Origin of the sequence: Rheinheimera riviphila (assembly GCF_004005945.1) — a bacterium.
Lineage (GTDB): Bacteria > Pseudomonadota > Gammaproteobacteria > Enterobacterales > Alteromonadaceae > Pararheinheimera > Pararheinheimera riviphila.
Map to the genome: position 1 here is coordinate 1 of NZ_SACS01000005.1, position 115,343 is coordinate 115,343.

General features: G+C 50.4%; 89 protein-coding genes and 1 tRNA gene (1 of these 90 running past the window's edge). 45 read left to right on the forward strand and 45 right to left on the reverse strand.

What is annotated here, in order from left to right; all coding sequences use genetic code 11:
• Positions 1 to 134: 134 nt before the first annotated feature.
• The 6 genes from EOE67_RS06345 to EOE67_RS06370 all read right to left on the reverse strand — a co-directional run bounded on the left by EOE67_RS06345 (position 135) and on the right by EOE67_RS06370 (position 9,441).
• Positions 135 to 746, reverse strand: a complete 612-nt coding sequence (locus tag EOE67_RS06345) for a TetR/AcrR family transcriptional regulator (RefSeq protein WP_127698204.1) — start codon at positions 744 to 746, stop codon at positions 135 to 137.
• A 53-nt stretch (positions 747 to 799) separates the two neighbouring features.
• Entirely contained in the window at positions 800 to 3,907 is a 3,108-nt protein-coding gene (locus EOE67_RS06350) for an efflux RND transporter permease subunit (protein WP_127698205.1), read from the reverse strand.
• The gene (locus tag EOE67_RS06355) at positions 3,907 to 5,157 is read right to left on the reverse strand and encodes an efflux RND transporter periplasmic adaptor subunit (protein ID WP_127698206.1); all 1,251 of its coding nucleotides are present in this window, start codon (positions 5,155 to 5,157) and stop codon (positions 3,907 to 3,909) included. Before EOE67_RS06355 ends, EOE67_RS06350 begins: the two co-directional genes overlap by 1 nt.
• A 301-nt stretch (positions 5,158 to 5,458) precedes the next feature.
• A complete protein-coding gene (locus EOE67_RS06360; protein ID WP_206099490.1) occupies positions 5,459 to 6,097 on the reverse strand; it encodes a DUF3800 domain-containing protein in 639 nt (212 codons plus the stop codon).
• A 242-nt stretch (positions 6,098 to 6,339) separates the two neighbouring features.
• Positions 6,340 to 8,196 (reverse strand): diguanylate cyclase, encoded by a 1,857-nt coding sequence (locus EOE67_RS06365; RefSeq protein WP_164852239.1) that lies wholly within the window; start codon positions 8,194 to 8,196, stop codon positions 6,340 to 6,342.
• Positions 8,197 to 8,361: 165 nt separating this feature from the next.
• Entirely contained in the window at positions 8,362 to 9,441 is a 1,080-nt protein-coding gene (locus EOE67_RS06370; protein ID WP_240652734.1) for a zinc-binding alcohol dehydrogenase family protein, read from the reverse strand.
• Positions 9,442 to 9,575: 134 nt separating this feature from the next.
• Between EOE67_RS06370 and EOE67_RS06375 the strand changes: the two genes are divergently transcribed.
• Positions 9,576 to 10,490 (forward strand): LysR family transcriptional regulator, encoded by a 915-nt coding sequence (locus EOE67_RS06375; RefSeq protein ID WP_206099491.1) that lies wholly within the window; start codon positions 9,576 to 9,578, stop codon positions 10,488 to 10,490.
• Here EOE67_RS06375 and EOE67_RS06380 read toward each other — a convergent pair.
• The 6 genes from EOE67_RS06380 to EOE67_RS06405 are packed head-to-tail and all read right to left on the reverse strand — an operon-like array spanning position 10,479 to position 21,293.
• Complete coding sequence (locus tag EOE67_RS06380) at positions 10,479 to 12,797, reverse strand: GH92 family glycosyl hydrolase (RefSeq protein WP_127698209.1); 2,319 nt, start codon at positions 12,795 to 12,797, stop codon at positions 10,479 to 10,481. The genes EOE67_RS06375 and EOE67_RS06380 overlap by 12 nt on opposite strands.
• Complete coding sequence (locus EOE67_RS06385) at positions 12,794 to 15,187, reverse strand: GH92 family glycosyl hydrolase (RefSeq protein WP_206099492.1); 2,394 nt, start codon at positions 15,185 to 15,187, stop codon at positions 12,794 to 12,796. Before EOE67_RS06385 ends, EOE67_RS06380 begins: the two co-directional genes overlap by 4 nt.
• A gap of 22 nt (positions 15,188 to 15,209) precedes the next feature.
• Positions 15,210 to 16,457 carry an AGE family epimerase/isomerase gene (locus tag EOE67_RS06390; RefSeq protein ID WP_127698210.1) on the reverse strand — a complete coding sequence of 416 codons (1,248 nt, stop codon included), beginning with the start codon at positions 16,455 to 16,457 and terminating at the stop codon, positions 15,210 to 15,212.
• Between the two features lie 17 nt (positions 16,458 to 16,474).
• Complete coding sequence (locus EOE67_RS06395; protein ID WP_127698211.1) at positions 16,475 to 17,548, reverse strand: carbohydrate kinase family protein; 1,074 nt, start codon at positions 17,546 to 17,548, stop codon at positions 16,475 to 16,477.
• On the reverse strand, positions 17,545 to 18,855 hold the full coding sequence (locus tag EOE67_RS06400) for a sugar MFS transporter (protein ID WP_240652735.1): 1,311 nt from the start codon (positions 18,853 to 18,855) through the stop codon (positions 17,545 to 17,547). The genes EOE67_RS06395 and EOE67_RS06400 overlap by 4 nt, the downstream gene beginning before the upstream one ends.
• Positions 18,852 to 21,293 carry a GH92 family glycosyl hydrolase gene (locus EOE67_RS06405; RefSeq protein WP_127698212.1) on the reverse strand — a complete coding sequence of 814 codons (2,442 nt, stop codon included), beginning with the start codon at positions 21,291 to 21,293 and terminating at the stop codon, positions 18,852 to 18,854. Before EOE67_RS06405 ends, EOE67_RS06400 begins: the two co-directional genes overlap by 4 nt.
• Positions 21,294 to 21,631: 338 nt before the next feature.
• Here EOE67_RS06405 and EOE67_RS06410 point away from each other — a divergent pair, with 338 nt between their 5' ends.
• From EOE67_RS06410 to EOE67_RS06470, 13 genes are all read left to right on the forward strand, one after another.
• Positions 21,632 to 22,642, forward strand: coding sequence for a LacI family DNA-binding transcriptional regulator (locus EOE67_RS06410; RefSeq protein WP_127698213.1), 1,011 nt, complete (start codon positions 21,632 to 21,634; stop codon positions 22,640 to 22,642).
• A gap of 353 nt (positions 22,643 to 22,995) precedes the next feature.
• Positions 22,996 to 25,959 carry a TonB-dependent receptor gene (locus EOE67_RS06415; RefSeq protein WP_127698214.1) on the forward strand — a complete coding sequence of 988 codons (2,964 nt, stop codon included), beginning with the start codon at positions 22,996 to 22,998 and terminating at the stop codon, positions 25,957 to 25,959.
• 95 nt (positions 25,960 to 26,054) lie between these two features.
• Positions 26,055 to 28,793, forward strand: coding sequence for a discoidin domain-containing protein (locus tag EOE67_RS06420; RefSeq protein ID WP_127698215.1), 2,739 nt, complete (start codon positions 26,055 to 26,057; stop codon positions 28,791 to 28,793).
• Positions 28,794 to 29,024: 231 nt separating this feature from the next.
• Complete coding sequence (locus tag EOE67_RS06425; protein ID WP_127698216.1) at positions 29,025 to 29,987, forward strand: glucosamine kinase nucleotide-binding domain-containing protein; 963 nt, start codon at positions 29,025 to 29,027, stop codon at positions 29,985 to 29,987.
• Positions 29,984 to 31,009, forward strand: coding sequence for a glycosylasparaginase (locus tag EOE67_RS06430; RefSeq protein ID WP_127698217.1), 1,026 nt, complete (start codon positions 29,984 to 29,986; stop codon positions 31,007 to 31,009). The genes EOE67_RS06425 and EOE67_RS06430 overlap by 4 nt, the downstream gene beginning before the upstream one ends.
• A complete protein-coding gene (locus EOE67_RS06435; protein WP_127698218.1) occupies positions 31,006 to 32,838 on the forward strand; it encodes an endo-beta-N-acetylglucosaminidase in 1,833 nt (610 codons plus the stop codon). The genes EOE67_RS06430 and EOE67_RS06435 overlap by 4 nt, the downstream gene beginning before the upstream one ends.
• Entirely contained in the window at positions 32,835 to 33,668 is an 834-nt protein-coding gene (locus tag EOE67_RS06440; protein ID WP_164852240.1) for a copper homeostasis protein CutC, read from the forward strand. The genes EOE67_RS06435 and EOE67_RS06440 overlap by 4 nt, the downstream gene beginning before the upstream one ends.
• A gap of 11 nt (positions 33,669 to 33,679) precedes the next feature.
• Complete coding sequence (locus EOE67_RS06445) at positions 33,680 to 36,310, forward strand: beta-mannosidase (protein ID WP_127698220.1); 2,631 nt, start codon at positions 33,680 to 33,682, stop codon at positions 36,308 to 36,310.
• Entirely contained in the window at positions 36,307 to 38,097 is a 1,791-nt protein-coding gene (locus EOE67_RS06450; RefSeq protein ID WP_127698221.1) for a sodium:solute symporter family protein, read from the forward strand. The genes EOE67_RS06445 and EOE67_RS06450 overlap by 4 nt, the downstream gene beginning before the upstream one ends.
• Before the next feature lie 5 nt (positions 38,098 to 38,102).
• Positions 38,103 to 40,433, forward strand: coding sequence for a GH92 family glycosyl hydrolase (locus EOE67_RS06455; RefSeq protein ID WP_206099493.1), 2,331 nt, complete (start codon positions 38,103 to 38,105; stop codon positions 40,431 to 40,433).
• 192 nt (positions 40,434 to 40,625) lie between these two features.
• The gene (locus EOE67_RS06460; RefSeq protein ID WP_127698222.1) at positions 40,626 to 42,692 is read left to right on the forward strand and encodes a carbon starvation CstA family protein; all 2,067 of its coding nucleotides are present in this window, start codon (positions 40,626 to 40,628) and stop codon (positions 42,690 to 42,692) included.
• A 35-nt stretch (positions 42,693 to 42,727) separates the two neighbouring features.
• Positions 42,728 to 42,907, forward strand: a complete 180-nt coding sequence (locus EOE67_RS06465) for a YbdD/YjiX family protein (RefSeq protein WP_127698223.1) — start codon at positions 42,728 to 42,730, stop codon at positions 42,905 to 42,907.
• 93 nt (positions 42,908 to 43,000) lie between these two features.
• Positions 43,001 to 44,122 carry a hypothetical protein gene (locus EOE67_RS06470; protein ID WP_127698224.1) on the forward strand — a complete coding sequence of 374 codons (1,122 nt, stop codon included), beginning with the start codon at positions 43,001 to 43,003 and terminating at the stop codon, positions 44,120 to 44,122.
• Positions 44,123 to 44,148: 26 nt separating this feature from the next.
• Here EOE67_RS06470 and EOE67_RS06475 read toward each other — a convergent pair whose 3' ends face one another.
• The 4 genes from EOE67_RS06475 to EOE67_RS06490 form a co-directional block, all read right to left on the reverse strand.
• Positions 44,149 to 44,883, reverse strand: a complete 735-nt coding sequence (locus tag EOE67_RS06475) for a LytR/AlgR family response regulator transcription factor (protein WP_127698225.1) — start codon at positions 44,881 to 44,883, stop codon at positions 44,149 to 44,151.
• A 20-nt stretch (positions 44,884 to 44,903) separates the two neighbouring features.
• Positions 44,904 to 45,911 (reverse strand): sensor histidine kinase, encoded by a 1,008-nt coding sequence (locus EOE67_RS06480; RefSeq protein WP_127698226.1) that lies wholly within the window; start codon positions 45,909 to 45,911, stop codon positions 44,904 to 44,906.
• Positions 45,908 to 46,633, reverse strand: coding sequence for a hypothetical protein (locus EOE67_RS06485; RefSeq protein WP_127698227.1), 726 nt, complete (start codon positions 46,631 to 46,633; stop codon positions 45,908 to 45,910). Before EOE67_RS06485 ends, EOE67_RS06480 begins: the two co-directional genes overlap by 4 nt.
• A 257-nt stretch (positions 46,634 to 46,890) precedes the next feature.
• Entirely contained in the window at positions 46,891 to 47,649 is a 759-nt protein-coding gene (locus EOE67_RS06490; protein WP_127698228.1) for a hypothetical protein, read from the reverse strand.
• Between the two features lie 199 nt (positions 47,650 to 47,848).
• Between EOE67_RS06490 and EOE67_RS06495 the strand changes: the two genes are divergently transcribed.
• Positions 47,849 to 49,099 (forward strand): helix-turn-helix domain-containing protein, encoded by a 1,251-nt coding sequence (locus EOE67_RS06495; protein WP_164852241.1) that lies wholly within the window; start codon positions 47,849 to 47,851, stop codon positions 49,097 to 49,099.
• 59 nt (positions 49,100 to 49,158) lie between these two features.
• Here the strand turns inward: EOE67_RS06495 and EOE67_RS06500 are convergent.
• The 5 genes from EOE67_RS06500 to rpsU form a co-directional block, all read right to left on the reverse strand.
• A tRNA-Ile gene (locus EOE67_RS06500) sits at positions 49,159 to 49,235 on the reverse strand.
• Positions 49,236 to 49,478: 243 nt separating this feature from the next.
• The gene (rpoD, locus tag EOE67_RS06505) at positions 49,479 to 51,329 is read right to left on the reverse strand and encodes an RNA polymerase sigma factor RpoD (RefSeq protein WP_127698230.1); all 1,851 of its coding nucleotides are present in this window, start codon (positions 51,327 to 51,329) and stop codon (positions 49,479 to 49,481) included.
• Positions 51,330 to 51,431: 102 nt separating this feature from the next.
• Positions 51,432 to 53,156 (reverse strand): DNA primase, encoded by a 1,725-nt coding sequence (gene dnaG / locus EOE67_RS06510; RefSeq protein WP_127698231.1) that lies wholly within the window; start codon positions 53,154 to 53,156, stop codon positions 51,432 to 51,434.
• 211 nt (positions 53,157 to 53,367) lie between these two features.
• Positions 53,368 to 53,811 carry a GatB/YqeY domain-containing protein gene (locus EOE67_RS06515; RefSeq protein ID WP_127698232.1) on the reverse strand — a complete coding sequence of 148 codons (444 nt, stop codon included), beginning with the start codon at positions 53,809 to 53,811 and terminating at the stop codon, positions 53,368 to 53,370.
• 15 nt (positions 53,812 to 53,826) lie between these two features.
• The gene (rpsU, locus tag EOE67_RS06520) at positions 53,827 to 54,042 is read right to left on the reverse strand and encodes a 30S ribosomal protein S21 (RefSeq protein ID WP_031567241.1); all 216 of its coding nucleotides are present in this window, start codon (positions 54,040 to 54,042) and stop codon (positions 53,827 to 53,829) included.
• A gap of 184 nt (positions 54,043 to 54,226) precedes the next feature.
• On the opposite strand from rpsU, the gene tsaD reads away from it, so the two are divergent.
• Positions 54,227 to 55,240 carry a tRNA (adenosine(37)-N6)-threonylcarbamoyltransferase complex transferase subunit TsaD gene (gene tsaD, locus EOE67_RS06525; RefSeq protein ID WP_127698233.1) on the forward strand — a complete coding sequence of 338 codons (1,014 nt, stop codon included), beginning with the start codon at positions 54,227 to 54,229 and terminating at the stop codon, positions 55,238 to 55,240.
• A 70-nt stretch (positions 55,241 to 55,310) separates the two neighbouring features.
• Here the strand turns inward: tsaD and EOE67_RS06530 are convergent, their stop codons facing one another.
• Together EOE67_RS06530 and EOE67_RS06535 are read right to left on the reverse strand one after the other, a co-directional pair.
• A complete protein-coding gene (locus EOE67_RS06530; RefSeq protein ID WP_127698234.1) occupies positions 55,311 to 56,486 on the reverse strand; it encodes an ABC transporter permease in 1,176 nt (391 codons plus the stop codon).
• The gene (locus EOE67_RS06535) at positions 56,483 to 57,460 is read right to left on the reverse strand and encodes an ABC transporter ATP-binding protein (RefSeq protein WP_206099496.1); all 978 of its coding nucleotides are present in this window, start codon (positions 57,458 to 57,460) and stop codon (positions 56,483 to 56,485) included. Before EOE67_RS06535 ends, EOE67_RS06530 begins: the two co-directional genes overlap by 4 nt.
• Positions 57,461 to 57,743: 283 nt before the next feature.
• On the opposite strand from EOE67_RS06535, the gene EOE67_RS06540 reads away from it, so the two are divergent.
• From EOE67_RS06540 to speD, 8 genes are all read left to right on the forward strand, one after another.
• Positions 57,744 to 58,355, forward strand: coding sequence for an anthranilate synthase component II (locus EOE67_RS06540; protein WP_127698235.1), 612 nt, complete (start codon positions 57,744 to 57,746; stop codon positions 58,353 to 58,355).
• A 51-nt stretch (positions 58,356 to 58,406) separates the two neighbouring features.
• On the forward strand, positions 58,407 to 59,528 hold the full coding sequence (locus EOE67_RS06545; protein ID WP_127698236.1) for an HDOD domain-containing protein: 1,122 nt from the start codon (positions 58,407 to 58,409) through the stop codon (positions 59,526 to 59,528).
• Positions 59,529 to 59,837: 309 nt separating this feature from the next.
• Positions 59,838 to 61,055 carry an aspartate aminotransferase family protein gene (locus EOE67_RS06550; RefSeq protein ID WP_127698237.1) on the forward strand — a complete coding sequence of 406 codons (1,218 nt, stop codon included), beginning with the start codon at positions 59,838 to 59,840 and terminating at the stop codon, positions 61,053 to 61,055.
• Positions 61,056 to 61,188: 133 nt separating this feature from the next.
• On the forward strand, positions 61,189 to 62,205 hold the full coding sequence (astA, locus tag EOE67_RS06555) for an arginine N-succinyltransferase (protein ID WP_127698238.1): 1,017 nt from the start codon (positions 61,189 to 61,191) through the stop codon (positions 62,203 to 62,205).
• 39 nt (positions 62,206 to 62,244) lie between these two features.
• Positions 62,245 to 63,708 carry a succinylglutamate-semialdehyde dehydrogenase gene (astD, locus tag EOE67_RS06560; protein WP_127698239.1) on the forward strand — a complete coding sequence of 488 codons (1,464 nt, stop codon included), beginning with the start codon at positions 62,245 to 62,247 and terminating at the stop codon, positions 63,706 to 63,708.
• A 173-nt stretch (positions 63,709 to 63,881) separates the two neighbouring features.
• A complete protein-coding gene (locus EOE67_RS06565; protein WP_127698240.1) occupies positions 63,882 to 64,232 on the forward strand; it encodes a DUF3802 family protein in 351 nt (116 codons plus the stop codon).
• Between the two features lie 157 nt (positions 64,233 to 64,389).
• Complete coding sequence (locus tag EOE67_RS06570) at positions 64,390 to 64,833, forward strand: OsmC family protein (RefSeq protein ID WP_127698241.1); 444 nt, start codon at positions 64,390 to 64,392, stop codon at positions 64,831 to 64,833.
• 75 nt (positions 64,834 to 64,908) lie between these two features.
• The gene (speD, locus tag EOE67_RS06575) at positions 64,909 to 65,727 is read left to right on the forward strand and encodes an adenosylmethionine decarboxylase (RefSeq protein WP_127698242.1); all 819 of its coding nucleotides are present in this window, start codon (positions 64,909 to 64,911) and stop codon (positions 65,725 to 65,727) included.
• A gap of 111 nt (positions 65,728 to 65,838) precedes the next feature.
• Here speD and EOE67_RS06580 read toward each other — a convergent pair whose 3' ends face one another.
• The 3 genes from EOE67_RS06580 to EOE67_RS06590 all read right to left on the reverse strand — a co-directional run bounded on the left by EOE67_RS06580 (position 65,839) and on the right by EOE67_RS06590 (position 68,838).
• Positions 65,839 to 66,273, reverse strand: coding sequence for a VOC family protein (locus tag EOE67_RS06580; protein ID WP_240652736.1), 435 nt, complete (start codon positions 66,271 to 66,273; stop codon positions 65,839 to 65,841).
• Positions 66,274 to 66,323: 50 nt separating this feature from the next.
• Positions 66,324 to 66,650: a hypothetical protein gene (locus EOE67_RS06585; RefSeq protein WP_127698243.1), complete on the reverse strand. Its 327-nt coding sequence runs from the start codon at positions 66,648 to 66,650 to the stop codon at positions 66,324 to 66,326.
• Positions 66,651 to 66,756: 106 nt separating this feature from the next.
• Entirely contained in the window at positions 66,757 to 68,838 is a 2,082-nt protein-coding gene (locus EOE67_RS06590; protein ID WP_164852242.1) for a tetratricopeptide repeat-containing diguanylate cyclase, read from the reverse strand.
• 250 nt (positions 68,839 to 69,088) lie between these two features.
• On the opposite strand from EOE67_RS06590, the gene EOE67_RS06595 reads away from it, so the two are divergent.
• Positions 69,089 to 70,411, forward strand: a complete 1,323-nt coding sequence (locus EOE67_RS06595) for a YfiM family lipoprotein (protein ID WP_127698245.1) — start codon at positions 69,089 to 69,091, stop codon at positions 70,409 to 70,411.
• A 19-nt stretch (positions 70,412 to 70,430) separates the two neighbouring features.
• On the opposite strand, the gene EOE67_RS06600 is transcribed toward EOE67_RS06595, so the two are convergent.
• Positions 70,431 to 70,658: a DUF2789 domain-containing protein gene (locus EOE67_RS06600; protein WP_127698246.1), complete on the reverse strand. Its 228-nt coding sequence runs from the start codon at positions 70,656 to 70,658 to the stop codon at positions 70,431 to 70,433.
• Between the two features lie 73 nt (positions 70,659 to 70,731).
• Positions 70,732 to 71,427: a PepSY domain-containing protein gene (locus EOE67_RS06605; protein ID WP_127698247.1), complete on the reverse strand. Its 696-nt coding sequence runs from the start codon at positions 71,425 to 71,427 to the stop codon at positions 70,732 to 70,734.
• A 180-nt stretch (positions 71,428 to 71,607) separates the two neighbouring features.
• On the opposite strand from EOE67_RS06605, the gene EOE67_RS06610 reads away from it, so the two are divergent.
• Complete coding sequence (locus EOE67_RS06610; RefSeq protein ID WP_164852243.1) at positions 71,608 to 72,369, forward strand: substrate-binding periplasmic protein; 762 nt, start codon at positions 71,608 to 71,610, stop codon at positions 72,367 to 72,369.
• A 97-nt stretch (positions 72,370 to 72,466) separates the two neighbouring features.
• Here EOE67_RS06610 and EOE67_RS06615 read toward each other — a convergent pair whose 3' ends face one another.
• From EOE67_RS06615 to EOE67_RS06630, 4 genes are all read right to left on the reverse strand, one after another.
• Positions 72,467 to 75,883, reverse strand: a complete 3,417-nt coding sequence (locus tag EOE67_RS06615) for an NPCBM/NEW2 domain-containing protein (protein WP_127698249.1) — start codon at positions 75,881 to 75,883, stop codon at positions 72,467 to 72,469.
• Positions 75,884 to 76,090: 207 nt separating this feature from the next.
• A complete protein-coding gene (locus tag EOE67_RS06620; protein ID WP_127698250.1) occupies positions 76,091 to 77,002 on the reverse strand; it encodes a glycosyltransferase in 912 nt (303 codons plus the stop codon).
• Positions 76,999 to 79,932 (reverse strand): thiopeptide-type bacteriocin biosynthesis protein, encoded by a 2,934-nt coding sequence (locus EOE67_RS06625; RefSeq protein ID WP_127698251.1) that lies wholly within the window; start codon positions 79,930 to 79,932, stop codon positions 76,999 to 77,001. The genes EOE67_RS06620 and EOE67_RS06625 overlap by 4 nt, the downstream gene beginning before the upstream one ends.
• On the reverse strand, positions 79,919 to 81,058 hold the full coding sequence (locus tag EOE67_RS06630) for a lanthionine synthetase LanC family protein (RefSeq protein ID WP_164852244.1): 1,140 nt from the start codon (positions 81,056 to 81,058) through the stop codon (positions 79,919 to 79,921). Before EOE67_RS06630 ends, EOE67_RS06625 begins: the two co-directional genes overlap by 14 nt.
• A gap of 1,239 nt (positions 81,059 to 82,297) precedes the next feature.
• Between EOE67_RS06630 and agaR the strand changes: the two genes are divergently transcribed.
• From agaR to EOE67_RS06650, 4 genes are all read left to right on the forward strand, one after another.
• Positions 82,298 to 83,071 (forward strand): transcriptional repressor AgaR, encoded by a 774-nt coding sequence (gene agaR / locus EOE67_RS06635; protein WP_127698253.1) that lies wholly within the window; start codon positions 82,298 to 82,300, stop codon positions 83,069 to 83,071.
• A 10-nt stretch (positions 83,072 to 83,081) separates the two neighbouring features.
• Positions 83,082 to 84,374: a D-tagatose-bisphosphate aldolase, class II, non-catalytic subunit gene (locus EOE67_RS06640; RefSeq protein WP_127698254.1), complete on the forward strand. Its 1,293-nt coding sequence runs from the start codon at positions 83,082 to 83,084 to the stop codon at positions 84,372 to 84,374.
• A 69-nt stretch (positions 84,375 to 84,443) separates the two neighbouring features.
• Positions 84,444 to 85,673 (forward strand): SIS domain-containing protein, encoded by a 1,230-nt coding sequence (locus tag EOE67_RS06645; RefSeq protein ID WP_206099498.1) that lies wholly within the window; start codon positions 84,444 to 84,446, stop codon positions 85,671 to 85,673.
• The gene (locus EOE67_RS06650; protein ID WP_127698256.1) at positions 85,673 to 86,602 is read left to right on the forward strand and encodes an ROK family protein; all 930 of its coding nucleotides are present in this window, start codon (positions 85,673 to 85,675) and stop codon (positions 86,600 to 86,602) included. The genes EOE67_RS06645 and EOE67_RS06650 overlap by 1 nt, the downstream gene beginning before the upstream one ends.
• A 257-nt stretch (positions 86,603 to 86,859) precedes the next feature.
• On the opposite strand, the gene EOE67_RS06655 is transcribed toward EOE67_RS06650, so the two are convergent.
• A complete protein-coding gene (locus EOE67_RS06655; protein WP_127698257.1) occupies positions 86,860 to 87,936 on the reverse strand; it encodes an alpha/beta fold hydrolase in 1,077 nt (358 codons plus the stop codon).
• Positions 87,937 to 88,201: 265 nt separating this feature from the next.
• Between EOE67_RS06655 and EOE67_RS20965 the strand changes: the two genes are divergently transcribed.
• The 3 genes from EOE67_RS20965 (at position 88,202) to EOE67_RS06670 (ending at position 92,608) form a co-directional block, all read left to right on the forward strand.
• Positions 88,202 to 90,346, forward strand: a complete 2,145-nt coding sequence (locus EOE67_RS20965) for a winged helix-turn-helix domain-containing protein (protein WP_127698258.1) — start codon at positions 88,202 to 88,204, stop codon at positions 90,344 to 90,346.
• 238 nt (positions 90,347 to 90,584) lie between these two features.
• Entirely contained in the window at positions 90,585 to 91,340 is a 756-nt protein-coding gene (locus EOE67_RS06665) for a PEP-CTERM sorting domain-containing protein (RefSeq protein WP_127698259.1), read from the forward strand.
• A 323-nt stretch (positions 91,341 to 91,663) separates the two neighbouring features.
• Entirely contained in the window at positions 91,664 to 92,608 is a 945-nt protein-coding gene (locus EOE67_RS06670; protein ID WP_127698260.1) for an acyl-CoA thioester hydrolase/BAAT C-terminal domain-containing protein, read from the forward strand.
• Positions 92,609 to 92,647: 39 nt separating this feature from the next.
• Here the strand turns inward: EOE67_RS06670 and EOE67_RS06675 are convergent, their stop codons facing one another.
• From EOE67_RS06675 to EOE67_RS06690, 4 genes are all read right to left on the reverse strand, one after another.
• A complete protein-coding gene (locus tag EOE67_RS06675; protein ID WP_127698261.1) occupies positions 92,648 to 93,367 on the reverse strand; it encodes a hypothetical protein in 720 nt (239 codons plus the stop codon).
• Positions 93,368 to 93,780: 413 nt separating this feature from the next.
• Positions 93,781 to 94,740 carry a hypothetical protein gene (locus EOE67_RS06680; protein WP_127698262.1) on the reverse strand — a complete coding sequence of 320 codons (960 nt, stop codon included), beginning with the start codon at positions 94,738 to 94,740 and terminating at the stop codon, positions 93,781 to 93,783.
• 3 nt (positions 94,741 to 94,743) lie between these two features.
• The gene (locus tag EOE67_RS06685) at positions 94,744 to 95,397 is read right to left on the reverse strand and encodes a hypothetical protein (protein ID WP_127698263.1); all 654 of its coding nucleotides are present in this window, start codon (positions 95,395 to 95,397) and stop codon (positions 94,744 to 94,746) included.
• Positions 95,372 to 95,935, reverse strand: a complete 564-nt coding sequence (locus tag EOE67_RS06690) for an RNA polymerase sigma factor (protein ID WP_127698264.1) — start codon at positions 95,933 to 95,935, stop codon at positions 95,372 to 95,374. Before EOE67_RS06690 ends, EOE67_RS06685 begins: the two co-directional genes overlap by 26 nt.
• Before the next feature lie 290 nt (positions 95,936 to 96,225).
• On the opposite strand from EOE67_RS06690, the gene EOE67_RS06695 reads away from it, so the two are divergent.
• Entirely contained in the window at positions 96,226 to 96,816 is a 591-nt protein-coding gene (locus tag EOE67_RS06695) for a DUF3833 family protein (protein WP_206099500.1), read from the forward strand.
• Here the strand turns inward: EOE67_RS06695 and EOE67_RS06700 are convergent.
• On the reverse strand, positions 96,813 to 98,363 hold the full coding sequence (locus tag EOE67_RS06700) for a DUF3369 domain-containing protein (protein WP_127698265.1): 1,551 nt from the start codon (positions 98,361 to 98,363) through the stop codon (positions 96,813 to 96,815). The two genes, EOE67_RS06695 and EOE67_RS06700, sit on opposite strands and share 4 nt — an antisense overlap.
• Before the next feature lie 216 nt (positions 98,364 to 98,579).
• Positions 98,580 to 98,966: a DUF2721 domain-containing protein gene (locus EOE67_RS06705; protein WP_127698358.1), complete on the reverse strand. Its 387-nt coding sequence runs from the start codon at positions 98,964 to 98,966 to the stop codon at positions 98,580 to 98,582.
• Between the two features lie 125 nt (positions 98,967 to 99,091).
• Here EOE67_RS06705 and EOE67_RS06710 point away from each other — a divergent pair, with 125 nt between their 5' ends.
• The 3 genes from EOE67_RS06710 to EOE67_RS06720 all read left to right on the forward strand — a co-directional run bounded on the left by EOE67_RS06710 (position 99,092) and on the right by EOE67_RS06720 (position 102,058).
• Entirely contained in the window at positions 99,092 to 99,688 is a 597-nt protein-coding gene (locus EOE67_RS06710) for a YhgN family NAAT transporter (protein WP_127698266.1), read from the forward strand.
• A 3-nt stretch (positions 99,689 to 99,691) separates the two neighbouring features.
• A complete protein-coding gene (locus EOE67_RS06715; RefSeq protein WP_127698267.1) occupies positions 99,692 to 101,281 on the forward strand; it encodes a coiled-coil domain-containing protein in 1,590 nt (529 codons plus the stop codon).
• Positions 101,282 to 101,422: 141 nt separating this feature from the next.
• On the forward strand, positions 101,423 to 102,058 hold the full coding sequence (locus tag EOE67_RS06720) for a YjaG family protein (RefSeq protein ID WP_127698268.1): 636 nt from the start codon (positions 101,423 to 101,425) through the stop codon (positions 102,056 to 102,058).
• Positions 102,059 to 102,224: 166 nt separating this feature from the next.
• Here the strand turns inward: EOE67_RS06720 and rsmD are convergent, their stop codons facing one another.
• Positions 102,225 to 102,833: a 16S rRNA (guanine(966)-N(2))-methyltransferase RsmD gene (gene rsmD, locus EOE67_RS06725; RefSeq protein WP_127698269.1), complete on the reverse strand. Its 609-nt coding sequence runs from the start codon at positions 102,831 to 102,833 to the stop codon at positions 102,225 to 102,227.
• An 81-nt stretch (positions 102,834 to 102,914) separates the two neighbouring features.
• On the opposite strand from rsmD, the gene ftsY reads away from it, so the two are divergent.
• From ftsY to ftsX, 3 genes are read left to right on the forward strand one after another with little or no spacing between them, the layout of a single operon-like run.
• Positions 102,915 to 104,258 (forward strand): signal recognition particle-docking protein FtsY, encoded by a 1,344-nt coding sequence (gene ftsY / locus EOE67_RS06730; protein ID WP_127698270.1) that lies wholly within the window; start codon positions 102,915 to 102,917, stop codon positions 104,256 to 104,258.
• Between the two features lie 2 nt (positions 104,259 to 104,260).
• Positions 104,261 to 104,944, forward strand: a complete 684-nt coding sequence (gene ftsE, locus EOE67_RS06735) for a cell division ATP-binding protein FtsE (protein ID WP_127698271.1) — start codon at positions 104,261 to 104,263, stop codon at positions 104,942 to 104,944.
• The gene (ftsX, locus tag EOE67_RS06740) at positions 104,941 to 105,912 is read left to right on the forward strand and encodes a permease-like cell division protein FtsX (RefSeq protein ID WP_127698272.1); all 972 of its coding nucleotides are present in this window, start codon (positions 104,941 to 104,943) and stop codon (positions 105,910 to 105,912) included. The genes ftsE and ftsX overlap by 4 nt, the downstream gene beginning before the upstream one ends.
• Before the next feature lie 66 nt (positions 105,913 to 105,978).
• Here ftsX and EOE67_RS06745 read toward each other — a convergent pair whose 3' ends face one another.
• The gene (locus EOE67_RS06745) at positions 105,979 to 107,202 is read right to left on the reverse strand and encodes an EAL and HDOD domain-containing protein (RefSeq protein WP_127698273.1); all 1,224 of its coding nucleotides are present in this window, start codon (positions 107,200 to 107,202) and stop codon (positions 105,979 to 105,981) included.
• Positions 107,203 to 107,455: 253 nt separating this feature from the next.
• Here EOE67_RS06745 and rpoH point away from each other — a divergent pair, with 253 nt between their 5' ends.
• A complete protein-coding gene (rpoH, locus tag EOE67_RS06750) occupies positions 107,456 to 108,310 on the forward strand; it encodes an RNA polymerase sigma factor RpoH (protein ID WP_127698274.1) in 855 nt (284 codons plus the stop codon).
• 128 nt (positions 108,311 to 108,438) lie between these two features.
• On the opposite strand, the gene EOE67_RS06755 is transcribed toward rpoH, so the two are convergent.
• The 3 genes from EOE67_RS06755 to gpmM form a co-directional block, all read right to left on the reverse strand.
• On the reverse strand, positions 108,439 to 109,599 hold the full coding sequence (locus EOE67_RS06755; RefSeq protein ID WP_127698275.1) for a divergent polysaccharide deacetylase family protein: 1,161 nt from the start codon (positions 109,597 to 109,599) through the stop codon (positions 108,439 to 108,441).
• A 133-nt stretch (positions 109,600 to 109,732) separates the two neighbouring features.
• A complete protein-coding gene (locus EOE67_RS06760; RefSeq protein ID WP_127698276.1) occupies positions 109,733 to 110,857 on the reverse strand; it encodes a murein hydrolase activator EnvC family protein in 1,125 nt (374 codons plus the stop codon).
• Between the two features lie 29 nt (positions 110,858 to 110,886).
• The gene (gpmM, locus tag EOE67_RS06765) at positions 110,887 to 112,431 is read right to left on the reverse strand and encodes a 2,3-bisphosphoglycerate-independent phosphoglycerate mutase (protein WP_127698277.1); all 1,545 of its coding nucleotides are present in this window, start codon (positions 112,429 to 112,431) and stop codon (positions 110,887 to 110,889) included.
• 229 nt (positions 112,432 to 112,660) lie between these two features.
• On the opposite strand from gpmM, the gene EOE67_RS06770 reads away from it, so the two are divergent.
• From EOE67_RS06770 to gpsA, 4 genes are read left to right on the forward strand one after another with little or no spacing between them, the layout of a single operon-like run.
• On the forward strand, positions 112,661 to 113,086 hold the full coding sequence (locus tag EOE67_RS06770; protein WP_127698278.1) for a rhodanese-like domain-containing protein: 426 nt from the start codon (positions 112,661 to 112,663) through the stop codon (positions 113,084 to 113,086).
• A complete protein-coding gene (grxC, locus tag EOE67_RS06775) occupies positions 113,050 to 113,361 on the forward strand; it encodes a glutaredoxin 3 (protein WP_420849762.1) in 312 nt (103 codons plus the stop codon). Before EOE67_RS06770 ends, grxC begins: the two co-directional genes overlap by 37 nt.
• A gap of 31 nt (positions 113,362 to 113,392) precedes the next feature.
• Complete coding sequence (gene secB, locus EOE67_RS06780; RefSeq protein WP_127698279.1) at positions 113,393 to 113,875, forward strand: protein-export chaperone SecB; 483 nt, start codon at positions 113,393 to 113,395, stop codon at positions 113,873 to 113,875.
• Positions 113,876 to 113,891: 16 nt separating this feature from the next.
• Positions 113,892 to 114,890 (forward strand): NAD(P)H-dependent glycerol-3-phosphate dehydrogenase, encoded by a 999-nt coding sequence (gene gpsA / locus EOE67_RS06785; RefSeq protein ID WP_127698280.1) that lies wholly within the window; start codon positions 113,892 to 113,894, stop codon positions 114,888 to 114,890.
• Between the two features lie 85 nt (positions 114,891 to 114,975).
• Here the strand turns inward: gpsA and EOE67_RS06790 are convergent, their stop codons facing one another.
• Positions 114,976 to 115,343, reverse strand: partial view of a bifunctional diguanylate cyclase/phosphodiesterase gene (locus EOE67_RS06790; protein WP_127698281.1) — the final stretch only. The gene runs 1,414 nt beyond the window's last position; only the last 368 of its 1,782 coding nucleotides appear in the window; the start codon falls outside the window, past its right edge; its stop codon occupies positions 114,976 to 114,978.

Genomic DNA, 115,343 nt, shown 5'->3' on the forward strand with positions numbered 1-115,343 from the left:
GCACTACCGCTGGCGCGGTGAGTGACGCCCTACGATCCGGTTGGTACATTTCATTTGGATAAATTGCTAACGATAAGTCCGGCGCACTACCGCTGGCGCGGTGAGTGACGCCCTACTTTTTTACTACTTCTGTGTTACCCCGCCAACAACTGTCGCAGCCAGGGTCGTAACGCCTGCAATAGTTGCTGGCGATCGAGCTGGGGGTGCAGTACCGCGCGGACCAGCAGGCCGTTGTAGACTGAGGCCAGCAGTTCGATGCGGGCGTCGACCTCAAAGTCGGGCAGGGTGCGCAAGCTGCCTTGTGGGCCTGCGAGTAACAGCTTGAGCTGGGCGCGCATGCTGTCGTCGGCGTGGCGCAATAAGGTGGCGACTTTATCGTTGCGCGCCGCTTCGGACAGCATTTCCAGCTGCAGCGCGGCGTACGCCGGATCCAGATTTTTCTCCACGCCATAGTCGGCGCCATCCACCATCGCTTGCACCAGATCGCCATCACACTCGGCAAAACCGGCCAGCAACGAAAACAGATCCGCCATATTCTGCTCGATAATACCGGCAATAATGGCTTCTTTACCGTCGAAATAATTGTAAATATGGCCCGGGCTCATGCCGGCGGTTTTCGAAATTTCGGCCATCCCGGCGCCGTGATAACCGCGGCGGCGAAAACAATCGGCGGCGGCGGTTAACACTTGCTCCCGTCTGGCTTGCGCCAGCGCAGGGTCCTGATGTTTTTTAGCTTTTATCGTCATCATGTACTCCAGGCCGGAGCTCAGCTTGCAACTGAGCTCCGGAACCATTTCATTTAAACCTGTACTGGCTTGGCAAACTTGCCAATCAGCACATAAAACAACGGCACAAACAACACGGCCAGAATGGCGGACGCCAGCATCCCGCCGATCACGCTGATGCCAAGCGCATTTTGCGCGCCAGAGCCTGCACTCGAAGCAATCGCCAGCGGTAATACGCCAAAGATAAAGGCCAACGATGTCATCAGGATCGGCCGTAACCGTAAGCGAATGGCTTCTACTGCCGCTTCTTTCAATGCCATGCCTTGTTCAAAACGGCCTTTGGCGAACTCGACGATTAAGATGGCGTTTTTCGCCGCCAGGCCCATGGTGGTCAATAACCCCACCTGGAAATAAATGTCGTTGGATAAACTGGCGCTGGTGGCCGCTACTAACGCACCAAAGATCCCCAGTGGCACCACGGCCATTACGGCTGCAGGCACCGACCAGCTTTCGTATAAAGCCGCCAGACACAAGAACACCACCAACAAACTAATGGCGTACAGCATTGGCGCTTGATCGCCGGTCATCCGCTCCTGATACGACATGCCGGTCCATTCCGAACCCACGCCGTTGGGCAGTTTTGCCACCAGTTCTTCCATCGCCAGCATAGCATCACCGGTACTAAAACCTGGTGCGGCCATGCCCTGAATTTCCATTGAACTCAAGCCGTTATAGCGTTCCAGTCGTGGCGAGCCATAGCTCCAATGGGCGCTGGCGAAGGCCGAAAATGGCACCATCTCACCGGTTTTATTACGCACATACCACTGCTGAATATCTTCAGGTACCATCCGGCTTGGCGCTTCGCCTTGCACAAAGACTTTCTTCACCCGACCTTTATCAATAAAATCATTGACATAAGTAGCGCCCCAGCCGGTTTGAATGGTCTGGTTGATATCGGCCTGACTGACACCCAGCGCACCGGCCTTGGCGAGATCAATATCCAGTTTCAGCTCGGGTGTATCTTCCTGACCATTTGGCCGCACTGCCATCAGGCGTTTGTCTTGCGATGCCATGCCCAGTAACTGGTTACGCGCCGCTAATAACCCATCGTGACCAATATTGGCGCGGTCTTGCAGGTGCAGGTTAAAACCATTTGCGGTACCCAGTTCCACCACTGCTGGCGGGGCAAAGGCAAACACCATCGCGTCTTTAATCTGACTAAACCGGCCCATCGCTTTACCGGCGACAGCTTTCACCGATAAATCATCGCGTTGGCGTTCATCCCAGTGTTTCAGGTTCACAAAGCCAATGGCGGCATTCTGGCCCTGACCGGCGAAACTAAAACCTGCCACCGAAAATACTGATTTTACGGCTTCTTTTTGGTCGACCAGGAAATGTTGCTCGACCTGCTTAATCACTTCTAGCGTGCGTTCTTGCGTGGCGCCCGTCGGCAGGATGATTTGATTAAACAAAATGCCCTGATCTTCATCCGGTAAAAAGGCCGAAGGTAAGCGCATCATCAGCAGTACCATGCCACCGACAATCAGCGCATAAGCCAATAAATAACGTTTTGGCTGGCGGATCATCCGGCTGGCAATCGACTGCGTGGCGTTATTACCGGCGTCAAAACCACGGTTAAAACCAGCGAAAAATTTACCCAACCAGCCGCCACCGCTATGGCCGGACGGTTTTAATAAAGTGGCGCAAAGGGCAGGGGTTAGCACTAACGCCACCAGCACCGACAACGCCATCGCCGACACTAAGGTAATCGAAAACTGCCGGTAAATAACGCCGGTGGATCCGCCGAAAAACGCCATCGGCACAAAGACCGCTGACAGCACCAACGCGATGCCGACTAAAGCACCGGTAATTTCGTCCATCGATTTACGGGTGGCTTCCTTGGCGGATAGCCCTTCTTCGGTCATCACCCGTTCGACGTTTTCAACGACGACTATGGCGTCATCGACCAACAAACCTATCGCCAGCACCATCGCAAACATGGTCAGGGTATTAATCGAATAACCAAAGATGGAGAGCACAGCAAAAGTACCCAGCAGCACCACTGGCACGGCGATGGTTGGAATTAAGGTGGCGCGGAAATTCTGTAAAAACAGATACATCACCAAAAATACCAGCACGATCGCTTCAAGCAGGGTTTTCACTACTTTTTCAATTGAGATCTTCACAAAAGGCGTGGTGTCATAAGGCACTACCGCTTGTAAACCGGCCGGGAAATACGGGCGCATGGTTTCAATGGCGGCTTTCACGCCATCGGCGGTCGACAAGGCATTGGCACCGGCGGCTAACTTCACACCTAAACCGGTGGCTGGTTGGCCATTGTAACGGGCTGAAATCTGGTAACTTTCACCACCAAGTTCAATCCGCGCGACATCGGCTAACCGCACGGCTGAGCCGTCGGTGTTGATCCGCAGCAGAATATTGCCAAACTGTTCCGTAGTTTGCAGCCGGCTTTGCGCGGTAATCGACGCATTCATTTGCTGGCCGCTAATCGCTGGTAAACCACCGAGCTGACCGGCCGACACCTGGGCATTTTGCGCCACAATCGCCGCGCTGATATCCGATGGCATCAGTTTATAGTTGGCGAGTTTGGCCGGGTCTAACCAAATGCGCATGGCGTATTGACTGCCGAACATCTGAATTTCACCGACACCTTCCACCCGCGCCAATACGTCCTGCACGTTAGCGCTGACATAATCGCCGATGTCGATATTGCTCATCGAGCCATCTTCAGAAACAAAACCCATCACCATCAGGAAGTTACGTGCCGATTTAGCCACTTGCACGCCCTGACGCTGCACTTCTTGTGGCAACAAGGGCGTCGCTAATGCCAGTTTATTCTGTACCTGAACTTGCGCGATATCAGGATTGGTATCAGCGCTAAAGGTCAGGGTAATAGTGGCGGTGCCGCTTGATTCCGAGGTCGCCGACATATAGAGCAAGCCATCGAGGCCTTTCATTTTTTGCTCGATCACCTGGGTGACACTGTCTTCCAGCGTGCGGGCCGAAGCGCCAGGATAGCTGGCTGTAATGCTGATGGCTGGTGGCGCGATCGATGGATATTGCGCAATCGGCAGGCCGTTGATGGCAAGCACCCCGGCCAGCATGATCACAATGGCGATGACCCAGGCGAAAATCGGCCGGTCAATAAAAAATCGACTCATTAGTTCGCTCCTGTGGCTTTGTTTTGGCCAGCAGGCGCAGGATTGGTGGCCGTTGCCGAGTTAACTGCCGCGTTAAAAGGCACTGCTTTGGCTGGCGCGCCCGGCCGGACTTTTTGCAGACCTTCGACAATCAGTTGATCGCCAGCGGCTAAACCTTCTTCAACCAGCCATTGATCGGCAGCGCCGCCGTTTACGGAAACAGTCCGACTTGCTTTCACCAACCGCGGTTCGACAGTACCGGCAGCATTCACCACCAGTGCGGTGGCTTCGCCTTTGGCATTGCGGCTGATTCCCCGTTGTGGTGCCAGAATAGCGGCGGTGTTAATGCCGGTTTCCAGTGTCGCCCGCACGTACATGCCTGGCAGTAACAACTGATCCGGGTTGGCAAATTCGGCGCGCAGCACCACCGAGCCGGTGCTGGCATCGACGCTGACTTCGCTAAATTGCAACCTGCCTTTGTGTTGATAAGTGCTGCCATCTTCAAGCTGCAGGCTGACGGCAGTACCGGCGGCACCCAGTGCACCGCTGGCCAGTGCTTGTTTTAGTTTCAAAAGCTCAGCGCTTGATTGCGTCACTTCGACATAAATCGGATCCAGCTGTTGTACGACTGCCAAGGCCTGCGCTTGATTGGCGCTGACCAGCGCACCAGCAGTAACCGCTGATTTACCAATCCGGCCGTTAATCGGTGCTGTCACTTTGCTGTAATCGAGCTGAATTTGTGCACTTTGTAGCTGCGCTTTGGCGGCCAGCACATCGGCCTTGGCTTGTTCGTGCTGCGCCGCCACTTCGTCAAAATCCTGCTGGCTGATCAGCCGCTGTTGGATCATTTTCTGATAGCGACTGGCTTTGGCTGCCGCTTGTTGCAAATTGGCATTGGCCCGCGCCAATGCTGCGGCGGCACTTTGTTTGGCGGCAGCAAAAGTGGCAGGGTCGATTTGATACAGAGTGTCGCCAGCTTTGACGTCGGCGCCTTCAGTAAATAAGCGTTTGAGAATAATGCCGCCCACTTGCGGCCGGATCTCCGCCAGTTGCCAGGCGACAGTGCGGCCCGGTAATTCGGTATTTAAGGTGATTTGTTGTGGCGCTAAAGTCACCACACCCACTTCAACCGGCGCCGGTGCTGCGCCTTGAGCCACATTTGGCGCCGCTGCTTCAGTGCAAGCCTGCAGCAAAAAAGCACCAAGCAGCGCTGCCGCCACTGGTTTGAGCAAAGCTCTCGGCTTTTGGAAAAAGGAATTTGACGATGACATAACGAGGCTCCAACTTTAGAATGAACGATCATTCTACGTTTTGGTGTTAAAATGAGCAAGCGCTTTCTTCGGGACGTGGACGCGGGAATTGGTGGTTTGGTCGTGGGAATGGTTAGGGTTGCACCATTTTTGGCTATCGTCGCAATGCCAAATGAAGCTATGTAAAATTGTCTCAACGATTCGGATTTTTCGTCGAATGCAGCTAATTGAACGTGGATTTGAAAAACGAATTGATAGGTATCGGCTTCAAACTACAGCAATACTTTTTCAACAGTTCGTACTTTGGTTAATTAGAGTTTTATCAGAAAAATAAAGTTTTGTAGCTGATGCAGTTGCGTAACTCAGCCCATGGTTGAGAATTTCCATCTTCAAAATGTCCTTGTACAACGCCTGAAAGCATATCTGCAAACTGAACGTTTCGGCTTGAAGCACTGTCACTGGGTTGCGTCGTTAATTTTGTTACGGCTCGTTTTTCGAACCAAAGTTGAATTTGCAAGTAATCGTGGAGGCTGTTCCCACTTTCCACTTTAATGCTCCTTGGATCGGGAATAAAGGTAATGGCTTCATGCTTGGCCATTTCATTGAGAAGCGAGAGACCAATCATATAATTGTAGAGTTTGTTTGCATCACCTCTGATGTGAGATTGTACATTCTCTTTCTTAACAGTGATTGAAATATAACGGATATCATCAGGATGCTTAGCCCGCAATTCCCGAGCTTGATTTGCAAACCAGACACGTTCAACGACAGACATGTCGGCCCATTTTTTCTCAATATGGGTGGGCCAATTGAATTTGTCGTAGAGCTTTTTAATTAAACGTTTTGGAAGGTGCTTTTTTTCGGGAGTAACTGCAAGGCTTGCTATTGTGATGTGTCTACTCGAACCTCCAGCGCGATAGGGGGCTGTAAATGTCCATCCTAGATCACCACTTTCATCCAAGTAGATTATCATGTTGCTCGCTGATTTTTAGGCAAAAAAATGCGTGATCCCTAGATCCGACGTCTTCAGAAGACGCTTACGATACACAATGTGCTTCGCGGTTTGCCTAGGATTTACTCACGCGGTTGTAATGATACTTAGCATCTGATTTTATGTCAATGAAGGTAACTGATCACACTCATGACATCTGCCAGAGTTGCAACTTTTGAAACTTAGACCAGAGTAAAACCCAGGCCCGGAACTCAGGACGAAAACAACACCGCCTGATTACGACCCTGATGTTTCGCCTGATATAAAGCAGTGTCGGCCTGATGCCAGAGTTGCAGTAAATCAGATTGTTGCTGGCGGCTGGCGACGCCGATACTGAGCGTTACTTGCTGATTTTCCTGCAGTTCCGGCCATTTTAAAGCTGCCACTTCCTGACATAAACGCCGGGCTATTTCCAGTGCCTGATGTTGCTCAGTTGAGGGCAGTAAAATCAAAAACTCTTCCCCGCCGACCCGGCCGATTTTGTCCTGCGGCCGCAGTGAAAAACGCAGGCAATACGCCACTTTTTTCAGTACCAGATCACCGGCCTGATGGCCGAAGGTATCATTGATTTTCTTGAAGAAATCGATATCCAGCGCCAGTACGGTAAAGTTGGTCCTATTGCCGCTGGATTGTTGCCATAACTGCTCGGCCATCGCCACGGTATGTCGGCGGTTTGGCAGCCGGGTTAGTTCGTCAAGTAAGGCCAAATCGGCCAGCTGGCGTGATAATTTGCGTTGGCGTTGCATCAACACTAACAACGTCAGGATTAATAAGACTGCGCAGCCAAGCGCAATCATCTGCCATAACTTTAACTGCTCGGCATCCTGCAGTTGCTGTTGTTGTAGCAGGTTTTTTTGCTGCAGTAATTCTTTATCACTGCGGATTTGTTCGGTTTGCAGCTGGGTTTTTAGCGCGCTGGTGCGCTGATCTAACAGTTGTTGTTGCAGCTGCACATCAAGACGCAATTGCTGTTGTTGCAGCAAAAAGGCACTTTGCCAATCACCACGTTGCGCCTGTAAATCGGCGAATTCTTTGTACAATCTGGCTTCAAACCGGGCGTTCGGATTCGCTTTAAAATACTGCGCTGCTGCGGCTAAATCATCCGCCGCTTGCTGCCACTGTTTGAGCGCCTTGTAACTGACCGCACGGCTTAACTGGCAATACGCCAGAAACTCCAGATTGTTGCTGCTGCGGTAATGGGCGATCGCCTGATCCAGCAAGACGACGGCTTCAGCGGCGCGGCCGGATTTGGTCAGCACAATCGCGATAGAGCGCTGATTGTAGGCGATGTCATCCGGTTGTTGTCGTTGTAGTTCGACTTGCAGCGCTTGCTGTAAATAAGTCAGCGCCTGGGGTAAGTCGCCCATACTTTCAAAAGTGCTGCCAAGGTTAAATAAAGCGGTGGCTTCATCCTGCAAATTATTGCGGCTGCGATGATAAGCCAGGGTGCGTTGATAAAGCGGGATCGCGTCCTGGTAATCGGCCACCGCCGGATCGGCATAAAGATTGGCCAGGGCGTTACTAAGATAACTTTCCGCGTTCGGGTCATTGTGTTGCGCTGCAATCGTCAGTGCTTGCTGGAAATCGGCCAAAGCTTTTGGATATTCACCAGTGCGGGCATATTGCTCGGCGCGCAGGCTGAGGGCGCGAATATGCAGTTCCGGATCTTGCTGTTTTAGCTCGCTTTTAAGAATTTCATGATAAATATCGAGCGCTTGCTGATTTTCACCACGCTGCTCTTCGGCATAGCCGCGGCACAGCTGAAAACGCAGTTGCCACAGTTCCGGCATCGTCGCTGATGTTGGGGTGACTTCTGCAGTGGATGGAGCCAGTAACTTTTGCTGCAGCGCGATCGCTGCGGCAGGTTGCGCTGGTGCTAAGGCCCAGCATAACAATTGTTGTACTTTAAGTCGTTGTTCCGGTTCGGTTTGTTGTTGCAGTAATGCTAAAAAAGCTGCTTCACCGGCTTTGGCGTCGTTGCTAAATAACTGTTCGGCAGCATTGAGTTGTTGTTGAAAGGTTTCTGCAGACAGACTGGCCTGACTCCAGCACAGCAAGCCAAACAGCATAGTCGCTGTCCGGCAACAATGTCTGACTCGGCACAGGTTGAGTTTTGTCGGTTTGCTATTAACTTTTGGGATCAACATTGCTGGCAACATTCGGGTTCGTTCTGGTATTTATTTATCCTTACTATAACCCGACTGCAGCCCTGATTTGCAACTTAGCCTACCACGCTAGTTGGCAAAACCACTGAGTACCAGTTTACCGATCACTTGGCCTTGTTCCAGTAACGCATGTGCCTGACGCAGATTTTCTGCGTTAATCTGGCCCAGCTGTTGGCCAACCGTCGTTTTCAGCTGGCCGCTATCGACCAGCGCCGCTACTTCGTTCAGTAACTGATGTTGCTGTTGTTGATCCGGTGTCTGGAATAACGAGCGGGTAAACATCAGTTCCCAGTGCAGGCTCAGGCTTTTTAGTTTCAGCGGCCGGATATCCAGCGCGGTTTTTGGGTCGTCAATCAGCGCCAATTTGCCTTGTGGCGCTAAGGCAGCAATAAACTGCTCATAATAAGCGGCGGTGTCGACCAGGCTGGCGATATGGCTGACTTCTTTAATACCGATGCGCGCCAGTTCTTCGGCGAGCGGCAACTGGTGATTAATCACATAATCAGCCCCTAACGCCTTCACCCAATTCTGACTTTCTGGTCTTGATGCGGTACCAATCACAATGGCGTCGGTGCGCAGTTTGGCCAGTTGCACCATCACCGAACCCACACCACCGGCAGCGCCGCTGATCAGCAGTACTTTTTGTTGATATTGTCTGTAGCTTGGTGACGGTGTTGCTGGCTGATCCAGTTGCAGCCGGTCAAATAACAGCTCCCAGGCGGTAATGGCGGTCAGCGGTAAAGCTGCGGCTTCGGCATCGCTGAGGGTTTTTGGTTTGTGGCCAACCAATCGCTCGTCCACCGCATGATATTCACTGTTGGCGCCGGGTCTATCGAGCGCTCCGGCGTAAAACACCTGGTCACCGTTCTGGAATAAAGTGACAGCCTCACCCGTCGCAACCACAGTGCCCACGGCATCCCAGCCCAGAATTTCTGGTTTTTCTACGCTGGCCGGGCGGTTCAGGCGAATTTTGTAATCAACTGGATTGGCGGCGATGGCGCTAATCTTCACTAACAAATCGTGTGGTTTTAAGCTTGGCAAAGGCAGAGTTAAATCCTGCAGAGCTTGCGGGTTATCGATAGCTAATGATTCGGTGTAACCGATGGCGCGCATGGTTGCTGGTAAGGTCGTTTGGATTTGTTGTGTCATTTAAAAACTCCGGGCTTATTCGATTTAAATTGATTGTTCAAAAAGGTGCTGGCTTGAATGACGCGCATTGTGCCGGTTTGACATCAGTAGAAAAACCATCTAAAAACACATTCTTTATCAAATAAAATTTGAAAATGCTGCAGCTTCAGGATTTAAAACTGTTCCGGCAGATTGTCGTGACCGGCAGTATCAGCGCCGCCGCCCGGCAATTTGATTTAACACCCGCCGCTGCTTCCGCCGCGCTAAAACGGCTGGAGCTTTATGTGGGCACAGCGTTGATTATCCGCAGCACTCGTTCGCTGAAACTCAGTAGCGCTGGCGAAAAATTCCTGCAACATTGCCAGAATGCGCTGACCGCGCTGGAGCAAGGCAAACAGGAGCTGACTGAACAAAGTGGCCGGATTGGCGGTGAATTGCGCTTAACTGCACCGAGTGATTTGGGCAGAAATCTGTTATTACCCTGGCTGGATGAATTGCAGGATCAACACCCGGATTTACGCATCCGGCTGGAGCTCTCCGATAAAATTGCCGGCCTCACTGCCGAGCAAGTCGACGTCGCGCTGCGTTATGGCGCCTTGCCGGACTCCAATTTAGTATCCTTTCATATTACCGACGTGCCACGGGTGTTATGTGCTGCGCCAAGTTATCTGGCGATACATGGTAAGCCGCTGCATCCAATTGATTTACAACAACATAACTGCTTGTTGTATTTAATCGACCATCGCACTTTCGCCAACTGGCATTTTGGCTATCAAGACGATCCTTTTACAGTCAGTGTCAGCGGCAATCGGGTGACCAACGACGCCGAAATCGTCCGGCGCTGGGCGGTCAGCGGCAAAGGCATTGCGCTTAAATCGGCGCTGGATATGTCTGAAGATTTACGCGCCGGTCGGGTCGTTTCGTTATTGCCGGAATTCAAACCCCACCCGCAACAACTGAATCTGGTCTGCGCCAGCCGCGCTCAGGTCAGCCCCACGGTGTTGTTGCTGCGTGATGAGCTCCGAATTCGGGTGGCGCAGCAGTTTAACCTGTTGAATTTACAAACGTAGTACACCACCTTGCACCAGTTGTTGATGGCTGATAAATGGGGTTTTCAGCGCTTTTTCTTGCCAGCTGTAGCTAGAGTTGCTTGCAGCATTCTGTTGAATTTCCAGTGTTTTTCCTGGGTAATAAGCTGGGTTTAGGCTGATACGGGCGCTTTTTACCGCTGGTTCGAATAGGGTGTATGTTGGGTTGCCGGGATCGGTGGGGTAGAGCCCGAGCATGCTAAATACCAGCCAGCTGGATAAGGTGCCGGTATCGTCGTTGCCGGGTAAACCGGCTGGTGTGTTGTGATAATGTTGTTTAATTAGCTGTTGTACCCGGGCAGAGCTTTGATTGGTTTGCCCAAGATAGTTGTACAAAAACGGATAAGTAATATCCGGCTCGTTCGCCATGTCAAATTTGCCGCTGTCAAAGGTCAGATCCAGTTGCCGGACAAACTCGTCTTCGCCCAATAGCTTGATCAAGCCCGGCACATCGTGCGGTACATAAAAACGGTAGTTCCAGGCGGTGCCTTCGATATAACCGGCGGTGGGTTCAAAGTTGCGGCCGCCGTCCGGATTAAACGGGCTGTGCCAGTCGCCGTTACGTTTTTTAGGTCGTAGCATGCCGGTCGAAGTGTCGAATAACTTTTGGTAATTCAGTGATTTCTGCTGAAACAGCTTGGCATCTTCTGCATGGCCAAGCGCGGCCGCCAAACGGCCAATGGCGGCATCCGCCAGATAATATTCCAGACTGGTGGAGACGCTGCCATCATATGGGCCTTCATCGTCGACCGGCACGTAACCCAGTTGCAAATAATCAGCATTTTCCGGGCGCAGTGGGTTATTCGTCGCCGTCAATGCGGCTTTTTTCATCGCCTGGTAAGCGGTTTGAACATCAAAATCGCGGATGCCGCGTAAATAAGTATCGGCAATCACCACCGAAGCCGGGTCGCCGACCATCACTTTAGTTTCGATGCCAACCAGTTCCCATTTCGGCAGCCAACCCTGTTCCTGACTCATCGCCACCATTGTCTGCACCATCGCGCTTTGCAGCTCGGGATAAACCAGACTGAGCAGCGGATGCACATTGCGATTGCTGTCCCACAGGGAAAACACCGAATAGCGTGGCTGATTTTTATTATTGCCAAACAAAGGTTTATCTGCGGCGAATTCGCCCATCAGCGGGTAATCGCCGTTGATGTCGCTGATGATGCTGGGGTGGATCAGGCTGTGGTACAAGGCGGTGTAAAATAAGGTCTTTTCTGTTGAACTGGCATCGATGTCGATACGGCTGAGCAGACTATCCCAGGCGTTTACGGCGCGTTGACGTAATTCATCGAAGCTTAAACGCTGTGCTGTCTGGTACTGCTCTGCATCCAGATTTTGCCGCGCATTGTCGATACTGACCCAGGACACCCCCAGCTCGACTTCAATCACCTCGTCAGCCTTGTTGTCAAAGCTGAAATAAGCGCCGATATCGTCACCGCTCAGCAGCTGACGATGAAAAGGGTAGGCTTTGTAGTTGTTGTTATGCGGCATCCACTCGGCTTCGACATTTTTGTATAACGGCATTTTTTTAAAGCCGCCAAAACGCTGCGCTGGTTTATTAAAACGGGCGACAAAATACACCGGCCGCGCTTGTTCGCTGTGATAACAAAAAGTGCCAATAGTGCGGCTGCCTTGCACTTCGGTGGCGGAATTAATTTGCAGACTGCCGCCATTTTCGTTGGTCAGGCCAAGCCCTAAATTCAGCAGAATATTCGCCTGACCGGCCGGAAAGGTAAAACGGCTGCGACCGGAGCGTAAGGTGCTGGTGACTTCGGCGGTGGTTTGATACTTGGTTAACACAGTGCGGTAATAACCAGGGCTGGCTTGTTCAGCCTGATAAGTGGAGCCGTATTTTTCGGCGTCCAGTTCCAACGCGCCAGTGGTTGGCATCAGCAGCAATACGCCCAAATCCGGACAGCCAACACCACTTAAATTGACGTGGCTAAAGCCGGTCAGCAATTTATTCTCGAAGATATAACCGCGTGAATTCCAGGCGGCGTCTTTTTCAAATGGATTCAGTTTATCGCCGTTGGCGCTTTTGCCTTCAAAAGCAACGTTAAAAGGCGCTACCGACACCAAGGCCTGCGGATATTGCGCGCCGGGGTGGGTGGCTCCGAAGTTGGCGGTACCGATAAATGGATTGACGTATTGGCTGGGGCTGTTGAGCGCGCTGCCATTTTTTTGCTTTGTAATTTGCTCCGCCGCAGTTGCAAAGACGAAGACGTTGCTAGTCAGCAGCAGGCTGAGTTGTAGGTAGCGAGCAAATTGTTTATTCCATTTCATTGGGCTTTTTCACTCATGGTAAAAATCAGTTCGCCACCTTGCATTAGTTGCTGGTGAGATAGGGTAAAGCCGGTGACTGGTGTGCCGTTGAAAGTCACATTCTTTACATACAGATGCTGCGGCGACTGATTTAATGCTTTGACCCTCAGCTGCTTACCGTTACCCAGTTGCAGTCTGGCCTGATGTACTTCCGGGCTACCCAACACGTAGTCGCCGGACACCGGATCAACCGGATAAAAGCCTAAAGCGCTGAATAAATACCAGGCCGACATTTGGCCGGCATCTTCATTGCCAGCCAGACCATCCGGCTTGGTGCTGTACAGCTCGTCCATAATCCGCCGCACCAGTGCTTGCGTCTTGGCAGGCTGACCGGCGTATTGGTACAAATACGGCACATGATGGCTGGGTTCATTGCCATGCACATACTGGCCAATATAACCGGAAATCCATTCTGGCAGCGGTTGCGCGGAGCTGGTTTGTGAGGAGCTGGTTGGTGAGGAAATCAGCTGAGCAGTGCTAAACATCTGATCCAGTTTGGCGCTAAACGCGGCCGGACCTCCGTACAATGCGATCAAACCCGGCACATCATGCGGCACAAAAAAGCTATATTGCCAGGCGTTGGCTTCACAATAATCTTCCGGATAATAGGCGTTCGGATCAAACGGCAGCCGGAATTTGCCGCTGACGTCTTTAGCGCGCATAAAGCCAGTGCTGGCATCAAAATGTTGGTGATAGTTTTGCGAGCGGGCGCGAAATTCGGCAGCAATATCGGTCTTACCTAAGCGCTCGGCCAAGCGGGCAATGGCCCAATCGTCATAGGCATATTCCAGCGTCAGCGCGACATTCCATTTGCGCTCGGCATAAGGCACAAACCCAAGTTGTTGATAACTTTGTAAGCCAAATGCCTGCTGTTTGGCACTTTTAACAGCTAGCTGCAGAATTTTATCGCCAAGATTGCTTGGTAATAAACCTTTCAGGTAGTTATCGACCAACACCGGTACTGCATGGTAACCCAGCATCATATCGGTTTCGTTGCCCTGAAAATTCCACACCGGCAGCAAACCGGAGATGTCGGCGTGATCCAGCAATGATAATAACTGTTGTTGATTACGATCTGGGTTAAACAGCGTTTTCCAGGGATGCAAAGCGCGGAAAGTGTCCCACAAACTGAAAAAATCGTGATGGGTATGGCCGCTGCGTTGATGCACCTGGCCATCTGGGCCTAAAAACCGGCCGTCGCTGTCGGCAAAGACCCGCGGCGCCAAGGCACTGTGGTACAAGGCGGTGTAAAACTGGGTCAGATTATCGCGCGTTGCCGTCACCTGTACCTGCGACAACTCAGCGCGCCAGGCTTGTTGTGCTTGTTGTTTCACCTGCTCAAAACTCAGCTTTTCACCTTCGGCCAGCAGATTTTGCCGGGCGTTGGCGCTACTAACTGAACTTAACGCGGTGCGGACTGTGATCTCGGTATCGCTTGCGGCAAATTGCAGCAATAACGCCACCGCTACGCCTTGTTGCTGATGTGGTGCTTTGGCGATTGGCGTGGTGCTCAATTGACCATTGGCTTGAAGCGCGATGTCAGCACCCTCAAGTTGCCACTGTAAGCTACTGATTGGCTTTGAAAACTTAGTGTAAAAGTACACTTTTTGCTTGGGTGCCCAGCCGCTGGAATAACGATAACCTTCGATGCTATAAGCATCGATAATCCGGATGGCGCTGGCAGTGGTTCTATCCCAGTTACGGTTATAGCCTAAATCGAGCCGGATCAGCGGTGTGCTGACTGTTTCTTTAGCTGAACCTGCAACCTGATCAAACCGATACCGCTGATATCCGGTCCGCAGGCCAGCAGTCAGTTCAACATTCACCCGATAATCCGGCAAATACACCTGGTAATAACCAGCTTTAGCTTGTTCCTGTTGATGTGAAAAGCTGGAGACAAGCGTGCCTTGCGCTGGGCCGCCGTCGGTTTTTTCACTGTTAAAGGGCAAACGCAGCGGCATAAAGGAGATATCGTACAAATCACCGGCGCCGGTGCCGGATAAATGGGTATGGCTAAAGCCGGCGATCATGGTATCGGGGTAAAAATAACCGGCGATCCAGTCCCAGCCGGTGCGACCGTTGTCGGGGCTGAGTTGCACCATGCCATAAGGCACGGTCGCGCCAGGGTAGGTTTTACCCTTGCCATCAGTGCCAATCAGTGGGTCAACAAACTGCAGCGGATCGGTGGCGGTTAGCACTTGATCAGCTGAGTTGCTGGCCCTGGCTTGTTGCGGTGCCTGTTGTGCGGGCTGACTGCAGCTCGTGACGCCAACCATCAGCAGCAAGCTTGCCAACACCGCAATACCCTTTGCCGAAACAACCTTCGCTGAAACATCATCGCAGTTATGCATCAACCTCACCCCGGCCTCCGGCTTAGTCTGCGCTGCTAAAGCTAACAAGCGGCAAGCTGGCAAAGCCCATACCACGCAGCACTTCGATGCAGGCACACAGGGTGTGATAATCACACTTGGCACCGGCGGCACTTTTCTCATTACTGACTTTGCTGTTGTCGCGGTTCAGTAAGCGAAACCAGGCGCCGTATTGGTGGTCAATCATGTGATCCCAGCTGTATTGCCATAAATTCTGGTACGCCACTAAATAGACTTCAGCGCCAGTGGTTTGATACAACAATGCTGCCGCCGCCATACTTTCAGCTTGCACCCAGAAATATTTGTCATCGTCACACCTGCGACCGTCCGGGGCAAAACCGTAAATCAGGCCGCCATGTTCGGCGTCCCAGGCTTGCTCGTAAGCGCGGTCAAACAGTTCACGGGCTTTGCTCACCAGCCAATCTTGCGGTTGATGGCGGTGCAAAATCAGTAATAACTTAGTCCATTCGGTCTGATGACCTGGCTGGAAACCCCAGGGCCGATACAGGTTTTTTGGATCAGCTTTGTTGTAGTTCCAGTCTGGCTGGAAACTGCTGGTGTAATGTTCCCACACCAGGCCGTCGGTTAACGCCGCTTGCCGCACTGTAATGTTCTGCGCCAAGGTCATAGCGCGATCGAGGAAGTGCCGCTCGCCACAGGCTTCATAAGCGGCCAGCATCGCTTCACATAAATGCATATTGGCGTTCTGGCCGCGATAATCACTGAGCATACCTTGCGGGCTGATTTCGTCGGCATACAGGCCGTGGTCGGCTTGCCAGAAACGTTGTTCCAGCAGCTGATAAGTTTGGTTGAGTTGGTGGCTGTCCTTAATTAACCCGGCTTTATGCACTGCGGCATAACAGAGCAGCACAAAGGCATAACCATAAGCTTGTTGGGTGGTATCGAGCGGCTGATGGTCTTGTAACGTCCAGGCGTAACCCTGGATATCTTCGCGCCAGTGCACTTGCTCGACATAGTCCAGACCGTGCTGGGCGATTGTTTTGTATTTCGCTGACTTTTCAGCATCAGCGGCAAATACCATCGCCGCAGTGGCGTAGTTAATGACGATGCGGGTGCTGCTCACCAGCTGCTTAAATCCCGGATTAAACAACTCGCCGTTATCAAAGTAGTTGTGAAAATAACCGCCGGACGGGTCGACTACCCGTGAGTCATAAAAACTCAGAATGTCCTGACAATGCTGCAGAATAAAATTCTGGTCGTAATAGTTACTAGGCTGTGAGGTGCTTGGCATCATCAATCTCCAAAAATTCAACTGGCCGGCGAAACCGGCAATAAAGGCAACAAAGGCAATAAGGTTTGAATATCGATCTGGCGTTTAGCCAAATCGGCAAGAATTTCGGTGGCATCCGGCAGGGCAGGGAAAGCGCCGGGCCGGGTGACGGTGACTGCGCCGCAGGCCGTGGCAAATTCAATACAGGCATGCAATAAGGCGCCTTTCGGTAATGAAGCAGCTGGTAAACAGCTGAGGCTGAATAGCAACCCCCCGATAAAAGCATCCCCACCTGCAGTGGTGTCGACCACCTGTACTTTGGGCGGAATGACCTTAGCTACAGCAGTGCCAGCGCGGTAGTAGTCAATACTGCCGCCGCCATCGGTAACCAGCAATAACTGACAACCGGCTTGCAGGCAGTGCTGAAGATAAGCCGCTTCCGACTCGAAGCCATCACAAAGATACTGCAATTCATCCCGCGAAAACTTCACAATATCCGCCTGCCACACCAGCGCGTTGACCCGCTCGCGATCGGCAGCACCTTCACGCCATAAGTTATGCCGTAAATTGACATCAAAACTGACCAGGCAGCCGGCTGCTTTGGCCTGCTTTACCAGCAAAGTTGTGGTGTGCGCGATAAATTCATCAGTCAGGGTATTGCTGCAAAAATGCAATATCGGCTTGGCTGCAAACCAGTCGGCGCCAATTTGCTCCGGCGCGAATAACACGTCGGCGCTTTGGTCGCGGTAAAACGAAAAACTCCGGTCGCCGGTTTCATCCAGCATGACAAAGGCCAAAGCGGTTTTGGCGGTTGGGTGGCGCTTCAATAACGACAAATCCACGCCATAAGCCTGTAACGCTTGCGCCAGAAAATCACCAAATGCATCCTGGCCGACCTGACCGGCGAAGCTTGCCAAACCGCCTAATTTCGCCACAGCAACCGCGGCATTGGCCGGTGCACCACCCGGAAATTGCCGGTAGGCTGGTAATTGCAGTGGGCCTTGTTGCTGCACACCGCTATGCAAAAAATCAATCAGTGCTTCGCCAAAACACAACACCTGACGTGGTGTGGTGGCAGTAACAGAAGATGCTGGCAAAACTGTAGTAGTCATAACGATACCTGTGATAACGACGTCAATGTCCGATGTTGCCGGTTGCTATACCAGGCATAACCCGCGATATAGCCATAAGCCAACACCGGCACGATAAAACTCAGTTGCACGCCAACACTGTCAGCGACCAGGCCTTGCAGCAACGGCAATATCGCACCGCCAACAATCGCCTGACACAACAAACCCGAGCCACGGCTGGTCAGTGGACCCAGACCACGGATCGCCATGGTGAAAATAGTTGGGAACATAATAGAGTTAAAAAAGCCAATCGCAATCACCGACCAGACGGCGACCATGCCAGTTGAGTTCATTGTCACAAACAATAATAGAATTGCGATCAGTGCATTACTTAACAGCACATAACTGGCTGAAATATATCGGGTCAGCAGCGCGCCAATAAAACGGCCGATCATCGCGCCGCCCCAATAATAAGCGACCATGGTGCTGGCTTGTTTTTCCGACAGACCACCGATATGTTCCAGCGCCAGATAGTTCACCAGAAAACTACCAATACTGACTTCTGCGCCGACATACAAAAAAATCGCCAACACACCCAATAACAAGCCTTTTTGTTGCCAAATCGAGCTTTCTGCCGTCAGCTGCTGCTGCGTTGGGCTGGCCGCTGCGACCGGTGGCGTTAATAGCGGTAACTTTAGAAAATAAAAACCAGCGGCGGTCAGCAAAGTGACACCCGCCAAAATCAGATAAGGCAGTTGCACTGATTTGGCGTCGGCTGTAGCGCCTGCTACACCAGCACTGGCAGATAAATCAGCAGTGGCCGAGAAAATCAACGCCGCACCAAAGAGTGGTGCCAAGGTATGACCCAATGAATTAATCGCCTGTGCCAAACTTAACCGGCTGGCGGCGGTTTCTTCCTTGCCGAGGATTGCCACATAAGGGTTAGCCGACACTTGCAGAATAGTGACGCCTGAAGCCAGGATAAATAACCCGAATAAAAACAGCGCATAAACCGAAATTTCAGCCGCTGGATAAAACAGCAGACAGCCCAAAGCAATAGTCGCCAGGCCAACCATAATGCCTTTGATATAGCCAATGCGTTCAATCAGTTTGCCAGCCAGCGGCGACACCAGAAAATAAGCGCCAAAAAAGCAGAATTGCACCAGCATCGCCTGGGTGTAATTCAGCGAAAAGGCCGCTTTGAGTTGTGGGATCAGAATGTCATTTAAGGCGGTAATAAAACCCCAGATAAAAAACAAACTGGTCATGGCGGCAAAAGCAAAATGGTTATTTTGGCTGGGATCCCCGCTGACCGCAGGCTGGCGGCTGTCAGGTGTCATCATACTCATGGTTTGGCCTTTTCTGTGGTTGTAGGGGCTGGGGCAGTTGTTGGCGCCGTGTGGTTCGCCGTCGACATCGAATAGGGTCGATCAGCAGTTGCCAAACCCCGTTGTTTGTTTGGCGTTTCGCTCATCTGAAAATCCAGCTGGCCGCCCTGAATAAGCTCTTTGTGACTCAGCCAGTTATGCGGATAAGTCTGCTGCTGCCAGGAAAGTGCTTCAATGTAAGGCGTTTTGGCCAAGTTACCCGGCGCATTTATTTGCAGCATTTTGCCATTGGGTAAGGTCAGTTTGACCTTTTCAAACAACGGGCTGCCCAGCACATATTGGTCGGTACCAGGTGTTACCGGATAAAAGCCTAAAGCGCTGAACACATACCAGGCTGAGGTTTGACCGTTATCTTCATCACCGCTGTAACCGTCCGGGGTGGCGCTGTACAGTTTGGTCATTACATCGCGCAGTCGCGCTTGTGCCTGCCACGGCTCACCCGCATAGTTGTAGAGGTAAATCATATGCTGAATGGGTTGGTTGCCATGGGCATAATTGCCCATATTCACCACCTGCATTTCGCGAATTTCATGAATGGTAAAGCCGTAATAGGAGTCATCGAAGGTCGGCGGCATCTCAAAAACTTGATTGAGTTTATTCAGAAAAACCTGCTCGCCACCCATTGCCTGCTGCAAGCCGGCAATGTCATGAAACACCGACCAGCTGTAATGCAGGCTGTTGCCTTCAGTAAAAGCATCACCCCATTTCAGCGGGTTAAACGGGCTTTGGAAACTACCGTCTTTATTGCGGCCACGCATCCATTTGGTTTCAGGGTCCAGTAACTTCAGGTAGTTTTGTGAACGCTTCTGAAATACCGCTGCATCCTCGGTTTTACCCAGAGCACTGGCGAGCTGGTACAGGTTAAAATCGGCAAAAGCATATTCCAAAGTGCGGGCAGCATTTTCGTGAATACCGACGTCATAAGGTACATAACCTAAGCTGTTGTAATAACTTAACCCTTCACGACCGACCGACGACACCGGCCGTCCTGCTTCTACTTCGGCATTCTTTTTCGTCGCTTCATATAAAGTTTCGATATCAAAATCACGGCCGCCTTTGAGGTAAGCATCAGCAATATTAATGGCCGAATTGGAGCCAATCATCACGCCGCGATGGCCCGGACTGGCCCATTCCGGTAGCCAGCCCGATTCTTTATAAGTGTTGACCAAGCCTTGCATGATTTGGCCATTGAGTTCGGGGTACATCAAGTTAAAAAACGGAAAAACTGCGCGGAAAGTGTCCCAGAAACCGTTGTCGGTGAACATATAACCCGGCAATACGTCGCCGTTGTATGGGCTGTAATGGACGATTTGCTGCTTGCTGTCGACTTCATAAAACTTCCGCGGAAACAGCAGCACCCGGTAAAGGGACGAGTAAAAAGTGCGGATTTGATCTAAATCGCCTTGCTGGATTTCGATTCTGGCGAGTTGCTGTTGCCAGACTTGATGGGCTTTGTGCTCTGTCTGGGCGAAGGTGTCGTTACCAATTTCGCGCTGTAGATTCAGCTCCGCCTGTGCCTCGCTGATAAAGGACGACGCCACTTTGACATGTACTTGTTCGCCTTTGTCAGTGGCAAAACCGATGATCGCGCCGACATGCTGGCCTTCGCTTTCTAACTGATTTGGTTGTAATTTCCAGCCGTCATGCCAGCTATGGCTGACAGTAAAATCTTTATCAAATTCCAGCACAAAGTAGTTATGGAAATTGGCTGGTACACCGCCATGGTTGTTGCGGGCATAACCAATAATTTTGCGCTGTTTTGGCAGGATTTTGACTTTGGAGCCTTTATCAAAAGCATCAAGAATAAGATAGGCCTGCTCAGTTTTGGGGAAGGTGAAGCGAAACTGTGCCGCGCGCTCGGTGGGTGTCACTTCTGCCGTCACATCATAGTCGGCCAGATACACCGAATAATGGTGCGGTTTGGCCGTTTCGGCTTTATGCGAAAACCAGGACGCGCGTTCGTCCTGATTAAATTTTAGTGGGCCTGTCACCGCCATCAACGAAAAGGCGCCGTAATCATTCAGCCAGGGGCTTGGCTGATGGGTTTGTTTAATGCCACGGATTTTGTGGTCATCATATTTATAAGTCCAGCCATCACCCATGGGCGCCGTCATCGGTGTCCAGAAATTCATGCCCCAGGGCAGGGCAATTGCCGGATAGGTATTGCCGTAAGACAGCTCAAAACTGGAGTCGGTGCCCATCAGCGGATTGACGTGTTGTACTAAATCAGGCGTATTCACTAAATCTGGCGTGGCGGGTGCTGGTTTTTCGGCCGTGGCAGACCCTAGATTGATAGCGGCATTGCTGTTTTTTGCCGAATCGCAACCGCTTAGCACACTTAGGCTTAACGTCAGTGTCGCGAGTAAAGCTGTTGAGTTTAAAAGAATTTTTTTACGCATTGGATTTGGTTTTCCGCTGAAATTCCCGGCAGTGCAGGTTGCACCAACATTGTGCTTAAAATGAGCTAAGCTAGACTGTAATCGATTACATTTAAAATTGTCCAGAAAAAATTCACTGGTTGTTCCAGCTGGCAGTTTTTCTGATTAAATGAGTAATAAGTACTCGGTTCTGCGCTAAATTAGTGATGAGTGTTATCGATTACATGGTGCTTGCTATTGTCAGAAAGGAGTGGGAATATAGCCAAAATCGCTATATTTCCGTTATGTTTAGCGGGCTACAGCTGAACAATATGTAGAGCAAACAGCGCAATCCGCTGGCTTTGGGATCTAAAACACGAATGACCAATATCAAAAAAGTGAGTGAACTGGCTGGTGTGTCGACGGCAACGGTATCGCGCACCTTAAAATCACCAGAGCAAGTGACCGAAGCCACCCGCGACAAAGTGATGCAGGCGGTGAAACAAGCCGGTTATCGGCCGAACTGGCTGGCCAGCAGTGTCAAAAGCGGCAAGTCGAATTCGATTGTGGTGCTGGTGCCCAATCTCACCAACCCATTCTTTTTGCGCATTATTGGTGGCATTGAACAGGCGGCACAGGAAAAAGGTTATTCGGTGTTATTGGGTGATACCCAGGGCGACAGTAAACGAGAGAACGAATACGCCGGCATGGTGCTGAGCAACAGAGCCGATGGCCTGATCCAGCTGGATCATTCATTCCCTTTCGCGCCGCAAGATGCTGAATTAGCGGACAATGTGCCTATGGTCAGCGTCTGTGAACGGATTGAAGGTGAGCGCAAATATCCGGTGATCGAGCTGGATAACTATGCGGCAAGCCGGGCGCTGGCGCATCATTTAGTTGGGTATGGCCATCAGAAATTCGCCGCTATTGTCGGGCAAATCAGCAGCCAGATTTACCGCGAACGTTTAGCTGGCATTCGCAGTGTGCTGCAGGAAGAAAACCTGCCGTTGCCGGACGAAATGCTGGTGGGCGGTAGTTATACCATCGAAGCTGGCATCGAAGGCGTGCGGCAGTTATTAAAACAGCCGGTACGGCCAACCGCCATTTTTTGCTTTAACGACGATATCGCTATTGGCGCCATTCACGAAATCAAAAAATATGGATTAAGAGTGCCACAAGACATTTCAGTGGTCGGTTTTGACAATATCAAAGTATCGGCTTTTATCGATCCACCGCTGACCACCGTCGACCAACCCGCCTACGACATGGGCCGCCGCGCTTTTGAAGTGCTCAGTGTGCTGATGCGTGGCGAAAGTCTGACCCGTATCCGCGAAATCCTGCCATTTCAGCTGGTCGAACGCCAAAGCAGCGGGCCGGTACATAGCTCGTAAACATCCATTCCAGTGGTCTGAACAGTGTAAATTGTGAGCAAATGTTTGCTGGCAACTTGCATTTTCATCGTGCTTTTTTAGAGTGAATAACTAATTTAATCAATTGGTTATTCTTGATATTTCCCTTTTATGATCCATCAGTGAATTTTTTATTTTTCTGCAATTGTACAGATTGACAGCAGTGCCAATGCTGGCTAGTATCTAACCGCGACATGTAATCGATTACATTTTGCTGTAAACCATTTCCGCTGATGTTGAGAAATGCAGTGGTCATAACATCATAAGAAATAATAATAATGAATCGAGACATGCTTTAAATGTTTACGATTACACCATTCACTGGGGGAGAACCCATGGTCAACCGGATAGATAGCAAAACGCCTGCGTGGAAAAAAGGTCTGACCCGATCTTTGCTTTCACTGGCAGTTCTAACAGCATTAGGCTCAAATTTTGGTGTGGCGCAGGCGCAGGAAGCCAGCGCGGACACCGACGAAAGCTCCACAGCAACAACTAAAGAACAGGTGACGGAAGTCATTGAAGTTCGTGGTATTCGCGCCAGTCAGGCAGAAAACCTGGCGGTAAAACGTTTAGCCGGTGCCGTGGTTGATGCCATTACCGCTGAAGATATCGGTAAATTCCCGGACAAAAACGTTGCCGACTCCTTGCAACGGGTTCCTGGCGTGGTGATTTCCCGCAGTGGCGGTGAAGGTGCAGCGGTCAGTATTCGTGGTTTATCTTCTGAATTAACCTTTACCCAATTAAACGGCAATTTTATCGCTTCTTCACCTGGCGAACCAAGCCGTTCTTTTGATTACGCATTATTACCTTCAGCGATGATTTCCAAAGTCGAAGTTTATAAATCTTCTGAAGCCAGACTGGATGAAGGTGGGGTCGGCGGCACCATTTTGCTGCATACCCGTAAACCTTTAGACATGGACTCAGGCTCTGGTGTGATGAATGTTGAAGCGACCTACGCCGACGTCACTGACGACTATGAACCGCATTTTACCGGCGTTTATTCCTGGAAAAATGAAGCCGAAAATTTCGGTATTTTATTGGGTTACACCAAACAAGACCGTACCAACCGCACCTTGACCGGCAGTACCAGTGATTGGCGCTGGACCAGTCAGACCATCAAACCGGTGGATGTGAACGGCAATGTCGTTCCTAACAAAGACCTGATCGGACCTATTGTTGATGCCACTGGCACTAAATATGAAGGCTACTGGGTACCCCAGGTGGTCCGTGCCGGCATCACCAATGAAAAACGCGAACGTGAAGGTATTCAGATCACACCACAATGGCAACTGACTGATAAGTTAGAAGTTGGCATCAACTACTTCGGCTTCACCCTGGGTCAGGATATGACCTTGTCGGTACTGGATATGCCGGAATGGTCGCTGAATCCAAACTTCGTCACCAATATGAACACTGATCCCAGCAACTCGGTGATCACCGGGATTGATTATTCGGCCGGAGCTGCTGGTGCGCAAAACGATATGCAATTTCCGTGGATCCGTGGCACTTACGTCAAAGAAGAATCAACCTCCGACACCTACGATTTTAATCTGAAATATGAAGGTGATGCTTTCACGGCGCGGCTGGTGTTTGGTCATACCAAAGCCAAAGGCGGCCCAACAGAAAGCTGGGAAGCTGCCTATAAAAGTTCGAACTGGGGGGAAGGCGATAAGTTTACCGAAAACGCTGCCCAGTATGCTGGCTGGAATATGACCGGCGATAGCATCAATATGTATATGGATCCGGCCATTATTACCAATTTAATGGCGGGCGTCGGCGGTGGCCGTGACCCTGGCTCATCGAATTCCAGTTTTGTCCGCAGCACCCTGGCCGAAACCTACGGTCAGGTTGATTTAGATTTTAACGTCGATTTCAGCGTCTTTACGATGATCCGTGCCGGTTACAAATACCGCAACGGCGAATTGCACCGTGAAACCGGTAATAACTTCTTCCTGCCGAAGGATTTTGATATCGAAGGCGCGCTGGCCAGTGGCCGCGGTATTAATGTGTTTGACAGTTACCAGTGGAATGGCGGCATGCCAGCGGCCAATAAGGTGATCAATACCAGCTCGGAAGGCAATATTCCTGGCGGCTTTAATATCAACGTGATGCCAACCATTAACTGGAACGCTTATCGCGACATGATCACCAGTAATTACCAGTTGTACACCCGGATTGAAGACAATTTTGTCTACGACATCACCGAAGTGATCAACGCCGGTTATCTGCAGGGTGATTTTGAATTTAGCAGCCTGCGCGGTAACGTTGGCGCTCGCGTGGTGCGCACTGAAACCACCGGCGCTTCCACCGATTTGTACACCTATTTCCTCGATCACACCGACGATGTAACCGGTTTACCTGTCACCGGCGATAAACGTTTTATTGAAAAATTCGACGTGATTAGCCAGACCAAAACCGACACCAATGTATTACCAAGCTTCAACATCGCCTGGGATGCCAGTGACAATCTGGTGGTGCGCGGTGCCGTGGCGAAAGTAATGTCACGGCCGGGGTATGGCGCCTTGGGTAGCCAGGAACGGATTAGTTTTGTGTCGGACGAATGGGCCGAAGATCGTGCTTCATTTAACGAATTACCGGGCTTTCGTGGCTCAGGTGGTAACAAAAACCTGAAGCCATATGAATCGGTACAAAGTGATTTGTCGGTGGAATATTACTACGGCAAAGGCTCAGCTGTAGGTATCGCCATCTTCAACAAAGACGTAGATAACTTCGTGGTGCCGCTGATCATCAGTTCAACCCGCGATTTCGCCGGTCAACCGGGCGTGGTGCCTGCAGGTCCTATTACCGTGAGCCCTTACAGCACCAGTGGTAACGGCAGTGACGCCAATTCGAAAGGGGTAGAAGTCTTTATTCAACACGCCTTTGAAAACGGTTTTGGGATCAACGCCAACTATACCCACAACAAAACCAACCAAGCCAATGTCAGTGTGCAGGGCGAAAAAGTGGGTGAGTCCCCGCTGGTTGGGAGTGCCGATTATCAATACAACCTGTCGGCTTATTATGAAAACGACGACTACAGCCTGCGCGCTTCTTATAACAAGCGCGGTGAAGTGGTGGGTGGCCTGGCGAATGGCTTAAACATCTTCTCTGATCCCTATGATCAGGTGGATTTAAATGCCTCTTACAGTGTGACCGAGACATTGGTCGCGACTGCCGCCGTGGTCAACCTGACCGAGTCTGAATCTGTGCAACGCCTTGGCAATGACACCGATTCACGCTTCTTAAGCAGCAGTTATTCGGGTCGCCGTTTTTACTTAGGCCTTAATTATAAATTCTGAAGCTGAGCCTGTTGCCGGTACCTATACTCCGCATCTTCAAGGATGACGGGTATATAACTGGCCAGGGCAGCATCATCTTAAGCACAGGATTTTGTATGAAAAATTTTCAATTAAGCAGTATTGCAGTGGCAACCGCCCTGCTGCTGAGTGGCTGTGGCGGCGCCGGTAAAGATCCGGATCCAACCAACCATCCAACACCAGCCAGCACTGTCGCTGAACTCAGTGGCGCTGTGGTGAAAGGCACTTTAACTGGTGCGAAAGTGGCACTGGCTGCTGTCAATGGCACCAGCGTGACGTTAGACGGCAGCGCCGTGACCGATGCCAAAGGCCTCATCAGCAACTTAAAACTGACCTCAGCACCAGGTTATGCCTTTAACGGCTTGTACCGCGTGACCGTCAGCACCGATGCCAATAGTAAAATGGTCTGCGACGCAGTGCGTTGTGGTGATATCAGCTTAGGGCAAAATCTTACTGGCGCTGCACTGGGCACGTTACAGCTGCAAAGTCTGGTCTGGATCAAAGCCACTTTAGGCGCCACCGCCGATGGTAAAGCCGATGCCGCTTTTCAGGCCAATGCGCTGAGCACCTTAGCCAGTGGCTTGTTAACTCAAGCGATTACGCAAGGCCGTTCGATTAGTGCTTTGGAAAGTCTGGCGCCGGCGCAGCTGGAATACTCGTCATTATTGCTGCGGATTTTAGGGGTTGAAGCCAACAACTTAAACCTGTTCACCGAAGCGTTGGTCAGTGCTGAGGCGGCGGTGAATCTGGAAACTGCCAGCAACAACACCAAATTGCTGTCGTTATTAAACGCCGCTTTTGCTGATTTTGCGCCAGGTGAAAACCTGCAAACGAACTTAACCGCCAGTGCCGCTCTGGTCAACAGCGCTGCTGCCGGCGATTTTGAAGCTGCAGTCGCGCTTCGCGAAAAAGTACTGGCGGCCTGGGCGTTACACCCGGTGATCACTGAACTTGGCCTTGATGCGACGAAACTAATCGACCTGAAATTGCCATTAGTGGCTGAACTCAAAGCCGGTGGTCCGGTGCGTGAATATACCACTGCTGACCGTATCGCCACTGCGACCATCACTGCCCGTGGTGCTATCGGCGAAGGTGAAGCCATTGGCAAAGCCTTTGATGGCGACAGTAAAACCAAGTGGCTTGATAACAAAGGCATTCCATCGGTTGAAGCGCCATCATGGGCTATCGTGAAATTTGCCGAAGCGGTGCCGGTTAGTACCTTGTCGATTACCAGCGCTAATGATGCCGATAGCCGTGACCCAGAGAACTTTAACATTGAAGGCTCCAACGATGGCGTCAGCTGGACACCATTGGCAAGCTTCGCTGGGGTCAGTTTTGCTGAACGTTACCAAACCCAGGATTTTGGTTTTAGTAATACCCTGGCTTACCGCCAATATCGGGTCAATATCACCAAAAACAAAGGCAATGACAGCCTGATGCAGCTGGCCGAAATTGAGCTGATTGGGCCGGTGTATGCCGATATTGATCACAGCGATGCTGGCGGCAATATCACCTCGCGCGGTGCTATCAGTGCCAGCGAAAGCGCCGATCGGGTTTTTGACAACGATGGCAAAACCAAGTGGCTGGATAACAAAGGTATTCCAACCGCTGATGCGCCATCCTGGGTTCAAATCGATTTGGCCGAAGCCAAAGCCGTTGGCACCCTGGCGCTGACCAGTGCCAATGACGCCGACAGCCGCGATCCGGAAAACTTCAATCTGCAAGGATCGAACGACGGCGGCGCCAGTTGGAGCACTGTAGCCACTTTTGCCGGGGAAAGTTTTGCTAAAAGAGCCGAGCGCCGGACTTTTAGTACCGGCAACAGCCTGGCGTTTAGCAGCTATCGGCTGAATATCACCAAAAACAAAGGCAATGACACTTTGATGCAAGTGGCTGAAGTGGAGCTGATTGGGCCGCAAATTGCTGCCAAAGATCATTCCGCCGGCGCGTTGATCACGGCGCGGGGTGCTATTGGCGATGCGGAAAGCCCGGATAAAGCCTTTGACGATAAAACCTCCACCAAATGGCTCGACAACAAAGGCGTGCCTTCTGTTGAATTGCCAACCTGGGTGATGGCGAAATTGCCGGAAGCCAAAGCGGTGAATTTACTGGCGATCACCAGTGCCAACGATGCCGACAGCCGCGATCCGGAAAATTTCAGTCTGGAAGCATCGATGGATGGTGTGTACTGGGTGAAATTGCAAAGTTGGGCTGGTGTTAGTTTTGACGGCCGCTTAACCCGGCAGCAATTCCCATTCAGCAATGACGTTGGTTTTAGTTATTACCGGTTGAATATCACCAAAAATAAAGGCAATGACAGCCTGATGCAAATCGCTGAAATCGAGCTGATTGGCCCGGATTACGTGGCGCAAGATGTATCGTCCTTGCCTGGCGTGACCATTAAAGCCCGCGCTGCGATCAGCCCTTCAGAAAGTGGTGAGCAGGTGTTTGATAACAATCATCTGACCAAATGGCTGGACAACGGTGGCGCGCCGACTGTTGCTGCACCGGCCTGGGTCAGTGTTGGTCTGGCACAAAGTCAGATTGTTAGCGCCGTCGCTATTACCAGTGCCAACGATGCGCCAAGTCGTGACATTGAAAACTTTAGCTTGTTGGGATCTAACGACGGTACCACCTGGGTGAAGATCACCGACGTTGCCGGCCTGAACTTCGCCGGTCGTTACGAGCGGCAAGTGCTGAGTTTTGGCAATGGCCGTGCCTATCAACACTACAAAGTCGACATCAGCAAAAACAAAGGCAACGACAGCTTAACCCAGGTCGCAGAACTGGAATTGCTGGGGCCGGTGCTTGAGTAGCTTGGTCAAGTCTTGTTGAAAAAAGAGTTGTTGAAAAAAGTGTTGTTGAAAAAAGAGTTGTAGTTTTAGCGCAGCTGCGTCAGCCATGGATGGACTGATGCAGCCCTTCGTTATGTAAACCAAGTTTTTGCTTTGTTTTTTTCTTGTTTCATCGTGCTTTGTCAGTGCTTTTAGTTTTTGTTTGTATGCTGGTGAAACCGATTTTTATTTTTATGTTTCAGGAGTAAGCCGATGTTGGCTAGCCGTCATTTAAATCCTGGGTTGAGTCATCAAGCCACATCTACCGCCAGACATTTGGATCAGCCGCTTTTTCTTGGCATCGACGGTGGTGGCAGCAATTGCCGCGCCTGGCTGCAAAATGCCGCAGGCGAGTTGTTGGGGCAAGGGCAGGCCGGTGCTGCCAATCCGGTCAATGGCTATCAACAAGCTTTGGATGCGATTGTGTTAGCCGCCGAACAGGCGCTGATTGCCGCCGGGTTAGCGCCGACGCTGCTATCGCAGTTGGTGGTGGGGGCGGGTCTGGCCGGTTTGCATTTACCTTCGATGCAGCAAAAGTTGGCGACCTGGCAACATCCGTTTGCGCGCTTGTATCTGACCACCGATTTGGACATTGCCGCTTTAGGCGCTTATGGCGAAGCCGATGGCGCGGTGATTATTTTGGGCACCGGCTTTAGTGCATTGGGATCGGTTGCTGGCGAACAACTGGCGATTGGCGGTTTTGGCTTTCCGATCAACTGCACCGGTTCTGGCTCAGGCTTGGGCTTGGAAGCGGTGAAGCTGGCGTTATTGGCCGCCGATGGTTTGGCAGAAACCAGTTTACTGACCGACGCGGTATTTCACGGCCGCACGCAGCAACAACTGGCTGAAGTGATGCTCAAAGCAACACCGGGCCAATATGCACAACTGGCGCCGCTGGTGTTTCAGTGTGCTGAACAAGGTGACACTCAGGCATTGGCGTTAATCAGCCAGGCGGCTGTTTTTATTGAAAAAGTCAGCCAGCGGTTTTTAGACGCCGGTGTGACGCAAATCACCATGGTCGGTGGCATCGCCCCGCGGTTATTGCCGTATTTACCCAGCGCTTTACAGCAAAAAATCCAATATCAACAAGCCGCGCCCGGTCTTGGTGCGCTCAGTTTTGCGAAAAAACAATGGCAGCAAGAATGGCATCAAGAACAGCAGGAAAGCATCCGATGAGTAACAGACGTGATTTTTTGAAGTTATCAGCCATCGGCGGGCTAGTGTCTGGGTTGCTACTGAGTGGCAAAACTCTCGCGGCTACGGCTACTGGCGGCAAGTCGGCTGAAACAGCTCAAAAATCGATGTCGAAACAACCAATAGTCGTCTCCACCTGGGAGCACGGCATGCCAGCCAATGCTGCGGCCTGGCAGGTTTTAAGCAGTGGCGGCACTGCGCTTGATGCCGTCGAGCAGGGCGTGCGGGTGCCGGAAGCGGATCCGAATGTCAGAACTGTTGGTCTGGGGGGGTATCCGGATGCATCCGGCGAAGTGACGCTCGATGCCTGCATTATGGATCACCAAATGAATTGTGGTTCGGTGGCCTACTTAAAACGAATTAAACACCCGATTTCAGTGGCGCGCAAAGTGATGGAGCAAACCTCCCATGTGATGCTGGTCGGTGAAGGGGCGCAGCAATTTGCCAAAGCTCAGGGTTTTGTCGAAGAAAACTTACTGACTGAACAAAGCAAAGCTGACTGGCAGCAATGGCTAAAATCCGGTGCCGCCAAACCACAAATTAATGTCGAAAACCACGACACCATCGGCATGCTGGCGCTCGATAGCCACGGCAATCTGGCGGGCGCCTGTACCACCAGTGGCGCGGCTTACAAGCTGCCGGGACGGGTCGGCGATTCACCGATTATTGGTGCCGGTTTATATGTCGATAATGAAGTGGGTGCAGCCACGGCCACCGGCCAGGGTGAGCTGATGATGAAAACTGTCGGCTGTCATTTAGTGGTCGAGCTGATGCGGCAGGGTTTAAGCCCAAAAGATGCTTGCCGTAAAGCGGTCGAACGCATTGCCGCTCGGTTGCCGGATTTTGCCAAATATCAGGTCGGTTTTTTAGCATTAAGTAAAACCGGTGATAGTGGTGCTTTTTGTATTCAGCCTGGTTTTAACTATGCAGTGCAGGCGCAAGGTTCGGCACTTCTATTGGATGCGGATAACCTGTTAAATCAGCCCGCCGGAGCCAAAGCATGAGGTTGCGGTTGCTGACGTTAGCTATCAGCATGCTGGGCTTTTTGCCTTTAGTACAAGCGGCTGCGCCGGTGACTGCAGCGCCGGTGACCGTAGCGAAAGTCCAAATCATCCCTGATCAACCGCCTTTTGCCTTAACGCTGGCGCAGCTGAAACAATGGTCACCGCAATCTGAATTAGCATCGACCGCCAATATTTCACACCAACCGCTGGCCCGGCGTTTTGTCGCGCCTCTGCTCATGGATAGTCATCAGGATCAGCGGGCAAAAGTGTTGTACGCGCCGGATGGCATGAATAATTTTGGTAATTATCTGCAGCCGCAGCCGAAATTTAACCTCTACAACTTCAGCAACTGGGCACAAATTGACGTGCTGAACTGGTTTGCTGGTACCGCCGATTTAACAGTGCAAATTCCGGCACGGCCCTGGGTCGATACTGCGCATAAAAACGGCGTCAAAGTCATCGGCTCGGTGTTTTTGGGGATCGCGCAGTGGGGCGGCAGTCCGGATACCGTCGAAAAGTTATTAGAGCAGGATGGTCATGGCCGTTTTGTGCAGGCGCATCAGTTGGTGGCCATCGCGCAATATTATGGTTTTGACGGCTGGCTGATTAATCAGGAAACCGATTTAACTGCAGTAAAAGATGCGCAGAATCAGTTAGTCAAAGGTCAGAAAGACACCAAACGGGGTGCTGAACTCGCGGCGCGGATGCTGGCGTTTATGCAATATCTGACCGCCATTGCACCGCAGGGCATGGAAATTCATTGGTACGACTCGATGCTTGCTGATGGTCGGGTACGCTGGCAAAACGTCTTAAATGAGAAAAATCAGCAGTATTTACAACAAGGTAAAGTCGCCTCCGCTGATGCGATGTTCCTGAATTATTGGTGGAATGCTGACATGGTGCAGCAATCGGCTGCCAAAGCCGATGCGTTAGGTCGTTCGCGCTATGAGGTCTATTTTGGCGCTGACTTATGGCCAAGCCGGGATGCCCAACGGGCTTTTAGTGAAACCAAGTGGCTGGATTGGTTATTTATGCCGGGCTCTTCGCCCGATAAACATACTGCATATGGCTCCATCGCCTTGTTTGCGCCCAATGTGAATTTTAATTTCAGCGGTGAGTCGCATCAGCCTGCTTTTAGCGATTTTGCAGCAGATGCCAAAGATCACCGCCGCTTTTATCAGACCGAACAGCGGTTGTTTGCCGGTGATGATCTCAATAGCGTTGTGGTCGACAGCAGCGGTTGGGCTGGTCTGAGCAAATATCTTCCGGCCAAGTCGGTGATCAGCAGCTTGCCGTTTGTAAGCAGTTTTAATACCGGTCAGGGTCAACATTGGTTTGTCGATGGTCAGGCAACCGGCAGCGGCTGGACTGATATCAGTGTGCAGGACCTGCTACCGAGCTGGCAATTTGCGGTGTTTGGCAGTGCCAAAGTTGCCGTCAATTACGATTTTGACCAGGCCTGGCAAGGTGGCAGCTCGCTGCTGATTGAAACCACCACGGCCGGTGATGCCGATATTCCGCTGTATCAGACGCAATTGCGGTTAGGTACAAACACTCAGTTACGACTGGTGTTTCAGCCAAAAACCGGCACCGCTCAATCAACCCTTCATCAAGTGCAGCTCTATCTGCAATTCGCTGATGGCCACCGTGAATTATTCCCGCTCACAGGTTCTGCGATTGGCGATGGTCCATGGCAACAACTACAAGTTGCACTGCCAAAACTGGCAGGCCGCGAACTGGCCCGGATTGGTCTGCAATGGCCAGCGCGGCCACAAACAGCAGCGGTACCACCCAGCTTCAGATTAGGTCAACTGGAGTTATTACCATGAGCTTCACAACATCTTTGCAGCAATTTGCCGGTATCGACATCGAAATTTGCGTCAATTGCGATGATTTATCGACATTAGCGATACAGGTTCAAGCGGCGAAGGCGGGCTGCGCGACCAGACTGGAACTCTGTGGTGCGATGCACGAACAAGGACTCACCCCAACCGTCGAAGCGGTAAAAATTGCTCGGCAAGCCTGGGGTAATGGGCCTGGCTTAGTGGCGATGTTAAGGCCACGCGGTGGTGATTTTTATTATCAGGCGGACGACGTAGCGCTGATGCAACAGCAACTATCGGCACTGGCTGCAGCGGGCGCTGATGCAGTGGTGTTGGGCGTGCTGCGCCAGTCGTCCGATGGACAGATTGAAATCGACTGGCCGTTGTTGAACGTCTTGCTGGCGCAAGCGGCTGATTTATCAGTTGAAGTCAATTTCCACCGCGCCTTTGATGTGTTGCCTATCCCTACCAGAGCAGCGGCACTGCAGCGTTTGCAACAGCTTGGCATTGCGCGGGTGCTCACCGCCGGTTGTGCCTGGGATAGCGGTTTCGGTGCGCTTGAAGGTGTCCCGCAGTTGCAACAGGATTTACAACAAACCGCCAATGCACAGGCGCCACAACTGGTGATTGGTGGCGGCGTTACGCTGAGTAATGTTGCCATGCTACGCAAACAACTCATGCAACTCACACAACTCACACAACTTTCGTCAATGACCAGCACGGCTGGCTGTTATTCATTTCATTGTTATTCGGCGGTGTTGACCGACGGGCGGGTCGACCAGCACAAGGTCGCGGCGCTGGTGGCAACAGCTGCAATACCCCACATTTTTCGTTAAGTATGGACCTTATGAACCAAGCCCACAGTGATAGCGCATTTAGCACCCTTTTCGCAGCAACAGTCGCCAGCCCGGCAACCCGCCGCCTGGATTTAACCGGCAGCTGGAGTTTTTCAGAGGCGCTTAGCGATGTCTGGCATCCGGCGACAGTGCCCGGCTGCAATTTCACCGACTTATTCGCCAACGGCCTGATTGCCGATCCGATGCAGGCCGACCATGAAACAGAGTTGCAGTGGATAGAACAAAAAGACTGGGTCTACCGGCGCGAATTTCAGTTAAGCGCCGCCGAACTACAAAGTCGGGTCTGGCAGCTGGAAGCTCTGGGGCTGGATACCTATGCCGATATTTACCTGAACGGGCAGTTGCTGGCCAGCACCGACAATATGTTTGTTGGTCATCAGCTGGATTGTCAGTCGCTACTGGTTGCCGGTAACAATCTGCTGCAGATTTATTTCCATTCACCAATTAATAAAGTGAAACCGCTCCAGCTGGCGTCCGGCATGGTCTATCCGGCGGAAAATGATAAGTCGGACGACAAGCTCAGTGTTTATGTGCGCAAGGCACCGTGCCACTTTGGCTGGGACTGGGGCCCGCGATTTGTCAGTAGCGGCATCTGGCGGGGCATTGCTTTAGTCGGTCATCAGGCGGTGCGAATTGACGATCTGCAGTTTACCCAGCGTGCTCTAACTACAGCTGAGGCCAGCCTGCAGTTTGATCTGGATTTTACCGTGCTGACGCCGGGGCAGTATCAGCTGCAACTACAATGCAGTGTACGACCGGAACTAAATCAAATAGTTACGCAGGAACTCACCGCTGGCGCACAACAATTTCAGTGGTTGCTGGCGATGCAACAGCCAGAGCTATGGTGGCCGGCCGGGCTTGGCGAAGCGTATTTATATCCGTTTTCGGTCGCTGTGTATGATGCAAACAGTCAACAGCTGCTGGCAGAACGCTCCTTGCAGATTGGCCTGCGCACTGTAGAAGTCATCAACGAAAACGATGCCGATGGCCAAAGCTTTTACTTTAAGGTCAATGGCTTGCCGGTGTTTATGAAAGGCGCTAACTATATTCCGGCCAGCGCTTTTCCGGGCACTTTAACCGCCGCCGATTATCAGCGTGAGTTTGCTGCAATAAGCGCCGCCAACATGAATATGCTGCGGGTTTGGGGCGGTGGTTTTTATCAGGACGAGCAGTTTTACCAACTGGCCGATCAGCATGGCGTATTGATTTGGCAGGACTTTATGTTCGCCTGTAGTTTATATCCGGGTGATGCGGACTTTTTGGCCAATGTTGAACGTGAAACGCGGTACAACATTAAACGGCTGCGTAACCATGCCTGTATCGCCATGTGGTGTGGCAATAACGAAGTGGATATGGGCATTGCGCGCTGGGATTGGCCACAGAAATTTGGTTATTCAGAGCAGTTATTTACCAAGCTAAAACAGGACTACTGCCAGTTGTTCGGACAGTTGTTGCCGGGTCTGGTGCAGCAACTCGATGGCGACCGCTTTTACCTGCGCTCATCACCGATCAGCTTCTGGGAAGACGATGCCGACCATCTCGCCAACCACCATTTTTGGGGCGTCTGGCATGGTGAGCAGCCTTTTACCGAATATCAAAAACGTATTCCGCGTTTTATGAGCGAATACGGCTTTCAGTCCTTTCCGCTTAAAAGTTCGGTCGATAAGTTTTTACCCCAAGCCGAGCAGCGGTTGGAATCGCCGATGTTGACGGTGCATCAGAAGCATCCACGCGGCAATAAACTGATCCAGAGTTATCTGGCTGATGAGTATCAGCTACCGAAGGATTTTGAGCAGCTGCTGTATTTAAGTCAGGTACAGCAAGCGTTGGGGCTAAAGCTCGCCTTTGATGCGCACCGTGCGGCAATGCCATTTTGCATGGGCACTTTGTATTGGCAATTGAATGACACCTGGCCGGCCGCTTCTTGGTCTGGCATTGATTATTACGGCCGCTGGAAGGCGCTGCATTATCAGGCAGCACGGAGTTTCCGGGCGCAAAGTCTGGTATTTAGTGAAGACTTAAGTGAACAGTTTAGCGAACAAAATCAACAGCTCAGGTTAAAACTGGTTTCCGATAGCCAGGTTGCGATGGCCGCCACCTTACAACTACGGTTGCTGGATTTCAGTGGCGCTGTGTTGTGGCAGCAGTCGCAGCAAATCAGCGTCGCGCCGTTGCAAGTCATGCAATTGCAACAGTGGTCACTAGCCGAGCTGACAAAGTTAGCCGATGACCGGCAACTGGTGCTGCACGCTCAACTGCTGTCCGCTGCCGATGGTCGGGTTTTAACAGACAATCTGCATTTTTTCCGGCCTAATCGGGAGCTGTTGTTGCAGCAAGCTGCCGCCGAGCTACAGATCAGCGCCATCGATGGTTTGCTCACAGTACGCTTGCAAAGCCATACCCTGCTGCGGCAAGTGTTGCTGGAATTACCGGATCTGGAGGGCAAGGTGCTGAATTTCTCGGATAACTTTATCGATTTGTTGGCAAACGAGCCGGTGGAAGTGACTGCCGCCCTGCCTGATTTAACCAGCGCCCAAATACTGGCGCTGGCATCGCAGCTGCGGGTGCGTTCGCTGGTGGATAGTTATCCAGACACTTCAGTTAACGGAGTGCCGGTATGAATCTGGTCTGGATTGATCATGCCATTATCCTGCTCTATCTGATAGGCACCTTATGGCTGGGATTATGGATTTCACGCCGCGCTAGTAAAGATCTGAATTCCTATTTTCTGGGTGGCAAAACCATGCCCTGGTGGATGCTCGGTGTATCGAACGCTTCAGGCATGTTTGATATTGCCGGCACCATGTGGCTGGTCACCGTCTGTTTTGTCTATGGCCTGAAAAGCGCTTGGCTGCCGTGGATTTGGCCGATTTTTAATCAGGTATTTTTGATGGTGTATCTGTCGGCCTGGTTACGCCGCTCCAATGCGATGACCGGCGCCGAATGGCTGCAAACCCGTTTTGGTCATGGTCGCGGCGCTGAACTCTGTCAGCTGGTGGTGGTGGTATTTGCGCTGGTCAGCGCCATTGGTTTTATCGCTTACGGCTTTAAAGGCATCGGTAAATTTGCCGCCATTTTCCTGCCGTGGGATTTATCACCCGATATGTACGCGCTGATTATTTTTGCCGTCACCACTTTGTATGTGGTGAAAGGTGGCATGTACGGCGTGGTGTTTACCGAGTTACTGCAGTTTTTGCTGATGACCATCGCCGCTGTCGCCGTTGGGGTGATTGCGATGCAGCAAGTCAGTCCAGAGCAGCTGGCTGCGGCCACGCCAGAGGGTTGGGACAGTTTATGGTTTGGCTGGAACCTCGATTTAAACTGGAGCGGGCTGATTGACTCGGTCAACGACAAAATTCACAACGATGGCCTCGATTTATTCGGTCTGATGTTGATGATGATGTTGTTTAAAGGTGTGTTATTCAGCATGGCTGGCCCGGTGCCGAACTACGATATGCAACGCATTCTGGCGGCGAAAAGCCCGTCCGAAGCGGCCAAGATGAGTGGTTTGGTGTCCCTGGTAATGTTTATTCCACGGTACATGATGGTCGCTGGTTTTGCCGCACTGGCGCTGGTGTATATGCAGCCGGAAATTCAGGCGGCCGGGGCTGGTTTTGATTTTGAACAACTACTGCCTTATGCCATCGAGCGTTTTGTGCCGGTTGGCTTAGCAGGTTTACTGATTGCCGGTTTGCTGGCGGCCTTTATGTCGACGTTTTCGGCGTCGTTAAACGCGGCGCCGGCTTATTTTGTCAACGATATCTACAAAAAGTACCTGCGCCCACAAGGTTCGACCAAAGAATATATCCGCATCAGCCATCTGGTGTCGGTGCTGTTGGTGGTGATTGGGGTGGCGCTGGGGCTGCTGCTGGAATCGATTAACGATATTATGCAGTGGATTTTTGGTGCGCTGTTTGGCGGGTACGCCGCGGCCAATTTACTGAAATGGCATTGGTGGCGTTTTAATGCTTATGGTTATTTCTGGGGCATGTTGTCGGGGCTCATCGCATCGATGTTATTGCCGTTGTTGTGGCCGGATTTACAGCCGCTGTTAGCGTTCCCCTGGTTATTGCTGGCTGGGTTGATTGGTTCAGTCGCCGGGACTTTATTGACGCCGCCGGACGATGAAGCGGTGCTGATGAGTTTTTACCGCCAGGTGCGGCCCTGGGGATTCTGGGCGCCGGTCAAAGCCAAGGTGCTGGCGGCTGATCCGACGTTTTTCCCTGACCAAACGCCTGGCCGCGATGCAGTGAATATTCTGGTCGGTACCGGCTGGCAATTAACGCTGGTAGTGCTGCCGATTTGTCTGGTGATGCAGCAATGGCAGGGTTTCTGGGCGGCATTATTGGTGCTGCTGGTGACCTCCTGGTTCCTGAAAATCAACTGGCTCGATAAACTCAAGGATTAATCCCATTGAATATTGTCATTTCCCCCGGCTGCCACCGCAGCCGTAGCCGCTGCTTTGGTGTTACGCTCGGATTAACGCTGGTTTTGGGCAGCTGTGCGGCGCCAGAAACGGCTATTTCCCCAGTTGCTTCAACGGCAGCAACTGCTACAACTGCAACCACAGTAGCCACAACAGCAGCCTCGGAGCCACCTTCGGCAAATGCCTTGGCGGTGCTGAAATACGTTGATCCCTTTATCGCCACCGGCGGCCATGGCCACGCTTTTCCAGGTGCCGTGGTGCCTTTTGGCATGGTGCAACTGAGTCCGGATAATCCAAGTCAAGGCTGGGACTGGACCTCGGGTTACCATTATTCTGACAATGTGCTGATTGGTTTTAGTCACACCCATTTATCCGGCACCGGCGTTGGCGATTTACTGGATATTCTGCTGATGCCACTGCAAGGTGATTATGCGCAGCAACAAAAAAATGAACACAAACGGCCGTTTGCGCTGTATGAGCATGCCGATGAACAAGCCAGTCCGGGTTTTTATCAGCTGAATTTGCCCGGGCTTGGTGTGAAAGCTGAGCTGAGCGCCACCGAGCGGGTGGGCGTGCATCGCTATAGTTATAGCAACAGTGAAAAGGCCAAACTGCTGCTCGATTTGGGTTATGCCCAGAATTACGATAAGTCAGTGGTGACCTTGTTAAAGGTTGAAGACGCTTACACCATCAGCGGTTACCGCATTTCCACGGGTTGGGCTAAATATCAGCCGCTGTATTTTGTGGCGACCTTTAACCAGCCGTTTGCTGCACAGTTGTATCAGGATGGCAAAGCGGTCAAAGGCCAACTGCTGCAAACCGAAAAAGGCCAGGCAGTGCTCGATTTTGGCGCTTTACCGGGGCAGTCGCTGGTCGGCAAAGTGGCACTCTCTTATGTCAGCATCGACGGCGCCAAAGCCAACTTAGCGGCGGAAGTGCCGCATTTTTCGTTTGATCGGGTGAAAGCAGAAGCTGCCCAGCGCTGGGCGACGCAGCTGGGACGCTTTCAGGTGAACGATCCTGACGAAACCGCCAAAACCAAGTTCTATACCGCGCTTTATCATAGCTATCTGGCGCCGCAACTGTTCAGCGATGTCGACGGCCGCTATTTTGGTGCCGATGGCGCGGTGCATCAGCCAATGGTTGATGGCAACCAGCAGCAAATCCCGCGTTATACGCTGTTTTCACTGTGGGATACTTTCCGCGCTTTGCATCCGTTATTGACCATCACCGATCCTTCGCGCGTTGACCCGATGATGCACTCCTTGCTGGGTTTTTATGATGAAAGCGGTTTGCTGCCAACCTGGGATCTGATGTCAAACGAGACCGATGTGATGATTGGTTATCATGCAGTGCCGGTGCTGGCGGATGCTTATCTTAAAGGCCTGACCACAGCTTCTGCCGGGCGCATTCTGCAAGCCGCTAAAGCCTCGACGCAGCAGTCACGTTTTGGCATCGATTTGTTTGGCAAATACGGGTATGTGCCGTCAGATCTGGACGTCGAAGCGGTATCAAAAACGCTGGAATATGCTTTTGACGACTATGCAATTTCGAAAATAGCCGAGGCGGCCGGCCAGCAGGCCGATGCCGATTATTTTGCGAAACGGGCTTTGTCGTATCAGCAACTGTTTGATGCCAGCACCGGTTTTTTCCGGGGGAAAACCAGCAACGGCGCTTGGGTCAGCCCCTTTAATCCGATTTATGTGGCGCATCGCACCACCGATTACACCGAAGCCAATGCCTGGCAATACACCTTTTTTGTACCCCATGATGTGCCGGGTTTAATGGCGCTTTATGGCGGCGAAGCGAAGTTCACCGAAAAACTCGATACGTTGTTTAGCATGAGTTCAAAGATGGAAGGCGAGGTGTCGCCGGATATTACCGGCTTAATCGGCCAGTACGCCCATGGCAACGAGCCGGTGCATCATGTGCCTTATCTGTATGCTTTTACCGGCAAAAAATGGCAAGGTGAAGCGCGGATCAAACAAATCCGCGACAGCATGTACCGCGCCGAACCCAATGGCCTGGCCGGCAATGACGATCTCGGTCAGATGTCGGCCTGGTATGTGTTTAGCGCTTTGGGTTTTTATCCGCTTAACCCGGTCGGTGGCGAATTTGTGCTCGGCACACCGCAGTTTTCTGCTGTCACACTTAAACTTGATCATGGCAAGTTGTTGCAGATCACCGCTGAACCGGCAGCTCCAGGCGAGTATGTCACAGCTGTATCTTGGAACGGCCAGCGGATAGTAGGGCAGGTGCTGAACTACCAACAGCTGATGCAAGGTGGTACCTTGCACTTTGAGTTTGGGCCTATCTAATATAAAAGATGGTAAAAAAAGATGGTAAAAAGGGGGCGGAGTTAATTGTTTGCAAAGTAAACAATTAGCTCCGCCCCCTTTTTCATTACATAGCAGCCCCGACCAGCAGGCAATTCGTTGACAAGATAGGCCGAACCCGTTAGAACAATCAGACAAAAAATAAACAAAAACAATAGTCTGACGGGGAATAGCATGACAAGGAACTGGCGCCAGAATTTGATCTGGCTGGCGGTCGCTGTGACAGGCGCTTCGGCGGCCGGCGGCATCGCACTCAATCGAGGCGAATCGATTAACGCCATCTGGTTTATCGTGGCGGCAGTTTGTACTTATTTGATTGGCTATCGTTTTTATAGTGCCTGGATCGCGGCCAAAGTGCTGATGCTGGACGACACCCGCGCCACACCTGCCGAACGTCTTGCCGATGGTCGCGATTATGTGCCGACCAACCGCTGGGTGGTGTTTGGCCACCATTTCGCCGCCATTGCCGGTCCTGGCCCGCTGATCGGCCCGACGCTCGCCGCGCAATTTGGTTATCTGCCGGGCACCTTGTGGATTTTAGCCGGTAGCGTGCTGGCAGGTTGTGTGCAGGACATGATTGTGTTGTTTTGTTCGATGCGCCGTGACGGCCGTAGTCTGGGCCAGATGGCGCGGGATGAATTGGGGCCGGTCGGTGGTTTTGCCGCGTTGCTCGCCACCTTTCTGATTATGATTATTCTGATTGCCGTACTGGGGCTGGTGGTGGTGAATGCGATGAAACACTCGCCTTGGGCCACTTCTACAGTGGCGGCGACTATTCCCATCGCTGTGTTTATCGGTATTTATATGCGCTACCTACGCCCAGGCCGGGTGCTGGAAGGCTCGTTGCTTGGGGTGGGGTTGTTGCTGCTGTCGGTCGGGGCCGGTGGCTGGGTCGATCAACAAGCTGGGCTACGCGAATGGTTTAATCACCCTGGTTTGCCGTTGGCGTTTGCCGTGATTGGTTATGGTTTGCTGGCAGCTATTTTGCCGGTGTGGCTGCTGCTGGCGCCCCGAGATTATCTATCCACCTATATGAAACTCGGCACTGTGGTGTTGCTGGCGGTCGCAATTGTCATCCTGCAGCCGGACGTAAAAATGCCAGCACTGACCCAGTTTATTGACGGCACCGGCCCGATTTTCGCTGGCAGCTTGTTTCCTTTTGTTTTTATCACCATTGCTTGTGGTGCTATTTCTGGTTTCCATTCACTGATTTCCTCTGGTACCACCCCCAAACTGCTGGAAAATGAACGGGATATCCGGATGGTTGGTTATGGTGGTATGGCGCTGGAATCTTTTGTTGCGATCATGGCGCTGCTGGCAGCCTGTGTGCTGGACCCAGGCGTATATTTCGCCATTAACAGTCCGGCTGGTGTGGTTGGTGCGGATCCGGCGACTGCAGTCGCGACTATCACCAGTTGGGGCTACCCGGTCACCGTTGAGCAAATGAACAGTCTGGCGGCGACAATGGGCGAAGCCACCTTGTTTGCCCGTACCGGTGGCGCACCATCGCTGGCGGTCGGCATGGCCAGCATTTTTGCTTCGGCTTTTGGCGATCACTTGCTGGCGATGTGGTATCACTTTGCCATTATGTTTGAAGCGGTATTTATCCTGACGACCTTAGATGCCGGCACCCGGGTCGGCCGTTTTATGTTGCAGGATATGTTGGGTAATTTTATCCCCAAATTGGGTCAAACCAGCTGGTACCCATCGGTGGTGCTGAGCTCTTGTCTGGTGGTAGCGGGCTGGGGATATTTCCTCTACATCGGAGTGATTGACCCGAATGGCGGCGTCAATATTCTGTGGCCGTTGTTCGGGATTTCTAATCAGTTATTAGCCGCGATTGCCCTCACCGTTGCAACCTCTATTCTGATTAAAACCGGTCGGGTGAAATATGTCTGGGTCACGGCGCTGCCACTGTTGTGGTTACTGATCCTGACCTCCACGGCGGTGTTTCAGAAAATCACCAGCGACGACCCAAGGATCGGTTTTTTCGCAGCGGCCAATGACTTACAGCACAAACTGGATGCAGGTTTATTAACGGCGGATAAAGCCGCTGTGGCGCCGCAGCTGATTTTTAACCAACAACTGGATGCCTGTCTGGCGCTGTTGTTTGTGGTGCTGTTGTATCTGGTGGTTGGGGACATGCTGCGAATGGCCTGGCGGCGCCAGCGCGGACTTGCGGTATTGCCTTCGTCAGAAACACCTTATCAGCCTAGTCAGTTGCCCAAAGTCATGGGTTGACCCGAGATGCAAATAAATAAAACAGGAACCGCCTGATGAAAAGCTGGTTATTGCAATGTTGGACGCTGCTGCGGCAGTTATCCGGTGACGATGCCTACGAGCGCTACTTGCGCCATCAGCTCAGCCAGCATCCGGATGAGCCGCCGCTGGATCGGAAAAGCTTTTTTAAGCGCGAACAAGAGCGGAAATGGCATGGCATAAAACGCTGTTGTTAGGCTAAAGTTACTGGCGATACGCTGCAATCCGAGTTTTTTGCTGCTGAACTGTTACTGATCGGTCCAGGCCTTGGCCTGTGACAAGGAGGGGTGATGATTTGGTTAGAAGCCGCGATGGCATTTTGTGTGGTGATGATGGTGTTATCGACCATGGTCACGGTGCTGGTGGAGAGTTTTTATCACCGGCTGTTTAAGTTACGCCAGCGCGGCATGCGCCAGCTGGTGGCGGCTTTATATACCGACATCATCGCGCCACGCTTGCAGCTGGAAACCCGTGCCGCCACAGGTTTTAGCAAGAAAATCACTACTTTACGCTATATGCCTTTTGACAAGCAGCTCACCGGTTTTAGCGGCTGGTTTCGCAAACACTGGCACCGGGTGATTGTTGGGCGTGAAGTACAAAGTCTGACTGCGCTTGAGTTTATCGCCCGTTTCGCCGATACCGAAGCCGGGCGTGAGCTTGCCGCGAAAGCCCAGCAACTTGGTGCGACCATCGCGCCGCAATATCTGAGTGATTTCCTCGATGATGTGTCCGAAAAATTTGCCGATTATGGCAATAGTACCCGCGAGTATTTCGCCAAAAGAGCGCAAATGGTTTCGGTATTGTTATCCATCGTGCTGGTGTTAGTGCTAAACCTGAACGTGGTGGATGTGTTTAACACCGTGCTGCGGGATGATAAGGTGCGGCAACAGTTACTGACACAAAGTGAATTGGTCAGTCTGACGATGCAACAACAGCAACAGGCGGCTGATGCGGCGGTACAACAGCTGGTTAGCGCATCGCGCGGGACAACAGACGTTGATGCAGATGCAACTTCAGACCCAATCGCAGCCCCGCCACACCTTAGCCCAGAAAAGTCGGTCGCTGAATTACAGGCCAGCATGCAGCAATCGTTAAAACTGTTACAAGACGCCAGCATTCCGATGGGGGCACCCTGGCCACAGCAATTTCCTGAACTCTTAGAACGGATGGCGCTGGTGATTTTTTCCGGCTTACTGGTCGGCCTCGGTGGGCCGTTCTGGTTTGACACCTTCCGCAAATTGTCGTCGATTGCCGGGGTGATCCGCGCTTTACCGCAAGTTGCTGCCGAGGACCAAGCGCCGGACGCGGTCAGCACCCTGACGCCACTGCAGGTGTTTCAAAAAGCTTTAAAAATGCAGCAGCTGGCGGATCCACAGCGTTATTTGGCGGCGCAGCAAAAGCCGGCTGATTGAAGTTGACAGCAGTGTTGATGAAGCCGCTATTGATTTAACCACTTTCGCAACAACGCAGTTCTGGTTTTGCTGCTGATGGCAGGTTCTTGGTCACAGCAAAGAACGACGGCTACCGCTTCTTTGCTAAAGGGCTCGACTTTGACGATGCTGTTGATGTGAATAATATCGCTGCGGTTCAGCCGGAAAAAGTCGGCTGGGTCGAGTTGGCGTTCAATCTCACCTAAGTTGCTTTCGGTCAGAATATGCACTTGATGCCGTTGGTCTGTCGCGAGCAACACGCCGTTGGCTGCGCGGATCAGCAGAATATCGGCCACCGGCAAAATGGCCAAACTTTGCCCTTTGCGTAGTAAAAAACGTTTTTTAAAGCTTAAGGTTGCAGTTGCTGTGGCGGGCAGCTGCAGTTTATGCTTCAGCTGGGCAAAGTTCAGCATCGCCTCGGCAAAGCGCTGGTATGAAAATGGCTTTAACAAATAATCGACCGCCTGATACTGAAACACCTGCATCCAATATTGATCATAGGCGGTGGTAAAGAGCACAGGGCAAGGCAAATCCAGCTGTTCCAGCGCGCTGAACACCTGACCATCAGCCAGCTCAACGTCGGAAAAAATCAAATCCAGCGACCGCGGCTCGCTGAAAAACGCCAGCACTTGTGCCACGCTGCCGAGTTGCGCCACGATCTCCGCGTCAGGCTGCTGTCGACTCAGATAGCCGATAAGTTTTTCTGCAGCCAGCGGTTCATCTTCAATAATCACTACTTTCATCAACGTTGGTTGTTTCCTGTTCAACTCGCTTGCAGCGGCACCCGAACGATAAATTGCTCGTTTTTCACAATGTCCAGCGGACGACCCAGCAGCGCCAGGCAACGTTCCGCCAGATTGGCTAAACCAGTGCCGGTGCCTGGCTGCGCAAAGGCTTTTGGTCGCAGCAAATGTCGGACAATAAGCTGCTCTTGCTGTACTTCAAGACAGATTTCCAAAGGCTCGCTCGCTGAAGCGCAGTTATGCTTCACCGCATTTTCTATCAGCAGCTGCAGGCTGCAGGGCACCAATTGCCACTGTGCTGACTGCTCGGCCAACACATTGTTCTGCAGTCGAAAACTGCGTGGAAACCGCTGCTGCAGCAACGCCAGATATTGTTTGGCAAACATCAGCTCCTCGGAGAGCGTCACTAAAGGTTTGCTACCTTGCTGCAATTGGTAACGGTAAATGTCGGCGAACTGATCTAAAAACTGCTCGGCCTGATCGGCATTTTTATGGATCAGCACTGACAACACATTCAAATTGTTAAATAAAAAATGTGGGTCCAGTTGTTGTTGCAGCAATTGCAGTTGGTAGCGCTGGTTTTGCTGGCCGACTTTGAGCAGCTCCAGCTGTTGTTGCTGCTGCTGTTGTAACGCCCGCCATAACAGGTCCGCCCCGGCGATTAAGCTATGCACCAGCAGATACATCAGGCTAATCCGCAGATACTGCTGCGCGACAGTCGGCTGCTGGGTTGCGAGGTCGATGATCAGTTGCAGCAGGGTCATCAGACCGACAAACAGCAGCAGACTCAGGCCAAAACTTTGAGTGTAACGCCGCAGCGGTGATGGTGGTTGACGTGTTGCCCAGAGCAGATTGTCCGTTTTACGGCTTAACCACAAGGACAGCACCGCTTGCAACGTCAGCCAGACTGGCGCATCGGCATGAAACTGCAATGGCTCGCCTGGCGCGGTTTGCAATAGCGCCAGATACAACATCAGCCCGTATGAAAACAACAACAACGCCGCCAGAGTTTTCAGTTTGTGGTTCATTTTGGTTGCACCGCTTCAGGCAGACGCATCAGTTCAGTGCCATCTTCGGCATAAAACACCAACTGTGGTTTGCCATCGGTATCAACCGCCATTTCGATTCGCTTTTTACCTTGAGGATCATTCAGTTGCAGCATGGCTTTTTTGTTTAATGTGCCATAAAACGCCCGGCGTTGACCATGAATATCTGGATGTTGTTGCTCCAACTCTTTGATTTTAGAAGTCGCAGCGGCGTCGCCCTTTTCCGAAGCCAGCATCAACGCCATGTATTCATCAATCGGGTAAGCCGGTCGGTCGACAATATTGACGCCGGTGATCAACATGTTGTCCTGTTCGATATGTTGCAGCGCCAGGCTCTGATCCTGATTGTAACGGTCAAAAGATAAATGCAGACCATGTTCTACTTTGTCGCCTTTTTTCTGGCCACGAAAGATGAAGCCGCCGTTTTCAGTGCCTTCATCATTGTAAAAAATCATGCCTGGCCTTGGGCCCGGATCAAAAAACGCTTTGCCTTCTTTAATGGCTTTTGGCGCATGGCTGGTATTGGCGATGACCAAGCGCGGATGGCCGCTTGGCTCCATCACATTGATCCGCTGTACATTCAGTTCACGCACCGTGCTGCTGTCGACTGGCAGTATCTGCGTTTTGATGGTCAGCGCTGCCAGCACGGCGACGAACAGGATATTAAGGCTGGTTTGGTTAAAGATTTTATGAGATTGCTGCATGATACCGTTCCGTTTTGTGGTTGATACCAGCAGTTTGGTGGAAGCAACAAGGGGTCGAAAGCACGATCCCATCAAGGGTAGAAAACGCACTTTTAACAGCGGAAAAAGCGCAATGAGTGGGGGTGAATGAAGAGGACGAGTGACATCATCCATGACGTCACTCAGCAGTTGACCTGCGATTTGATTCAGCAATACAACCGCTGCAGTTACAGTAACTGAATTTCGCAGTGCTGCTGCGTGTTCCCCAACCTTCGATGCTAAGTGAGGTCTGAGATTAAATCTGTCAGCTGCTGTTGTGGCGGGACATCTGACTGACCAAGCTGCATTTGCAGTAATGTCAGATGTTGTTGCTGTCCTGCATCAAGTTGCTGCTGGGCGATGATCCGGCATAACTGCCGCGCCCGTTGCAGCAGACCCGCCCGGTGACAAACATCCACATAATGAAACAGCATCCGCTGTTGCTCGGAGTCCAGACGCGGGTTATTGCTAAAATAACGCCGGAAGTATTCTGCAGTCACTTTCCGACACCAGATTGCAGCGTTTTTGTCGGCCAGTTCATCACAGACCCAGGCTGCTGCTAATGCGCTATATGCCGCATCACACAACTGCTGGCGGGATAAATCCAAAATCGCTTTGCACAAAAACACCCGCGCCAGTTTAGGTAAACTTTCGTCGGACCATTGCAGTTGATATGGAATACTGTGCACCAATGCCCGGATGTCGTCCGGGCAAGCATGATTCAGAGCGGTAGTGGCAAAACCGCATTTTTGACAATAGATGATCGACAATAAATAGCCGTATCCGGTTGGTGCGCCGACATCATTTTCGAGGTTAATGCCCACGCTCAGATCCGCCGGGCTGTCGCTATCGATCGTTCTGGCGGTCTTCATCGGGTGTTGGCAAACACCACATGCAATGACGGAGCCTGGCAGGGGCTGATTGGTGCCCTTTATTGTAATGCCGGTATCACGGGTGCCAATGGTGGCGTCCTGTTGCTGGCAATTGCGTTCCTGCATCTTGCTTGTCCTTGATTTCGTGTACATTTACCGAAAAACCCCTGGTCAAACCCAGTGTGGACAGTTTATAAATGGCATTAACAAATGTATGTAAAAAAGCGACAGGAACTTGTTTTTTCCCGACATGTTCTCGCTTGGATGTGGGCGAACCTGGAGATAGGCTTAGATGCACATGGATGTCAGAATCAACAGGGAGCTGTTGCACGATGAATTAGAGCAGGAATTGATTTTCGAAGACGAGCTGACAAAGGAGTTACTTGCCTGTGAAAGTTTATGCCAATTGCTGGATATCAAGCTGGATTGGTTGGTTCAAAGTACAACTGCAATCAGGATTGCCCCGCAAAAGTTAAATTTGCTCTGCCAACTATTCATCAAGGCGACGATGAAACAAGGGCAGTTGTGCCGACGGATCAGGCTGAACTCTGTACAAAAACCTGCAGGTGCACAGCTTGTGATCCATTTTGATGCCGCAACGTTGTTACCTGATTGGCATCAAAATCTGGCGTTTATCCGATTTTGTTATCTGGCGCGGCAAAGCGGCTGGCAGGTTAAGCTCTGTCACACTGAGCGACTGAAGCGGTTGCAACTTTTTGTGCCGGGCGAAGTGCTGGTGGCAGACAGCGCTGACGCATCCAACCGGCAGATCCGTCGGGACGGCTTAGCGGATTACGGCCAATATATTGGCGGTGAACAACGTTATCGGCCCTGCATTTTGCTGTTTGAACCCAACAACGAGATCCGCCGATTTATCGCCAGTTTATTGCAGAATGACTATCTGGTGTTGCTGGTGCCGGATGACTCGCAGCTGCTGGAATGGGTCAAACGCGAACAACCGGATTTGATCCTGGCTGACGTGTTAGCAGCAAAACCAGATGCCTTGGCGTTGATCCGTCAGCTCAGTCAAGATCAGGCCTGTCGTCATATTCCACTATTTGTGCTCTCCGGGTTTAAAGATCTGGCGACAAAAACCGAATGCTTACTGGCGGGTGCGGTGGACTATTTTTGTAAACCGTTCCATGCCGCTGAGTTACTCCTGAAAATTCGCAATCAAATTCGCCAAAGTATTGCGTTCACCTTGCTGGCAGATAAAAGTCATTACCTGGCCCGATTGCAGACCGATGTTGCGGCGCGTGATCTGCGATTTACCAAGCGGTTAGATCAGTTGATTGACGCGAATTATCAGCTAGCTGACTTTTCAATCCCGGCGCTGGCTGCTTTACTGGGATCCAGCGAACGCCAGCTGCAGCGGCGTTGTTTGCGAATTTATCAAAGCTCTCCGGCCGAATATCTGCAGGAGTTCCGCTTGCAACGCGCCAAAGCATTATTACAGCAAGGCCAGACGTTGCAGTCGGTCGCTTACGGTTGCGGTTTTTCGTCTGATCAATATTTTAGTAAGTGCTTTAAAAAACGATTTGGCATCACGCCAGCAATGCTGCAAAAAGGGCGCTGAGCGGCACAAGCTGCTGGTGTAAATAGTGCGGAAAGAATCGGGAAACGGGATTTGATAATTGGTGGCCCCACCTGGACTTGAACCAGGGACCGATCGATTATGAGTCGAGCGCTCTAACCAACTGAGCTATAGGGCCGTGTTTGATGCAGTTGCGAATGCAGGATGCAATAAAACGCAGGCAGTATAAGAATTTTTCGGACTGTTGTCACTTGCTGTCGCGGGCTTTCCTTGGTCAATTGCTGATTTTTTAGGCGCTTAGCTTGCGCGGATGCCGCAGGGCTGTGTACTTGCTGAAAAACTGCTGCAGTTACCAATCCAGCTGTGGAAAAAAAAAAGCGCCCGTAGGCGCTTTTTTAAACTTAGTTCAACGAACCAGTGACTACTCGTCGAGGAAGCTTTTTAACACTTCTGAGCGGGAAGGGTGACGCAGCTTACGCAGTGCTTTGGCTTCGATCTGACGGATCCGCTCACGCGTTACGTCAAACTGTTTGCCGACTTCTTCCAGTGTATGGTCGGTATTCATATCGATACCAAACCGCATCCGCAGTACCTTGGCTTCGCGGGCGGTGAGGCCTGCCAGCACTTCGTTGGTGGCTGCCTTTAAGCTTTCCATGGTGGCTGAATCCAGTGGTGATTCTGAACCACTGTCTTCGATAAAATCGCCTAAATGCGAATCTTCGTCATCGCCAATCGGTGTTTCCATCGAAATTGGTTCTTTGGCGATTTTCAGCACTTTGCGGATCTTATCTTCCGGCATGCCCATGCGCTCAGATAATTCTTCCGGCGACGGTTCACGCCCCATCTCCTGCAGCATCTGCCGTGAAATACGGTTCAGCTTGTTGATGGTTTCAATCATATGCACCGGAATACGGATGGTGCGCGCCTGGTCGGCGATTGAACGGGTGATCGCCTGACGGATCCACCAGGTAGCGTAAGTTGAGAACTTGTAACCACGACGGTATTCGAATTTATCTACGGCTTTCATCAGACCGATATTGCCTTCCTGAATCAAATCAAGGAATTGCAAACCACGGTTGGTGTACTTTTTCGCAATCGAAATTACCAGACGTAAGTTGGCTTCCACCATCTCTTTCTTGGCGCGGCGAGCTTTGGCTTCACCAATCGACATCCGGCGGTTAATGTCTTTGATTTTGAAAATCGACAGGCCGGTTTCTTCTTCAATTTTGCGCAGTTTGTCGGTTGAACGCACCAGATCGTCACGCATTTCTCCCAGTTTTGGAGAATATGGCTTGTTGGCGGCGATTTCGGCGTCAATCCAGGCGCTGCTGTTTTCGTTACCGGTAAATGCTTTTAAGAAGTTTTTCTTTGGCATTTTCGCGTATTCAACACAGTTTTTCATCACGATGCGTTCCTGGACGCGAACGCGATCCATCATTTCACGCATGTTTTTGACTAAACGGTCAAATTGCTTTGGTACTAACCGGAAACAACGGAAAACTTCACTCAGCTTTTCGATTTCAGCTTTGGTGGTCGCATGTTCGCGGCCATTGCTGGTAATTGAATTGCGGGTTACTTCGTATTGGGTACGCAGTTCACCGAATTTGATTTTGGCAACTTCCGGATCCGGGCCGGTATCGGCTTCTTCGGTTTCGCCATCTTCTTCTTCGTCGTCACCGGTTAAATTAGTATCTTCATCAGCTAATTCTTCTTCCGGCACATCAGAACCGATATGCGTCGCGGTTGGCGCGATATCGTCGACTTCGTTTGGATCAATAAAAGCAGAAACGATATCGCTTAAGCGAATTTCTTCAGCTTCAAATTTATCCCATTGTTCAAGCAGATAGGTAATTGCTTCCGGGTATTCGGCGACCGAGGTTTGTACCTGGTTGATCCCTTCTTCAATACGCTTGGCGATGTCGATTTCGCCTTCACGGGTCAGTAGTTCAACTGTACCCATTTCGCGCATGTACATCCGGACTGGATCTGTGGTGCGACCCAGTTCTTTATCAACACTGACCAAAGCCTGTGCGGCTTCTTCGGCGGCGTCTTCATCCGGTGCCGCGTCAGACATAATCAAGTCGTCAGCGTCAGGTGCCGTTTCAAACACCTGAATACCCATGTCGTTAATCATGCGGATGATATCTTCGATCTGATCAGAGTCGATGATATCTTGTGGAAGGTGATCGTTTACTTCGGCAAAAGTTAAATAACCTTGCTCTTTACCTTTTAAGATAAGGAGTTTTAATTGCGACTGAGGATTATGCTCCATAGAGGCTGTTCTTCCACCCAAATATGTTAAATTTCAAAAATGCGAATGAGCGAGTATAACAAAGCGCGGCTTTTCTAGCCAGCAACCTGAGCTCATCTGCAGTTATTTGCTCTTGAATGCCTTCAACAGCATGGCGTATTCGTGTCGTTCGGCCACCGATAATTTACTTAATTGGTCCTTGCGTTGTAATGATTCAAGGCGCTGCTGTAAATATTGGTCTTCGATCGAACGAAACGTATCTAAAAACTCCTGAGTTAATTGCTCTTCTGCGACCTGATGGTCCCATAACGCCAATTTACTCAGAATGTTGTACTCTGGTAATTCCCGCCAGTATTCCAGCAGTTGCGCTGTCGTTAACTGTGGTTTTTCTATTAAATGTTGTTGAATCGCCAGCAATAGCGCTACACCTGGTAAATTCGCCTGTGCTAATTCCGGCGCATGCGGCATTACTTTGGCCAGCTGCGGATACTGCAGCAGCAGTGCAACAGCCCGGCGCATTGGCGTAATTTTGCTGGTTTTCACCGGCGTTACACTGGCTTTACCGGCGCTGTTTTTGGTATTTGGATTGCGCGCTCTGCCCACCAGATTGGCCAGCTTTTCCTGTAATAATTCACGGTAAAATTCACTGGGGATCGTCGCAATCATCTCATTGGCTTTGACCCACAAACCGGACTTTCCGGCATCGCTGGATACATCCAGCTCCTGCAATAGGTGGTCAAACAGATAATTGCTTAAAGGCATTGCCTGGTCGAGCCGGGCTAAAAACGCTGCTTTGCCTTCTTTTTGGACCAGTGAATCCGGATCTTCGCCGTCCGGCAAAAATACAAAATTCAGTTCAACGCCGTCTTTTAATTGCGGCAACGCGCTTTGTAGCGCGCGCCAGGCGGCATCACGACCAGCACGGTCGCCGTCATAACAACAAATCACTTTGCGACAAAACCTGAACATGGTTTGCATATGGTCAGAAGTGGTGGCAGTACCAAGGCAAGCCACGGCAAAGGAAATCCCTTGTTCCGACAGCGCCACCACGTCCATATATCCTTCAACCACCAACAGCCGGTCGAGCCGATCCTGTTGTTGTCGGGCTTCATACAAGCCGTAAAGTTCCCGGCCTTTATGGAACAATCTTGTTTCCGGCGAGTTCAGATATTTAGGGGTACCGTCACCTAAAACCCGTCCGCCAAAACCAATCACCCGCCCGCGTTTATCGCGGATAGGGAACATAATGCGGTCGCGGAAAAAATCATATTCGCGGCCATTTTCGTTGCGATTGGTCAGCTTTAATTCAAACAGCTGATCGCGGGAAACTTTGTTGGCGCCGAGTTGTTTCAGCAGCAAGTCCCAGCTATCAGGGGCATAACCAATGCCGTATTTTTCGATGGTCACAGCCGATAAGCCACGTTTTGCAACATAGGCCGTGGCATGTGAATGCTGACTTAATTGTTGCTGATAGCTCTGCGCTGCTTTTTGCATCTGACTGTAGTCATCAGCCGTACCCTGCACATAAGCTTTTGCTTTATGGCCGGCTTCACGCGGCACTTCAACGTGGTGAATTTTTGCAAGCTCTTCAATGGCTTCCACAAATTCGAGTTGTTCAAATGCCATCATAAAACTAATGGCATTGCCATGAGCGCCACAGCCAAAGCAGTGATAAAACTGTTTGTCAGCACTCACGGTAAAAGAAGGTGATTTTTCGCTATGGAAAGGGCAACAAGCGGTATAGTTTTTACCGGCTTTTTTTAACGGCACCCGTAAATCAATTAATTCGACGATGTCAGTACGAGCTAACAAATCATCGATAAAGGGTCTTGGGATTTGTCCTGCCACCTTTTTCCTTTTGCTTAAAAATGCTCATTTCAGAAAAAGACAAACCGTGCGCTAAGGCACGGTGTGCAGTTTAACAGCTTATACCCGTCATCCTTGAAGATTCGGGGTTGTTGGCCGCCTTCACAAACCCCAGTCACATAGAACTACTATGCTCCTGGGGATTCGTTCAGTTGCCGCCTACCCGAATCTTCAATGATTTTGGGTATGGACGTTAGTTCAGCCGGTTTTTCACCAGAGCACTGAGTGCGCCCATATCGGTGCGACCCTGAACCTGCGGCTTTAACCAGGTCATGACTTTTGCCATGTCCTGCATTGAGCTGGCTGCTGTTGCGGCAATTGCCTGCGTCAGCATATCGTCCAGCTCAGCCTGAGTTAAGGCTTGCGGTAAAAACTGCTCAATGATCGCGATTTCAGATAACTCAATTTCTGCTAAATCAGCTCTGCCGCCGGCAGTATACTGAGTCGCAGACTCTTTGCGCTGTTTGGCCATTTTGGTCAAAATTGCAAGGATATTGGCATCGTCAGGTTGCATCTGATGGTCGAGCTGGCGTTGTTTAACTTCAGCCAGTGCCATACGGATAGTACTAAGACGCAATTTGTCTTTGGCACGCATTGCGTCTTTTTGTGCTTCCTGAAGTTGCTCGAGCAGAGCCATCTGAGGAATGCGGTCTTAGTAAAGCTTGATACGACGAGCGTTTTCGCGTGAAAGCTTTTTCATGTGGCGCTTAACAGCAGCAGCTTTCTTACGTTTACGAACCCAAGTTGGCTTCTCGAAGAATTCTTTTGCACGGACATCAGCCAATACGCCTGCTTTTTCGCATGAACGTTTGAAACGACGTAACGCTACGTCAAATGGTTCGTTTTCTTTAACTTTAACAACAGGCATTAAAATCTCACCTCGGTTTATCTGGATACCGCGTTCTGGTCAGCGGCTAACCAATACGTTTAAATTTGGTGCGGCATTTTACTCAAAAGCCACGCCTAAAGTAAAGCACTTATATGCTTTGCTGGCTCTGTGCGTTGGATCCCGTTACAATTCGCGGCTTAGCGCCGGGTAAAGAGGGGAAAAAATGCGGGTTTTAGGTATCGAAACGTCTTGTGACGAGACCGGAATTGCCATTTATGATGGCGAAAAAGGGCTATTAAGTCACGTGTTATATTCACAGATTGCCATTCATGCTGACTACGGTGGCGTGGTGCCAGAGCTGGCGTCACGGGATCATATCCGTAAAACTTTGCCGTTGATTAAACAAGCGCTGCAGGAAGCCGGTGTCAGTGCCGACAGCATTGACGGTGTGGCTTACACCGCAGGTCCCGGTTTATCCGGCGCCTTATTAGTGGGGGCTTCAATCGGTCGTAGTCTGGCGATGGCCTGGGGCAAACCGGCGCTGGCGGTGCATCATATGGAAGGGCATTTATTGGCGCCGATGCTGGAAGCCAATCCGCCGCAGTTTCCTTTTATCGCATTGTTGGTCTCCGGCGGTCACACGCAGTTGGTGCGGGTCGATGGCATTGGCCAATATCAGTTATTGGGCGAATCAGTTGATGATGCAGCAGGCGAAGCCTTTGATAAAACAGCCAAATTGATGGGGCTGGAATATCCGGGTGGACCTTTGCTGGCGAAACTTGCAACACAAGGTGATGCAAAAAAATACAAATTCCCACGGCCGATGACCGACCGACCTGGCCTGGATTTCAGCTTCAGTGGTTTAAAAACTGCAGCTTCGAATGTCATTGCTGCCGAAGGCAACAGCCCGGAAGTGCAGGCTGATATTGCCGCGTCTTTTCAGCAAGCAGTGGTGGACACTTTAGTGTTCAAATGCCAGCGTGCACTGAATGAAACCGGCTTAAAACGATTGATCGTTGCAGGCGGTGTTAGTGCCAATACTTCATTGCGAGAGCAGCTGCAGCAGCTTTTGAGTAAAATGAAAGGCGAGGTGTTCTATCCACGTAAAGAGTTTTGCACCGACAATGGTGCGATGATCGCATTTGCCGGTTATCAGCGACTTAATGCAGGCCAGCAGCAGGATTTGAGCATCGGCGTGACACCACGCTGGCCGATGACGGAATTGCCAGCAATTTAAGATACTTTACCTGCTAAAACAAAAATCCCGCGTGATGCGGGATTTTTTATGGGTTCACCGAAGTTAGGCGCTAAGTTCTGGCTTTTCGACCAACAAAAGCCCGGGCAATATCTGACCAGTCCGGCTCTTTGCCATACATCCGAATGCCGAGCGCAAACACCCGGCTGGCCGCAGCTTTAAACCACCACAAGCAACCAATTAACAGCAATAAGGAAAGTGCCCATTCCCACATCGGCACCGCTGAATTGGCCATCCGCAGTGGCATTGCCGCAAATGAAGTCAGTGGAAACAGACTTAAAATCTGCATCATCAGGCCCTCTGCATTGTCCATCACACTAAAAGCCAGCCCTAAAGGCGCTGCAGGTAAAAACATCATAATGCTGCGGCTGGAATGGTTTGGATCATCAATAGTCGCAGCAAAACCTGCCATAAAACTATTCACCAGTAATAAACCTAATCCGACAAATAACAAGGCGCTAAACACTTCAAAACCAGTCATTGGGATCGCTTGCATCGGCTTATTATCGATGAGACGGAAGGCCTGGATCACCAGAAAGAAAAACAAGCCACTGGTCAGCATCGATTTTAAGCAAAACAATGAAATGCCCAGGATTTTCCCATCCATCCATTGTTGTGGCGTGAGTAAAGTCAGCAGCTGTTCGGTGACCCGGTTTTGCTTTTCAGTGGTGATGGCGGTGAACATAAAACCAAAACCAGAAAATACGCCAAGGGCCAGTAAAAACAGCAAACCGGCGCTGACCAGTTTCTGGCCTTTGTCATCTTTGGCACCGCTATCCGCTTTGAGTAGCTCCACCTTAATTTCCGGCAGTTTGGCGATCAGTTGTTGTTGCTCGGCGCTCAGTGGCAGGGCGCTAATCAAGCGTTGTTGTTGCCATTTTTGCACCGTGGTTTTTAACTTATCTTGCCAGCTGGCTTTTTCTTCGGCCAGCAACTGCACCGGCGTCACGCTGGTATCTATCACTGCGTCCCAGACATCGCCGACCCCGGCTGCCACATCGGCTTTTTTATCCGGTGGTAACAGTTGAAATTTAAAGCCGTCCAGTTCCGGTACGCTGCCAGTTGTTGCCAATACAGCAACGTTATAATCTTTATCCAAAGCGTTTTTCAGCATTGGCCACAAACTGGTCAAGGTGAAAATCAACACCATTAAACCAATCCCGATCAGCTCTTGTTTCCACTTGAAATAACGTTTGAACTCAAATAAAGCGATGGTCCAGATTTTCATGCGGCGACTCCTTCGCTGATGCTCTGAGTGGAGATGGTCTGTGTGGTGTCAGGGGCTTGATTATGATGTTGCACAGCCGCCAGGTATAAGTCGTGCAGACTCGGTTGTTGGCGGCTGAAATCGGCGAGGGTACCCAGCTGACTGAGCTCCTGCAGCAATTGATTGACCGTGGCATGGTCATGTAATTCAAGTAAAAACTGCAACTCAGATTGAGCCTGCCAATGCCTGACACTCTGACAATCGCCGAGCTTGGCTGAGTCAATGTTTGCCGTGAAACGAACGCTGTAACTGACTTTTGGGTCCAGTTGCTGCGTCACTTGTTGCAGGTTACCGTGCGCCACCACCTGGCCTTTGTTCAGTAGCATCATCTGATCTGCCAGCCGTTCAACCAACGCCATTTGGTGTGCACTCAATAACACCGTTGTCCCTTTAGCTTTGAGTTCAGCCAGGATCGTCAGCACATGTTCCTGATTAATTGGATCAAGCCCGGAAAACGGCTCGTCCAGAATCAGTAACGCCGGTTGATGCATCAGGCAACTAATCAATTGCACTTTTTGCTGGTTACCCTTGGATAGTTTTGATAGGTTTTCTTTGCGTTTATCAAGCAAATCAAGTCGTTGCAACCAATGCTCCAGTTGTTCGGCAATCTGGCTTTTCGTTAAGCCACGCAGCTGGCCGATATACTGCAGATTTTCTACCACAGTCTTATCCAGGTACAAACCGCGGTCTTCCGGCAGATAACCAAAACAACCCTCAGGCAAGCTGCTGTGCTGCTGGCCTGCGAGTGTCACACTGATTTGCCCTTGATCAGGCAAGGTCAAACCGACCAACATCCTGATCAACGACGATTTACCGGCGCCATTCGGCCCCAGCAACGCAAAAATCTGGCCGCCGGGGATGGTAAAACTTAAATCCTGTACCGCCTGCACATTGCCGTAAGTTTTGGCGACGTGCGACACTTCGATATGCAACATAACAACTCCATTTATACGAAATCATGCGAAATCATGGGCTGGAGCATACCTTCGCTGATTTGTTGATGTGAACATTTTTTTGCATTTCTGCTGCAAAAGGAGGAGGAGCGGTTGATTTCGGCAGTTGAATGGTTTGTTGGCCAGGGCTTCATGTGTCGTACCTGGTGTCGTTTGCCAAAGTCCATGCATTCGGATCAGGTTTTCAGTAGAATGCAGCGGCATTGCGGGCTTGCCCGCCAGTTAAGACTGCGGGTTTGACGGTGTTGGTAAAAAAGGGTGATGCATGTTGCTGATGATCGACAATTACGATTCGTTTACTTACAACCTGGTGCAATATTTTGCCGAGCTGGGTCAGCAGGTGGTGGTGCGGCGTAATGACGATATTTCTATTGCTGAAATAACGCAGCTGATGCCGGAGTTTCTGGTGATTTCGCCAGGTCCCTGCAGCCCGGATCAAGCCGGAATTTCACTGGAAGCGATTCGCCATTTTGCCGGAAAAATCCCAATTCTGGGGGTATGTCTGGGGCATCAGGCGATGGCGCAGGCGTTTGGCGGCAAGGTGCAGCGGGCAAAACAAGTGATGCATGGCAAAAATTCGTTGATCCGTCATACCGGACAGTCGGTGTTTTGTGGCCTGAATAACCCGCTGAGCGTCACCCGTTATCATTCACTGGTGGTCGCCCAAGATCAGTTACCTACCGACTTTGAAATCACTGCCTGGACCGAACATACCGATGGACGCATCGATGAAATCATGGGGCTGGCGCATCGTACTTTAGCCCTGCATGCGGTGCAATTTCATCCAGAAGCGATCTTAACGGAACAAGGTCACCAGTTATTGGCGAATTTTTTAAACTTTGCAGTCGATGCAAGGCCTGCCGCGGTTGACAGCTGAACGGCCTAATCGCACACTGCCATAGCAGAAGAATTTGGAACTTTGTAGAGCATGTCGATTGCAGTGGTATTACAACAACGTTTTTTTGATTGTGTGCTTGAAGTCAGTCCGGAACAAACCCGGTTTGGCGTCAAAACAGGTCAGCGCAAGGGGCAGCAGCCCGACACCAAACGTACCTTACTCGCTATAGAGCAACAGGCGCAGCAAAACCGCCAGGCGGGTGTTGCGGCCAAACAACAGTTTCTCGAGTTTACCCAGGCGCATTTACACGATCAGGTGGCCGAAGAATTATTTCTGAAACTGGGTAAATTTGACACCATCGCCAGTACCGTGTTTAGTCTGGCAGAAGGCTTTCCGCCCGTATTGGATACACTCAGTACCAAAGCAGTGACCTTGAGCCAACTCGAAGCGCTGATCAGTAAAGTGGACTGGTTAAAAGAAGACATTCTAAAGCTGGTCAATCAGCCAAATTATCGCAAAAAAACTTCATCCGGCACTTATGTCAAAGAGCTAAAAACAGCGCTTGGTATGGTGGGTATCGAATCTTTAAAACAAATCGTGCCGGTATTTGGTTTAAAACGTTGTTTACCCCATGCGACCGACCCGTTTACCGGTTTTAAAACCAACATCTGGGAATATAGCCTGGCCGTTGCCATTGCTTCACAGCGGCTGGCGGAAGAAACCGGTGACAATCAGTTTGTGGCTTTTTGTGCCGGTTTGTTTAATAGCCTGGGCTATTTTGTGGTGACCCGCACTTATTTACGCACTTATCAGCAAACCAAACAAACCGCCTTGTTACAAGCGCGGGATGCCCGGGATACGGTGCTGACAGATGCGCTGGACAGCCTCAATGCCGATGCCAGTTTCCTGACCAGCTGCTTCCAGGAATTTGCCGCTATTATCAGCGCCGATTTAGTGTCGAAATGGCAACTAAAACGCATCCCGTTGTGTAATACGCTGGACCAACTGGCCGAAGGTGTGACTTTTCAGGGCGCCAATCAGCTGACCCGACTGCTGCATCAGGCGGAGTATTTCGCCCAGTCGCAGACGCTTAGAAAAGCCAAATTGCTGAGTGATGCCGAAGATCAACAATGGCGCCAGGAAGTGCAATTACGCGAAGATTATCTGCATATTTTGCAAAATACCCGGCTCGATAAACTCGATTTAGAATAATCTGCAATTTTTTTTCCGATATTCATGCAACTGGTCAGAGGCACTTCTGAAGTGGAATGGCCGGTTGCATCCGTGACTGGCTGGCGTTGTCAGCATCTTTTTGTACATTGCTTAGTTATTCATTGCTTCTGCAAATCTATCTGCAAGCCTTGATTTTCTTGGGTTTTGCCAATTTTCGCCCAAGACTTTCAATTTTTATTCTGTAATAATAAATGCCAATCTGCACAAAAAAACATCGGCTGGGGTGCGTCCGGCTGACCATGGGTGTGTCGCCCGACCACCAGGAACAAGTTGCCTGAGGAGAACAGAATGTCTGAACAATTTGCGGTGAATCGTGCGTTATTCGATGAAGTGATGGTACCCAATTACGCTCCGGCGAATGTGATCCCGGTGCGAGGTTTGGGTTCCCGCGTTTGGGATCAAAACGATCGTGAATACATCGATTTTGCCGGTGGCATCGCGGTGAATTGTTTAGGTCACTGCCATCCGGCGCTGGTGAATGCGTTAACCACTCAAGCCAATAAACTGTGGCACTTAAGTAACGTGATGACCAACGAGCCGGCACTGCGCCTGGCGAAAAAACTGGTCGACAGCACCTTCGCGGAAAAAGTCTATTTTGCTAACTCGGGCGCTGAAGCTAACGAAGGCGCATTAAAACTGGCGCGTCGTTATGCGCTGGATGTGTATGGCGAACATAAACAAGACATTATTTCCTTTGGTAAAAGCTTCCACGGCCGGACTTTTTTCACTGTCACCGTGGGTGGCCAAGCGGCTTACTCTGATGGCTTTGGTCCTAAACCTGGCGCCATTCATCACGCTGAATACAACAATCTTGAGAGCCTGAAGGCACTGATTTCGGCCAATACCTGCGCGGTGATTATGGAACCGATCCAGGGCGAAGGCGGCATTATTCCGGCCACTGCAGAATTTATTCAGGGTGTACGCGAGCTTTGTGATGAGCACCAGGCACTGCTGATTTTTGATGAAGTGCAAACGGGTGTTGGTCGTACCGGCCAGCTGTACGCTTACATGCAATATGGCGTGGTGCCGGATATCCTGACCAGCGCTAAATCGTTGGGCGGCGGTTTCCCGATTGGCGCTATGCTCACCACCACCGCGATTGCGGCTCATTTAAAAGTCGGTACCCACGGCTCGACCTATGGCGGCAATCCGCTGGGTTGTGCGGTGGCTGAAGCTGCGCTTGATACCATCAACACACCGGAAGTCTTGACCGGTGTGACGCATAAAGAGCAGTTGTTCCGCCAGGAGCTGGCAAAAATTAACGCCAAATATGACGTATTCAGTGCCGTACGCGGCCAGGGTATGTTGCTGGGTGCTGCGCTCAGTGAAAAATTCAAAGGCCGCTCGCGCGATTTCCTGCTGGCGAGCGCTGATCTAGGGTTATTCGTGCTGATGGCGGGTACCGATGTGGTGCGTTTCGCGCCAAGTCTGGTCATTCCGGATGCCGATATTCTCGAAGGTATGGCCCGGTTTGAACAGGCTGTGGCCAAAGTGGTGAATGGTTAACGCCAAATTGCCAGAACCCCGGTATAAAGCCGGGGTCATATTTAGAAATAATCAGAAAAACAACAAAGTAACGAAGCAATCAACACAAAATGGCGGGCGTGAAGCACCCGCCGCAACTCTGGAGTAAGCGACGATGATGGTGATTCGCCCAATCCGCGCCGAAGATTATCCTGCCTTATACGATATGGCAGTCGAGTCCGGCCACGGTTTTACCTCTTTGCCGGTCAATGATGAATTGTTGCAGCGCAAAATTAATCGATCAGAAGATTCTTTTGCCAAAGAAGTCAGCAAACCCGGCGACGAAGGGTATTTGTTTGTATTGGAAGATACCGAAACCGGTTTTATTTGTGGCACCAGCGCCATTGAAGCGGCGGTGGGCCTGGATGATGCGTTTTATCATTATCATCTGGGTAAAGTGGTGCATACCTCAAGGGCGCTTGGTGTTTATAACACCGTCGATATTCTGACCTTATGTAACGATTACACCGGCGCCACCGAGCTCTGTACTTTGTTTCTGCGCGAGCAACGCCGGTTAAAGCACAATGGTAAGTTACTGTCGCGGTTCCGGTTTTTGTTTATGGCGGAATTCCGTGAGCGTTTCTCCGACCGGGTGATTGCTGAAATGCGCGGAGTATCGGATGAAGTCGGCAACTCGCCATTCTGGCAATGGCTGGAAGAACATTTCTTTTCAGTCGATTTCCCAACCGCTGATTATCTGACTGGCATTGGTCAAAAGGTGTTTATCGCCGAACTGATGCCGAAATATCCGATTTACGTCAGCTTGTTAAGCAAAGAAGCCCAAGCGGTGATTGGCCAGGTGCATGCCAAAACCAAACCGGCGCTGGCGTTATTGCAGTCCGAAGGTTTTTCGACCACTGGTTATGTCGATATTTTTGATGCCGGTCCCACGGTTGAAGCCAAGCTGGAGCACATCAGAACTGCGCGCAACAGCCGCCGGTTACAGGTGCGGGTGGCGGATGTCAGTGGCGGCCAGCCGTATTTGATTTGTAACTGCGATCGGCAAAATTTCCGTGCCAGCTGGACGCATTTGCATGTCAGTGAAACCAGTGAAGAAGTGAATTTGCCACCGGATCTGGCTGCGGCGCTGCAAGTACAGGACGGTGACTGGGTGCGACTGGCGCGGCTGTAAGCTTTGCTGATGCAAGACAACTAAATTCAGGAATTTCAGATGACAACTCATTTTATCAATGGTCAGTGGCAGCCAGGTCAAGGTGCGCTTTTTACGTCAATCGACCCTGCGAAAAACCAGATCATTTGGCAAGGTCAGGCCGCAGACGAGCAGCAAGTGGATGTTGCTTTTAAAGCCGCGCGCCAAGCCTTTGAAGGCTGGGCTGATTTGCCGTTCGAAGCACGTGCCGACATCGCCAAAGCTTTTGCAGCACAGCTTACCGAACACAAAGAAGCGCTGGCGCTGACCATAGCCGAAGATACTGGCAAACCGTTGTGGGAAACCCGCACCGAAGTGGCGGCGATGATTGGCAAAATTGATATTTCGATTCGGGCCTATCAGGAACGTACCGGCGAAAAAGAAAACCCAATGCCCCAAGGCCGCGCTTTTATCCGGCATAAACCGCATGGTGTGGTGGCGGTGTTTGGCCCTTACAATTTCCCAGGCCATTTGCCGAATGGCCATATAGTGCCAGCGCTGTTGGCGGGCAATACGGTGGTATTTAAACCCAGCGAAATGACGCCCAAAGTTGCTGAAGTGACGATCAAATTATGGCAGGCCGCTGGTTTACCGGCGGGTGTACTGAATCTGGTGCAGGGCGAAGTAGCGACCGGCAAAGCTGTTGCTGCGCATCCTGAATTGGATGGCTTATTTTTTACTGGCAGTTCACGCACCGGGCACTTTTTGCATCAACAATTTTCCGGGCGGCCGGATAAAATTTTGGCGCTGGAAATGGGTGGCAATAACCCGCTGATCGTCACCGAAGTTGCCAATATTGATGCCGCGGTGCATGACATTATTCAATCGGCGTTTATTTCGGCCGGCCAGCGTTGTACCTGTGCCCGTCGGTTGTATTTACCGGCCAACAGCGAAGGCGACGCTATTCTGGCGCGTTTGCTGGACGTCAGCCGTCAGTTGACCGTTGGTGTATATGACGCCGCTGAGCAGCCGTTTATGGGGGCGATGATTTCCAATAAAGTCGCGCTTGGGATGTTAGCGGTGCAGCAGCAGTTGGTGGCTCAGGGCGGCGAATTATTGCTACCGATGCGGCTATTGACCGAAGGCACGGCGCTGTTAACCCCTGGCATTATCGATTGCAGTAAAGCTGCGGCTTTGCCGGACGAAGAACATTTTGGGCCTTTACTCAAAGTATTCCGCTTTACTGATTTTGATGCGGCCATTGTTGCGGCGAATCAGACCAGCTTTGGTTTGTCGGCAGGGCTGTTGTCTGACAACGAAGCTTTGTATCAGAAATTCTTCCGCCGTATTCGTGCTGGCATCGTCAACTGGAACCGGCCTATTACCGGCGCCAGTTCGGCCGCGCCTTTTGGCGGTATTGGCGGCAGTGGTAATCATCGCGCCAGTGCCTTTTACGCGGCAGATTATTGTGCTTACCCGGTGGCTTCAGTGGAATTACCGGCGCTGGAATTGCCGGCGCAGTTGTCGCCTGGCATTCGTTTTTAACCAACGCAACAGCCGAAGTTTCAGGAAAATAACTGCCCCTACTGGCGTTCGCTGACCATGGGGGCTTTTTTTTGGCAAAGCCAATAAAATATTTTCAGACAAAGCTTTACCCTGCTTCCTGTTCTGTGGCAGATTTGACTACCTTCTGGTTATAACGGTTTTTGGTTTTTACCATGGTTACTGACAAACCCGGCTACGAACACCTGATCCAGTTTTTAACGGAGCACCTGGCGTTATTTGAACAGGCCGGTACGCCAACGCGCGATAACAAAACTCTGGGTGTCATTATTGAAGAGCGGATTGCCGAGCAGATTATTCAGCTTTGTACCCAGCACACCGAGCTGGAAACCATTCACCGCAGTCAGATTATCCGCGAAGTGGATGGCATCATGTACGACTTCCAGGAAGTGCTGGCATCGGTGTTAAACCGACCGGCGACCGCTGAGCAAATCGAACTGATTAACGAAGTGGCGCTGCTGATTAAAAACCTGTTTGATACCGCTATTGCCCATCTGATGGACTAACTCTTTGGTTAATCATCCCGCCGGACATACAGTGTCGTTGGCGGGAACCTTCTGCAATCCCTTTTTAGGCCTATCCTCCGGCCAGCATTTTTAATAGAATGCTGGCCTACATTTTTGCCAATGTTGGCAATTTCTCGAAATTTCTGGGAGCATTCTGATGGCAGGCGATAACCAACTTCACGCAACGGTATCCTGGGCTGGCGACAGCAGTTTTATTGGTCGCTCTGGCAGCGGACATGCGGTGATGTTCGATTCGAACAAAGATGACGGCGTCGCGCCAACGCCGATGGAAACGCTGTTGATGGCCGCCGGAGCCTGTTCTTCCGTCGACGTGGTCAGCATTTTACAAAAAGCCAAACAACAAGTCACCGATTGCCGGGTGGTGCTCACTGGCGAGCGCGTCGACACCGTACCGCGCGTATTCAGTAAAATTCATCTACATTTTGAAGTAACCGGCTTTGACGTCAGCGAAAAACACGTCGAACGCGCGGTGAATTTGTCGGCGGAAAAATATTGCTCAGTGTCGATCATGCTGCAACAGGCGATGACCGTGACGCATTCATTCAGCGTGCAAGCCTCAGCGGTCAAGCCTGCGGGCTAGTTGTTCAAGACGTTATTTTTGATGATAAGAAACTGCCTGGACCTCAAAGGAAAAGGGCAGTGGAGAGCGCATACCGTGGTAAAACCTTTTGAAAAATTGAAGCTGCATGGCTTTAACAATTTAACCAAAAGCTTAAGTTTCAGCATTTATGATATTTGTTATGCGCCGACCGAGCAGCACCGACAGGAATATATTTCGTATATTGATGAGCAATATAACGCCGGCCGGCTGACCGATATTCTAAGCGAAGTGGTTGATATCATTGGCGCGAACATTTTAAACGTGGCGCGGCAGGATTATGATCCACAAGGCGCCAGCGTCACCATTTTAGTCTGCGAAGAGCCGATTGAAAATCCGGGCGCAGCCAACCAGCCGACGACCGAACAACCAGGCCCATTGCCGGATGCGATTGTTGCCCATCTCGATAAAAGTCATATTTGTGTCCACACCTATCCCGAGCATCATCCGCACGGTGGTATTTGTACCTTTCGTGCCGATATTGAAGTCTCGACCTGCGGCGTGATTTCACCGCTCAAAGCGCTGAATTTCCTGATCCATAGCTTTGAGTCGGACATCGTCACCATTGATTACCGGGTGCGTGGTTTTACCCGTGATGTGAATGGGGTGAAGCATTACATTGACCATCCTATTCATTCGATTCAGAATTTTATGGATGAACAGACCAAAAATGCCTTCCAGATGGTGGATGTCAATGTCTATCAGGAAAACCTGTTCCATACCAAGATGATGCTCAAAGAGTTTGATTTAAATAACTATTTGTTCGGTTCTGGCGGCGACTCTTTCAGTGCGCAAGAGCAAAAAGACATCAGCAAAAAAGTGAAACGGGAAATTCGCGAGATTTTCTACGGGCGCAACTTACCAGAGCTGGATTAACACTACCCGTCATCCTTGAAGATACGGGGTTGTTGCCTTCTCTCGTTCGCCCCAGTCACATAGAACAGCTATGCTCCTGGGGCCTCACTCACTTGTCGCCTACCCGAATCTTCAATGATTTTGGGTATGTACTGCAGGCATGTCGGGCGGGCCTTTTAGTTCAACGGTATTGCCCATTGGATCCTGAATGTACAGCGACGAACCAAAACCGTCGGCGCCATATCGTACGGCGCTGGCGGAAACCTGAATGCCTTGTTCGATGAAAAAAGCGGTCAGTGCTGCTGCATCGTAGGGTGCAATTCGCAAACAAAAATGCGCCAGATTATGACCTTCAACACCTGGGGCAGCACCGCCTTCTTGACCCAATTTGCCGTCGACGCTAATTAAATCAATCAATTGTTTGCCAGCCCTTAACTGATAAAGACCGAGTTCCGGCACGCTACGCTCTAGCGTGCAGCCAAGCACCTGCCGATAAAAATCCAGCATCGCTGGCAGTGAGATGCAACGCAACACGATATGATCAAGATGAAGTAACTGAAACAGCATGGCAATTCCCTCTGGTTGCTGTCGTGCTGATGCCGGCTGGCGTAACGAACTTAATCTGCAGTTGCTGGTTGCAACAGTTCCAGCCAGCGCTCTGGTTCAGCCAGAATAAACTGATACTCGCGGCTGTCGGCCATCGTGATGCAGATAGCTTCGGACAGCAGCGGAATAAAACCACCGCCTTTGCCAGATGCTAGGTCTACTTTGCTGATGTCATGGCGTTTGAGGTGATAAGGGCCTAAGCCGTATGCCTGGTTAAATGGCGCAAAATGTAGTTCCGTGGCGCTAACACTCAGGTAACCGTCACAATGCGCGGCACCTTGCTGGACCGTTGCCAGCACTTTTTTCTGGATTTGTTGTTCTGATAAGCTGCTGATCATCGAGATGTCCTGTTAGCTCCGTTGAACCGGTTTTTAACGCTGCTCTAAGCTTTAATGTAAGCCAAGAAGTCGCTGTTGGTAAAGCAGCCAGCTGTCAGCAAATATTTCAGTGGCGTAAATCTTTCGCCGGACCTTCGACCAACACGACTTCAACCAGGCCTTGTTCAATCGCCAGACTTAAATCCGTTTCCAGTTTTGCCGCGATATCCTGATAAGGCTGATTTAAACCCAACAGGCCATATGCCCGGTTGCGGCCATGTACTTTGCCCAGATATAACGCCATATCAGCCAGTTGTAATGCTTTTGGCCAATTTAAGGTTTGTTCGTCAAGTCCGGCAAAAGGATAAGTCAAAAAGCCCGCTGAAGCCGTGACCTGCAGTTGTTGTTTACCAAAAGTGATAGTGCTGCTGCCGATCACGTCCAGCACCCGCTGGGTAAAATTGGTCAGCGCGGTCATATCAACCCGGCGTAGTAAGATCAGGAACTCTTCGCCGCCCCAGCGCCAGACCATGTCATCGGTGCGGGTCAGGGTGGTTAACCTTTTTGCGATTTCCACCAGTACAGCGTCACCAGCGGCGTGGCCATAATGATCATTGATATGCTTAAAGAAATCGATATCGAGTAGGATAAAACCATCGGTCAGTTGCGGCGCTGCGATGCGCCGGTCACTTTGTTGGCGCCGTTCCATATGTTCGAGTAACGAACGGCGGTTAAACAAGCCGGTCAGTGGGTCACGTAACGACTGATAGGCCAGTTTGTCGTTGGCCTCTTTCAGCTTTAAATTCGCTTGCCGCACTTTCCGATATAGTAAAAACAATAAACAAGAGGCCAGCACCACTACCACACCAATCAGCATGGTGACGATTTGCTGCAAATTTTGCCGTTCTATTTGCACTTCTTTCAGCTGATTTTGCTGGGTTAGCACTGCAATTTCTTTGGTTTTTTCTTTTGCTGAGAACTCTTCCTGCAGCTGATTTAGTTGTTTTTCGCGATCAGTCTGAAAAATTTCCGACGACAACTGATTATACTGTCGCAGTACATCGGCTTCGTCCTGATGTTTACCCGCAAAACGATGGGCGTCCGCCAGTTCGAGCAAATAAGCCAGCAAATCGGCTTTGCCGCCTAAGGTGCCAAACTCTTTAATCATCGCCTGCATTTGCGCAATGCCTTTTTCATAATTTCCTTGTAATACCTGGACATAACCCAGGTTAAAGGTCGAAAGAGCAATCGTCGGTTTATCCTGCTTGCTGATACCAAAAGCCAGGCTTTGCTCAAAATAACTGGCGGCTAAATCCAGCTTGCGCTGCCGCAGATAAATATCGCCAATGTTGTTTTGCAATAAAGCTTCTGAAAAAGTGTCTTTCAGATTGCGGGCTGAAACCAGGCCCTGTTGATAACTTTGCAATGCCGCTTCCAGTTCACCCACTTCGACCAGTACGTATCCTTCCTGAATGTAAAAGTCAGTGACGTGAGACGCTAAATCAGGATTGTTTTTCGACTCCGCCAGCCCTTCCTGAATGGTGGTAATGGCCAGTGGGTAATTGCGTAAGCTGCCATGCAAATTGGCAATACTGGATTTCAGGTACATTTTCCGAAACGGCGTCCGTGGGTTTTCGTCATGCTCGATGCTGGCATACGCCTGATGATAGGAAGCGAGCGCCAGTTCATACTTGCCCTGCCAGGATTGAAAGCGGGCAGCCGTATTCCAGGCGTAATAACGTACCCTGCTTTGTGTTGCCTTCGCAGCATATTGCAACAAGGTGTCAAGGTAACTGACCGCTCTGGCACTTTCGCCACGGCCCCAGTATTGCTGCAGGTGGTCAGCCAGCACTTCGGCCCAAATATCCGCGTCCTGCTGTTGTTCGGCGATTTGCCAGTTTTCCTGCAAGAGCTGGTCCGCGGCCGGGTAGTTTTTCTCAAGAGATAATTGTGATGTTAAATAGCCGTTGAAGCGGACTTTGGTGGCCGCAGGGGTAAGCGCCGTGATGTCTGGTGCTATTTGTTGCAGTAATTCAGCAGCAGCTTTTTGATCATGGGTGGTCAGCTGTAAGTACTGCTCTAGTTTGGCTTCCAGCCTGGCATCAACCTCCGGCGCGGCATGTAATGCGCCCATACTCAGCCACAGCAATAGCAGCCAGCAAGTGCCCTGAATGGATCTCTGTCGGAACCAAAGCCAAGTCTCATGCATCTTTGGATATTTCACCGTTATGTCGATACTCATCAACAGCTTAGTCGGCTATTGCTGCGTCGGGTTAAATTCGTTCTGAAGAATATATCGTGCGGCCGCGACAAAGTCACTGCATCAGCGTGAACTGTTGTAAGTTAAGGTGCAGTGGGTGGCTCGCCAATCCTGAGGTTGGCCGTGAAAAGCTTGCTGCAGATGACATTCCTTCTGCTAAGATACGGTTTTTGCAGTGAGAAGGTCCCCCAGGGTGTCGATGAAGGCGGTACATCATTTATTCCGGCAAGTGCTGACGTTGCTTTTGGTGATTGTCACTTTATGCGGTATTTGTTTTTGGTTATTGTTTGATGCTCAACCGCTGTTAACCCCACAAGGTCAGATGAATGCGGATGCCGTGCGGCATAGCAAACAACTGCTGAGCAACCTAAATGCGGCCATCCGCAACCCGACTGAACAACAGTGGGTTTTTTCTGCCAATACCGACGAACTGAATTCCGCTTTTGCGCTGGCCAGCCGCACCTTGCCTGGTTTTCGTGGTCAGGCTCAGGTCAATCCGGCCGGTTTAACCAGTTTTATGACCTTGCCGGTGTCACTGCTGGGTAAACCCTACTATTTAAACGCCAGTGTGCAGGTGCGTCCGTCCAGCGGACCACTGGACGTGCATCAGGTGACGCTGGGCATGTTAACGGTACCGGGTGAAACGGCACTCAATCTGCTGGGCTGGTTTGCCGATCAATTGTGGGGCGCCGGCAAAGGCGAAAACATCCTGGCGATGGTGCGTTCGGTACAATTTCAGCAAGACGAAGTCAAAGTAGAAGTGACCAGGCCAGGCGGCTGGGATTTACAACGGCTGAAACAATCTGGCTTGTCGGTGTATCGCGAGTTATTCAGCTCGCCAGCGCAAACCGCCAATCTCGAGTTTTATTATAAAATAGCCGCCGAACATGCAGTGGCCAATCCGAACAGCAGTTTAATCAGTTACTTACAATTATTATTTCGTCAGGCGCAAGCGCGCACTGCGGTTTATCAGGACGAACCTGGCCGGGCGCAACAGGAAAATCAGGCAGTGTTGCTGGCGATGGCGCAACTCCTCGGCGGGCGCAATTTGCAGTTGTTGGTCAATGAAGTGAAACGGGCGCCCGGCGTCAAACCGCCCCGGGTAACCTTGGCCAGACGTCCTGATTTACAACAACATTTTATCTATTCGGCGACGATTCAGGTGCTGACCAATAAAAACGTCAGCGACACCGTTGGCGAAGCCAAAGAACTGCTGGATTCGATTAAAGGCGGCAGTGGTTTTAGTTTTGTTGATTTATTGGCAGACCGGGCCGGCGTGCGATTTGCGCAGATTGCCATTGGTTCACCCAGCTCTGCGGCTGAGTTGCAGCGGTTTTTTAGTCAGGATCGCACCGAAGCCGAGTTGTTCCCAAGCAAATCAAGGTTGCCGGAAGGTATTTCCCAGCAAAGCTTTGAACAAAAATATCAGTCAGTGGATTCGGCCGATTATCAGAAAATGCTGGCCGACATCAACCAACGGCTGGACGCGCTGCCGTTGTATCAAATCCGGATCCGGGAATAAATCCCGGTTTGTGGTTTACTTACCGCAAACGCTGATTCAGCTGATCAATCACTTCCACCCAATCGGCATCCTGGGTATAAGACTCGCGTAAAAAAGTGGCTTGGGCGGTGGTCCAGAAACTGGCTTTGGATAAGGCTAAATCGCCTTGTAGCCGGTGTTGGCTGATGAAGTGTTCGATACTGCTGTAATCGCTGTCGAGGCCAAGCTGGTCAAACAGCTGGCTTAAAGAATGGTGACTACTGTCCATGATAAAACTCCGCGGGTGGCTGCTCTATTGCAGTATAGGCAAGCCGACGTCATTTACCAAAGAAGCGAGCAGTTTAATGCGGACGCGCTGCTTTACGGCGCAGTGTCAACACCAGCAGCACTAAGCCACTGATCGTAAACAGCAAAGCCAGCGCCGAGCTGGCGATTAACAAGCCGTGATTAAAATCGTCCCGTTCGTCGTAATCCATAATATGCAGCATCCAGACAAAATCGAATAACCGCCAGTTATCGGTGCGCACCCGCAGCACCTGGCCGAGTGTTGGCTCCAGGTAAAATACGGTGTTGTCGGTATCGTTAAACTGGACTTGCCAGACGGGTGTTGGCAGGCCACGGGCTTCCAGTGGTAATTCATCGATTAATTGCGCGCTATGGATAGTCCCGGTGCCGTTGTAACTTTGTTGTGCCATGACCCGCAGTTCCGGCTCTGTTAACGGTGGTAGCGCACTGCCATCCAGCGCATTGAAAAACTGTAATTTCCCATCGTGATCCAGTTGATAAACCGGCATCTCGCCACGTTGTCTCAGACTTAACCCACCGGTGTGTGCTGGTAATTGTGCTGGGCACATTTTCGCCAGTTGCCAATTGATGGGCGGCACCGGCGCGCGTAAATGGTCGCCACGCACTTCATCAATCGGCAGGATGGACATCACCAGCCCGCTGCCAAACCAGGCTAACAGCTGCAACGATAACAATAAACTCAGCCACAAGTGAAAGGTTCGCCAGAAGCGGATAGAGCCGAAAATGCGCATAGGTTGCGTAACTCACTGAATAACAGAATTATAAAAACCTATCCTAACCGGAAACTTTTTCTAGCGACAGTGGCTGCGACCATTGTTCGCATCCGCCAGCAGATTGTTCAGGTTGTTGCTGGATCTAAAGTAGAGTTGCCAACTATGCTTACCTCAGTATTGGCGCTGACGGATGTTCGCATGATCAAAATGGGTTGCTTTCTGTTGTTGCTGTTTTCTCTGACATCGCAGGCTCAGGAAAAACCACCGCTGCAGGTGCTGGTTGGCATGAATAAACCCCCTTATGTGCAAATTGAAACCTCAGACGGTTTTGAGCTGGAATTACTGCGTGAAATCGTGCTGCGAATGGGCTACCGCGCTGAATTCACCCACGTGCCGAATAAACGGATCCAAACTTTATTGCAGCAGGGGATCGGCGATATCGCCACCTTGCAGCCGATGAATAATGCCCAATCCGAGCTGTTTTACAGCTGCCCCTATATTCGCTATCAAAATGTGGTGGTGAGTCTGGAAGCCGAATCGCTTTCTATTATGCAATTCAATGATTTGCGCGACTTGTCGTTATTAGCGTTTCAAAATGCTTCGCAGCTGCTGGGTGATGATTACCGGCAAGCCGTTGAAAATTCGTATAAATACCGAGAAACCGTCGAGCAAAGCAGTCAGGTGGAGTCGCTGCACAAAAAACGGGTGCAGGCGCTGGTGATGGACGTGAATATCTTTTATTACCATCACGATAAAATCTCACCGCCGCAACAAGTTAAAATTCATCCATTGTTTCCGGCTAGCTATTACCGCGCGGCTTTTCGTAAAGCCGAAGACGCCAAAGCCTTTGATGCTGCGCTAAAAGCGGTGTTGCAAGATGACAAATACCACTTGTTGCAGGAGCGTTATCGGATTAATGCGCAGTCGTTGGTGGAAGGGGCTTGTGAGGGCAGTCGTTGATTGCTGACCGTCGCTTTGAGCGGTCGTTGTCGTATACAAAAAGCCGCACTGGTTTGAGTGCGGCTTTTATCCTTGTTACTGGGGAGTCAGTTTTGGTTTACTTTCCCACTTTATCCCCGGCAAAACCAATCAGCATGGCATTGGCCCAGTTGGCGCAGATTTTGTTGTTACCGGCGGTGGTACGCAGGCTCAGCAGTTTGATGCCGCGGATATCCAGTTGTGGTTTCACCACCGCTGGCGCTTGCAAGGTGCCTGAATCGTACAGTAACTGATCATCGCCATAGATTTGGAACTGCACGCTGCCATGCTGGCGGCAGCTATCGTCGATGCCGACATCGGCACGGAACAATTGCCAGTGGCCAGCCAACGGGTAATCAATCCGGCTCTGTCCGGCTACCCCTAAGCCTTTGCGGAACTTCAGTCCGTTCATTTGCATTTGGCCGCCATCTTTGGCTTTTTTGCCGCCGTTGGCGCTATTGAGTTCCACCGAACCACGACTGTTTTCAATGATACTCGCTGTCACTTCCGACAATGGCTGTTGCAACTGCGGCTGATTGGGCAGCGGTTGCTCCAGTACTTTAAATTCAGAAATGGTGATCGGCGTCACTTGTGTCGGCAGCAGGGCGTTAAAAGCTTTGGCAATGGCCGGTTTTGTTTTATTGGCGTCCGCAGCTTTTTCATCGGCTGTTTTTTCATCCCCGGCCGCCGTCACCATCGGATCCAGCGCGCTGCCATCTTCCGCCTGATCCTGAGTACTCAGCACCCGGAATCTGAATAAGGTACCGGCTTTGGCTGGAAATTCGACTTTTTGGCTGGTCTGCTGCACTTTTAAGCTGCCGCGATGTGCCGGTGCGCCCCATTCGCCGTTGTTGTCGGCGATGTAGACTTCATAATCGCGCACCTGACCATATTTCCAGTGTTGGTCATTCCTTGGCGCAATTTCAAAACCGTTGACCATCCGCCGCTCCCCAAGCGCCAGCGTAAATTCGTGGGCACCGGTTTTCAGCGCTTGGTCGCGCTTGGTTCTAAACCAGGTGGTTGGATTACCATCAAAGGCGTTTTCCAGTAGATGGCCTGATTCTTCAGCCGGGCGGTTCAGCACCAGCAAACTATCGGCGGCGATGGCGTTGCCGAGCTCTGGTGCTGCCGGATAACCTGCGGTTTGCGTTAACGTCAGTGCAGGATTGATCGTCAGCTCAAACTGCAAGGCTTCGCGAATAGAGACTTTTTCAGTTTTGGCATAAATCACCCCGTATTTTTCGCTGCTGAAATACCAGCCACTGTTGGCTTTGGCAAAAGCGGCAGCGTCTTTGAGTTGCGGCAGTGCCGAGCCAGCCAGTTTCACCTGCTCTGGTTTCACTCTACTATGCACCTGCAACTGATATTGCCGTTGCTGCTCTTGTCCCTGATAGTCGCCACTGACCGGCGCAATCTCAATTTGAATGTCACCGGCTTTGCCTGCAGGCGCCTTGACGGTAAAAGCTTGCTGACTAAATTTTCCCTGCTGATACTGGCGGGTATTGCCATCATCCTCATACATCAGGTAACTGCTTTCGCCATAAGGATAAATATCTATCGTCAGTACATCTTTGGGTTTTTCACCGTCATATAACGATACCGGATACATTGGCAGAATGGCGCCGGCGCGGACAAACAGCGGAATGGTTTTTAAATCGACTTTGTAGTCGAGCTTGATACCAGCTGCAGGTGCCTCGACCACCCGGCCATCCCAGTAGTCAAGCCACTGACCTTGTGGCAAATACACATCTTTACGCCAGCCTTTGCTGGCCGCCATCGACCGATACACCGGCGCTACCAGTAAATCCTTGCCGACTAAAAACTGATATTTATGGGCTTCGGTCAGCGCGTTTGGATCATTCGGATAATCCCACATCAGGCCACGTAAAATCGGCGCGCCAGTAATTTCCGCTTCATAAGCGGCGGTATACATATAAGGCATCAGCCGCATTTTCAGTTTCAGATAATCGCGGTTGATGCTGCGATAAGGTTCGTCGTACCACCACGGATGTTTACGTGCCGCTTTGGCCCAGCCCGACATGCCCATTAGCACCGGGGTAAAAGCTTTCCACTGCAAATCACGGGTATAGGTTTCCGGGCTGCCGCCAAAAATTGCGTCAACATCGCCGGTGGCGTAAGCCTGACCGGATAAACCCGAGCCGATTAAGGTCGGGATATGCCAGCGGATATAGTCCCAACTGGCGGATTGGTCGCCGGTCCAGGTCACTGCGTAACGTTGAATACCGGCCCAGCCCATCACTGTCCATAAAAAGGGTCTTGAATCTGAGTTGTTGAGGATGCCGTCAGCAGCGGATTTATTGGCGTCGAGTGCAAACTGATAACCCTGACCGGTCCATGCGACATCGAGTTTTTGCGCGCGGGAACCGGCGGTGCCGACTTCCCAGGCGATTTTATCAACGCCGTTTTCGGTCCAGAGGCCGGTTCTGAAACCGTATTTGGCCAGGCCAGCCACGACTTTGGGTAAGTCGGTGTAACCGCAGCCGTAGCCGTCGTTCGGTAAAATCCAGCCGCCTGGCATGTCATGTTCACGGTATTTTTTGGCAACAGTTTCAATCACATCTGGCGTGGTGCCGGTCGGGCCGTCGCTCCAGCCGTCGGGTACGGTGCCGGGTTTTTTCACGTTATCGCCGTCGTTGTAGCAATCGGCGTCGCCGTATTCAAAGGCCCAGCGCGGAATAAGTCTGGCGCGGCCGGTCAGCTCGGTGTAGTCGGCCAGCACGTTTTTGATGGAGTCGCCGACAAAATAATAACTATCAAAACGTTGTTCGTGGTGGCTTAGGTTGATGTACTCACTGGAGCGAAAATCGTAACTTCCGTTAGCCCAGCTGTTACGCAGCACACCGTAACCTTTGCTCGACATAAAAAATGGCGCCGGGCTTGGTCTGTCACCTTCTTCCCAACCGCCGGAATAGGAAATTTCCATGGTTTTGCCTTTAAATTCAAAGGCACCATTTTGCTGGCCACCGCCAAAAAAGCGCTCTTGCGGATCGCTGCTTAATGTCTGGAAACTTAAGTCTTTCGCCAGTTCCAGCGGTTGTAACTCTTCAAAAATCAGCCTTTGATTATCGGCATGATATAAGGCGAATTTCAGCGGTTGTTTGTAGATGCGTAGTGCCATGGCGCTGGTTTGCAGCAGCTGATAATCGCCCTTGTCATGGAGGCTGAATTCGACTTTGGCGTAATCGTTTTTAATCACGATGGCGGCGGCCTTATCGCCAGGGCCAGGGAACGGACTGTTGCTGTTTTTGGCACCGTCATTGGCAGCTGCAGCTTGTAGCCGGAATAATCCCGGTTTTAACAGCTGAATTTGCAGTCGGATCTGTTGATCGGTCTTCAGCTCAACCTGGCCGGTTTCGGCGCTAATGTGCTGTAAATTGCCGATGGGGGCGGCGACTGCGCTAAATGCCAACGCCTGACTGATCGCAAGTGCTAACACTGCAGGCGCTAATAAGGTGTAACGACAACGAATAGCCATGGAACAACCTCTTTCATAATGAAAAAACGAAATGTGATGGACAACCGCATTAGTCTCGCTCCTGGGTACAATGCATTCTCAAGGGTATCGCTTTCCGCTGCAGCCAACAACATAATGCAAATGTATACTTAGTCGATATACTTTTAAGGTATTGATTTTAATATTGAATATATAAAAATGTCGATCAACCAGGTAGGCTCCACTCGCTCAGTGACAGGAGCGCTCAAGTATTTCCACCATATATTTGTTGTTAAACTCAATGAATTCCTGAATGCTACGTTGATTCAGTTCGGACTTGATTTGTAAGCGAAGATTTTCAATCGCTTGCCAGTTTTGTTCAAATAATGGGTTTGTGTAAAAAGTCCGCTTGATGTCTGTAAACGGAACCAGATCCAAAACGTATAAACAAACAATTTTGTTATATTCAATATGCATCATTGGTTTAATATAGGGTTGAACTGGCCGGTACAAGTGGCCCACAATGATATCGCTCATCAAAGTACACTGACCGCCAGCCAGATATGCCTTAATGCTAAGGAATTGCTCATCGTAACCCCACTGGGCAAGTCCGTGCAGCCCTCGCAGATGTAGATAAAAATTCTTATCAAAAGCATAGGCCGCTCCCATAATGCAGGGAATTGCCGGGTTATCAGCTACGAACGGCAACCAAACGGTGTCAAGCAGTCGACTTGACTCAGTGGAAAGATCAATGGTGCAGCCAGCCCCAATTGGACTTTCGGGATTTATGTTCCAGTTATCGTCAATCGCCACTGAAACAGAGCAAAACAGATGCTGAGGATGGTTGATGACATGGTTCACCAACTTACTGGCCCAATCCGGCTGCAAAAATTTCATATGACCATCTAAAAACAAGATGATGTTATTACTGGCAAGTTTAACGCCACGTTCTCTACTGCCGGAAACACCAAGTCGCGAACTATTCTGATAATATCTGACGCAAAATTCGTGACTTAGCGAATCGTAATCATAGTTGTCTGTAGACAAATCATTCAGCAAGATTACCTCTATGTCAGTCAAATCGCAGCTATCAAATAAACTGTGTAGCGTTTTGCGTATATTTTCACCTTCGTTCAAAAATGGAATAATTACGCTAATCATTTGCCGCTCTCCTGTACTGACAGTTCTTTATAGGTTTTATAGGCCAGACCGTAGCAGAGCATTTCGAGCTCTCGTCCGTAATGAACAAACATTCTGTTGCAGTGCATGTGGAAAACAGCAGTGAGAGCTGCTGAGGTCACTTCGGTACAGTGGCTGGTCAGAAATTTATAATATTGTGCAAGATGCCTGGTGCGGAACTGGGCTTCTTGCGGTGCGTCTTCTCTGAAAGGGTCACTCAGCAACAGTACCAGCTGGCTTTTGTGAAGGCGGTATAATGCAGATAAATGTTTCAGGATATCTGTAGGATTCGTGTACTCGGCAAGATAAGAGTTGAAAATACGGTAGCAATCTGCAGCTTTGTCCGTATTTGTTTGCATTTGCAGGGTTAGTATTTGATCCAGAAATTTGAATGATTGCCACATCCGATCTGATTCGGTAGTCAGCTTTTGCCCAGAATACAGACTCAGAAGGTATCGGCTGTCTGCTGAAAAAATGGCTTCAGCTAACAGAACTCCGGCATATCCGCCATAACGACTGACTTCCCTTTTATAAACTGCGACTTCAATTTCCGTGCGGCCTGGCTGTATCTGATTCAGGAAAGCAAAAATTGCACTGTAATCCATCGTTGGTGTCACTGATTCAGGCGCTCTTAGAAGCCTGAGCCGCAGATGAGGTCGTGGATCGGCATATCGTACGAAAAAAAACATATAGTCTTGATAAGTTGTAATTATCTGTCGCAACTCAGCTGAATTCAGCACACACTCAAGTGTCGTTACCGAACCATAGATTTTGACATATAACTCTGAGCCGCTGGGTGGAAGTATGGATGGTTGTAGTCTGTGTATTGCCTCAGCCGCAGGCTTGGGCTGATAGGGTTTTACTGGCGGTTGCAGTGCGATAACGACTTCATTACTGTAATGCATACCCTGACTGCATTGGATAAGGCTAGTGTATTGATCTGATAATGATTCATACAATTCAAATATGGGGTGATTCTGCTGTAACAGAATTTTTAAGTCGGTATCAGAATGCAAATCCAATCTCAGGATCTGATCCGCCTCGCCAAAACTGATATACCGGTCAAGCTGCAGCAGATTCAGTAGCTGCAGGCGGCCTGCAGCTGTTTGCTTTGCCAGACCAGTAATATCACTGGCTGGGACCAGCCAGCGCTTTTTCTGCAGAATGATATTTCGATACTGAATACGTGGTAGATAGTGCAGCTGCGTTACTACCGGTGGTAACTGGAACGCAGGAGTTCGCGCGTTTTGGTTTTGTAACATGCCGAAAAAATGATACAAATTCAATTGCTGATGCTGATAGGCGTGAGCAGATGAGATTCTGGGGATCACCCGTTTTTTGAGTTTGATGCTATAGAGGCAAATCTCATCGTTATCTAGGTAAACAAGTAAGTCCGCTGGCATGATCACAAATTCTGGTGCTACGGAAGGTGCAACAAACAACGGAATTTCATATTGATACCATGTCGGTCGCCGTATCACATCCAATTGCCTGAGATTTTCGACATACAATACTTCTGCATAAATCAATTCAGGATTGAAACACTGCTCATCTTTTATGGAATTCTGCAGTGAATGTAAAAGTTCATCACCTAATAACGGGCTGAATCTGCTATGCCAGAGAATCGAAGTAGGCCCATATGATCCACAGTAATTAATTAGCAATTTGTCATCTGCATCGACAAATAAATTGACCAGCAAGCCGGAGGTCGCGGCGTAACGATGTTGGATCCCCGCCCCAAATGTGAGTTTAGCATCAGCCAAATCCAGCGTGGAGGATTGCTGTTGAGCACCGGCGGTAATCTGCCTGATAATGTATTCATCAAGCATGCTGGCTTTGAACTGTACTGGTGAATTGCCATCACCTTTTTGCCGCAGTTTAAGAGATTTTAACCACTCACTCTGGACAACTGTGCCGCCAAATGTGGTGATTCCGTTGTCAGTATCCAGCACTTCCAGCAATGGTACGGCGCTGTTTTCGTAGCGTCGAAGAAATTCTTGTTTAAACAACTCTGGCAGATGTTGTTTCCGCGGGTAAACCAAAGAGTCAAGGAAGTACAGATCTTTAGAAAATTGTCGTAAATCTCTCTCTGATAACGTGTTTTGACTGAAAGATGCCTGTAGATTAACAAAGTGATCAGGACGTAATGATGCATGTGCCTGTGCCGGGGGGGGCAGAATCGCTGTCAGCGTCCACTGCGATTCAGTGGCTGCCGGAGTCAATGTAATACCGCCCCAAGTGGATAATACGTCATAGTCAACCAGCTGCTTGATGTAGTCGATTGCTTCTTCTGCTGATGTTCCAGGACTGATCTGACGGATCAGTTGACCAAGCTCAGAAACATTAGTGACATGCCGGATTTGACTAAGCAACGTCGCCAGATCGTCTTCAAGGGCTATTTCACTGAGTTTAAAATGAGCTTGAGAATCCAGCCAGTGTTGCTGCAGATATCTGACCTTTTGCTGCCAAAAATAAAGGGTCGGATTCAGAAAAAGAGGCGCGGAGCCTCGGGATAAAATAGTTGCGTCGGTGGATAGCAATATCTGCGATTTTCTGCTGACATAAGCCTGAAATTGATCAGGATGACAAAGAATTCGGTTACTGTCAGCGCATGTCAAAGGGGCTACAGCGGAGAAAAAACCGAATGGTGTTGGTCGGAAAGCCATACGGATCAAATATTTTTTTATAGTGCAAATGTCTTTATCAGAAATGTTGCCAGTTGCTGCTTTGAGCTGCAGACGTTGCAATAAATCTGGTGCGGCATAAGCAATTGCCACAGATATTAACGGATCATTCAACAACAAACCGACAGTCTCAATACAGTGATGCTCCAGACCGGTTTTATATGTCTGAAAAGCCTCCAGACTGAGGCTGTTTACTCTGGCAATTAAATACATGTCAGTTTTTTGCACTGTTAATCACCATTAAAACATCCAGCCAGTCCAGGTTGTTGATACAAGAAGATAAAGCCAGGCCAATCCCTGCCAGCCCGTTAAGAAAACTACAGTCGTGTGTGGAGCTATTTTCAAGTAATAGAGGTAACTCTTTGAGTAAATTGGTTTTATGCTGTTCTGCAGTCAGCCTGAAAATATACTCATCAGTCAGCTGGTACATTTTTAAATAGAGTACATACAAACTAGCATGGCCGTGGCACAGTGTGAGATCATCAGTCTTTGCATACGCCTCTGCATTTGTTATGGTCTCGAACGCTAAATCCAGAAAGGATTTAGCTAGCGCTGTATCAGACATCAGCCGGGCAATCTGCAGCCCGCTGACAGCAATAGTCAGATCCCCATAGCACCACCCCGGCCTTGTCAATGCGGTGTCGCCAGCCAAATAGCCATATCGACATGCCGTAGGCCGGGCTTGAAATTGTAGCCACCGGTATGCATGACCAAGCAGTTTTTGTGCGTGCGCATGGCAGGAAGGGTAGCGTAGTGCCGGCGCAATACAGGCAATAATTCCAGGAATTCCATGAGCAAATCCAAGATTGTATTCGGATTCGGTGGCTGGTCGGTTACGAAATACTGATTCCTCTGGCTGTTCCCAGCAGCTTCCTGCGGCAACTCCGACAGATTTTATCGTTATCTTTGCCAGATACAGTTCATAAAATTTGCTCTGGTCAGTCCGAAGTGAGCGTTTTGCAAAATATGCCGAAATACCAGACAACCCCTGCAACAACTCAATTTCATTACCGTAAAGGTCTTTGTGCACGACATGGGTCAACAATGTGTCTACTTCGTTTAGCATATCGGGATCATATACAGAGTTATGTTGGTTCAGGTGTTCCAGAAACCAACATATACCGGCAATGCCGTTGCAATAGGAGTAATCCAGTTGCTCACTGTGTAAATGTTGATACAAAACGTCGAGTTCCAGCTCCATTAGATTTTGATCAGAATAGGCGGTGTGATACAGAAACAACAAAATGCCAGCTTTCCCGGTTAGCAGACCAGGAGCGGTACACTCGGAAATTGCCGATGCCGTCTGTTTTTGAATCTGATGAATATAGTGCTGAATTACCGTAGCTGAAGTCATACGCCATTCCATAAATGGAGTAGTCAGACTACTCCATTATTTGTTTACTCAAAAAGCAGGGGAGTCCCCGTTCTCAAATACCTGTTAGTCTCTGCATCCGGTAACCCACTGCGTAGGCATACATGAGATACAGTTACTGGTTGCTTTTGAGGTCTGACAGGCACCAGTTGGATTTGTAGGTGGCAGTGTGCGGGCACCACCGCCGATTTCACTGGTCACCTGAATAGGTAACTCATTTTGGTCAAGACTCAGATGTTTGAACTCTACTTTTTTTAACGTTTTCATATACTCTCCATGTGTAGCAAAAAAGATAATTGCCTGTTGCAGGCCTGATTTTTATACCTTCAATTTTTATTTTGGTCAATGATCGAAACTTGCAAAATATTTCGGCAATGGAGGTGAGTCGAAGTAATTATAGATTTATTTTTTCAATTCCTTAGTGGAAATTTCTGCAATGCATTGATTTTGAATGATTTTATTGTGTTTTATTTTTGTTTTGCAAATTGGAGCTAGTGGGTTGTATGTTATTTTCGAAATTGTTCGAAATATTTGCTGGTTCAAGTTTCATAACTTTGAACCTGTGACACATTTTATAGCCTGTGCTGTAGAGGCTGGCAGTAATACGCGACTCTTTGAACATCGTAGTGGCGCAGACTTTTTCGTTGTCTCTATAGCCACTTCAACCACAACCAGAGTCAGGATCTGCACGACTTCACCGCACATGTGGCTATTGATTTACCAAATTCCCTCCCTGCGATATGTTGCGAACTGACATACTCCCCTCCGGTTTGTTATTTTTTGTTTTGAAATTCCCGAATTGCCCATATCGCAGTTACGCTTGGCTGGCGTAAACTCAGTCACAACGCAAAAACAGTGACTTTTTGGCGATAACCGTCGAATAACTGTCGACGACTACGGCAAGTAAAACCTTCGATACGCTGTTATATCGTCAAATCGAAAATTATCGCAAGTTATATTTTGCTTTCATTTATATGTTTTTAGCCGTATTTTCGATTCAAATAGATCTGAAACTTCTATCGAAAATCAGCGCTGACTTTGGGTTTTTATTTTTAATCGTTTAAAAACAGTAATTTAGTTTACTTTTTTGTATTTTTGCATGCTGTTATGTTGATTTTTAAATAGTGGCGCTTTTGAATTGTCGAAAACGAAAGCTATTGAAAGTTTATTTTTTGATGGTATGGTACAAACCAAGCAGCCCAAGACGGGCAGGGAGCAGGGGTGGAGAGTTTAAATACGATTGAGCGGCAGCAGGAAATTGTCCGGCTGACGCAAGCGCAGGGCAAAGTGTCGGTGGCCGAGTTAGCGCAGCGGTTTAGCGTGTCGGAAGTGACCATTCGCAGCGATTTGGCCACGCTCGACAGCAAACGGCTGGTGGTGCGCTCACGTGGTGGCGCTATGGTGAATGATGATTTAAGCCGGGAGTTGTCGCTCAAAGAAAAGCGGCAAAAACATTCGGACTTAAAACAAAAATTAGGCCGGGCGGTCGCGGCGCTGATCGCCGACGATGAGCGGATCATTCTCGATTCCGGCACCACCACCGAAGAAGTGGCGGCTTGCCTGAGTGAGCATAAAAATCTGATTGTGATGACAAATGGTCTGAACATCGCCTCTGAATTGGCCGGGTTTGAAAAAGTTGAAGTGATGATGACCGGTGGTCTGCTGCGTAAAAAGTCGATGTCGTTTTACGGCGCGCAGGCGGAACAGGCGTTACGGCATTTTCAGTTCGATAAAGTGGTGCTGGGTGTTGATGGGTTTGATATTCGCACCGGCCTTTCGACCCACTTTGAAGCAGAAGCCACGCTGAATCGGCTGATGTGTGAAGTGGCACGGGAAATTATTGTGGTCACCGACTCGTCAAAATTTGAACGTCGGGGTTTTCATCTGATTTGCGCGGCAAACCAGGTGCATACCTTAGTGACCGATGCCGGTATTCCGGCCGGGACTGTCGAAGAACTGACCCGGATGGGGGTGCACGTGCAAATTATCAGTTAACAGGAGTGTTATGAAAGCTTTGCTTGATTTGATCCGCGCCAACAAAGCGGGTCAGCCCTTGGGAATATATTCGGTTTGTTCGGCGCACCCCCAGGTGCTTAAGGCCGCGCTGGCACAGGCAAAGCAAGATGGCAGCCCCTTACTGATTGAAGCAACGGCCAATCAGGTGAACCAATATGGTGGTTACACCGGGATGCAACCTGCTGATTTTATAGATTTTGTGTATAAGCTGGCCGATGAAGTGGCGCTCGCGCGGTCACAAATTTTGTTTGGCGGCGACCATTTAGGTCCGGTCTGTTGGAAACAGCAGCCAGCCGCAGCTGCGATGACACAGGCCGAGCAGTTGATCAGTGCTTATGTGGCGGCTGGTTTTCAGAAAATTCATTTAGACACCAGCATGGCTTGTGCGGACGATGTGTTGCCGCTGTCCGATTTGGCGATTGCCGAACGGGCGGCGCAGTTGTGTCTGGTGGCCGAACAAACGGCTCTTAGCCACTTTGGCCAGAGTGAACTTTGTTATGTGGTGGGCACCGAAGTACCGGCGCCTGGCGGCGTGTCTAGTTTAGAAACTTCGCTGGAAGTCACTTCAGTCGCGCATGTGGCAAAAACCCTGGCTGACCATCAACAGGCCTTTGCCGCCGCCGGGTTAACCGACGTCGTCTGGCAACGGGTGATTGCCGTCGTGGTACAGCCCGGCGTCGAGTTCGACAACACCCAAGTCCATCATTTTCAGATGGATAAAACCGCCGCGTTGGCCGGTTTTATCCGTGATATCCCGCATGTAGTGTTTGAAGCCCATTCCACCGATTACCAACCCGCCCAGGCTTATACGCAACTGGTACGCCAGCATTTTGCGATTTTAAAAGTTGGGCCGCAGCTGACCTTTGCGCTGCGTGAAGCCTTATTTGCGCTTTGTTTAATTGAACAACAACTGCTGCCGGTCGAACAACAGTCCTGCCTGATTGCGGTCTGTGAGCGCGAGATGCAGCGCCAGCCCAATTATTGGCAAGCGTTTTATCAGGTGAGTGCTGATCAGCAATCGTTGTTACGCCAGTTTAGCTACAGCGATCGCATCCGTTATTACTGGAACTTGCCGTCGATTGCCACTGCTGTGGATAAACTTTGTCACAACCTGGCTGGGGTATCGATCCCATTGCCGCTGCTCAGTCAGTTCTTGCCGGTGCAATATGAAGCGGTGTTAAACGGAGAGCTGATTGCGACACCACAGGCGTTGATCCAACACAAAATCCGCCAGGTGACAGCACGATATGCCGCGGCTTGTGGGCGGGCAGTGGCCGCCTGAAAGCTTTGAAGTGTAAAGACAGTTTTTGGTAGGAGTATGGTCGTGGTTAGTTCAGAAGTAAGGTCAACGATGCTTGGGTTCACTGCAGCGCAATTACAGCAAATGGGTGCGGGTTTTACCGCGCAGGAAATCTCCCAGCAACCGGCCATCTGGCAACAGCTGGCGGCGGAATTTTCAGACCAGGAATTAGCGTTACGCAACTGGTTACAGCCGTTGTTGCAGCAGCCGGATTTACGGATTATTTTCACTGGCGCCGGCACTTCGGCTTATATCGGCCAGACGGTGGTTCCGCATTTAATCAATAAGTTACCTTTGGCTGGCCAGCGGGTTGAAGCGGTCAGTACCACCGATTTAGTCAGTCATCCGGATCTGTATCTTTGTGCTGAAGTCCCGACTTTATTGGTTAGTTTTGGCCGCTCAGGTAACAGTCCGGAAAGTGTCGCGGCGTTGCAGGTGGTGGATGCCAGGGTGGCGCACAGTTTTCATTTAATGATTAGCTGTAATGCGCAGGGGCAGTTGGCAACCTTTGCCAAAGGCAAATCGAACTGTGCTTTATGGTTGTTACCGGATGCCTGCCATGATCGAAGTTTTGCCATGACCAGTAGTTTCACCGGTATGTTATTGGCAACCTTGTTGTTATTTGCACCGGATGCTAGCGCGATGCAACAGGCGATTGCGCTCAGTGAACAAGTGTTGCGGCAACAGGAGCAAATCCGGCAGTTGGCGCAGACGTCATGCCGCCGGATGGTATTTTTGGGGGCTGGTTGCCTAAAAGGCATCGCGCAAGAAGCAGCGCTGAAATATCTGGAACTGACCTCAGGGCAAATTGGCAGTTATTTTGAAAGCCCGCTCGGTTTTCGGCATGGGCCAAAATCGCTGGTTGATGGCCATACCCAAATTGTGGTGCTGAAATCGACCGATCGGTATAGTCAGCAATATGATTTGGATTTAGTGCAGGAGCTGCGCTCTGATGGCCGGGCGCTGGCGATCACCGTGCTGGATGTCGCCGAGTGGTCGGCGCCCGAAGTCGGTGCACCAGAGATGCCAGACGTCTGGACTGCCTTTCCATATATTGTATACTGCCAAACGTTGGCGTTTTACAAAGCCTTGCAGCTTGGCATCAGCCCCGATAATCCCTGCCCTGGCGGCGAGGTAAACCGGGTGGTGCAGGGTGTGACGATTTATCCGCTGCCTGAGTCTTTATCTAATTCGGTGTCTCACTCAGTGACTAACGCGATGTCTCATGCCCAGGCAACAACAACAAACTCAGCATTGGCTGCTGCCCGAGGAAACCGCTGATGGTGTACGGTTTGGATATAGGCGGAACTAAAATTGAAATTGCAGTTTTTACCGAACAATTTCAATTACTTGAGCGTTGGAGAGTGCCAACGCCGACTCAGGATTATCCGCAGTTTTTACAGACCATTGCGCAGCAAATCGATAAAGCTGACCAATTTCTGGGCAAACGTGCGCCGGTTGGCATCGCGCTGCCTGGCGTGGTTGCGTCCAAAGGCGTGGTGATTTCATCGAATGTTGCTTGTTTAAATCAGCGGACAGTGGCGGCAGATTTAAAAGCACGCTTACAGCGGCCAGTGGCGCTTGGCAATGATTGCCGGTTATTTGTATTGTCGGAAGCGATGCTTGGCGCTGGTCGTGGCTATAGCCGGGTCTTTGGCGTGATTTTAGGCACTGGCGCCGGTGGTGGCCTCTGCGTAAACGGTGAATTGTATCAAGGGCTGCAACAACTGGCGGGGGAGTTTGGCCATCAATCGGTGGCCGGGCGGGTTCTGTTGCAATATCAGCTGCCGCTATACCAATGTGGTTGTGGCTTAACAGGCTGCGCCGAAACCTATATTTCCGGCACCGGTCTGGCGCGGTTATACAGCCATTTCAGCCAGCAAAACCTGACAACTTATGATTGGATCACCGCCTTTCGTAGTGGTGACGTGGTGGCGCGCCATACCTTTGATTGTTATATGGACGCTTTGGGCGCCTGTCTGGCCAGTCAGGTGCTGGCTTATGATCCGGATGTGATCGTGATCGGTGGCGGCTTGTCGGATCTTGATGAAATACACGCTGCCTTGCCAAAAGCGATTGCCCGGCATTTATTTGAAGGCGCAGAAGTGCCGCTATTGAAAAAAGCCGAATTTGGTGCCGCTTCCGGTGAACGCGGTGCGGCGATTTTGGGGTTGCAATCGGCAGCTGCTCATCCGGCGTACTACCGCTAGCGCGGTGAGTAGCGCCCTACAGTTTTTATTTTAAAACAATATGTTAAGTGTTTTTTGAGCGTAGGGCGGACTCACCGTAGGTAGTCCGCCAGGAAGCCGAACGGTGTTAAATGACCTTCCGGCGTACTACCGCTAGCGCGGTGAGGAGCGCCCTACTGTAAGTATCTAATTGTGATGTAAATTGTAGGGCGGACTCACCGGAGGTAGTCCGCCATGAAGCCGGACAGCATCAAATGACCGTCTGATGTGCGATGAGCTTAATGCTTGGTTTTCAATGGGAAAACTGTGACTTTTTCGCTGAGCCAATCCACCGCCGCAACAATTGTTTCCGGATGCTGAAACATCACCAGATGATCACTATGCTGCAGCGGTAAATATTGCCCGCCTGAGTTTTTCGCCAAGTGCTGGCTCCATGCACTGCCTTGTTGTTGCCACTGTTGCAGCTGTTTCGCCTGCGCCGGATCAGCTTGGATGGCGGCCGTTTCAAAATCGCTGTCGATCACCGTTACCGGAATATCGGTGATGGCCGGTAACGCCGCATATAAGTCTAAGTCTTTGGCATAATTCGCAATTTCAATAGCGCGTTGTTGCTGGCGCTGCGGTGATTGCCGTTGTCCGCTGATGGCGTCGAAGTAGCCCCAGTCCATCATGGTGGTATTGTCGCTGCTGAGCAAAGCCACGATTTCCGCCCGTTCCTTATGCAGTTTATCTTTGGTGCGTTGGTTCCAAACGCCTTTGGCCAATTCCGGTAACAGTTGCTGCAAATTTTTTTGGTACCAATCGACCGGATACCCTTGATACAAGGCCAGTGCGTCTGGAGTTGGAATATCCGGATCGATCCACAGCATCGCTTGCACCTGGCTGTTGGTTTGGCCTTGGATGGTTTGTTGCTGATGCAACAAGCGGGCGCTAATGCTAGCACTGGCAAAGCTGATGAGGATCACCGGCTGTTTGGTTAAATTCGGCAGCAACGTCGCTAAATCCTGACTGAAGCGTCGGTATGAAACATCATCGGCATTGTCACTAAAACCATTGCCGAGCCGGTCAATCGCCAGTACCTGATATTTTTGTGCCAGCAACGGTTGCAGCAAGGCGAACCAGGCACTGTCGGCATGGAAATTCTGATTGGGACCGGACAGTAACACCACCACCGGCAAGTTTTCGAAGGTTGCGGTTGTTGTTGCAGTTGGTGCCATTTTCCGAAGATGAAATTTATGCGTGCCGCTGCTGATCAATTCAGAATACTGCGGCAGCTTGCTGGGTGCTGTCGCCAGTGATTCAGCAACTGGCGTTGCCGCCTGTACCGGCTTGAATAACAAAAAAATCAGCAGCAACCAGCTTTGCCGGTAGTTTCGACGGTAACAAAATTTTGCGTAAAAATTGACAGACTTTTTAAAAATATGTTGGTATGACAAGACGATATACCCTGACTATCAAACGGATAGTCTGAGCCTAAGCCAGTTCGGCTAGTGGCAACATCAACCCGGACTGATTTAATTGTGATGAAAAGCTTACGGTTACCTTTTTCCCTGTTATCTCCGGCGAATAGTCTCAAGCGAAAATTCGCTTTCCTGCCCGCTTTGCCTGGAGTTTCAGCTGTTGAATAACTGGCAACTGGGCACCATTTTTTTCGATACCACGCGGCGGCTGTTGATGGTCGATGGGCAACAACTTTATCTGGAACCGCGGATCTTTGAGTTGTTGCTGGCGTTATTAACCGCTGATCAGCAGCAGTTGAGCCGGGAGCAATTGATTGAACAGGTGTGGCAAGGCCGGGTGGTCAGCGAAAGCGCCATTAATCGTGCGGTGTCGCTGCTACGAAAGGAGCTCGCCCAGCTGGATGCCAGCCAACCTTATCTGGAAACGTTGCCCAAAGTAGGGTATCGCTTGTTGGTGCCGGTGACGATATTGCCGCCAGCGACAGAACTTGCGGTCGATATGCCGGAGCAAACTGCGTTAGGCACGCAAGTGAATCCTGAACCTGTCAGCAGCAACGTCAATATACTCCAGCGCAGCGGCTGGTGGTTGCCAGTGTTGTTGCTCATGTTGCTGCTACTCAATCTATATTGGCAGCAGCAACATTCCACATCCGGATCTGCCCCAGTCACTGCCGCACCAACGCCACGGACCAGTGATGAAGGGGTCGAAGCGCAGCTGAGCTTGAGTCTTGATGGCAAGTGGTTTTCCTATTTGCAGCAAGACGAACAGCACAGCCGTTGGTTTTTGCAGCCAACCGATAAGACAACCGCCACTGCTTTGCCGCGATTGCAAGTTGAGGTACCGGCAGGAAATTTGCGCTATACCAGTTTAAGTCCTGATCGCAATTGGCTAGTGTACGAACTTTGTCAGCAGCAAGAATGTCAGCTGTGGTTACGCCCATCACCGATCACAGCGAGCGCCAGCGGCACCGCGCAAAATACTCCAGACCAACGCTTGTTAGAGCTTCCTTTTGACAGTCAGCTGCAACTTAGTTGGCAACAGGACAGCAAGGCATTTTATTTCCGGCAACGCCCCGATAAAACCAAACCCTATGCGCTATCGCGGCTGGAGCTGGCGACCAAAGCAGTCCAACATCTCACACAACCGCTGACGCCGGGCGGTGATGTCGCGCTGGCGATATCCGTTGACGCCAGCAAGCTGGCGGTGGTCAGTTATCTGGAGCAGGCCAAGTCGGTGTTACGGATTTACCAGCGGCAGGGCATGCAGTTAGTGGCCGAACAACAAGTGCCATTCGCCGTGAAGACGATTGCCTGGAAAAATGACGATCAGCTGCTGTTTGGTTGTGGCGAGCAAATTTGTCGCTGGGAAGTTGATACGCAAAAAACACAACCGCTGTTTCATACCGGCGCGCCAGTGCAGTCGTTGTTCTGGCAAACCGGACAGCTTTGGTACAGCATATCACAGCACAAAATGGAGATTTGGCGGCAACCGCGGCCGGAAGTTAATGTAGTTTCAGGAGTTTCAACAGCTACACAGGATGCCGCAGGCCACTGGCCAGCACCGCAGAAAATCATCGCCAGTTCGCGCATTGACTGGATGCCAAGGGTTGCGGCTAACCAGCTAGTATTTTTAACCAATCGTCAGGGCGAGCAGCAAATCTGGCGCAAAACCGCCGGGCAAAGTGAACAACTGCTGGCAACCTTGCCACCACCGGCCGAATTTGTGCGCCTGACATTGTCAGATGATGGCAAACAACTGGTCTTCAGCCAGCAAGGTGCGATTTATCTGCTGGAAATCGAAAGTGGCCAACTGCAGCAAATCCTCGATGCTTCCGCTAAAGCGATGGTAGTAAATTTTGGGGAAGCGCCAGGACAGCTGATCTACAGTAGCACCCAAAGTGGCGACTGGCAGCTCTGGTCGCTGGACCGTGCCACTGGCCGATCTACGCAACTCACCAGCCAAGGTGGTTACAGCGGCTACCAGTGGCAAGGCGAGCTTTGGTACAGCAAATACCATCAGGATGGTTTGTATCGATTAGACCGCAATGGCCAGGAGCAGCTGATGTTGGCGAATTTTGACAAAATCAACTGGCTGAACTGGCAACTCACCAACGGCGAGCTGTATTTTTACCAACCAGGTCAAGGCTTGCTGCAATGGTCTGTTGCCATGCCAGAGCTACCACCACGCTTGCTGCTGCCCACCCCAGAACGGTTTATGCATCATTACCAGTGGACTCAGGACGCACTTTGGTATGTGCGGCGCGCGCAAGCGCAAGGGGACGTTTATCAGCTGGCGTTGCCGTAGGTTTTGCAACATAGGGTGATAAGACTGATCTTTTTGAGGTGTAGGTTAAATTTCAAGCAATTGAATTTATTGATACTCTTCTAAATAGCACTCACCAAAACTGTCCATTTAATTTACACAATCACTATGGTTTAGATGTTCGTAGTTTGTATAGGTTTTTGATACTTATACAATATATGTTCATGGCATATTTTTTGCTATTTTGACTTGCAACAATTGATAACCATAGGAATGCGAAATGTTACGTAAGTTTTTCGTCTTGGCTGGCTTGCTGTTAGCCAGTGTGTCTACGCCAGCTGCTGTTATCGAATACAAAGGTTATTCACGTGATAGTTCCTCAAATATCGTTACCGGTGGCGGTTTGGAGTGGTTGAAGTGGGATGTCACCCAGGGCATGAGTATTAATGAAGCATTGGCAGCGCATAAAGGGTGGTCGCTGGCAAGCAATTTACAGATGGCATCTCTATTTAACGCGTTTCAGTTCGGTGCCAGTAATTGGCATGACAAAGAAAACATGATTCAGTACTCAGATATTGATTGGAGTCAGGACGAACTTGGGGATACTAACGCGTTTATCGATTTATTTGGTTTCACTTCTGGGCCATGGAAGGTGTGTATGACTCCAGCCGACAAAAATTGTGATATCAAAGAGGATGCTCGATTTTACACAGCCGCCCACTATGGTATCGATAATAACGCCAACGGTTATTACAATCACGCATATATAGAGGATGATAGTTCTTCGCGTTATAGCAGTATGTTTGACGTTGAACAGATAGATGGTTTTGCTTTACTCATGTCTGATTTATTTTTAAATGTAGATCGTGATGATCGTTCGCTTAGTTTTGGTATTGCTCTCGTTCGTATACACCACGCAACACCATCCCCTGTGTCATTACCAGGCTCCTTGAGCCTGCTCGCCTTAGGTCTGGCCGGGTTAGCCTATCGCCGACGCAAAGGTGCAACCGTTAATCTTTGTGGCCAAGCAGCCTAACCGCCGCCATAAATCATCTAATAACCCACAAGCACCGGAGGTTTTTGCCTCAGGTGTTTGTGGCTTTTTGAGTACGGATCGGGCCCGCATCTAGTGATGCTGCATAAACCCCATTGACATAAAAACCATGTATTCACGGCGCGTCTGCGTTGCTGTGCCCCAGCCTCCTGCTCAGTACTGCAGCTATCTTCGCCACCAACCAAAATCCACACCCCATCCCAAATCTGACATTTGTCAGCCAACTTCGATGACAATCTGCGCTGCCTTTACAGCTGCGGTTAACAAACAATAGGCCTCCGGTTTAATCATCCAAGGAATGGCTTATGTTTGCTAAATTGCCCAACGCATCCAATAAACCCAACTCAGCAAAAATAAACAAAATTAATAGGTTAGCGATTTTATTACTCACATTATTGTTGCTATGCAGCCAGCTACCGCTGCTGATCACCACCTTTGTACCCTTATCCAACCAGGGCAAGGTGCAAAGCCAATTGTATGTACCGGCTACAGCAAGTGCGGCAAGACCGGCGCCGCTCTTGGTGATATTGGGTGGTTCGGAAGGCGGTATGGGCATGACCAGCGCGCGGCGGGCGGCAGATCGGCAAGCTTATCTGGATGCCGGTTTTGCGCTATTGGTGGTCGGTTATTTTGGGTTGCCGGGTATTCCATCTGGATTGGATCGGATTGAGCTGAGCGGCGTGTTAGATGTTATAGAAATCACCCGCAGCAACCCCGCCGTCGACGCAGAAAATTTGTCAGTGCTCGGGGTGTCAAAAGGGGCGGAGTTGGCGTTCCTACTGGCCAGCAGGTTAGCGCAAATCAGCACTGTGGTTGCGGTGGTCGGTAGTGAGGTGGTGTTTGGCAGTCCAGAGTGGTACAGCACCAGTTCGTCCTGGAGCTGGCAGGGACACTCCATGCCTTTTGTGCCTTTTAGTTGGCGTTCGGCGATACCACTGATGCAGGGCAACTTTCGGCAAGGACATGAAATTGCTATGCAAAATCAGCAGGCTTACCAGCAAGCGCTGATCCCGGTGCAGCAGATGCAGGCCAACGTGTTATTTGTTTCCGGTACTGCAGATGAGCTATGGCCATCCAGTGAAATGTCCGATCGGATGATGGAACGGTTGCAGCAACATCAATATCAGTATCGTTATCAGCATTTGAAAATAGCAAATGGCGGTCATGGTGGGCTCGTCAGGGAATATCAACCGCAGATTATTGAATTTTTACGACAGTCGCAAATACCTGCCGTACGCTTAACGGATTAAAAGCTGCGCCTGAAGTGAACGATGGCATTGAAGATGACATCAACGATCCTGGCCAACCTTACGCATAATCCTGTTATACAAAGCGGCATTTTTATCTTCACCGCAAGGCACGGGTTTCATGCTGAAAATATCAGCGCGCAGGTCAGCGCCCGGTTTGGCTTGATAGCAATAGTCACCGACTTTTTCGACAAAGCTACCGTCACTGAGTTGCATCAGTACGTTGGCGGCGGCGTGCTCGGGCTTGAGTTGTACCTTGCTGGTAGTAGCGGGGCGGTCTCGCAGGTGTGGCCGTTGTTGACTGGCAGCTAAAGCTTCATTGCTAATATCATTGTGACGCCGGGTGGCGATCGCCAGGCTGCGCTCGGCCAGACTCATGGCATGGGGTTCTTGCGCCGGGTTTGTCACGTGGGTGGCTTCGGTTGGCGTGCTGTTATTGTCGATTGCTTTGTTGGCTGGCACGTCGGCAGGTTGGTCTGCGGTTCGCTGCGCAGTAATTGGCTTTGCTGGCTCGACCACAGGTTTTGCTTTGACAGCGGTAGGAGTTGGCTTGGGTATTGGCTTGAGTGCTGGCTTTACCGGCGCCACTTCTTTTGGAGTAACTGCTGGCGGCTTCGGCCGAATTGCCTGATACACAAAAGCTTCGATCGCCCTTGGCTGCGCCACGACCTTTGCCGGCCGATGCGTGTACCACAGCACCGCAATCACTAATAGATGGAGCAATGCCGACCAGCCCAAAGCTTTTGCTAAATTATCAAACATTTACAGCGCTAGAAAAATAATCGATGCAATCCAGACTGATGAAATAATCGAAAGTTCAGCTGCTTAACTTTTTGAGATGTACTTTTTAGCAATTCCTTTTTGCTTAAGGCTGAACAAGCGGGCGACTTGCTACCAGAAAATACGCGCAATGGTTTAACAAAGCAATGGCGGACTGCCTGCGGCGAGTCACGCCCTACGGTGGAAGTTGTGCTATTAACGTCTTGTTTTATATTGAAAAATGGTAGGGCGTTACTCGCCGCGAAGCGGCAGTACGCCACTCTTCGAGCGAACTCCACATATCGATCGTACAGGACTGTCCGATGAAAAAGTACGATGTACTTAGCGCCATCGTACCTTTACCAAGTTCATTTACTTAAATTCTTTCATCCTAACCAGACGGCAGAGCTTTACCATCAATACTGATAATACTCAGCTTTTTTCAGTAACGACTCAGTGTTTAACTTGCCAGTGACGCACTGATTAATATCAGATTTTTTAAACACCCAATAAATATCCTGGTTATTGCGGCCGTGCGAATTCGACAGCTGTAACGACACAAACTCGTTGTCTTTCAGCTCACGTAAACTGGCGCCGTAATCACACAGAGTATTGGCAAAATTGACACTGATGGTCGCGATCAGCTCTTTTTGTTTTTCGGCGGCAATTTTGGCCTGCTCAACCCGTTTTTTCTGATATTCCTGCTCCATCACACTGTATTTTTGCTGCATTTCATCCATGCGTTTTTTCAGTTCAGCACTTTTAGTGTTGATTTTGGTCAGCTCTTTTTGCTGATCAGCATCCAGTTTGCCGACTTTGCTTTGAAAATCGATATCGCGTTTTTCGCGTTCTAAATCGCGGAATTCACGTTCTAAATCGCGTTTTTGTTCGCGTACATCCCGCATCATGTCCTGCTGTTGTTCTTGCTGATCCATCATCTGCTCCACTTCAGCTTCCGCCTGCTCGGCAATGGCGTCGATGGCTTCTTCATCGATATGACCACCGGCCATGGCGGCATTCGCGACCGCTGAAGCGCGGGCGGAAATGGCGGCAATTTGTTCTTTGTCGATGGAGATAGCCACCGGCACCGACATGCCACCCGGCGGCATCGGCGCCATCGGAGCTATTGGCGCCATCGCAAAATAGCGGCCAAAGCTACCTTGGGTACTGGTTTGGAACAGCACGCCTTGACCGGCCAAATAACTGTGGCTAATGCGGCCAACGCCGGAGTCACGGCCTTGTTCTAATGAGGTTTGCAGAATGTTCTGCATAATTTCCAAATTTTGTTTCAGCTTCGGGCTGACTTGGGTGGCAGCCTGGCTACCGGCGCTCAGCAATAACGTGGCCAGCGCGGCTAAATATGGGGTTAATTTCATGGTCTAGTTACTCCGTTTAGGGTCAATTTGCGTGCGGTTTGGCAGGTACGAACTGCCGTAATCTTGTCTGGCTTGGGTTGGCTGAACGTTGTCCTGCCAGTATTGCCAGTCAGCCTGTCGTTGCTGATTTAAGTATTCCACCAGCTCGATCATGTCGCTGCTGCGGGCTTTTTGTTCGTTTTCAGTCAGATAGTCTTTCAGTAACACCAACTGTGTTGCTTGTTGATGTTGCTGGTTCTGTAACTGTTGCTGCAAATATTGCTGCTGCTCTTGCTGGAAACTGGCCAGCATGGTGGTCATCTCTTGCTGCTGTTGCAGACTGTTGTTCTCTTTCCAGCTCAGCGCCAGAGCGCCATCCTGTAATTGCAGCTGTAACGGCGAGATGCTGATAATCAGCGCCATTGCTGACATGCCAACACTTAATCTGGGCCACCAGGCGGTTTTTGCTGGTCGACCACCCCATTGCTGGCGGAACATCTGGCTGGTGTCAATATCGGGTACTGGTGCATAAGCCGGCACTTTGGCATGCCGTTGCAGTTGCTGTGCGGTCAAAAACCGGCCGTACCATTCGCTGTCTGACTGAAGTTGTTGCTCACACTCAGCAGTGGTCAGTTTGCCGGCGAGCCAGGCTTCAAAAATTTGCTGATTGTTCAACATGGGCTACCTCCAACTGCGTGCGCAGTTTATCTAATGCCGCGTAAAATCTTGATTTAACGGTGTTACTGGAAATCGCCAGCTGATCGGCAATTTCATCAAAAGTAAATTGCTGGTAAAACCGTAACTCGACCACCAACCTTTGGTCAGCGGGTAAATGCTTTAACTGTTGCTGGACGATTTTCTGCGTTTGCTGGCCATAGAGCCTTGCCTCAGCAGTTGGTTCATCGTCATTAAACAAATCCGGGCTATCGTCAATGTCCTGCGTCGGTTTGCGCTTACGCAGCATATCCATGGCACGATAGTTGGCGATGCCAAACAGCCAGGTTTTAAAGCTGCTATCGCCGCGAAATTGTGCCAGATTGCGACAGAGCACCATCAACACGTCCTGCAGCAAATCGCGGGCATCATCCGGATTGCCCATCAGCCGCAGGCCATAATGGTACAACATGGTCTGATATCGACTGACCAGTTGCTGCCAGGCGCGCTCATCGCCATCCAGGGCTTTATTAATTAAGCTTTCATCACTGCGTTTAAACACTTGAGTCAGGTTCTTTAGTTTTGATGTGCATTGGTCGGCCCTGCTTTAAAAAAAGTTTTGTTTTTTGGCATAAAAAATAAATTTAGTGGAAATATTTAGTAGATGACTGAATTTATTATGCATTTTTTTATCGTTTGCGGCGATGCCTAGCCAGAATTCAGTCCGGAAATTGGCTCGGCGAGCGTTTTTTTGCCCAGCGTTACGGTAAAAGGGATCCAGTGCGGTCACCAGGCCGTAGCCTCCTGCAACGTTTGCAGACCGGTGCTGCCTCATTTACCTAAGGAATTTCCATGATCCGCAAAGCCATTCTGGCCAGTCTCGTGACTCTATTCGGTTGTAGTCAGTCAGTGCAGGATTATCAGGCGTTGTCGCCGCAGCTGCAATTGACTGAATTTTTTCAAGGCAGTAGTGAAGCCATCGGCGTGATGCACGACTGGCGCGGCAAACAATCGTTGCGCTTTGTGGCAGAACTTTGTGGCCAGTGGCAGGGCGATCGCGGTGATTTATATGAAATTTTTAGTTTCAGCGATGGTCGTATCGACAAAAGGCACTGGCAGTTAACCCAGCAAGCCGATGGGTCAGTCAAGGGCACGGCCGAGGACGTGGTGGGGCAAGCCAGTGGCCAGCTGGCCGGTAATACCTTGTACTGGGAATACACCCTACGTATCCCGCAAGATGGTGATTATATTGATGTGAAAGTGAAAGATTGGTTGTATCTGATAAGCCCAGGGCAGGTGATCAACCGCTCGACTTTACATAAGTTTGGCTTGACCGTGGGTGAGCTGACTTTAGCGATCAGGCAGTTACAGCCACAAGCCGACTGCGCCGAATTTATCAAAAAGTATCAGGCGACGGAGCGGACGATACCCCTGGCACCTTAATCCATCTGATCTGGAAATGCATCGCGGATGGCAATAAAGGCGTCGACCTGACTGAGCAGAATATCGACCAGCATCGGGTCAAATTGTTTACCTTTTTCGTCGGCCAGATATTGCAACACTTTGGGCATCGGCCAGGCTGGTTTGTAACAACGTTCACTGGCGAGCGCGTCAAATACATCGGCCAGTGCAGTAATGCGACCGGCAATATGAATATCTTCGCCTTTTAAACCACGTGGATAACCATTGCCATCCCAACGCTCATGGTGTTCGTAGGCAATGATAGCGCCTTGTTGCAGAATTTCATTTTGCGACTTTTGCAAAATCTGATAACCAATTTCGGCGTGCTGGCGCATGATGTCCCATTCTTCCGGATCATGTTTGCCGGGTTTATTGAGAATGTGATCCGGAATGGCAATTTTGCCAACATCGTGCAGCGGTGACGCCAGTTTGATTTTTTCCGCATCATAGGCCGATAAACCATATTGTTGCGCCAGCAGAAAGCTGAAATTGGCGACCCGTTTGACGTGGCTGCCGGTTTCCTTCGAGCGTTTTTCCACCGCTTCACCGAGGATATACGACAGTTCACGCTGGCTTTCTTTAATCAGCTCACGCAGCCGGATATTTTCATAGGCGACCGCAATATTGCTGGCGAAATAGCTGAGTAAATGATGGTCGACCTGATCAAACTTGCTGTCTTTACTGACATACAGCAAATTCTCCAGACCACGGCTGGTGGTAAAAAAACCCACAAAATAATCTTCGCCCTGATACGACTGTTTCAGCTGATGTACTTTGGTCAGCTTTTCCACCACGTCTTCAGGTAATACTTTGTCTAAAGCGGTGTCATGGCCGGTCGCGGCAATAATATCCAGCGACAACTGATGTTGCTTCGGATCGCCGGTCGCCGCACAGCAGTAGATTTGCTGATGTTCCAGGCCTAATAGATGCGAAGCTTGCGCCAGAATATTTGAGGCAAATTCGGTCAGACTTTCGCATTCCAAAAAGCTGACCGTTGAAGCAATGATTTTCTCCAGACCTTTTTTATTACTGTCGATAATGCAGATATCGCGGTAAGAGCGCAGCGCCGAATACAGCAGTGTTTTGAGCTTAATGGCGGTGACTTCAGTCTTGTTTTTGTAATCGTTGATATCGTAGTCGCGAATAACACTTTCTTCCGGTGCTTCACCAGGCTGGCCGGTGCGCAAAATTAAGCGTATTTGGGGCTGTTTTAAATCGGCGCGGATGGCTTTGACTAGATCAAGACCCGCGTGATTAGTTTCCATCACTACATCCACAATGGCTACTGCAATGTCGGTTTGTTGTTGCAGCATGGCATAAGCTTCGCGGCCACTGAAGGCATGCAGCAGTTCAACTGGCCGGTTTTCAAAACTGAAACCACGTAGCACCAGCGTGGTGATTTGATGGATACTTTCATCGTCGTCAATCACCAGCACTTTCCAGGGTTGCTGGAAACTGGTCACCGGCTCGGGTTCAGCCGGTTGGGTTGCACTGTTGTCGTGACCAAATAAAAAATCCGAATGACTCATAGAGAAAGCTCACTGCCTTAGTTAACACTAACTATGGCAAAGAATTCTCATTTTGCACTATACCCGTCATCCTTGAAGATGCGGGGTTGTTGGCCGCCTTCGTTCACCCCAGTCACATAGGACTACTATGCTCCTGGGTCGGGCTGGCGTTCCAGATTCGCTCAGTTGCCGCGGTTCCACCGTGGCGATTCCGCATCTTCAATGATTTAGGGTATGTCAACGATTTTCCAAAGACTCCAGTTCGATATTAATCGCGTTGCAGGAAATCTGAATTTCAAATAAAGACATCACCAACGACAGCAATAAACTGACCAGACTGGCACCGAAAAAAATCTGTCCTGCCAGCTCCCAACTTAAAAACAGTGCAAACATCGACAGGGTACAGAGCAAAAAGCTAATTACTCCCCAACGCTGCATCGAACGAATGAGCACAATACGTTGCCGCAGATTGACGATTTGTCGTTTCGCCAAATCCCGTACCTGGTCGCCTTCGCGATTATTCAGTTGCCGGATCAGCTGTGCCAGTACTAAAAAGCGGTTGGTATAGGCCAATAACAACAAAGAAATGGCCGGAAATAATAAGGCTGGCGTGGTCATTGTCATCATAAGAACCTCGGAAATATTTGCTGTATCTGGCATAGGAATGTCTCGCAACAATCTGATTCGCTTGAATTCTAATCTCATATTACACTGAGTTCAGACAAAGATAAGACCGGACGGACAACTTTATGGCAGTTGATTTGTGGAGCGCAATGCTCACCTTGTTTCTGATTATGGATCCGCTGGGGAATTTGCCGATTGTGGTCGCCATTTTAAAAGACTTAAAACCTGAGCGGCGGCGGCTGGTGCTGATCCGGGAATTGGTGTTGTCGTTGATTATTTTAATGTTGTTTCTATACGGTGGCCAAAGTTTCCTCAATTTGCTGGGCGTGAAGGAGGAAGCCGTCAGCATTGCCGGTGGCATCATTTTATTTTTAATTGCGATCCGGATGATTTTTCCGCCGCCAGGCGGTATGGTAGTGTTAAAAGAAGGTGAAGAACCATTTTTGTTTCCGTTAGCGGTGCCGATGATTGCCGGTCCATCGATTTTGGCGGCGTTGATTTTGCTAGCGAATCAGCAACCGGGCCAGATGATTGACTGGACTTTGGCCTTGTTTGGCGCCTGGTTGCTCAGTTCCGCCATTTTGCTGTTTGCACCTTTGTTACATCGGGTACTCGGCGAACGTGGTCTGACCGCAATGGAACGATTAATGGGTATGATTCTGGTCATTATCGCCGTACAAATGTTGTTAAATGGCATCAGCCATTATTTTAAGTGGGATTAGCAAATGCAAGTGGTGCCCTCAAAAACAGAGCAGGCTGAACAGACTCTGATTCAGACTGCGCAACAACAGCTGGAAACCACCCTGGTGGATTTCTCCGGCCAGTTATTGGCGCAGCAACAACAACTATTGGAACAACTTGGCGCCACAGTGCGTACAGAGCTTGAACAGCAGTGGCAACAAAAATTGGCCACTCAGCAACAACAGCTCAGCAGCCAACTGAGCGCTGCCGATGGCGCCAGTGCGCTGCAGCAACAGCTGGAACAACACAATCAACAGCTACAACAGCAGCTGGAGTCGCTGGAACAACAACATCAAAAAAATACCCAGCAGCTGGGAAAACAGTTACAACAAGCATCAAAACAACGGCAGATGGTCGCTGAAGAAAAAGAAGAAGCTTTAGCGGCAATGCAGCGTTTAGCGGTACAGCTGAAACAAAGCCAGGATGATTTTAAAGCCGAAAAATACCGGGTGATTGAGCTGGAACAGCAACTCTCGGGTTCGGCGACTGAGCAACAGGACAAGTTTCAAGCGGCACTGAAGCAGCTGGAAGAGCAGCGTGACGAGCTGAAACTCGCGCTGAACCAAGCCAAAGCTGAAGTGAATGCACAGCAACAATTATTCCATGCCAGCCAGCAACAGCTGCAACAACAAAATGCCGGTTCGACCGAGCTGGCGCAGCAAATTCATCATTTACAGCAGCGCCAACAACAACTCAGCGAAGAACTGGCTGGATCGCAGCAGGCCAAAGATCAAGCGCTGGAAGCAGAACAACAAAGCCAGCAACGGGTGCAGCAGTTGCAAGCGCAACTGACCGCACAGCAGCAACAATTGCAGGCGCTGCAGCAAGAGCAAAGCAGCAGTGTACAGGCCGCACAGCGCGCGCAAGCGGATGTCAGCCAATTGCAGCAACAATTGGCAGCGCAGCAAAGTGCCGCTCAGCAACAGCTCAGCTCTCAGCAACACCAGCTCAGCAGTCAGCAGCAACAAGCTGAGCAGCAGTTACAACAAGCGTTGAAAACCCAACAAACCCAGCATGAACAACAACAAGCAGAACTGCAGCAACAGCTCACTCAATATCAGCAGCAGATGACGTCGATGGCGGTGCAGCTAAATCAGATGTCGGTGATTGATCAGCAATTACAGCAGGATTTAACTGCAAAATTGCAGCAGTTTAAGCAGCTTGAGACCGAACATCAGCAATTAACCCAAGCGCTGGCTGAGCAACAACAACTGCACAGTCTACAGCATGCGGAGTTCAGCGCCTTACAGCAGCAGTTGCAGGACATCCAGCAAAGCGACGATGGTCAGCAGCAACAATTAGCGTCGTTGCAGCAAAAAGAGCAGGAGTGGCAGGCATTGCAGCATAAGCTGGAAAGCCAGTTGTTCCGCGCCCAAACCCGGCAGCAAGCGTTGGAAGAGCGCTATCAGACTGATAACGACCAATCCCGCGAAACCATTCGGGTGCTGCGTCAGCAATTACAAGCGTTGGAAACCGAAAGTTTGGCGCAGCAACAGGTATTAGAGCAGCAGCTGACTGAATATCGATTGAAGTTTGAATATGCACAGCGGCAGATTAAACCGGCCAATGCCTGAAGTGTCGACTGGGTATTGCTCTAAAATGTTGGTGGTCAATTGGTATCACTTGAGTCTGGCTGGTTCTGCCTGTCAGCCTTGTGTATCATAGCGCCCATGTAAACCGCCGCTGTGGTGGTGAGTGCTTTGACAGAGAAAACCATGAATTCAAAAGCGAATAATTTCCAGCGGATGCGCGACTTAGGATTTTACCAACAAGCCGCCATCGCGGCTACTTTGCTGGAACGGATGATCCCAAGTTATCAGCTGTTTGCTGAAGTCAGCAATTTTGGTGACGCGGCGTTACCACGCCATGTGCTGGATATGGTCTGGGAATGGTTACAGGTCAAACGCGCGAAAATTAACTTCGACAAGTTGCAGGAAGAACTGGAACTGGTGACGCCAGAAACCAGCCATTTTGATATGTTCGGCGTCTATCCGGCGGTGGACGCGATGATTGCGCTCGATTCAATGCTCAACGGCATCACGTCGCAAGACAGCAGTGAATTTATTAACGTGGCAAAAATTTCGCAAGCATCGGTCGCAAGGTTGATTGAACATGAATCCGCTGATCTGGACATCACCACCGAAGCGGAACTGCGTAAAGTGGTGCGCGACCACGAACTGATGCAATACGAAATGGATTGTTTAGTCGAGCTGATGGACACCGTTGAACCGTGGCAACATTTTGGTCGCCCGGAAGTGCAGCAACTCAAAGCCTGGGTCAAAGAGCAGGGCGTCACCAACCTTGGGATGGAATTGACTGCAGATCCCACCGAAGGCACTCCAGCGGAATAGTGGTTTTAACCTAATTTTGTTCTGAACCCAATCATTCTTTTTTGGCGTACTGCCGCTGACGCGGTGAGTACGCCCTACGCAAGCTTCTGATTTTATGTGAGACGTAGGTCGGATAAACGCGAAGCGTGTCATCCGGCAGACGCTCGATTTGTATGGTGGTCGTATCCTACACTGCTGGCGGAACCCGTTGATACAAGCGATACGCCAGCTGACCTGCAATACTTTCTTTTAATAATCGCCAGTGCGCTGGCAGACTGGCAACATTAAGTTCCTTCTCACACTCCAGATAAATCAGTGCTTCGGGCGCTAACCAGCCGTGCTGTTCCAGGTGTGCTGCACATGGCAGCGCTAAATCCTGGCGAAACGGTGGGTCAATAAACACCAAATTATAGGGGCGACGGGCCTGTTGTTGCAGATATTGCAGGCAGTTGGTGGCAACCACTTCGGCGTTGTCACATTTCAGCGTCAGCAGATGTTGCTGCAATTGTTTGACCGCTGTTTTATCCAGTTCCAGCAAGGTGGCAAAAGCGGCTTGCCTCGACAATGCTTCCAGAGCCAGACTGCCGCTGCCACTAAAACAATCCAGCACCGTGCTGCCAGCGGTATCCGCCATGAGCCAGTTAAATAAGGTTTCTTTCACCCGATCGGTGGTCGGGCGTAAGCCTTCGGCATTGAGTACCGGTAATTTCCGGCCGCGCCATTGGCCACTGATGATCCTGACAAAACCGGTGCCGCCGTGGGCTGGTGGTGGCTGTGGAGTACGACGTGATTTCATCGGGAGTTTATGCCTGAATAATAAAGGTGGTAGTATAAAGGGCGATTTTACCTGAGTTTCGATTTTCTGACAGCGGACCCTATGACAAAACCTAATAAACTGTTTTCCTGGCTTGGCTTTGGTAAAAAGCCAGAAGCTGATCCAATTCCTACAGCGGTTGCAACGCCAGAGCCAGCGGCCGAAATTATCCCTACAGAGGTTGCCACCCCAGAAGTTGCCAACGTCGAAGTTTCGATCGCAGCACCGGAAGCAGTGCCCCTGGTCACGCCGGTTGAAACTGAGATCCCGGCGTCATCGAGTCCTGAGCCTATCGCCGAGCTTGCTCACCAAATTATTCCAGCACCAACGCCGGAACTTATTCCACAACCGATTTCTGAACCAATTCCAGAACCGGTTCCGGCACCCATCATCGAAACAGCACCAGCACCAGCACCAGCACAAGCACAAGCACCAGCACCAGCACCAACTCCAACCCAGCCAGCCGAACCTATCGCCGACAAAAAACCAGGCTTTTTCGCCCGGTTAAAACAAGGCCTGAGCAAAACCAGTCAAAACCTCGGTAATGGCCTGGCGAGTTTATTCCTCGGCAAAAAAATCGACGATGATTTATACGAAGAGCTGGAAACCCAGTTGTTGATGGCCGACGTTGGCGTGGATACCAGCCAAAAACTGATTAAACAACTGGTGCAACATGCCGACCGCCGTCAACTGAAAGACGCCGACAGTCTGTACGAAAAATTGCAGCAGGAAATGGCCAGCTTACTGGATGATGTGGAAAAACCGTTGGATACCAGCAATGGCGATGGTCCTTTTGTGATCCTGATGGTGGGTGTGAATGGTGTGGGTAAAACCACCACCATCGGTAAAATGGCGCAGCAATTTAAACTACAGGGAAAATCGGTGATGTTGGCGGCTGGTGATACCTTCCGTGCAGCTGCGGTCGAGCAACTGCAAGTGTGGGGCGATCGCAACCAAATTCCGGTGATTGCTCAGCACAGCGGCGCCGATAGCGCTTCGGTGATTTTTGACGCTTATCAGGCAGCCAAAGCCCGCAAAATTGATGTGTTGATTGCTGACACCGCCGGTCGTCTGCAAAACAAAGCCCATCTGATGGAAGAGCTGAAAAAAATCGTCCGGGTGATGAAAAAAATTGATGGGGCCGCGCCGCATGAAGTGATGCTGACTTTAGACGCTGGTACTGGTCAAAACGCCATCAGTCAGGCAAAGTTGTTTCATGAAGCTGTTGAACTGACAGGCATTTCATTAACCAAGCTCGACGGCACGGCCAAAGGCGGGGTGATTTTTGCCATCGCCGATCAGTTTAAATTACCTATTCGCTATATTGGTGTGGGTGAAAGCATTGATGACTTGCGGGTTTTTAACAGCAAAGACTTTATTCGGGCATTATTTAATAAGGAATTCTGAGCATGCTGCGTTTTGAGCAGGTCAGCAAAGGTTACTCCGGTGGTTTTGTCGCGTTAGACCGGGTCAGTTTTGAACTGGCCAAAGGTGAAATGGCGTTTTTGACTGGTCACTCAGGCGCCGGTAAAAGTACTCTGCTCAAACTGATCAGTCTGATTGAACGGCCATCGGCTGGTCGGGTATTTATCAATGGTGTTGATTTAACAGGCATTAAACCGCGGCAAATTCCTTATGTGCGCCGCGACGTTGGGATGATTTTTCAGGATCACCGCTTGCTGATGAATCACAGCGTGTTCGATAACGTGGCGCTGCCGTTGGTGATTGAAGGGTTTACCGGCCGCGATATGGCGAAACGGGTGCATGCGGCGCTGGATCAGGTTGGTTTACTGGATAAAGCCCGTTGTTTGCCTGCAACTTTATCCGGTGGCGAAGCGCAGCGCGTTGGCATCGCCCGTGCTGTGGTCAACAAACCACCGTTGTTGTTGGCCGATGAACCGACCGGCAATCTGGACCCGGATTTATCCAAAGACATTATGCGGGTGTTTGAAGCCTTTAATCAGGCAGGCGTTTCGGTGTTGGTCGCTAGTCACGATCTCGGCCTTATCGCCAGAATGCGCTACCGCACCATGACGCTTAAAGGCGGCAAAATGATTAACGATGGCTTGTTGCATCAGGAGGACTCGGAATGAGTATTTTATTCTCCGGTCGTGCTGTGGGTGCGACGGCGACGCAACCGAATATCCTGCAAAAATTGCTACGCGGCATTTTTACCCATCTGCGCCAGGCCATTACCAGCCTTGGTGAATTGTGGCGCAGCCCGCTGTGGACTTTGATCACCGTTGCGGTGCTGGGCGTCAGTATGACGTTGCCGACGACCCTGCATTTATTAGTGAAGAATATTCAACAAGTTAGCCGCAGTTATGATCAATCGTTTGAAATCAGTTTGTTTTTGCAAAATGAAACCACATCAACTGAGATCGCCACTTTGGTGACGTTGCTGCAAGGCGATCCGCAGGTCGACAAAGTACGGTTGATTGATAAAGCGGCAGCGATGACTGAGTTTAAGCAGCAGTCTGGCTTTGGTGAAGCCTTAGCATTTTTGGATCAAAATCCATTGCCGGACGTGTTGCTGGTGACGCCGAAGGTGAATCAGCCAGCAGCGGCCGAAGCGTTGATGCAAAAGCTGCAAAAAGAGCGGCATGTCGAACTGGCAAAACTGGATATCAGCTGGCTGGAACGACTGGCGGCGCTGATGAATCTGCTGCAACAAGCGGTGTATACCATTGCGATTTTATTACTGAGTGCTGCGCTACTGGTGATTGGTAACACGATCCGTTTGTCGATTATGGATAAAAAAGCCGAAATTGAAGTCATGAAACTGGTTGGCGCTACCGATGCTTTTATTCAACGACCGTTTTTATACACCGGCATTTGGCTGGGGGTGTTTGGTGGTTTTCTGGCCTTTGTGGTGGTGGAAGTGATGTTGTGGTGGTTGCGCTCGGCGATCGCCACCGTGACTCAGCTCTATCAAAGTGATTTTGTGTTGAACTCGTTAAGCATGCAGGAATTTGGCTGGCTGATGCTGATTGCGGTGTCGCTTGGCCTGATTGGCTCTTACATCGCCGTGCGCAGCCATATTAAGGCGATTGAGCCTTAACGAGCTGATGAAAACAGTGCTGAGCGCTCAGCACTGTTCGTTGAAACCTAGCCAGTTGAAAGCTAGTTAGTTGCTACGCGCCGTCAACAGTAAACCATGCGCCCAATCCACCGCCTGCATATAATGCGGGCTTAAATCAATCGCTTTCCCAAATAACTTCTGACTCAGTTGTTGCTGTAACTCCCAATCGGCCTGTTCAAAAGCTTTGGCCAATTCCAGATATTGCCCCAGTTTGCCCTGATGGGCGACCAGCGCTTCTTTAATCTCAGGCAGTATCGGCAAATCTTCCAGCAAATCGGCTAACGGTTGTTCCAATAATGCGTCAACCAACGAAAACAAACCGGTTAAAAAAGCCGAAGGCGGATTTTCCGGATCATGGTTCATTTGTGCCATTAAATCGCAGAACCGCGCCCGCACCATCGACATATTCAGTAGCTCGCTGCCGTTATCTTCACTCAAGTTCGCCAGCGCCAGCAAGGCAATAAACTTCTTCAACTCGGCCTCACCCATATACACCATGGCGTGTTTTAACGAACCAATCGGTTTTTCGCGGGCAAAACTGGAGCTATTCACAAACCGCAGCAGCTTATAAGACAGGCCTAAATCACGTTCGACGATGGCGGATAACTGGTCAAAATCCAGTTCCACTTTGCTCGATTCGGAGATCAGCAATAATAAATTAAGTTTACTACTGGCGATTTTTTTGTGTTTCAGCATTTCCGGTCGCGCAAAAAAGTAACCCTGAAATAAGTTAAACCCCAGCTGTTTCAGTTTCTGGTATTCGGCAGCAGTTTCCACTTTTTCGGCGAGCAGTGTTACTGGATGATGTTTAATGCGGGAAATGTATTTGCTGATTTGCAGCATATTAAATTGCTGCACATCCACTTTAATAATGCTGATATAAGGCAGGAAGATGTCCCACTTCGGTTCAAAATCATGATCATCCAGTGCCAGTTGATAGCCCATGCGGTGTAACTCACGACAGGCCGTTAACAGCTCGCGACTGATTGGCACTGTTTCCAGAATTTCGATCACCATGCTTTTGGGGTCAATCGAAGTCGGGAAATGGTGAATCAGGGTATCTGCCGAGAAATTAATAAAGGCCATCCGGCTGCCGGTAATTTTCTCTACCCCCATCAATAAATGATGTTCGGTGATGAGCTTTGAGGTCGCCTCGTCGGCGTTAATGTTCGGAAAACAGTTGGCGACGCCGTCCCGAAACAACAGTTCGTAGCCATAAAGATTTTTTTCGGCATCGAGGATCGGTTGCCTAGCCATGTAACAATACATAGGACTACTCCTGGTACAGATCGGAAAAGGCTGGAACGCAGCGGTATAGCGGCTTTGGGGACAATTACCACATTACAGCTGTTGTTATTGTCATTTGAGCATATCGTAAAAAAGCGCTTCCACTATATGCTTTGATATTCTGAAAAAAATCTGTTTATAAGATTAGGGTCTTAAAAGCAGCGGAACTTTGCTTAGCACTCTCAATCGAAGAGTGCTAAGATGAGTCCACTTGATGAAAGCAGGAGCTATGTAAATGACTAAAGCATCCCTTATGACCATGTCTGTCGCCGCCAGCGGAAGCCTCGAAGCTTATACCCATGCGGTGAGTACCATTCAGATGTTGTCTGCTGACGAAGAACGCGCTTTAGCCGAGCGGTTACAACAACATGGTGACCTGGAAGCAGCCCGTCAATTAATCATGTCGCATTTACGGTTTGTGGTGCATATCGCCCGCAGTTATTCCGGTTACGGTTTACCGATTGGCGATTTAGTGCAGGAAGGCAATATCGGCCTGATGAAAGCAGTCAAACGTTTTGACCCGACAGTCGGTGTGCGTTTAGTCTCTTTTGCCGTGCACTGGATCAAGGCTGAAATTCATGAGTTTGTGCTGAAAAACTGGCGTATTGTGAAAGTCGCGACCACCAAAGCACAACGTAAGTTGTTCTTTAATCTGCGTAAAGCCAAGAAAAACTTAGGCTGGTTCAGTCAGGAAGAAGTGAAAAACGTGGCTGAATCTTTAGGGGTTCCGGAATACGAAGTGCGGGAAATGGAATCGCGGATGAGCAATCACGATATGCCATTTGACGCGCAGGATGATGACGACGAAGCTGCCATTCATGCTCCGGTGTTTTATCTGCAGGATAAATCGTCCGACTTAGCCAGCAATTTTGAAGAAGACCAATCTGAAGGTGCTGCGGTTGACCGCTTGCAAGCTGCGGTGCGGACTTTGGATGAGCGCAGTCAGGATATTATCCGCGCCCGTTGGTTAGATCATCAGAAACTGACCTTACAGGAACTGGCGGATCGATATTCAGTGTCAGCAGAGCGGGTGCGTCAGCTGGAAAAAAATGCCATGAAAAAGCTGCATGCAGCGATGGTTGATGCTTAATTGCTAAGTAACTACTTGCTTAGTAACTAATAGCGAAGTATTGAATTTAAAAAAGAACAGGCAGCCTAAGCTGCCTTTTCTTTGTGCATTTTTCGTCGATGCAGCACTGCTTAACGCAGTAACAATGCTTAACGTAGTAACAATAAAGGCGTCGCAGCCGTTGGCACTGTCGTCGCTACTGCCCGCTGATCTTCAAACCAAAGTTGCCATTCCGCAGCCATCACCACAGCCGGAATGACAAAACCCGGTAAATCTGCTTTATAGGGTGGATGCCATTGCAAAGGTTCCGCCACCGCTGCGGCTGCAATCTCTGCTACAGGAGCAGAATGACCTGCAGGGTCAGTTGTCGGGTTCGTCATTTGCGAATCAGTGTTGTGGACCAGACTGACTGAGCCGGAGCCTGCTTCACCCACGGCCGATACTTTTTCTGGCTGAGGCGACAATTTCACCACCTTTTTCCCGTCGCTGCGCGCTTTGACAGTCCAGTTGGTTTCATTGGCGGCGCGGCTTTCAGTCCTGTTCGCGGCAGAGGCGGCAGCTGTTTTTGGAGTCGCTGTTCCCTGTTGGGCGGCCAAGCTGACTGGTGGCAGGTCCAATAATTGTGATGCTGGCACCAGCTCAACTCCAGATGCAGCCAGCCGCGCCAGATTGCGCTTTAAGTAGCGGTAAGTTTCCGGATAAGGATGGCCGATAGCAACGGCGCTGCCTTGTTGTTTCGCCAGTTTAATCAGTTGGTTAAATTGTTTATCCAGCGCAGCATGTGATTTGTCGTTGTCGAGAAAAATATCGCGACTGCGGCTTTTAATCTGATGGGTGGTGGTGGCGCGGGCGACGGCGCTGCGGGCTGTGGTTTTGCTGTCAATAAAATACAAACCCCGTTCGGCCATCACTTGCATGGTCCAGTCCATTTGCTGCGGCAAACTGGTATACAAACTTCCCATATGATTGTTGACGCCAATAGCCTGAGGCACCTGCGCCAGCGCTAGGTGCAAAGCTTGTTGTACCTGGGTTTTGGACATCTGGCGGCGAAGTGCGCCTTTGCCCAGCAGATGGTTTTGCGCCACCGCTTCCATCGGCATATGCAACATCACTTCTTTATGCTTTAGCGCAGCAAGCTCCGCCATTTGCTGGCTTTGTGGGGCGAATGGCATCACGGCGAATGTTAAGGCATAAGGGAGTTGGATCAACAGTGGATCGGCTTTTTGATAGCCAATATCATCGATAATAATTGCCACTTTCGCCGGCAACGTCTGTGCATCAACTGCTGCAGTAAAGCCAGCAAATAACATCAAAAATCTTAGAATATACAAGGTATTTACTTCACTGCCTGATTGCTGCACTAAGCCAGAACATGGCTTGGGGAATGGTTGAGATTATACCTTGCTATGATGCCTGGCTGTTATATTTGGCGATTATGTTTGATCACGGCCGCCGCAACCAGCGCAGCGGGTTTACCGCCGAACCTTTTTGGCGGATCTCAAAATAGAGTCCGGGTTGACCCTGACCACCACTTTGGCCAACCAGCGCCACCGCATCACCGGTGCGGACTGTTTCGCCCGGGGTTTTTAACAAGGTTTGATTGTGGCCGTACAAACTCATCAGGCCATTGCCGTGATCGATCACCGTCACCCAGCCATAACCTTTCAGCCAGTCGGCATAGATCACCTGACCATCGGCGACCGCTTTGACGGCAGTACCGGCACGGGCGTCGATAATCAAACCGCTGGCAGTCATACCACCGCCATGTTTCGCCCCGAATGGTTGTGAAACAGCACCTTGCACTGGCCAGGGTAAATCGCCGGCTTTGCCGGTGTTGCCTGATTTACTGACTAGGCGACGGTTAGCTGCTGCAGCTTTTAATTTCGCCAGGGTGTCCTGCAGGCTTTTTTCATTGGTCTTCAGATAAGCGAGTTGCTGCTGCTGATCGCTAAGCAACGCCTGTAGTTCTTTCACCGATTGTTGCTGACTTTGCCTTGCGGTTGTTAATTCATCTTGCTGCGAAGTCAGCTGTGCTAACCGTTGCTGTTGTTCCAGCTGATTGGCAGCCGTTTGTTGTTTGAGCGCATCGAGTTCAGCAACCGTGGCTTTGAGCGCTAACAGTTGTTGCATTCTGGCATTATTAAAGTATTGATAGTAGGTGAGGGTGCGCTCTAACTTGACTGCATCCTGTTGATTCAGCAGCAGTTGCGTATAGTCGTGACCACCGACCTGATAGGCCGCTTTCACTTGCGCTGCCAGCAATCCTTGTTGTTGCTGGCGTTGTTGCTCCAGCACCTGCGCTTCGCCATCCAGTTTTTGTTGTTGCGCCTGTAATTCGGTAATTTTTGTTTGTTGTTGCACCACCGCATCAGCAGCTTGCGCCAGCGCAGCATCAGCCAGTTTCAACTGTGCTTCGGCTTTTTTCAGTTGTTGCCGTTGATCCCGTCGTTGCCGTTCGGTCTGCTTAATTTCCTGCTGCAACGATTCCAGCTCTTTGCGGGCGCTGGCAGTGCTTTGTTGCGCCTCGACCGCAGTGGTCATGCTGCCGAGCAAAAGCCCAAGCAGCATGGCGCATTTGATGGTGCGACTGACAAAAATCACTGGAGTTTAAACAACAATTTGCCGGTCATCTCGGCCGGAACCGGCATGCCCATCAGTTGCAGCATGGTCGGGGCGATATCACTTAAAATGCCACCTGCAACTGGCGTTGCGTCCCGGCCGACATAAATCAACGGCACCGGGCCACTGGTATGGGCGGTGTGGGCCTGACCCGATTCGTGGTCGACCATTTGTTCAGCATTGCCGTGATCAGCGGTAATAAGACATTCGCCACCCACTGCAGAGAGCGCTTCAACCACCCGGCCAATACAGGTGTCTACCGCTTCCACAGCTTTAATCGCCGCCGATAAAATGCCGGTGTGACCCACCATATCGCCGTTTGGATAGTTGCAGATAATCACATCAAACTTGTTGCTATGAATGGCTTCGACCAGCTTATCAGTCAGTAAAGTTGAATTCATTTCCGGTTGTAAATCGTAGGTCGCAACCGATGGCGATGGGATCAAAATCCGTTCTTCACCGGCAAACACATCTTCGCGGCCACCGCTAAAGAAGAAAGTGACATGAGCATATTTTTCAGTTTCGGAAATCCGTAACTGCGTTTTGCCATGTTTTGCCAGCCACTCGCCCAGCACGTTATCTAATGCAGTAGGTGGATAAGCCACTGGCGCTTTAATATCGGCTGCGTATTCAGTCAGTTGCACGAACGAACTTAATTTCGGCTCTCGCTCGCGGACAAAACCGCTGAAATCGCTATCGGTAAAAGTACGGCTGAACTGACGGGCGCGGTCGGCACGGAAATTCATAAAAATCAGCGCGTCGCCATCGGCAATTTTAATCGTCTCGCCAGCGGCGTTGGTGATGGCGGTGGCTTTGACAAACTCGTCGTTTTCATCACGGGCGTAGGCAGCATGCAAAGCTTCGACAGCGTCGTGGTGCTGAAATAGGCCTTTACCATCCACAATCAATTCATAGGCTTGTTGTACCCGATCCCAGCGCTTGTCGCGGTCCATAGCAAAATAACGACCGATGATGCTGGCGATTTGGCCGCTGCCGATGGTGCTGAATTTGTCTTGCACCAGCTTTAACGAGGCTTCGGCGCTGCGGGGAGGCGTGTCGCGACCATCTAAAAATGCGTGTAAATAAATCTGGCGGGCGCCTTCACGATGCGCTAATTCAATCATCGCTACTAAATGCTCTTCATGGCTATGGACACCACCTGGCGATAACAAGCCCATCAAATGCACTGCTTTCCCCTGGGCAACAGCACTTCTGACTGCATTCACTAAAGCTGGGTTCTGGAAAAAGTCACCATCTTTGATGGCTTTAGTGATGCGGGTGAATTCCTGATAAACCACCCGGCCCGAACCTAAATTGACATGGCCAACTTCCGAGTTGCCCATTTGGCCATCCGGTAAACCAACGTCCATACCAGAGCCGGAAATCAGGCTGTGTGGGCACTGTTGCCACAGCCTGTCCATCACCGGGGTATTGGCTTGCAGAATTGCGTTGTCAGCCGGATCTTCGCGATAACCCCAACCGTCTAAAATCAGAAGAACTAAAGGTTTACCCGGCTTTGTCATCACTGCTCCGCATCTTGTTGCTTGATCATCATTCGGACGTCCATCTTACCCAAATTTGTTGACGACTCCAATCAACCTTGGTTAGTAAATGTGCAACTGGTGCATGATCTCGGCTAAAAGTCTGCGAAAGTCGGTGAAATTCCACAACCGCCAGAAAAGGCAGGGCTGTTTTTGCCCCTGAAAGCCGTTATACTCGGCGCCAATCGAATTTTGACGGAAGTAAAAAGCTATGGAGCAATACATCGAATTTGCCGGTAATCATCAATTACTGAGCCTGGCTTGGGGCGGCATTCTTATCGCGTTGGTGGTCAGTTGGGTACAGTCGCTACTGTCGAAAATCCAGATGTTGTCGCCGACCGAACTGACGATTAAAGTCAATCGGGAAGATGCGGTGCTGTTGGATATTCGTTCAGTCGATGATTTCAAAAAAGGCCATATTACTTCGGCCCGTAATATCCCCTTAGCACAACTCAGTTTGCAGCTGCCAATGCTTGAAAATAATAAAAACAAACCCATTATTGTGGTCTGTCAGGCTGGAATGTCGGCGCAAGGTGCCGCAAAACAGCTGATTAAAGCCGGCTTTAGCCAGGTTGCGGTGCTGCGTGGCGGCATGAGTAAATGGGCAGAAGCAAATTTACCAGTGGTAAAAAAATAACGGGAACCGCCTTGATGAGTGCAGCCAGCGTCACTATTTACACTAAAGCCTATTGCCCGTATTGTGTTCGCGCAAAAGCCTTATTAACGGCAAAAGGAGTGCAGTTCCTGGAGGTCAGCATTGATCAACAACCGGAACTGCGCCCTGAAATGATCGAAAAATCCGGTGGTCGTACTACGGTGCCGCAGATTTTTATTAATGATCAACATATTGGTGGCTGTGACGATCTTCATGCGCTCGAAGCGCAGGGAAAACTGGACACTCTGCTTCGCTAAATTTTAATCAAATTATCAGTTAGGACTAATCATGGCCGACGAACAAATCAATGCAGTTGCCGACGAGCAACAAGTGCAATTCGCTATTCAGCGCATTTATGTCAAAGACATTTCTTTTGAAGCGCCAAATTCACCAGCGATTTTCCGCAAAGACTGGCAACCAGAAGTAAAATTGGACCTGGATACCCGCAGCGAAAAGCTGGACGACAGTACTTTTGAAGTGGTGTTGTCATTAACTGTGACCGCCACTATTGGCGAAGAAACAGCCTTTTTATGTGAAGTGCAACAAGCCGGTATTTTCTCAGTTCCTGCAGTCAGCGATGCGCAAATGGCGCATATGTTAGCGGCATTCTGCCCAAACATTCTGTTCCCATATGCTCGTGAAGCAGTATCAAGCCTGGTCAACCGGGGTACTTTCCCACAGTTAAACCTGGCACCAGTAAATTTCGACGCTCTGTTCGCACAATACGTGCAACAGCGTCAGGCTGAAGCGCAAGCTCAGCTGCCAAACTAAGTCTGCGGCGTCTGCTATGACTGCGGCAATCACAGTTTTAGGTGCCGGCTCGTACGGCACTGCGCTGGCAATTTGCCTGGCGCGAAACGGTCATCACACCCTGTTGTGGGGTCGCAGTCTGCAAGACGTGGCGGCGATGCAAACCGACAGAATCAACCATAAGTATCTGCCGGAAATTCGTCTGCCAGACACGCTGGAAGTTACCGCTGACTTGGTCGAAGCGGTGACTGCCAGTCAAAATATTCTGGTGGTGGTGCCAAGCCATGCTTTCGCCGACACCTTAAAACAAATTAAGCCTTATTTGTTGCCGCATGCCCGGGTGGCATGGGCGACTAAAGGCCTGGAGCCGGATACCGGTCGGTTGTTGCAGGATGTCGCGCGCGATATTCTGGGCGAAGACGTATCGCTGGCCGTGTTGTCCGGACCGACTTTTGCCAAAGAACTGGCGTTGGGTTTACCGACCGCTATTTCTTTGTCGTCCACTGACAGCGAATTTATTACTGTTTTGTCCGACTTACTGCATTGTGGCCGCACCTTCCGTGTCTATACCAACCCTGATTTTATTGGTGTGCAACTGGGCGGCGCCGTGAAAAACGTCATTGCCATTGGTGCCGGTATGGCCGATGGTATTGGTTTTGGTGCCAATGCCCGCACCGCACTGATCACCCGGGGCCTGGCGGAAATGTGCCGGTTAGGTTGTGCCCTTGGTGCGCAAAAAGAAACCTTTATGGGGATGGCAGGTTTAGGCGATTTAGTGCTGACCTGTACCGATAACCAGTCACGCAACCGTCGTTTTGGGTTACTGCTTGGACAAGGCACTGGCGTTGAAGCCGCGATGGCCAGCATTGGTCAGGTGGTGGAAGGTTATCGCAATGCCAAAGAAGTATTTAATCTGGCGGCGCGTGTTGGCGTGGAAATGCCCATCACCGAACAAATTTACCAGGTGTTGTATCAGGGCAAAGATGCCAAATTAGCGGCGATTGATTTACTGGGCCGCGAAAAGCGCGACGAATAGCAGCCGTACCATCGCCTTATAATAGCCGTAAAATAGCCGTACAACATGATGAGCACGCCAACAGCATCAGCGACCAGGCCGCAGGTTAACCGGCCTGGCTGATTGGTTGCGGCAGCAGGATAAAATCGGCGCTGATCTGTACAGCAGTTTTCGGCTGATCAAACAACGAACCTTGCCCGGACCAACAGCCCATCACATGTAATAAATAACCCTGCATTTCATTGTCGATACCTTGTGCTGTCAGCGTCAGTTGATGGTAGCTGGCGAGCCGGATTAAGCTGGCGCAGATATTTCGCTGGTTGTCCTGCAACTCTAAATCGTCGATGAGCGAATTCGCCAGCATCACTTCTGACCAAAAATTTTCGGCCAATAACGCCAGTGCAGTATGACCTTTGCCAAAATCCTGCCAAACCAGGCTAAAACCAGCATGCTTTAATGCCTGCAGCTGCGTAA

Excerpts from the sequence above, each read along its gene's own strand:
- EOE67_RS06345 (WP_127698204.1), bottom strand. The coding sequence starts at position 746 with ATGACGATAAAAGCTAAAAAACATCAGGACCCTGCGCTGGCGCAAGCC.
- EOE67_RS06350 (WP_127698205.1), bottom strand. The coding sequence starts at position 3,907 with ATGAGTCGATTTTTTATTGACCGGCCGATTTTCGCCTGGGTCATCGCC.
- EOE67_RS06355 (WP_127698206.1), bottom strand. The coding sequence starts at position 5,157 with ATGTCATCGTCAAATTCCTTTTTCCAAAAGCCGAGAGCTTTGCTCAAA.
- EOE67_RS06365 (WP_164852239.1), bottom strand. The coding sequence starts at position 8,196 with ATGCTGTTTGGCTTGCTGTGCTGGAGTCAGGCCAGTCTGTCTGCAGAA.
- EOE67_RS06370 (WP_240652734.1), bottom strand. The coding sequence starts at position 9,441 with ATGACACAACAAATCCAAACGACCTTACCAGCAACCATGCGCGCCATC.
- EOE67_RS06375 (WP_206099491.1), top strand. The coding sequence starts at position 9,576 with ATGCTGCAGCTTCAGGATTTAAAACTGTTCCGGCAGATTGTCGTGACC.
- EOE67_RS06380 (WP_127698209.1), bottom strand. The coding sequence starts at position 12,797 with ATGAAATGGAATAAACAATTTGCTCGCTACCTACAACTCAGCCTGCTG.
- EOE67_RS06385 (WP_206099492.1), bottom strand. The coding sequence starts at position 15,187 with ATGCATAACTGCGATGATGTTTCAGCGAAGGTTGTTTCGGCAAAGGGT.
- EOE67_RS06390 (WP_127698210.1), bottom strand. The coding sequence starts at position 16,457 with ATGCCAAGCACCTCACAGCCTAGTAACTATTACGACCAGAATTTTATT.
- EOE67_RS06395 (WP_127698211.1), bottom strand. The coding sequence starts at position 17,548 with ATGACTACTACAGTTTTGCCAGCATCTTCTGTTACTGCCACCACACCA.
- EOE67_RS06400 (WP_240652735.1), bottom strand. The coding sequence starts at position 18,855 with ATGAGTATGATGACACCTGACAGCCGCCAGCCTGCGGTCAGCGGGGAT.
- EOE67_RS06405 (WP_127698212.1), bottom strand. The coding sequence starts at position 21,293 with ATGCGTAAAAAAATTCTTTTAAACTCAACAGCTTTACTCGCGACACTG.
- EOE67_RS06410 (WP_127698213.1), top strand. The coding sequence starts at position 21,632 with ATGACCAATATCAAAAAAGTGAGTGAACTGGCTGGTGTGTCGACGGCA.
- EOE67_RS06415 (WP_127698214.1), top strand. The coding sequence starts at position 22,996 with ATGGTCAACCGGATAGATAGCAAAACGCCTGCGTGGAAAAAAGGTCTG.
- EOE67_RS06420 (WP_127698215.1), top strand. The coding sequence starts at position 26,055 with ATGAAAAATTTTCAATTAAGCAGTATTGCAGTGGCAACCGCCCTGCTG.
- EOE67_RS06425 (WP_127698216.1), top strand. The coding sequence starts at position 29,025 with ATGTTGGCTAGCCGTCATTTAAATCCTGGGTTGAGTCATCAAGCCACA.
- EOE67_RS06430 (WP_127698217.1), top strand. The coding sequence starts at position 29,984 with ATGAGTAACAGACGTGATTTTTTGAAGTTATCAGCCATCGGCGGGCTA.
- EOE67_RS06435 (WP_127698218.1), top strand. The coding sequence starts at position 31,006 with ATGAGGTTGCGGTTGCTGACGTTAGCTATCAGCATGCTGGGCTTTTTG.
- EOE67_RS06440 (WP_164852240.1), top strand. The coding sequence starts at position 32,835 with ATGAGCTTCACAACATCTTTGCAGCAATTTGCCGGTATCGACATCGAA.
- EOE67_RS06445 (WP_127698220.1), top strand. The coding sequence starts at position 33,680 with ATGAACCAAGCCCACAGTGATAGCGCATTTAGCACCCTTTTCGCAGCA.
- EOE67_RS06450 (WP_127698221.1), top strand. The coding sequence starts at position 36,307 with ATGAATCTGGTCTGGATTGATCATGCCATTATCCTGCTCTATCTGATA.
- EOE67_RS06460 (WP_127698222.1), top strand. The coding sequence starts at position 40,626 with ATGACAAGGAACTGGCGCCAGAATTTGATCTGGCTGGCGGTCGCTGTG.
- EOE67_RS06465 (WP_127698223.1), top strand. The coding sequence starts at position 42,728 with ATGAAAAGCTGGTTATTGCAATGTTGGACGCTGCTGCGGCAGTTATCC.
- EOE67_RS06470 (WP_127698224.1), top strand. The coding sequence starts at position 43,001 with ATGATTTGGTTAGAAGCCGCGATGGCATTTTGTGTGGTGATGATGGTG.
- EOE67_RS06475 (WP_127698225.1), bottom strand. The coding sequence starts at position 44,883 with ATGAAAGTAGTGATTATTGAAGATGAACCGCTGGCTGCAGAAAAACTT.
- EOE67_RS06480 (WP_127698226.1), bottom strand. The coding sequence starts at position 45,911 with ATGAACCACAAACTGAAAACTCTGGCGGCGTTGTTGTTGTTTTCATAC.
- EOE67_RS06485 (WP_127698227.1), bottom strand. The coding sequence starts at position 46,633 with ATGCAGCAATCTCATAAAATCTTTAACCAAACCAGCCTTAATATCCTG.
- EOE67_RS06490 (WP_127698228.1), bottom strand. The coding sequence starts at position 47,649 with ATGCAGGAACGCAATTGCCAGCAACAGGACGCCACCATTGGCACCCGT.
- rpoD (WP_127698230.1), bottom strand. The coding sequence starts at position 51,329 with ATGGAGCATAATCCTCAGTCGCAATTAAAACTCCTTATCTTAAAAGGT.
- EOE67_RS06515 (WP_127698232.1), bottom strand. The coding sequence starts at position 53,811 with ATGGCTCTGCTCGAGCAACTTCAGGAAGCACAAAAAGACGCAATGCGT.
- rpsU (WP_031567241.1), bottom strand. The coding sequence starts at position 54,042 with ATGCCTGTTGTTAAAGTTAAAGAAAACGAACCATTTGACGTAGCGTTA.
- tsaD (WP_127698233.1), top strand. The coding sequence starts at position 54,227 with ATGCGGGTTTTAGGTATCGAAACGTCTTGTGACGAGACCGGAATTGCC.
- EOE67_RS06530 (WP_127698234.1), bottom strand. The coding sequence starts at position 56,486 with ATGAAAATCTGGACCATCGCTTTATTTGAGTTCAAACGTTATTTCAAG.
- EOE67_RS06535 (WP_206099496.1), bottom strand. The coding sequence starts at position 57,460 with ATGTTGCATATCGAAGTGTCGCACGTCGCCAAAACTTACGGCAATGTG.
- EOE67_RS06540 (WP_127698235.1), top strand. The coding sequence starts at position 57,744 with ATGTTGCTGATGATCGACAATTACGATTCGTTTACTTACAACCTGGTG.
- EOE67_RS06545 (WP_127698236.1), top strand. The coding sequence starts at position 58,407 with ATGTCGATTGCAGTGGTATTACAACAACGTTTTTTTGATTGTGTGCTT.
- EOE67_RS06550 (WP_127698237.1), top strand. The coding sequence starts at position 59,838 with ATGTCTGAACAATTTGCGGTGAATCGTGCGTTATTCGATGAAGTGATG.
- astA (WP_127698238.1), top strand. The coding sequence starts at position 61,189 with ATGATGGTGATTCGCCCAATCCGCGCCGAAGATTATCCTGCCTTATAC.
- astD (WP_127698239.1), top strand. The coding sequence starts at position 62,245 with ATGACAACTCATTTTATCAATGGTCAGTGGCAGCCAGGTCAAGGTGCG.
- EOE67_RS06565 (WP_127698240.1), top strand. The coding sequence starts at position 63,882 with ATGGTTACTGACAAACCCGGCTACGAACACCTGATCCAGTTTTTAACG.
- EOE67_RS06570 (WP_127698241.1), top strand. The coding sequence starts at position 64,390 with ATGGCAGGCGATAACCAACTTCACGCAACGGTATCCTGGGCTGGCGAC.
- EOE67_RS06580 (WP_240652736.1), bottom strand. The coding sequence starts at position 66,273 with ATGCTGTTTCAGTTACTTCATCTTGATCATATCGTGTTGCGTTGCATC.
- EOE67_RS06585 (WP_127698243.1), bottom strand. The coding sequence starts at position 66,650 with ATGATCAGCAGCTTATCAGAACAACAAATCCAGAAAAAAGTGCTGGCA.
- EOE67_RS06590 (WP_164852242.1), bottom strand. The coding sequence starts at position 68,838 with ATGCATGAGACTTGGCTTTGGTTCCGACAGAGATCCATTCAGGGCACT.
- EOE67_RS06595 (WP_127698245.1), top strand. The coding sequence starts at position 69,089 with ATGAAGGCGGTACATCATTTATTCCGGCAAGTGCTGACGTTGCTTTTG.
- EOE67_RS06600 (WP_127698246.1), bottom strand. The coding sequence starts at position 70,658 with ATGGACAGTAGTCACCATTCTTTAAGCCAGCTGTTTGACCAGCTTGGC.
- EOE67_RS06605 (WP_127698247.1), bottom strand. The coding sequence starts at position 71,427 with ATGCGCATTTTCGGCTCTATCCGCTTCTGGCGAACCTTTCACTTGTGG.
- EOE67_RS06610 (WP_164852243.1), top strand. The coding sequence starts at position 71,608 with ATGATCAAAATGGGTTGCTTTCTGTTGTTGCTGTTTTCTCTGACATCG.
- EOE67_RS06615 (WP_127698249.1), bottom strand. The coding sequence starts at position 75,883 with ATGGCTATTCGTTGTCGTTACACCTTATTAGCGCCTGCAGTGTTAGCA.
- EOE67_RS06620 (WP_127698250.1), bottom strand. The coding sequence starts at position 77,002 with ATGATTAGCGTAATTATTCCATTTTTGAACGAAGGTGAAAATATACGC.
- EOE67_RS06630 (WP_164852244.1), bottom strand. The coding sequence starts at position 81,058 with ATGACTTCAGCTACGGTAATTCAGCACTATATTCATCAGATTCAAAAA.
- EOE67_RS06640 (WP_127698254.1), top strand. The coding sequence starts at position 83,082 with ATGAAAGCTTTGCTTGATTTGATCCGCGCCAACAAAGCGGGTCAGCCC.
- EOE67_RS06645 (WP_206099498.1), top strand. The coding sequence starts at position 84,444 with ATGCTTGGGTTCACTGCAGCGCAATTACAGCAAATGGGTGCGGGTTTT.
- EOE67_RS06650 (WP_127698256.1), top strand. The coding sequence starts at position 85,673 with ATGGTGTACGGTTTGGATATAGGCGGAACTAAAATTGAAATTGCAGTT.
- EOE67_RS06665 (WP_127698259.1), top strand. The coding sequence starts at position 90,585 with ATGTTACGTAAGTTTTTCGTCTTGGCTGGCTTGCTGTTAGCCAGTGTG.
- EOE67_RS06670 (WP_127698260.1), top strand. The coding sequence starts at position 91,664 with ATGTTTGCTAAATTGCCCAACGCATCCAATAAACCCAACTCAGCAAAA.
- EOE67_RS06675 (WP_127698261.1), bottom strand. The coding sequence starts at position 93,367 with ATGTTTGATAATTTAGCAAAAGCTTTGGGCTGGTCGGCATTGCTCCAT.
- EOE67_RS06680 (WP_127698262.1), bottom strand. The coding sequence starts at position 94,740 with ATGAAATTAACCCCATATTTAGCCGCGCTGGCCACGTTATTGCTGAGC.
- EOE67_RS06685 (WP_127698263.1), bottom strand. The coding sequence starts at position 95,397 with ATGTTGAACAATCAGCAAATTTTTGAAGCCTGGCTCGCCGGCAAACTG.
- EOE67_RS06695 (WP_206099500.1), top strand. The coding sequence starts at position 96,226 with ATGATCCGCAAAGCCATTCTGGCCAGTCTCGTGACTCTATTCGGTTGT.
- EOE67_RS06700 (WP_127698265.1), bottom strand. The coding sequence starts at position 98,363 with ATGAGTCATTCGGATTTTTTATTTGGTCACGACAACAGTGCAACCCAA.
- EOE67_RS06705 (WP_127698358.1), bottom strand. The coding sequence starts at position 98,966 with ATGACAATGACCACGCCAGCCTTATTATTTCCGGCCATTTCTTTGTTG.
- EOE67_RS06710 (WP_127698266.1), top strand. The coding sequence starts at position 99,092 with ATGGCAGTTGATTTGTGGAGCGCAATGCTCACCTTGTTTCTGATTATG.
- EOE67_RS06715 (WP_127698267.1), top strand. The coding sequence starts at position 99,692 with ATGCAAGTGGTGCCCTCAAAAACAGAGCAGGCTGAACAGACTCTGATT.
- EOE67_RS06720 (WP_127698268.1), top strand. The coding sequence starts at position 101,423 with ATGAATTCAAAAGCGAATAATTTCCAGCGGATGCGCGACTTAGGATTT.
- rsmD (WP_127698269.1), bottom strand. The coding sequence starts at position 102,833 with ATGAAATCACGTCGTACTCCACAGCCACCACCAGCCCACGGCGGCACC.
- ftsY (WP_127698270.1), top strand. The coding sequence starts at position 102,915 with ATGACAAAACCTAATAAACTGTTTTCCTGGCTTGGCTTTGGTAAAAAG.
- ftsE (WP_127698271.1), top strand. The coding sequence starts at position 104,261 with ATGCTGCGTTTTGAGCAGGTCAGCAAAGGTTACTCCGGTGGTTTTGTC.
- ftsX (WP_127698272.1), top strand. The coding sequence starts at position 104,941 with ATGAGTATTTTATTCTCCGGTCGTGCTGTGGGTGCGACGGCGACGCAA.
- EOE67_RS06745 (WP_127698273.1), bottom strand. The coding sequence starts at position 107,202 with ATGTATTGTTACATGGCTAGGCAACCGATCCTCGATGCCGAAAAAAAT.
- rpoH (WP_127698274.1), top strand. The coding sequence starts at position 107,456 with ATGACTAAAGCATCCCTTATGACCATGTCTGTCGCCGCCAGCGGAAGC.
- EOE67_RS06755 (WP_127698275.1), bottom strand. The coding sequence starts at position 109,599 with ATGTTATTTGCTGGCTTTACTGCAGCAGTTGATGCACAGACGTTGCCG.
- EOE67_RS06760 (WP_127698276.1), bottom strand. The coding sequence starts at position 110,857 with ATGCTGCTTGGGCTTTTGCTCGGCAGCATGACCACTGCGGTCGAGGCG.
- gpmM (WP_127698277.1), bottom strand. The coding sequence starts at position 112,431 with ATGACAAAGCCGGGTAAACCTTTAGTTCTTCTGATTTTAGACGGTTGG.
- EOE67_RS06770 (WP_127698278.1), top strand. The coding sequence starts at position 112,661 with ATGGAGCAATACATCGAATTTGCCGGTAATCATCAATTACTGAGCCTG.
- grxC (WP_420849762.1), top strand. The coding sequence starts at position 113,050 with ATGGGCAGAAGCAAATTTACCAGTGGTAAAAAAATAACGGGAACCGCC.
- secB (WP_127698279.1), top strand. The coding sequence starts at position 113,393 with ATGGCCGACGAACAAATCAATGCAGTTGCCGACGAGCAACAAGTGCAA.
- gpsA (WP_127698280.1), top strand. The coding sequence starts at position 113,892 with ATGACTGCGGCAATCACAGTTTTAGGTGCCGGCTCGTACGGCACTGCG.